This window comes from Brachybacterium sp. B718/18, assembly GCF_055454375.1.
Genome location: NZ_JBVDDO010000001.1, coordinates 1 through 108,891 on the forward strand (window position 1 = coordinate 1; position 108,891 = coordinate 108,891).

At 71.6% G+C, this 108,891-nt stretch carries 118 protein-coding genes, 1 other RNA gene and 2 pseudogenes (1 of these 121 only partly in view); 51 read left to right on the forward strand and 70 right to left on the reverse strand.

What is annotated here, in order from left to right; all coding sequences use genetic code 11:
- The first annotated feature begins 91 nt into the window (after positions 1-91).
- From ACZCAH_RS00005 to ACZCAH_RS00025, 5 genes are all read left to right on the forward strand, one after another.
- Positions 92-928 carry a glycosyltransferase gene (locus tag ACZCAH_RS00005; protein ID WP_464339793.1) on the forward strand — a complete coding sequence of 279 codons (837 nt, stop codon included), beginning with the start codon at positions 92-94 and terminating at the stop codon, positions 926-928.
- Positions 929-1,047: 119 nt separating this feature from the next.
- A complete protein-coding gene (gene glf / locus ACZCAH_RS00010; RefSeq protein ID WP_464339136.1) occupies positions 1,048-2,205 on the forward strand; it encodes a UDP-galactopyranose mutase in 1,158 nt (385 codons plus the stop codon).
- A gap of 53 nt (positions 2,206-2,258) precedes the next feature.
- Positions 2,259-4,388 (forward strand): glycosyltransferase, encoded by a 2,130-nt coding sequence (locus ACZCAH_RS00015; RefSeq protein ID WP_464339137.1) that lies wholly within the window; start codon positions 2,259-2,261, stop codon positions 4,386-4,388.
- Positions 4,385-5,311: an ABC transporter permease gene (locus ACZCAH_RS00020; protein ID WP_464339138.1), complete on the forward strand. Its 927-nt coding sequence runs from the start codon at positions 4,385-4,387 to the stop codon at positions 5,309-5,311. The genes ACZCAH_RS00015 and ACZCAH_RS00020 overlap by 4 nt, the downstream gene beginning before the upstream one ends.
- A 13-nt stretch (positions 5,312-5,324) precedes the next feature.
- Complete coding sequence (locus ACZCAH_RS00025; protein ID WP_464339139.1) at positions 5,325-6,095, forward strand: ABC transporter ATP-binding protein; 771 nt, start codon at positions 5,325-5,327, stop codon at positions 6,093-6,095.
- Positions 6,096-6,127: 32 nt separating this feature from the next.
- Here the strand turns inward: ACZCAH_RS00025 and ACZCAH_RS00030 are convergent, their stop codons facing one another.
- Complete coding sequence (locus ACZCAH_RS00030; protein WP_464339140.1) at positions 6,128-6,808, reverse strand: TIGR03089 family protein; 681 nt, start codon at positions 6,806-6,808, stop codon at positions 6,128-6,130.
- The gene (cofE, locus tag ACZCAH_RS00035; RefSeq protein ID WP_464339141.1) at positions 6,805-7,881 is read right to left on the reverse strand and encodes a coenzyme F420-0:L-glutamate ligase; all 1,077 of its coding nucleotides are present in this window, start codon (positions 7,879-7,881) and stop codon (positions 6,805-6,807) included. Before cofE ends, ACZCAH_RS00030 begins: the two co-directional genes overlap by 4 nt.
- 129 nt (positions 7,882-8,010) lie before the next feature.
- Here cofE and ACZCAH_RS00040 point away from each other — a divergent pair, with 129 nt between their 5' ends.
- The 3 genes from ACZCAH_RS00040 to ACZCAH_RS00050 are packed head-to-tail and all read left to right on the forward strand — an operon-like array spanning position 8,011 to position 13,342.
- Positions 8,011-8,310, forward strand: a complete 300-nt coding sequence (locus ACZCAH_RS00040) for a WhiB family transcriptional regulator (protein ID WP_464339142.1) — start codon at positions 8,011-8,013, stop codon at positions 8,308-8,310.
- A gap of 12 nt (positions 8,311-8,322) precedes the next feature.
- A complete protein-coding gene (locus ACZCAH_RS00045) occupies positions 8,323-11,739 on the forward strand; it encodes a glycosyltransferase family 2 protein (protein WP_464339143.1) in 3,417 nt (1,138 codons plus the stop codon).
- The gene (locus ACZCAH_RS00050; RefSeq protein WP_464339144.1) at positions 11,732-13,342 is read left to right on the forward strand and encodes a DUF5719 family protein; all 1,611 of its coding nucleotides are present in this window, start codon (positions 11,732-11,734) and stop codon (positions 13,340-13,342) included. The genes ACZCAH_RS00045 and ACZCAH_RS00050 overlap by 8 nt, the downstream gene beginning before the upstream one ends.
- A 30-nt stretch (positions 13,343-13,372) precedes the next feature.
- Here ACZCAH_RS00050 and ACZCAH_RS00055 read toward each other — a convergent pair whose 3' ends face one another.
- Positions 13,373-13,828 carry a metallopeptidase family protein gene (locus tag ACZCAH_RS00055; RefSeq protein WP_329745161.1) on the reverse strand — a complete coding sequence of 152 codons (456 nt, stop codon included), beginning with the start codon at positions 13,826-13,828 and terminating at the stop codon, positions 13,373-13,375.
- Between the two features lie 90 nt (positions 13,829-13,918).
- Here ACZCAH_RS00055 and ACZCAH_RS00060 point away from each other — a divergent pair, with 90 nt between their 5' ends.
- Both ACZCAH_RS00060 and ACZCAH_RS00065 read left to right on the forward strand, forming a co-directional pair.
- The gene (locus ACZCAH_RS00060; RefSeq protein WP_464339145.1) at positions 13,919-14,299 is read left to right on the forward strand and encodes a DUF3499 domain-containing protein; all 381 of its coding nucleotides are present in this window, start codon (positions 13,919-13,921) and stop codon (positions 14,297-14,299) included.
- Entirely contained in the window at positions 14,292-16,004 is a 1,713-nt protein-coding gene (locus tag ACZCAH_RS00065; RefSeq protein WP_464339146.1) for a phosphomannomutase/phosphoglucomutase, read from the forward strand. Before ACZCAH_RS00060 ends, ACZCAH_RS00065 begins: the two co-directional genes overlap by 8 nt.
- 78 nt (positions 16,005-16,082) lie before the next feature.
- Here the strand turns inward: ACZCAH_RS00065 and ACZCAH_RS00070 are convergent, their stop codons facing one another.
- On the reverse strand, positions 16,083-16,931 hold the full coding sequence (locus tag ACZCAH_RS00070) for an RDD family protein (protein ID WP_464339147.1): 849 nt from the start codon (positions 16,929-16,931) through the stop codon (positions 16,083-16,085).
- A gap of 118 nt (positions 16,932-17,049) precedes the next feature.
- On the opposite strand from ACZCAH_RS00070, the gene ACZCAH_RS00075 reads away from it, so the two are divergent.
- Complete coding sequence (locus ACZCAH_RS00075; RefSeq protein WP_464339148.1) at positions 17,050-18,045, forward strand: stage II sporulation protein M; 996 nt, start codon at positions 17,050-17,052, stop codon at positions 18,043-18,045.
- Positions 18,046-18,092: 47 nt separating this feature from the next.
- On the opposite strand, the gene ACZCAH_RS00080 is transcribed toward ACZCAH_RS00075, so the two are convergent.
- The 6 genes from ACZCAH_RS00080 to ACZCAH_RS00105 all read right to left on the reverse strand — a co-directional run bounded on the left by ACZCAH_RS00080 (position 18,093) and on the right by ACZCAH_RS00105 (position 24,084).
- A complete protein-coding gene (locus tag ACZCAH_RS00080) occupies positions 18,093-18,587 on the reverse strand; it encodes a DinB family protein (RefSeq protein WP_464339149.1) in 495 nt (164 codons plus the stop codon).
- Positions 18,588-18,787: 200 nt separating this feature from the next.
- Positions 18,788-20,086 (reverse strand): DUF58 domain-containing protein, encoded by a 1,299-nt coding sequence (locus tag ACZCAH_RS00085; protein WP_464339150.1) that lies wholly within the window; start codon positions 20,084-20,086, stop codon positions 18,788-18,790.
- A 35-nt stretch (positions 20,087-20,121) separates the two neighbouring features.
- Positions 20,122-21,117 carry an AAA family ATPase gene (locus tag ACZCAH_RS00090; RefSeq protein ID WP_329747864.1) on the reverse strand — a complete coding sequence of 332 codons (996 nt, stop codon included), beginning with the start codon at positions 21,115-21,117 and terminating at the stop codon, positions 20,122-20,124.
- Entirely contained in the window at positions 21,114-22,316 is a 1,203-nt protein-coding gene (locus ACZCAH_RS00095) for a DUF4350 domain-containing protein (RefSeq protein WP_464339151.1), read from the reverse strand. The genes ACZCAH_RS00090 and ACZCAH_RS00095 overlap by 4 nt, the downstream gene beginning before the upstream one ends.
- The gene (locus ACZCAH_RS00100; RefSeq protein WP_464339152.1) at positions 22,313-22,978 is read right to left on the reverse strand and encodes a DUF4129 domain-containing protein; all 666 of its coding nucleotides are present in this window, start codon (positions 22,976-22,978) and stop codon (positions 22,313-22,315) included. Before ACZCAH_RS00100 ends, ACZCAH_RS00095 begins: the two co-directional genes overlap by 4 nt.
- Positions 22,975-24,084 (reverse strand): glycerophosphoryl diester phosphodiesterase membrane domain-containing protein, encoded by a 1,110-nt coding sequence (locus tag ACZCAH_RS00105; RefSeq protein WP_464339153.1) that lies wholly within the window; start codon positions 24,082-24,084, stop codon positions 22,975-22,977. Before ACZCAH_RS00105 ends, ACZCAH_RS00100 begins: the two co-directional genes overlap by 4 nt.
- 163 nt (positions 24,085-24,247) lie before the next feature.
- Here ACZCAH_RS00105 and mtrA point away from each other — a divergent pair, with 163 nt between their 5' ends.
- From mtrA to secA, 7 genes are all read left to right on the forward strand, one after another.
- Positions 24,248-24,940, forward strand: a complete 693-nt coding sequence (gene mtrA, locus ACZCAH_RS00110) for an MtrAB system response regulator MtrA (RefSeq protein WP_329747868.1) — start codon at positions 24,248-24,250, stop codon at positions 24,938-24,940.
- A 14-nt stretch (positions 24,941-24,954) separates the two neighbouring features.
- On the forward strand, positions 24,955-26,748 hold the full coding sequence (mtrB, locus tag ACZCAH_RS00115) for an MtrAB system histidine kinase MtrB (protein WP_464339154.1): 1,794 nt from the start codon (positions 24,955-24,957) through the stop codon (positions 26,746-26,748).
- Positions 26,745-28,448 (forward strand): LpqB family beta-propeller domain-containing protein, encoded by a 1,704-nt coding sequence (locus ACZCAH_RS00120; RefSeq protein ID WP_464339155.1) that lies wholly within the window; start codon positions 26,745-26,747, stop codon positions 28,446-28,448. Before mtrB ends, ACZCAH_RS00120 begins: the two co-directional genes overlap by 4 nt.
- 92 nt (positions 28,449-28,540) lie before the next feature.
- On the forward strand, positions 28,541-29,398 hold the full coding sequence (locus tag ACZCAH_RS00125; protein WP_464339156.1) for a phosphoribosyltransferase family protein: 858 nt from the start codon (positions 28,541-28,543) through the stop codon (positions 29,396-29,398).
- 146 nt (positions 29,399-29,544) lie between these two features.
- Entirely contained in the window at positions 29,545-30,222 is a 678-nt protein-coding gene (gene hpf, locus ACZCAH_RS00130; RefSeq protein ID WP_464339157.1) for a ribosome hibernation-promoting factor, HPF/YfiA family, read from the forward strand.
- 74 nt (positions 30,223-30,296) lie between these two features.
- On the forward strand, positions 30,297-31,649 hold the full coding sequence (locus ACZCAH_RS00135) for a winged helix-turn-helix domain-containing protein (protein WP_464339158.1): 1,353 nt from the start codon (positions 30,297-30,299) through the stop codon (positions 31,647-31,649).
- A 99-nt stretch (positions 31,650-31,748) separates the two neighbouring features.
- On the forward strand, positions 31,749-34,829 hold the full coding sequence (gene secA, locus ACZCAH_RS00140) for a preprotein translocase subunit SecA (RefSeq protein WP_464339159.1): 3,081 nt from the start codon (positions 31,749-31,751) through the stop codon (positions 34,827-34,829).
- Between the two features lie 131 nt (positions 34,830-34,960).
- Here secA and ACZCAH_RS00145 read toward each other — a convergent pair whose 3' ends face one another.
- Complete coding sequence (locus ACZCAH_RS00145) at positions 34,961-35,362, reverse strand: Rv3235 family protein (RefSeq protein WP_464339160.1); 402 nt, start codon at positions 35,360-35,362, stop codon at positions 34,961-34,963.
- Entirely contained in the window at positions 35,359-36,243 is an 885-nt protein-coding gene (locus tag ACZCAH_RS00150; RefSeq protein ID WP_464339161.1) for a LysM peptidoglycan-binding domain-containing protein, read from the reverse strand. Before ACZCAH_RS00150 ends, ACZCAH_RS00145 begins: the two co-directional genes overlap by 4 nt.
- A 187-nt stretch (positions 36,244-36,430) precedes the next feature.
- On the opposite strand from ACZCAH_RS00150, the gene ACZCAH_RS00155 reads away from it, so the two are divergent.
- Complete coding sequence (locus ACZCAH_RS00155; protein ID WP_464339162.1) at positions 36,431-36,988, forward strand: hypothetical protein; 558 nt, start codon at positions 36,431-36,433, stop codon at positions 36,986-36,988.
- A gap of 21 nt (positions 36,989-37,009) precedes the next feature.
- On the opposite strand, the gene ACZCAH_RS00160 is transcribed toward ACZCAH_RS00155, so the two are convergent.
- Positions 37,010-37,249, reverse strand: coding sequence for a helix-turn-helix transcriptional regulator (locus tag ACZCAH_RS00160; RefSeq protein WP_464339163.1), 240 nt, complete (start codon positions 37,247-37,249; stop codon positions 37,010-37,012).
- A gap of 263 nt (positions 37,250-37,512) precedes the next feature.
- Between ACZCAH_RS00160 and ACZCAH_RS00165 the strand changes: the two genes are divergently transcribed.
- From ACZCAH_RS00165 to ACZCAH_RS00175, 3 genes are read left to right on the forward strand one after another with little or no spacing between them, the layout of a single operon-like run.
- Positions 37,513-38,154 carry an SAF domain-containing protein gene (locus tag ACZCAH_RS00165; protein ID WP_464339164.1) on the forward strand — a complete coding sequence of 214 codons (642 nt, stop codon included), beginning with the start codon at positions 37,513-37,515 and terminating at the stop codon, positions 38,152-38,154.
- Positions 38,151-39,365 carry an AAA family ATPase gene (locus ACZCAH_RS00170; protein ID WP_464339165.1) on the forward strand — a complete coding sequence of 405 codons (1,215 nt, stop codon included), beginning with the start codon at positions 38,151-38,153 and terminating at the stop codon, positions 39,363-39,365. The genes ACZCAH_RS00165 and ACZCAH_RS00170 overlap by 4 nt, the downstream gene beginning before the upstream one ends.
- Before the next feature lie 38 nt (positions 39,366-39,403).
- Positions 39,404-39,847, forward strand: a complete 444-nt coding sequence (locus tag ACZCAH_RS00175) for a DUF6912 family protein (protein ID WP_464339166.1) — start codon at positions 39,404-39,406, stop codon at positions 39,845-39,847.
- Between the two features lie 40 nt (positions 39,848-39,887).
- On the opposite strand, the gene ACZCAH_RS00180 is transcribed toward ACZCAH_RS00175, so the two are convergent.
- A complete protein-coding gene (locus ACZCAH_RS00180; protein ID WP_464339167.1) occupies positions 39,888-40,397 on the reverse strand; it encodes a DUF2505 domain-containing protein in 510 nt (169 codons plus the stop codon).
- A gap of 95 nt (positions 40,398-40,492) precedes the next feature.
- Between ACZCAH_RS00180 and ACZCAH_RS00185 the strand changes: the two genes are divergently transcribed.
- Positions 40,493-41,983 carry a sensor histidine kinase gene (locus ACZCAH_RS00185; RefSeq protein WP_464339168.1) on the forward strand — a complete coding sequence of 497 codons (1,491 nt, stop codon included), beginning with the start codon at positions 40,493-40,495 and terminating at the stop codon, positions 41,981-41,983.
- Between the two features lie 94 nt (positions 41,984-42,077).
- Here ACZCAH_RS00185 and ACZCAH_RS00190 read toward each other — a convergent pair whose 3' ends face one another.
- Positions 42,078-42,326, reverse strand: coding sequence for a WhiB family transcriptional regulator (locus ACZCAH_RS00190; RefSeq protein ID WP_329745188.1), 249 nt, complete (start codon positions 42,324-42,326; stop codon positions 42,078-42,080).
- A gap of 319 nt (positions 42,327-42,645) precedes the next feature.
- On the opposite strand from ACZCAH_RS00190, the gene ACZCAH_RS00195 reads away from it, so the two are divergent.
- The gene (locus tag ACZCAH_RS00195) at positions 42,646-43,080 is read left to right on the forward strand and encodes a hypothetical protein (protein ID WP_464339169.1); all 435 of its coding nucleotides are present in this window, start codon (positions 42,646-42,648) and stop codon (positions 43,078-43,080) included.
- 58 nt (positions 43,081-43,138) lie between these two features.
- Here ACZCAH_RS00195 and ACZCAH_RS00200 read toward each other — a convergent pair whose 3' ends face one another.
- From ACZCAH_RS00200 to ACZCAH_RS00225, 6 genes are all read right to left on the reverse strand, one after another.
- On the reverse strand, positions 43,139-45,658 hold the full coding sequence (locus ACZCAH_RS00200) for an ABC transporter permease (protein WP_464339170.1): 2,520 nt from the start codon (positions 45,656-45,658) through the stop codon (positions 43,139-43,141).
- Entirely contained in the window at positions 45,658-46,443 is a 786-nt protein-coding gene (locus ACZCAH_RS00205; RefSeq protein ID WP_464339171.1) for an ABC transporter ATP-binding protein, read from the reverse strand. Before ACZCAH_RS00205 ends, ACZCAH_RS00200 begins: the two co-directional genes overlap by 1 nt.
- A 202-nt stretch (positions 46,444-46,645) precedes the next feature.
- Positions 46,646-47,335, reverse strand: coding sequence for a response regulator (locus tag ACZCAH_RS00210; RefSeq protein ID WP_464339172.1), 690 nt, complete (start codon positions 47,333-47,335; stop codon positions 46,646-46,648).
- Positions 47,332-48,690: a sensor histidine kinase gene (locus ACZCAH_RS00215; RefSeq protein WP_464339173.1), complete on the reverse strand. Its 1,359-nt coding sequence runs from the start codon at positions 48,688-48,690 to the stop codon at positions 47,332-47,334. Before ACZCAH_RS00215 ends, ACZCAH_RS00210 begins: the two co-directional genes overlap by 4 nt.
- A 79-nt stretch (positions 48,691-48,769) precedes the next feature.
- Complete coding sequence (locus ACZCAH_RS00220; RefSeq protein WP_464339174.1) at positions 48,770-49,516, reverse strand: SOS response-associated peptidase; 747 nt, start codon at positions 49,514-49,516, stop codon at positions 48,770-48,772.
- 1 nt (position 49,517) lies between these two features.
- Positions 49,518-50,705 carry a YihY/virulence factor BrkB family protein gene (locus ACZCAH_RS00225; protein ID WP_464339175.1) on the reverse strand — a complete coding sequence of 396 codons (1,188 nt, stop codon included), beginning with the start codon at positions 50,703-50,705 and terminating at the stop codon, positions 49,518-49,520.
- Between the two features lie 192 nt (positions 50,706-50,897).
- On the opposite strand from ACZCAH_RS00225, the pseudogene ACZCAH_RS00230 reads away from it, so the two are divergent.
- The 4 genes and pseudogenes from ACZCAH_RS00230 to ACZCAH_RS00245 all read left to right on the forward strand — a co-directional run.
- Positions 50,898-51,692, forward strand: a pseudogene (locus ACZCAH_RS00230) (CpaF family protein); the annotation flags it as partial.
- A gap of 53 nt (positions 51,693-51,745) precedes the next feature.
- Positions 51,746-52,096: a hypothetical protein gene (locus ACZCAH_RS00235; protein ID WP_464339176.1), complete on the forward strand. Its 351-nt coding sequence runs from the start codon at positions 51,746-51,748 to the stop codon at positions 52,094-52,096.
- Positions 52,097-52,139: 43 nt separating this feature from the next.
- Positions 52,140-52,331 (forward strand): hypothetical protein, encoded by a 192-nt coding sequence (locus ACZCAH_RS00240; protein ID WP_464339177.1) that lies wholly within the window; start codon positions 52,140-52,142, stop codon positions 52,329-52,331.
- Positions 52,332-52,454: 123 nt separating this feature from the next.
- Positions 52,455-52,640 carry a hypothetical protein gene (locus tag ACZCAH_RS00245; protein WP_464339178.1) on the forward strand — a complete coding sequence of 62 codons (186 nt, stop codon included), beginning with the start codon at positions 52,455-52,457 and terminating at the stop codon, positions 52,638-52,640.
- Positions 52,641-52,915: 275 nt separating this feature from the next.
- Here the strand turns inward: ACZCAH_RS00245 and ACZCAH_RS00250 are convergent, their stop codons facing one another.
- The 28 genes from ACZCAH_RS00250 to ACZCAH_RS00385 all read right to left on the reverse strand — a co-directional run bounded on the left by ACZCAH_RS00250 (position 52,916) and on the right by ACZCAH_RS00385 (position 78,730).
- Positions 52,916-53,554, reverse strand: a complete 639-nt coding sequence (locus tag ACZCAH_RS00250) for an NYN domain-containing protein (protein WP_464339179.1) — start codon at positions 53,552-53,554, stop codon at positions 52,916-52,918.
- A 307-nt stretch (positions 53,555-53,861) separates the two neighbouring features.
- A complete protein-coding gene (locus ACZCAH_RS00255) occupies positions 53,862-54,248 on the reverse strand; it encodes a hypothetical protein (protein ID WP_464339180.1) in 387 nt (128 codons plus the stop codon).
- Complete coding sequence (locus ACZCAH_RS00260; protein WP_464339181.1) at positions 54,245-54,655, reverse strand: hypothetical protein; 411 nt, start codon at positions 54,653-54,655, stop codon at positions 54,245-54,247. Before ACZCAH_RS00260 ends, ACZCAH_RS00255 begins: the two co-directional genes overlap by 4 nt.
- On the reverse strand, positions 54,652-55,059 hold the full coding sequence (locus tag ACZCAH_RS00265) for a hypothetical protein (RefSeq protein ID WP_464339182.1): 408 nt from the start codon (positions 55,057-55,059) through the stop codon (positions 54,652-54,654). Before ACZCAH_RS00265 ends, ACZCAH_RS00260 begins: the two co-directional genes overlap by 4 nt.
- 5 nt (positions 55,060-55,064) lie before the next feature.
- Positions 55,065-56,300 (reverse strand): peptidoglycan-binding domain-containing protein, encoded by a 1,236-nt coding sequence (locus ACZCAH_RS00270; protein ID WP_464339183.1) that lies wholly within the window; start codon positions 56,298-56,300, stop codon positions 55,065-55,067.
- Positions 56,297-56,482 carry a hypothetical protein gene (locus tag ACZCAH_RS00275; protein WP_464339184.1) on the reverse strand — a complete coding sequence of 62 codons (186 nt, stop codon included), beginning with the start codon at positions 56,480-56,482 and terminating at the stop codon, positions 56,297-56,299. Before ACZCAH_RS00275 ends, ACZCAH_RS00270 begins: the two co-directional genes overlap by 4 nt.
- An 80-nt stretch (positions 56,483-56,562) precedes the next feature.
- Positions 56,563-56,883 (reverse strand): hypothetical protein, encoded by a 321-nt coding sequence (locus tag ACZCAH_RS00280; RefSeq protein WP_464339185.1) that lies wholly within the window; start codon positions 56,881-56,883, stop codon positions 56,563-56,565.
- Between the two features lie 85 nt (positions 56,884-56,968).
- Complete coding sequence (locus ACZCAH_RS00285) at positions 56,969-61,597, reverse strand: hypothetical protein (RefSeq protein ID WP_464339186.1); 4,629 nt, start codon at positions 61,595-61,597, stop codon at positions 56,969-56,971.
- Between the two features lie 156 nt (positions 61,598-61,753).
- Positions 61,754-62,917 carry a hypothetical protein gene (locus tag ACZCAH_RS00290; RefSeq protein ID WP_464339187.1) on the reverse strand — a complete coding sequence of 388 codons (1,164 nt, stop codon included), beginning with the start codon at positions 62,915-62,917 and terminating at the stop codon, positions 61,754-61,756.
- On the reverse strand, positions 62,914-63,735 hold the full coding sequence (locus ACZCAH_RS00295; protein WP_464339188.1) for a hypothetical protein: 822 nt from the start codon (positions 63,733-63,735) through the stop codon (positions 62,914-62,916). Before ACZCAH_RS00295 ends, ACZCAH_RS00290 begins: the two co-directional genes overlap by 4 nt.
- A gap of 14 nt (positions 63,736-63,749) precedes the next feature.
- Positions 63,750-64,613: a phage tail family protein gene (locus ACZCAH_RS00300; protein ID WP_464339189.1), complete on the reverse strand. Its 864-nt coding sequence runs from the start codon at positions 64,611-64,613 to the stop codon at positions 63,750-63,752.
- Positions 64,613-68,842, reverse strand: coding sequence for a peptidoglycan DD-metalloendopeptidase family protein (locus ACZCAH_RS00305; RefSeq protein WP_464339190.1), 4,230 nt, complete (start codon positions 68,840-68,842; stop codon positions 64,613-64,615). The genes ACZCAH_RS00300 and ACZCAH_RS00305 overlap by 1 nt, the downstream gene beginning before the upstream one ends.
- 38 nt (positions 68,843-68,880) lie before the next feature.
- Positions 68,881-69,312, reverse strand: a complete 432-nt coding sequence (locus tag ACZCAH_RS00310) for a hypothetical protein (protein ID WP_464339191.1) — start codon at positions 69,310-69,312, stop codon at positions 68,881-68,883.
- The gene (locus ACZCAH_RS00315; RefSeq protein WP_464339192.1) at positions 69,267-69,584 is read right to left on the reverse strand and encodes a hypothetical protein; all 318 of its coding nucleotides are present in this window, start codon (positions 69,582-69,584) and stop codon (positions 69,267-69,269) included. The genes ACZCAH_RS00310 and ACZCAH_RS00315 overlap by 46 nt, the downstream gene beginning before the upstream one ends.
- A gap of 101 nt (positions 69,585-69,685) precedes the next feature.
- Positions 69,686-69,892, reverse strand: a complete 207-nt coding sequence (locus ACZCAH_RS00320; RefSeq protein WP_464339193.1) for a hypothetical protein — start codon at positions 69,890-69,892, stop codon at positions 69,686-69,688.
- A gap of 70 nt (positions 69,893-69,962) precedes the next feature.
- The gene (locus ACZCAH_RS00325) at positions 69,963-70,550 is read right to left on the reverse strand and encodes a phage tail tube protein (RefSeq protein ID WP_464339194.1); all 588 of its coding nucleotides are present in this window, start codon (positions 70,548-70,550) and stop codon (positions 69,963-69,965) included.
- Between the two features lie 2 nt (positions 70,551-70,552).
- Positions 70,553-70,990, reverse strand: a complete 438-nt coding sequence (locus ACZCAH_RS00330; RefSeq protein ID WP_464339195.1) for a hypothetical protein — start codon at positions 70,988-70,990, stop codon at positions 70,553-70,555.
- Between the two features lie 5 nt (positions 70,991-70,995).
- Positions 70,996-71,289: a hypothetical protein gene (locus ACZCAH_RS00335; RefSeq protein WP_464339196.1), complete on the reverse strand. Its 294-nt coding sequence runs from the start codon at positions 71,287-71,289 to the stop codon at positions 70,996-70,998.
- Positions 71,289-71,624 (reverse strand): hypothetical protein, encoded by a 336-nt coding sequence (locus tag ACZCAH_RS00340; RefSeq protein ID WP_464339197.1) that lies wholly within the window; start codon positions 71,622-71,624, stop codon positions 71,289-71,291. The genes ACZCAH_RS00335 and ACZCAH_RS00340 overlap by 1 nt, the downstream gene beginning before the upstream one ends.
- Entirely contained in the window at positions 71,624-72,025 is a 402-nt protein-coding gene (locus tag ACZCAH_RS00345) for a hypothetical protein (protein ID WP_464339198.1), read from the reverse strand. The genes ACZCAH_RS00340 and ACZCAH_RS00345 overlap by 1 nt, the downstream gene beginning before the upstream one ends.
- 18 nt (positions 72,026-72,043) lie before the next feature.
- Positions 72,044-72,454 carry a hypothetical protein gene (locus ACZCAH_RS00350; protein ID WP_464339199.1) on the reverse strand — a complete coding sequence of 137 codons (411 nt, stop codon included), beginning with the start codon at positions 72,452-72,454 and terminating at the stop codon, positions 72,044-72,046.
- Between the two features lie 2 nt (positions 72,455-72,456).
- Complete coding sequence (locus ACZCAH_RS00355) at positions 72,457-73,386, reverse strand: phage major capsid protein (protein ID WP_464339200.1); 930 nt, start codon at positions 73,384-73,386, stop codon at positions 72,457-72,459.
- Positions 73,387-73,399: 13 nt separating this feature from the next.
- On the reverse strand, positions 73,400-73,759 hold the full coding sequence (locus ACZCAH_RS00360; RefSeq protein WP_464339201.1) for a capsid cement protein: 360 nt from the start codon (positions 73,757-73,759) through the stop codon (positions 73,400-73,402).
- A gap of 2 nt (positions 73,760-73,761) precedes the next feature.
- A complete protein-coding gene (locus ACZCAH_RS00365; RefSeq protein ID WP_464339202.1) occupies positions 73,762-75,006 on the reverse strand; it encodes a head maturation protease, ClpP-related in 1,245 nt (414 codons plus the stop codon).
- On the reverse strand, positions 74,987-76,312 hold the full coding sequence (locus ACZCAH_RS00370; RefSeq protein WP_464339203.1) for a phage portal protein family protein: 1,326 nt from the start codon (positions 76,310-76,312) through the stop codon (positions 74,987-74,989). Before ACZCAH_RS00370 ends, ACZCAH_RS00365 begins: the two co-directional genes overlap by 20 nt.
- A gap of 14 nt (positions 76,313-76,326) precedes the next feature.
- Complete coding sequence (locus ACZCAH_RS00375; protein ID WP_464339204.1) at positions 76,327-77,919, reverse strand: hypothetical protein; 1,593 nt, start codon at positions 77,917-77,919, stop codon at positions 76,327-76,329.
- On the reverse strand, positions 77,840-78,268 hold the full coding sequence (locus ACZCAH_RS00380) for a hypothetical protein (protein WP_464339205.1): 429 nt from the start codon (positions 78,266-78,268) through the stop codon (positions 77,840-77,842). Before ACZCAH_RS00380 ends, ACZCAH_RS00375 begins: the two co-directional genes overlap by 80 nt.
- Before the next feature lie 156 nt (positions 78,269-78,424).
- A complete protein-coding gene (locus ACZCAH_RS00385; protein ID WP_464339206.1) occupies positions 78,425-78,730 on the reverse strand; it encodes an HNH endonuclease in 306 nt (101 codons plus the stop codon).
- A gap of 45 nt (positions 78,731-78,775) precedes the next feature.
- Between ACZCAH_RS00385 and ACZCAH_RS00390 the strand changes: the two genes are divergently transcribed.
- A complete protein-coding gene (locus ACZCAH_RS00390; RefSeq protein ID WP_464339207.1) occupies positions 78,776-79,084 on the forward strand; it encodes a hypothetical protein in 309 nt (102 codons plus the stop codon).
- 228 nt (positions 79,085-79,312) lie between these two features.
- On the opposite strand, the gene ACZCAH_RS00395 is transcribed toward ACZCAH_RS00390, so the two are convergent.
- The 19 genes from ACZCAH_RS00395 to ACZCAH_RS00485 form a co-directional block, all read right to left on the reverse strand.
- On the reverse strand, positions 79,313-79,588 hold the full coding sequence (locus ACZCAH_RS00395) for a hypothetical protein (protein ID WP_464339208.1): 276 nt from the start codon (positions 79,586-79,588) through the stop codon (positions 79,313-79,315).
- The gene (locus ACZCAH_RS00400; protein ID WP_464339209.1) at positions 79,585-80,259 is read right to left on the reverse strand and encodes a hypothetical protein; all 675 of its coding nucleotides are present in this window, start codon (positions 80,257-80,259) and stop codon (positions 79,585-79,587) included. Before ACZCAH_RS00400 ends, ACZCAH_RS00395 begins: the two co-directional genes overlap by 4 nt.
- Positions 80,256-80,465, reverse strand: a complete 210-nt coding sequence (locus tag ACZCAH_RS00405) for a hypothetical protein (protein WP_464339210.1) — start codon at positions 80,463-80,465, stop codon at positions 80,256-80,258. Before ACZCAH_RS00405 ends, ACZCAH_RS00400 begins: the two co-directional genes overlap by 4 nt.
- Complete coding sequence (locus ACZCAH_RS00410) at positions 80,462-80,956, reverse strand: hypothetical protein (RefSeq protein WP_464339211.1); 495 nt, start codon at positions 80,954-80,956, stop codon at positions 80,462-80,464. Before ACZCAH_RS00410 ends, ACZCAH_RS00405 begins: the two co-directional genes overlap by 4 nt.
- Complete coding sequence (locus ACZCAH_RS00415) at positions 80,953-82,587, reverse strand: DEAD/DEAH box helicase (protein ID WP_464339212.1); 1,635 nt, start codon at positions 82,585-82,587, stop codon at positions 80,953-80,955. Before ACZCAH_RS00415 ends, ACZCAH_RS00410 begins: the two co-directional genes overlap by 4 nt.
- 32 nt (positions 82,588-82,619) lie before the next feature.
- On the reverse strand, positions 82,620-82,916 hold the full coding sequence (locus ACZCAH_RS00420; protein ID WP_464339213.1) for a hypothetical protein: 297 nt from the start codon (positions 82,914-82,916) through the stop codon (positions 82,620-82,622).
- Positions 82,913-85,408, reverse strand: coding sequence for a phage/plasmid primase, P4 family (locus ACZCAH_RS00425; RefSeq protein WP_464339214.1), 2,496 nt, complete (start codon positions 85,406-85,408; stop codon positions 82,913-82,915). The genes ACZCAH_RS00420 and ACZCAH_RS00425 overlap by 4 nt, the downstream gene beginning before the upstream one ends.
- Entirely contained in the window at positions 85,405-85,611 is a 207-nt protein-coding gene (locus ACZCAH_RS00430) for a hypothetical protein (RefSeq protein ID WP_464339215.1), read from the reverse strand. Before ACZCAH_RS00430 ends, ACZCAH_RS00425 begins: the two co-directional genes overlap by 4 nt.
- Positions 85,608-86,210 (reverse strand): hypothetical protein, encoded by a 603-nt coding sequence (locus ACZCAH_RS00435; RefSeq protein ID WP_464339216.1) that lies wholly within the window; start codon positions 86,208-86,210, stop codon positions 85,608-85,610. Before ACZCAH_RS00435 ends, ACZCAH_RS00430 begins: the two co-directional genes overlap by 4 nt.
- 23 nt (positions 86,211-86,233) lie before the next feature.
- Complete coding sequence (locus ACZCAH_RS00440; protein WP_464339217.1) at positions 86,234-86,695, reverse strand: hypothetical protein; 462 nt, start codon at positions 86,693-86,695, stop codon at positions 86,234-86,236.
- Positions 86,692-86,898 carry a hypothetical protein gene (locus tag ACZCAH_RS00445; protein ID WP_464339218.1) on the reverse strand — a complete coding sequence of 69 codons (207 nt, stop codon included), beginning with the start codon at positions 86,896-86,898 and terminating at the stop codon, positions 86,692-86,694. The genes ACZCAH_RS00440 and ACZCAH_RS00445 overlap by 4 nt, the downstream gene beginning before the upstream one ends.
- Positions 86,895-87,017, reverse strand: coding sequence for a hypothetical protein (locus tag ACZCAH_RS00450; protein WP_464339219.1), 123 nt, complete (start codon positions 87,015-87,017; stop codon positions 86,895-86,897). The genes ACZCAH_RS00445 and ACZCAH_RS00450 overlap by 4 nt, the downstream gene beginning before the upstream one ends.
- 103 nt (positions 87,018-87,120) lie before the next feature.
- Positions 87,121-87,810, reverse strand: a complete 690-nt coding sequence (locus ACZCAH_RS00455) for a hypothetical protein (RefSeq protein WP_464339220.1) — start codon at positions 87,808-87,810, stop codon at positions 87,121-87,123.
- A gap of 17 nt (positions 87,811-87,827) precedes the next feature.
- The gene (locus tag ACZCAH_RS00460) at positions 87,828-88,625 is read right to left on the reverse strand and encodes a hypothetical protein (RefSeq protein WP_464339221.1); all 798 of its coding nucleotides are present in this window, start codon (positions 88,623-88,625) and stop codon (positions 87,828-87,830) included.
- A complete protein-coding gene (locus tag ACZCAH_RS00465) occupies positions 88,622-88,954 on the reverse strand; it encodes a hypothetical protein (protein WP_464339222.1) in 333 nt (110 codons plus the stop codon). The genes ACZCAH_RS00460 and ACZCAH_RS00465 overlap by 4 nt, the downstream gene beginning before the upstream one ends.
- Positions 88,935-89,102 carry a hypothetical protein gene (locus ACZCAH_RS00470; RefSeq protein ID WP_464339223.1) on the reverse strand — a complete coding sequence of 56 codons (168 nt, stop codon included), beginning with the start codon at positions 89,100-89,102 and terminating at the stop codon, positions 88,935-88,937. The genes ACZCAH_RS00465 and ACZCAH_RS00470 overlap by 20 nt, the downstream gene beginning before the upstream one ends.
- Positions 89,099-89,362: a hypothetical protein gene (locus ACZCAH_RS00475; protein WP_464339224.1), complete on the reverse strand. Its 264-nt coding sequence runs from the start codon at positions 89,360-89,362 to the stop codon at positions 89,099-89,101. The genes ACZCAH_RS00470 and ACZCAH_RS00475 overlap by 4 nt, the downstream gene beginning before the upstream one ends.
- Before the next feature lie 184 nt (positions 89,363-89,546).
- On the reverse strand, positions 89,547-89,801 hold the full coding sequence (locus tag ACZCAH_RS00480) for a hypothetical protein (protein WP_464339225.1): 255 nt from the start codon (positions 89,799-89,801) through the stop codon (positions 89,547-89,549).
- A complete protein-coding gene (locus tag ACZCAH_RS00485) occupies positions 89,798-90,082 on the reverse strand; it encodes a hypothetical protein (protein WP_464339226.1) in 285 nt (94 codons plus the stop codon). The genes ACZCAH_RS00480 and ACZCAH_RS00485 overlap by 4 nt, the downstream gene beginning before the upstream one ends.
- A 198-nt stretch (positions 90,083-90,280) precedes the next feature.
- Between ACZCAH_RS00485 and ACZCAH_RS00490 the strand changes: the two genes are divergently transcribed.
- From ACZCAH_RS00490 to smpB, 19 genes and pseudogenes are all read left to right on the forward strand, one after another.
- On the forward strand, positions 90,281-91,003 hold the full coding sequence (locus tag ACZCAH_RS00490; protein ID WP_464339227.1) for a helix-turn-helix domain-containing protein: 723 nt from the start codon (positions 90,281-90,283) through the stop codon (positions 91,001-91,003).
- On the forward strand, positions 91,000-92,169 hold the full coding sequence (locus ACZCAH_RS00495; RefSeq protein WP_464339228.1) for a hypothetical protein: 1,170 nt from the start codon (positions 91,000-91,002) through the stop codon (positions 92,167-92,169). Before ACZCAH_RS00490 ends, ACZCAH_RS00495 begins: the two co-directional genes overlap by 4 nt.
- Positions 92,170-92,222: 53 nt before the next feature.
- Entirely contained in the window at positions 92,223-93,326 is a 1,104-nt protein-coding gene (locus ACZCAH_RS00500) for a hypothetical protein (RefSeq protein ID WP_464339229.1), read from the forward strand.
- Positions 93,274-93,780 carry a hypothetical protein gene (locus ACZCAH_RS00505; protein ID WP_464339230.1) on the forward strand — a complete coding sequence of 169 codons (507 nt, stop codon included), beginning with the start codon at positions 93,274-93,276 and terminating at the stop codon, positions 93,778-93,780. Before ACZCAH_RS00500 ends, ACZCAH_RS00505 begins: the two co-directional genes overlap by 53 nt.
- 38 nt (positions 93,781-93,818) lie before the next feature.
- Positions 93,819-94,202: an ImmA/IrrE family metallo-endopeptidase gene (locus ACZCAH_RS00510; protein ID WP_464339231.1), complete on the forward strand. Its 384-nt coding sequence runs from the start codon at positions 93,819-93,821 to the stop codon at positions 94,200-94,202.
- Between the two features lie 130 nt (positions 94,203-94,332).
- Entirely contained in the window at positions 94,333-95,751 is a 1,419-nt protein-coding gene (locus ACZCAH_RS00515; RefSeq protein WP_464339232.1) for a recombinase family protein, read from the forward strand.
- A gap of 3 nt (positions 95,752-95,754) precedes the next feature.
- Positions 95,755-96,216: pseudogene (locus ACZCAH_RS00520) on the forward strand (ATPase, T2SS/T4P/T4SS family); the annotation flags it as partial.
- Positions 96,213-97,085, forward strand: coding sequence for a type II secretion system F family protein (locus ACZCAH_RS00525; protein WP_464339233.1), 873 nt, complete (start codon positions 96,213-96,215; stop codon positions 97,083-97,085). The pseudogene ACZCAH_RS00520 and the gene ACZCAH_RS00525, both read left to right, overlap by 4 nt.
- Complete coding sequence (locus ACZCAH_RS00530) at positions 97,082-98,026, forward strand: type II secretion system F family protein (RefSeq protein WP_464339234.1); 945 nt, start codon at positions 97,082-97,084, stop codon at positions 98,024-98,026. The genes ACZCAH_RS00525 and ACZCAH_RS00530 overlap by 4 nt, the downstream gene beginning before the upstream one ends.
- Before the next feature lie 124 nt (positions 98,027-98,150).
- The gene (locus tag ACZCAH_RS00535; RefSeq protein ID WP_464339235.1) at positions 98,151-98,432 is read left to right on the forward strand and encodes a hypothetical protein; all 282 of its coding nucleotides are present in this window, start codon (positions 98,151-98,153) and stop codon (positions 98,430-98,432) included.
- 82 nt (positions 98,433-98,514) lie between these two features.
- The gene (locus ACZCAH_RS00540; RefSeq protein WP_464339236.1) at positions 98,515-98,916 is read left to right on the forward strand and encodes a TadE/TadG family type IV pilus assembly protein; all 402 of its coding nucleotides are present in this window, start codon (positions 98,515-98,517) and stop codon (positions 98,914-98,916) included.
- Entirely contained in the window at positions 98,913-99,356 is a 444-nt protein-coding gene (locus ACZCAH_RS00545; protein ID WP_464339237.1) for a hypothetical protein, read from the forward strand. The genes ACZCAH_RS00540 and ACZCAH_RS00545 overlap by 4 nt, the downstream gene beginning before the upstream one ends.
- Positions 99,353-99,871, forward strand: coding sequence for a pilus assembly protein TadG-related protein (locus ACZCAH_RS00550; protein ID WP_464339238.1), 519 nt, complete (start codon positions 99,353-99,355; stop codon positions 99,869-99,871). The genes ACZCAH_RS00545 and ACZCAH_RS00550 overlap by 4 nt, the downstream gene beginning before the upstream one ends.
- On the forward strand, positions 99,868-101,010 hold the full coding sequence (locus ACZCAH_RS00555; protein WP_464339239.1) for a glycerate kinase: 1,143 nt from the start codon (positions 99,868-99,870) through the stop codon (positions 101,008-101,010). The genes ACZCAH_RS00550 and ACZCAH_RS00555 overlap by 4 nt, the downstream gene beginning before the upstream one ends.
- A gap of 26 nt (positions 101,011-101,036) precedes the next feature.
- On the forward strand, positions 101,037-102,152 hold the full coding sequence (gene prfB, locus ACZCAH_RS00560) for a peptide chain release factor 2 (RefSeq protein WP_329745203.1): 1,116 nt from the start codon (positions 101,037-101,039) through the stop codon (positions 102,150-102,152).
- Between the two features lie 273 nt (positions 102,153-102,425).
- The gene (gene ftsE / locus ACZCAH_RS00565; protein ID WP_464339240.1) at positions 102,426-103,457 is read left to right on the forward strand and encodes a cell division ATP-binding protein FtsE; all 1,032 of its coding nucleotides are present in this window, start codon (positions 102,426-102,428) and stop codon (positions 103,455-103,457) included.
- The gene (gene ftsX, locus ACZCAH_RS00570) at positions 103,454-104,371 is read left to right on the forward strand and encodes a permease-like cell division protein FtsX (protein WP_329745205.1); all 918 of its coding nucleotides are present in this window, start codon (positions 103,454-103,456) and stop codon (positions 104,369-104,371) included. The genes ftsE and ftsX overlap by 4 nt, the downstream gene beginning before the upstream one ends.
- A gap of 2 nt (positions 104,372-104,373) precedes the next feature.
- Positions 104,374-105,693, forward strand: coding sequence for a peptidoglycan DD-metalloendopeptidase family protein (locus ACZCAH_RS00575; RefSeq protein WP_464339241.1), 1,320 nt, complete (start codon positions 104,374-104,376; stop codon positions 105,691-105,693).
- Between the two features lie 176 nt (positions 105,694-105,869).
- Positions 105,870-106,376, forward strand: a complete 507-nt coding sequence (gene smpB / locus ACZCAH_RS00580) for an SsrA-binding protein SmpB (RefSeq protein ID WP_464339242.1) — start codon at positions 105,870-105,872, stop codon at positions 106,374-106,376.
- A 90-nt stretch (positions 106,377-106,466) separates the two neighbouring features.
- Here the strand turns inward: smpB and ACZCAH_RS00585 are convergent, their stop codons facing one another.
- Positions 106,467-107,066 (reverse strand): hypothetical protein, encoded by a 600-nt coding sequence (locus ACZCAH_RS00585; RefSeq protein ID WP_464339243.1) that lies wholly within the window; start codon positions 107,064-107,066, stop codon positions 106,467-106,469.
- Between the two features lie 205 nt (positions 107,067-107,271).
- Between ACZCAH_RS00585 and ssrA the strand changes: the two genes are divergently transcribed.
- From ssrA to ACZCAH_RS00600, 3 genes are all read left to right on the forward strand, one after another.
- Positions 107,272-107,642: a transfer-messenger RNA gene (ssrA, locus tag ACZCAH_RS00590) on the forward strand.
- 291 nt (positions 107,643-107,933) lie between these two features.
- Positions 107,934-108,125 carry a hypothetical protein gene (locus ACZCAH_RS00595; protein ID WP_464339244.1) on the forward strand — a complete coding sequence of 64 codons (192 nt, stop codon included), beginning with the start codon at positions 107,934-107,936 and terminating at the stop codon, positions 108,123-108,125.
- Positions 108,126-108,252: 127 nt separating this feature from the next.
- Complete coding sequence (locus ACZCAH_RS00600; RefSeq protein WP_464339245.1) at positions 108,253-108,438, forward strand: hypothetical protein; 186 nt, start codon at positions 108,253-108,255, stop codon at positions 108,436-108,438.
- Between the two features lie 256 nt (positions 108,439-108,694).
- Here ACZCAH_RS00600 and ACZCAH_RS00605 read toward each other — a convergent pair whose 3' ends face one another.
- Positions 108,695-108,891, reverse strand: the 3' portion of a protein-coding gene (locus tag ACZCAH_RS00605) for a hypothetical protein (RefSeq protein ID WP_464339246.1). It continues 64 nt past the right edge of the window; only the last 197 of its 261 coding nucleotides appear in the window; the start codon falls outside the window, past its right edge — the gene reads right to left on this strand; its stop codon occupies positions 108,695-108,697.

The following is a 108,891-nucleotide window of genomic DNA, read 5'->3' on the forward strand; positions in this document are numbered from 1 at the left end:
TCTCGCGATCCTCCTCGGCGCCCTGGTCTCGAGCGCCTTCTTCGTCGCCGCCGGGTCGGCCCGGGGCGGCCCGCCCGACTTCGCCCTCCTGATGCCCCTGTGGGGCCGTGACCTGCCCGAACGGGTCGAGCTCGCGCTCGCCTCGGCGACCCGGGAGCAGGAGCTCGCGCCGACCCTGCTGATCCTCACGATCGACGGCCCCCTCCCGCCCGCGCTCGAGGCTCTCGTCGCCCGGGTCGAGGCCGGCGAGTTCGGTCCCGCCCGGGTGCTGCGGCACCCGGCGCACCGCGGTGTCGCTGCGGCCCTGCAGGACGGTCTGCTGGCCTCTCCGTACGAGCTCGTCGCGCGGGCCGATGCCGACGACCTCTGCCGTCCGGACCGCTTCGCCCGACAGATCCCGGTCGCCGCGGGCCTCGCCCCCGCGGCGCCGGGGCAGGTCCCTGCGCCGCTGGACCTCGTGGGCGGGGCGATGCGGGAGTTCAGCGATCGGATCCCCGCGGGCACGGGGCCGCTGCGCAGCCGCCCCCTCGCGCACGACGAGATCGTCGACTATCTGCGCACCCACTCGCCTTTCCACCACCCGACGGTGGTGCTGCGCCGCTCCACGGCCCTCGCCGTCGGCGGCTATCGGCACCTCCCGTTGCTGGAGGACTACTACCTGTGGGAGCGCATGGTGCTCGGCGGTGCGCGCACCGCGAACCTGGCCGAGGTGCTCGTCGACTACCGGGTCGACGAGCAGCTCTTCGTCCGCCGCGGAGGCTGGACCCTCTTCTCTTCCGACCTGGTGCTGCAGCGCCGGATGCTGCTGGACCGTGTCATCGGCCCCGGTCAGCTGCTGCGCAACCTCGGGATGCGCCTGGTGTACCGCTTCGCCCCCGGCTGGGCGCGGCGCCTGGCCTACCGCCGCTTCGTCGAGTCCCGCGGGTGAGTGCATGAGCACGACCACACCCGTCGGCGCGCCGGGCGGACGCGCCATCGCGCCCCATGCCCTCCGCTACTGTGAGCGGGTCCCCGGCGGACCCTCCGCACGCTTCGAAAGGACCCCCCGTGTCGACTCCTGATCTCCTCATCGTCGGCTCCGGCCTCTTCGGCCTGACCATCGCCGAACGGGCCGTCGCCCAGCACGGCGCGAAGGTGACCATCATCGACCGCCGGTCGCATCTGGGCGGGAACGCCTACTCCGAGGCGGACGAGCACACCGGGATCGAGGTCCACAAGTACGGCGCCCACCTCTTCCACACCTCCAACAAGAAGGTGTGGGAGTACGTCAACGGCTTCACCTCGTTCACCGGCTACCAGCACAAGGTGTATACGACGCACCGCGGCGTGGTGTACCCGATGCCGATCAACCTCGGCACCATCAACCAGTTCTTCGGCGCCGCCTACACGCCCGACGAGGCCCGTGCGCTGATCGCCGAGCAGGCGGGGGAGCTGGCCGGCACCGACCCCGAGAACCTCGACGAGAAGGGCATCTCGCTGATCGGCCGCCCGCTCTACGAGGCGTTCATCAAGAACTACACCGGCAAGCAGTGGCAGACCGATCCCCAGGACCTGCCCGCGGGGATCATCTCGCGCCTGCCCGTGCGCTACACCTACGACAACCGCTACTTCAACGACACCTACGAGGGTCTGCCCGCCCAGGGCTACACCGCGTGGCTCGAGCGGATGGCGGATCACCCGAACATCGAGGTACGCCTCGAGACGGACTACTTCGACACCGACCAGCCGCTGAACAAGGACGCCGTCCGCGGGCAGCTGCCGGTGATCTACACCGGCCCCATCGATCGCTACTTCGACTACTCCGAGGGCTCCCTCGGCTGGCGCACCATCGACCTGGAGACGGAGCACCTCGAGGTCGGCGACTTCCAGGGCACGTCGGTGATGAACTACGCCGACGCCGAGGTCCCCTACACCCGCATCATCGAGCCCCGCCACTTCCACCCCGAGCGCGACTACCCGACCGACCGCACCGTGATCCAGCGCGAGTACTCGCGCTTCGCCGAGTCCGGGGACGAGCCGTACTACCCAATCAACTCCGGGGGCGACCGCGAGACCCTGCTCGCCTACCGCGGGCTCGCCGACGCCGAGCCGCGCACCCTGTTCGGCGGGCGCCTCGGCACTTACCAGTACCTGGACATGCACATGGCCATCGGCGCCGCCCTGTCCATGGCCGACAACAAGCTGCCCGAGCTGCTGCGGGCCTGATCCGCCCGACCCGCCGCGATCGGCGGGCCAGCCGAGAGTCGACGAGGAGCACCATGAACGTCACCCCCACCTCCGCCCCCACCTCCGCCGGGGCGACCCCGCAGCGCCTCCTGCAGCGCCTGCTCCTGCCCGGTGAGGCCAGCCCCGATGTGGTCCCGCTCTACATCGAGGCGGGCGACGCCCGCTCGGGCGCGACCGGCGGCTCCTTCGGGCTCGGCAACGCCTCGGAGGGGCGGGCCAAGGACCAGGCGCAGTCGAGCCACGCCGCCCTCGCCCAGGTCGACATCAGCGAGATCAGCGAGCGGCATGCCGCCCGCATCCCCGCGCATCAGATGCGCTCCTTCGGCACCTACTTCAACGCCTTCCCCGCGAGCTACTGGCGCCGCTGGACCCCGGTGCGCGCGATCCGCCTCACGATCCGCACGGCCGGCAGCGGCCACCTCGTGGTCATGCGCTCCACGGCCCGCGGCACCCTGCAGCGCCAGGAGTCGCGGACCGTCTCCGGGGCCGGCGAGCAGGTCTTCGAGCTGCCGCTGACCGCCTTCGGCGACGGCGGCTGGTACTGGTTCGACGCCTATGCGGGCGACGACGACCTCGCGATCCTCGGCGCCGACTGGACAGCCGACGCCTCCGCGGCCCGCACCGAGGGCACCTTCTCCATCGCGATGACCACGATGAACAAGGTCGAGTACGTGCTCGACAACATCCGCACCCTCGCCGCCGAGCCCGTGCTGCGCGGGCTGCTGGACGTGATGTACATCGTCGACCAGGGCTCGGACCGCCTGAGCGACCACCCCGAGGAGCTCGCGCCGCTGCAGGCGGAGCTCGGCGAGCAGCTGCGCATCATCGAGCAGGGCAACATCGGCGGCTCCGGCGGGTTCTCCCGCGGCATGTACGAGGCCGCGACGGCAGGGACCTCCACCTACGTCATCAACTGCGACGACGACATCGTGATGGAGACCGAGTCGCTGCTGCGCATGGTGACCTTCGCGGACTTCGCCACCCGGCCCACCATCGTCGGCGCCCACATGTTCGATCTAAACAACCGTTCGGTGCTGCACACCTTCGGCGAGGTGGTCGACCCCTGGCGGATCCAGCCCGCGCTCGCGAACGCCGAGGCCGAGTTGGGCCACGACTTCGCCCAGGACCCGCTGCGCTCGACCCCGTGGCTGCACCGCCGCGCCGACGTCGACTACAACGGCTGGTGGGGCTGTCTGATCCCCACCGAGACGGTGCGCGCGATCGGCCTCAGCCTCCCCGTGTTCATCAAGTGGGACGACGCCGAGTACGGCCTGCGCGCGAAGAAGGCCGGCTACCCGACCGTCTCCCTGCCCGGTGCGGGCGTGTGGCACATGAGCTGGGTGGACAAGGACGACCTCGTCGGCTGGCAGGCCTACTTCCACGAGCGCAACCGCATCATCACCGCGCTCCTGCACTCCCCGTACGCGCGCGGCGGCCGCGTGGTCAAGGAGTCGCAGTTCATGGATGTCAAGCACCTGATCTCCATGCAGTACTACACCGAGGCCGGCCGCCTCATGGCGCAGAAGGACGTGCTCGAGGGCCCCGAGGCGCTCCACCCGTCGATCGGGACCAAGCTCCCCGAGATCCGCGGCATGGCGAAGGCCTTCGCCGACGCGGTCACGAAGAAGGACCAGGACCACTACCCGGCGGTCCACGTCGACAAGCCCCCGCGCAAGGGGCGTCCCTTCACCCAGCCGCACCGCCTGATGCTCCCGCTGTGGACCGCGAAGACCCTGGTCAAGCAGGTCGCGCTGCCCCCTAAGCCCCGCGCCGAGGAGAACCCGCAGGCGACGATCGCGCACCTGGACGCGAAGTGGTGGCGGCTCTCCGCCTATGACAGCGCGCTGGTCTCCAATGCGGAGGGCACCCAGATCGCCTGGTACAAGCGGGACCCCCAGCAGGTGCGGGAGATGCTCGCCTCCGCGATCCGCGCCCACCTCGACCTGCACCGTCGCTGGCCCGAGCTGCAGGCGCAGTACCGGGAGGCGGCGGGTCGGATCACCTCTTTCGAGGCCTGGGAGCGGACCTTCGCCGCCAACCCGGCGCCGGTGCGCGAGGCCGACAAGGCCTCCGGGGCGCCGTCGGCCGACGCCGCTGCGAACGGCACCGGATCGCCGGCCGCCGCGGACGGCGCGACGACGGGCGGGAGCCCGGCCGCGTGAGCGAGCCCGGATCCCGGCGTGCCGCCCTCGCCCCGAGCCGCGCCGAGCAGCAGGAGGGCTGGCGCGCCCCGGGGCAGGACGCCGGATGGCTGAACCCGATCCGCGAGCGCTTCCTGCTCGCGCTGCTGGTGCGCAAGGAGCTGCGCGTGCGCTACCGCGGCAGCGCACTGGGGATGCTGTGGAGCTACGTCAAGCCCGCGGTGCAGTTCATCGTCTTCTACATCGCGCTCGGCGTCTTCCTGCAGCTCTCGAAGGGCACCCCCGCCTACGCGGTGTACCTCTTCAGCGGCATCGTGGTGGTGAACCTCTTCGGCGAGGTGTTCGGCAACGCGACCCGGTCGATCTCGGGCAACGCCCCGCTGGTCTCGAAGATCTACCTGCCCAGCCAGCTGTTCCCCTGGTCGAGCATGATCGTGGCCCTGGTCCACTTCGTGCCGCAGCTGCTGGTGCTGGTCGTGGGCGCGCTGCTCTTCGGCTGGCTGCCCTCCCTGACCTCGCTCGTCGCCTTCCTCCTGGGGATGGTGATCCTGCTCGTCTTCACCATGGGCCTCGGCATGCTGACCGCCGCCCTCAACGCGGCCTTCCGCGACGTCGAGAACTTCGTGGACCTCATCGTGATGGTCGCGACCTGGCTCTCGCCGGTGCTCTACCGGATCACCATGGTGGAGGAGGCGATCGGCGGCACGATCCTGTGGTGGCTGTACCAGCTGAACCCGCTGACGATCGTGGTGCAGCTCTTCCACACCGCGTTCTGGCGGTATGCGGGGCCGGTCGTCGAGGCGGTGCCCGGCGATCCGACGCTCGCGAGCCCGGGGGAGCCCTTCGGCCTGTGGTGGGCCGGCCTGCTGATCGCGGTCGTGACCTTCGTGATCGGAACCGTCGTCTTCGAGCGGTCGAAGCGGCGCTTCGCCCAGGAACTGTGAGAGGAGTCCCGCGATGAGCCCGAACCTGCAGGACGTCCCCGCCTCCGCCGCCGTGCCCACGGAGCGCGAGATGGTCCGCGTCGAGCACGTGACCAAGCAGTTCGCGCGGCGCCACGACCACTCCCTGAAGGAGCTGGTGTTCTCGGCGCTGCAGCGGAAGAAGCTCGCCGACACCTTCCGGGCCCTGGACGACGTCGACCTCACCGTGCACGCCGGGGAGACCGTGGGCCTGATCGGCTTCAACGGCTCCGGCAAGTCGACCCTGCTCAAGACCATCTCGGGGGTGCTCTTCCCCGACGAGGGCCGCGTGCTGCTGCGCGGCCGGGTCGCGGGGCTGATCGAGGTCGGCGCGGGCTTCCACCCGGATCTCTCGGGCCGTGAGAACGTCTACCTCAACGGCGCGATCCTGGGGATGAGCCGCGAGCAGATCGACGCCAAGTTCGACGAGATCGTCGCCTTCAGCGAGATCGAGGACTTCATCGACACGGACGTGAAGTACTACAGCTCGGGCATGTTCCTGCGGCTGGCCTTCTCCGTCGCCGTGCACACCGAACCGGACATCTTCCTCGTCGACGAGATCCTCTCCGTCGGCGACGAGCCCTTCCAGCGCAAGTGCCTGGCCCGCATCCGCGAGCTGCAGGAGGCGGGGCGCACCATGGTCGTCGTCTCCCATGAGCTGGAGATGCTCGAGCGGCTCTGCACCCGCATCGTGGTGCTGCGCTCGGGGAAGATCGTCTTCGACGGCGACCCCGTCGAGGCGGTGCGCACCCTCCGCGAGGGCTGATCCCGTGACGTGACCGGTGGGATATGTGAGGGTCAGCCGCGGCCGGTGACGCTCTCGTCGGCGGCCTGACGGTCCGACACGGAGGCGGCGGGGGCGACGATCCCGCCCCCGGCCGACCAGGCAAGGAGCAGGGCCGGCACGGCCTCGAGCCCGTCCCCCTCGACCAGAAGCCGCGGCGTCTCTGCACAGTCCGCAGTGTTCGCCGTGCTCGCCGCGGGCGCCGGGCCGCTCCAGGCGGGCAGCGTCACGGCGAGCCGATCGGAGCTCCCGCGCACCTCGAGCACCCAGTCCCGCACCAGGGCCGGCAGCTCCCCGTCGAAGCGGGGCGCGAGGGAGACGGGCCGGAGGGCGAGCACCTCGTCGGCCCGGGCGGCGAGGTCGCTGTCGGGACGGTCGGTGACCACCACCCGCGGGTCCTCGGCCTCCGCGGGACCCCGGGGCGTGACGACCACCTCGGCTCCCAGGGACCAGGCGGCCAGCGCGAGCACCAGGCGCTTCCAGTGCGGGGGGAGGTCCAGGACCACGAGCTCGCCCTCCTCGAGCCCGACCTCGTCGTGCAGGTGCCCGATCGCCTTGATCACCCAGTTCGCGAGCACGTGTCCGGACAGCTCGATGCGGGCGACCTCGCCGTACCAGGCGAGGGCAGGGCGCGGGCCGCTGCGCTCGAGGGCCTCGAGCAGGGCGAGTCCGGAGGCGGCGGCGGAAGGGGTCATGGTCGGGGATCCTCGGGGGCTGGGCGGTCGATCAGGACGGCGAGCGGGGGCAGCGGGACGGAGAGGGACTCGGCGCCGAGCGCGGTGCGGATCCGCTCGGCGAGTCCGCCTGCCGCGATCCAGGATGACGGATCGTCGCCCGCCGGGACGACGTGCAGCGCTCCGGGCTCCCTCCTCACGGACGGCTGCGCGGCGTCGGCCGCCCCCTCGTTCCCGCGGCGGGGGATCCGGGCCACGTGGATCGCCCTCTCGATCCGCTCCTCGTCCGGCTCGGGCGACATCCGCGCGATCGGCTCCTGCTCCTCGGTCAGCCCGAGGGCGACCCACACCGACTCGAGGCTGGGCCGACGGAACCAGTCGTCCGCGCCGGTGCGGGACAGCTCCCGGGCGGGGACGTCGGTCGCGTCGGCCCCGGCGACGCCGCGCACCAGGGCGGCGGGCACTCCGCTCGCCTTGCCCTTGACGAGGTCCGCGGCGGCCGCGAGCTCATCGGCGAGGTTCCGCACGGTGACGGTGAGGGGGCGACCGTCGGCGTCGGTCCCGCCGCGGAGATCCTGCAGGGCGCTGATCCCGGCGGCGCCGAGCGCGATGTCGGTGACGCCCACGCGCCACACCCGGGAGGAGGTGTCCGTGAGCACCACGCCGAGGCGGAGCCCGAGCCGCGCGCGCAGGCCCTCGTGGAGTGCGCGCGCCTCCGCATCGGGATCCTCCGGCAGCAGCAGCGGGCCGTCGGGGGCGTTGGAGCCGTCGACGCCGGCGGCGGCCATCACCGGACCGGAGGGGATCTGCACGACGGAGGTGACCACGCGGGTGTGGCGACGGCGGGCGACGGTGCGGACGGCGGCCGCGCGGACCGCCTCGTCGCGCCGGGCGGGATCGATCCGCAGCCCGTGCGCCTTCGAGACGATCTTGGTCGAGACGCACAGCACGTCCCCCTCGCGGGGCGCGAGGGGCTCGAGGCCGGCGGCGAGGAGGGCGGCGAGGTCCGCGCCCTCGCGGACCTCGCCGATCCCGGTGACCGGGATCACCTCGACGGGCTGGGGCGGCTGGGGCGGACGGAGGGAATCGGACATGGGCCCTCCCGGGCTGTGATCCGGACCCGATGCGCTGCACGACGCGCCGGAGCCGCTTGACGGGGCATAACTACACGGGTGTACTTTAAGCGCGCAACAGGCGACCATGCAGTGGAAGGGGTGGCGGCGATGGACGAGGACCTCCTCGAACAGGGCGCGCGGGCCGAACTGTCCCTGCTCGATCTCGGGGGACAGGGCGGCGACGAGGCCGAGCTGTCGTGGCAGGAGCGCGCGCTGTGCGCGCAGACGGATCCGGAGGCGTTCTTCCCCGAGAAGGGCGGCTCCACGCGCGAGGCGAAGAAGGTGTGCGTCTCGTGCGAGGTGCGGGCCGAGTGCCTCGAGTACGCGCTCGAGAACGACGAACGCTTCGGGATCTGGGGCGGACTCTCGGAGCGCGAGCGGCGCAAGCTCAAGCGCCGGGCGGTCTGACACCCTGACCTGGTGAGCGATCGACATGTCACCGCCGTCGTCCTGCTGAGCCGGGCGACGACCGAGCCCTCTCTCCGGGCGACGCTCACCGGAGCGCAGGAACAGAGCAGGCCGGTGGACCGCCTGGTCACGGTCGCCCCCCAGGATCTTGCGGAGGACTGCGTCGCGCTGCTGCGCGACGAACGCTCCGCGGGTGGGCTCGACCATGTCCTGACCGTGCCCGCCGGGGCCGCGCGGACGGCCGCGCTGCGCGCCGTGCTGCGTCTGCTCGCCGAGCTCGACGAGGTCGACGTGGCGCGCGAGGACTCCGACGCCACATACCCCGCAGATCACGCGGAGCACGCGGCGAGCTCCGCACCCGAGGCGAGTTCCGGAGAGGCTCCGGCCTCGCGCGGGCGCCGGGCGAGCGACATCGACCCGGACGCCGTCGAGCGCGAGCGCACCCAGGAGCTCGCGGCCCTCGCCCAGGTGCCGGTGCGCCTGCGGGAGGACGGACCGCGGACGGGACGCCGTGCCGGCCGCAGCGCCGAGGACGAGAGCTGGCTCTGGTGCGTCGTGGACGGCTCCACGCCGGGTCTCGACGCGCTCGAGGCCCAGCTGGAGCTGGTGGCGGAGTCGCCGACCACCGCCGTCGTCGGCACCAAGCGCGTCGCGCCCGCCGCCCCGTCGACGGGGGTCGACCCCGCCGCGGAGAACGCCGTGATCCGCACCGCTGAGGAGGCGGATGCGCTGGTCGACGTCGGGCTGACGCTCACCCATGGCGGCCGGATCATCACCGGGGTCGACGCCGGCGAGGTCGACCAGGGGCAGGCGGACTGGCGGCAGGACGTGCTCGCGGTCCCCCTCGCCGGAATGCTCGTGCGGGAGTCGACCCTGCGCGCCGTCGGCGTGCTCGACCCCGACCTGCCCGGTCCCTGGGCCGAGATCGACCTGTGCCGACGGGTGTGGCGCGGCGGCGATCGCGTCGCCGTGCAGTCCCGAGCACGCACTCTCCACCCGCTGCCCACGCGCCCGCGACTCGAACGGCTCCAGGAGCAGCGGACCGGTCAGCTGCTGCTCCTGCTGAAGCACCGCTCGCTGTTCGCGGCGCTGCTCATGATCCTGCTCTCGCCGCTGTCCGCGCTGCTGCGCGCGGCGGGGGCGATCGCCGCCTCGGAGCCGCGGCGGGCGGGGGCCGAGCTGCGGGCCTGGGCGGGCATGCTGCGTCGGGCGCCCCGGGTGCTCCAGCGCGGCCGACGGGATCGCCGTCTCGCGCGTGTCCCCGCCCGGCGCCTCGCCCCGCTGTACCTGCCCCGCGGCGAGGCCGCCCGCCGGCGGTTCGAGGACCTGGCGACCCGGTTGCTGGCCGATGACGACCGTCGGCGGACCATCCGCCGCACCACCTGGGGCATCGCGGGCACGCACCACGGCCAGGACGACGCCGACTTCGGCCGGCACGCGGTGTGGACCGCCGTGGTCGCCCTGCTCGCCACGGTGCTGGGCCTGGTCGCCCTGCGCGGCCTCTTCGGGCGCGGCGAGCTGAGCGGTCCGGCCCTGCGCTCCCTGCCCGACGACCTCGCGCTGCGCTGGCAGGTCGGCTGGTCGGACTGGATCCCCGGGGGTCTGGGGGAGCGCGGCCCCGCCGACCCGCTGCTCCGCGTGCTCGGGAGCATTCCCGTGCCCGGATCGTTCCTGGTCGAGGCGCTGATCCTCACCGCCCTCCCGCTGAGCGCCCTGCTGTCCTGGTGGGCGGCGGGGGCCATCACCCGGGCGGTCGGGGCCCGGCTCGCCCTCGTGGTGGCCTGGACGCTCGCGCCCTCGCTGCTGAGCGCCCTCACGACGGGGGCCTGGCCCCTGCTGCTGGTGCACCTGCTGCTGCCGCTGCTGGCGCTCCTGATCGGGCGCGCGATCGGTCTGCCCCACAAGGCCTCGCAGGCCAGCCCCGCCGCGGCGGCGGCCGGTGGGCTCGTGCTGCTCGTGATCGGTGCCGTGACTCCGGCGCTCGTGCTGCTCACCGCCCTCGCGCTGCTGCTGATCCTCCCGGCCGTTCCCGGTCGCCGCCGTCGACTCGCCCTGGTGCTCGTGCCCTCCCTCGCGCTGCACCTGCCCTACCTGCCCCAGTACCTCGGCCATCCGGGGCTGCTGCTCTCCGTCGGCGGCATGCCGCTCGGCGGGGACCTGCCGGAGAGGGCCGAGCTGCTCGCCCTCTGGCCCGTCTCCCCGGGAGTCCAGGCGGTCCTGGCCCCGCTGGTCGGGGAGATGGCGGCGTTCTGGCTCCCGCTCGCGCTGCCGCTGGCCCCGATCGTCCTCGGCGCCCTCGCGGCACCCTTCCTCGCCGGCCAGGCAGGGCGTGCGGGGCGCTTCGGGCTGCTCCTGGTGGCGACCGCCCTCGGCGCGGCGCTGCTCGCGCTGGAGCTCCCGGCGGGCCTCGGCGGCGAGCTGCTCGTGCCCTTCCCGCCCCATGCCCTGCTGAGCGCCGCGCTCCTGGCGCTGTGCGTCGGCGCCGCCGCCAGCTTCGACGCTCTCGCCCGGCGGGAGGAGGGGGAGTCCCGTGCGCGTCGTCCCGCCACCGTCGTGCTCGCCTCCCTCGTCGCCGCCTGCTGCGTGATCGCGGTCGCGGGATGGACCCTGCTGCTCCCCGGGCAGCTCCGCGTGGACCGGACCGAGACCGGCGACGTGCCTGCGGCGGCGGCCGATCAGGGGCGCACCGAGGCGAGGTCCCGCGTGCTGAGCCTGTCGCAGGAGGACGACGGCTCGGTCGCGGCCCAGCTCGTGGTGCACGGCGGCGACTCCGCCGTGCAGCACGCCGCGATCCTCGACCAGCGCGACGTGGCCGCGGCCCGAGCCGGGGAGGTGGACGCGGATCCGGCGAGCACGGTCCTGCGCGACACCGTCGCGCTCATGCTCTCCTCCGGGGCGGATCCGGCGGAGGCCGACGCCCTCCGGGAGGCCACCGCCTCGCTGGCCGTCGCCTACGTCGTGGTCGAGGGAGATCCCGTGGAGCAGCAGGACCTCATGGCCACCCTCGACGCCTCCTCGACCCTCGAGAAGGTCACCGAGGGGACCCGCGGCGGCATGTGGCGGGTGGTCGACTCCGCCCCCCGCGCGGTCGTCACGGGGTCCGAGGGGAGCATCGCCCTCGCGAGCGAGGCGATCGACGTGAGCGGACGGGTCGAGCCCGCCGCGGAGGAGCGCACCGTCATCCTCTCCGAGCGGGCGGACTCCGGCTGGCGCGCGAGCGTCGACGGCACCGCGCTCGAGCCGACCACGGTCGACGGCTGGGCCCAGGGCTTCGTGCTCCCGGCCGGTATTGGAGGCGAGATCTCGATCGAGCGCGCCCAGCCGCTGCTCCTCGCCGAGCGCCTGCTCCTCGGAGCTGCCGTGCTGCTGACCGTCCTGATCGCCGTGCCCTGGCGCCCTCGCGCCCGTGCCGAGGAGATGTATGGCTGAGCCGACGCCCCGACCCGACCGTCCCGGGCGCCGCGGCCCCGCGCGCCCGCTCCTGGCCCTCGCCGCCCTGCTCCCGCTCGCGGCGGCCGTCGCGGCGGTCTCCACCGTCGACCCGACGGAGCAGGCCCCGGTGACCCGCGCCGTCTCCACCGCGCAGCAGGGCGGCGAGACCCTCGCCTGCGCCGGCCCGCTCTCGCTCCCCGAGGCGCTCCTGGAGGGCGGAGGGGACGCCGAGCTGTCCGTCACCCCGCCCTCGACGACCGTCGGGCTGCGCACCGTCTCCCTCGAGCCCGACTCCTCGGTGCTCTTCGGGACCGTGAGCGCCTCGTCCACGCTCCAGGACGACCAGGGGCGGGTGCGCACCCCGTCGATCACCGCCTCCGACGCCGAGGGCACCGTGCTCTCCGATGCCTACGCCGCAGAGGACCTGGGCGTCTCCGTCCAGACCCTGACGGACCTCGAGACCGCCCCGAGCGTGCGCACCGAGACCTCCGAGGCGGGGCTCCCGGTCGCCGATGCGGTCCAGTCCACCTCCACGACCAGCGGCGACTACCGCTCCCTGGTGACCTCCCGGTGCGGGGCGGCGCAGACCGACGCGACCTTCCTCGGGGTCTCCACCGAGACCGGCGACAGCTCGGTGCTGGTGCTGCGCAATCCCACCACCCGCCCCGCGACCGCCTCGGTCCAGGTGTGGACGGCCGACGGCCCTGCCGCGATGCAGGGCCGCAGCCAGGTCGTCGTGGCACCCGGCGCCGAGGAGACGGTGCTGCTGGAGTCCGTGGCGGCCGGGGAGGCGGCACTCGGCGTCGACGTCTCGGTGCTCGGCGCGCCCCTGCAGATGCACGTCCAGACCACCGAGCGGGACGGGCTCACCCCCGGCGGAGCCGAGATCCAGCAGCCCCTCCCCGCGGCCGACGAGCAGCAGATCATGACCGGCGTCGAGACCGCCGGGATCGCCCCCGTGCTGACCCTCGCCAATCCGAGCGGGGCGGACACCCGCGCGCGGGTGCGGGTGCTCGGGGCCGACGGACCCCTCGATGCGGCCGAGGTGCCCGAGGTCGAGCTGCCGGCCGGCGCCGTCGTCCAGGTGCCGCTCGAGGACCTCCCCGCCGGGACCTGGAGCGTCGAGGTGACCGCCGAGGACCCCGTGCACGCCGTGACCCGCAGCTCCCAGGCGGGCGCGGACCTCGCCGGCGACACCGTGAGCAGCCCCGTCGACTTCACGTTCGCCGTCGCCGCCCCCGCGATCGGCACCAGCGCCCTGCTCGGCCTCCCCCCCCAGGGCGCCGCGGGGGTGCTGTCCCTGACCGCGACGGAGGACACCGCCGTCACCCTCGTCCCGCTCTACGCCGACGGCACCGCGGGAGAGCCGGTCGAGGTCGAGGCCGCCGCCGGAACTGCCGTGGGCGTCACCGACGAGCCGCTGCGCCGCGGGGCCGAGAAGCCCGCGGCCGTGACCGTCGTCCCCGACGTCCCCGGGGTGCTGCACGCGAGCTGGACCCAGCGCGAGAACGACGGCACGGGCGGGGTGCTGCTGTCCTCGCTGCCCGTGCTGCCCGCCCGGCTCGGCGCGAACGAGGTCACGGTCCGCCTCGCGGACTGACCGGGGCGCGGCGAGCGCAGCGCGCGGTGCTCAGTCCTCCCAGGCGCCGGGGTCGACGTCCTCGGGGGCGATCCCGAGGAGGGATCCGACCTGCTCGCTGAGCACCTGGCGCACGAGGGCCTCGAGGTCCTCCTCCGAGGCGCAGCGGGTCTGGATCGGGCGTCGATAGAGGATCGCGCGCGGCGGGTGCTCCCGGGTGGCGGGGAGGGCGCGGCCGAGGAGCACCGCGGCATCCTCCCACGGTGCCGGATCCGTGGGCGGGACCTCCTCGACGAGCACCCGCAGGTGTGCGAGGCGGCGGGGGAAGCGCTCCGCGAGCGTGGCCCCGGACTCCGCGACGAGGTCGTCGAAGACCTCCCGACGGGTCCGGTATCCGGGCAGGTGCGGGGGGATGAGATCGAAGCGACGGCCCCGCCCGTGACGGTCGCGGCGGCGCGCCGCACGACGGGGACCGGGGGCGCCGGGACGGAGCGGCTCGACATCCATGGAGCGCACTCTAGTGCCCCGGGAGGGGACGGTTCCGGGCCGGGCGCGTCGGCCCGCGGGGCGCACCGGGCACTGCGTACACTGCTGGACGTGCCAGCTCGCGAATGCTCCCGGACCGCCTGCTCGAACCCGGCGGTCAGCTCCCTGACCTTCGTCTACGAGGATTCCACCGCTGTCCTGGGGCCGCTCTCCCGCACCAGTGAGCCGCACGCCTACGACCTCTGCCGCAACCATGCCGCGCGGATGACCGCCCCTCGCGGGTGGGAGCTGCTGCGCGTCGCGGGCGGGGAGGGCGTCAGCGACGACCTCGTCGCCCTCGCCGATGCGGTCCGCCGCACCGAGGCGCCGCTGCCCGCCGGGACGCGGGCCCCGTCGGCCCGGCCCGCCGCCGCACCGGCGAGCCACCGCGCCCCCGCCCCGGGCCGAGAGGCAGCCCGCCACCTCCATGTGGTGCGGGGCGGCGATGACTGAGGTGCAGCGTCCCGTCGCGGACCTCTCCGCGATCGTGAAGGCCTACGACGTGCGCGGCGTCGCCGGCGAGCAGCTCACCGTCGAGGTCGCCCGGGCGCTCGGCGCGGCCTTCGCGGACTTCCTCTCGGGCGACTCGATGATCGTCGCCCATGACATGCGGGTCAGTTCTCCGGACCTGGCGCGCGCGGTGATCGAGGGCGCCGTGCGTCGCGGGGCGATCGTGGCCGATGCCGGACTCTCCTCGACCGATCAGCTGTACTGCGCCTCGGGGCTGCACCGCGCGGCGGGCCTGATGATCACCGCCTCCCACAACCCGCCGGCCGACAACGGCATGAAGCTGTGCCTGCCCGGCGCCCGCCCGATCAGCCGGGCGACGGGACTCGACACGATCCGGCGAGCGGCCGAGGCGTACCTCGAGGCCGGCGAGATCCCCGAGCACGGCGAGGGCCGGGCGGAGGACCTCTCGACCCTCGAGGACTATGCCCGCACCCTGCGCGGTCTGGTGCCGCTGACAGGACGCCGACCCCTGCGGGTGGTGATCGACGCGGCCTCCGCCATGGCCGGTCACACGGCCCCCGCGGTTCTCGGGGAGCTGCCCTCCCTCGAGATCCTGCCGCTGCACTTCACCCTCGACGGCACCTTCCCGCACCATCCCGCGGACCCGCTGGACCCCGCGAACCTCGAGGACCTGCGCCAGGCCGTGCGCCGCGAGGGTGCGGACCTGGGCCTCGCCTTCGACGGGGACGCGGACCGCTGCGTGGTCGTCGACGAGACCGGCACCCCCGTTCCGCCCTCGGCGATCACCGCACTGATCGCACAGCGGGAGATCGCCCGCGCCCGCGCCGCGGGGGAGGAGCGGCCGGTCGTCCTCGCGAACCTGGTCTCCTCCCGGCACGTCGCCGAAACGGTGCGCGCCGCCGGCGGGGAGGTGCTCCGCTCCCCGGTCGGGCACTCCCTGATCAAGGCGCTGATGGCCGAGCACGGTGCCGTCTTCGGCGGCGAGCACTCGGCCCACTACTACTTCCGCGACTTCTTCTCCGCCGACTCCGGCATGCTCGCCGCCCTGCACGTGCTGGCGGCCCTCGAGGAGTTCGACGGCCCGGCCTCCGCGCTGGTCGCCGCGCACAGCCCCTATGCGGCCAGCGGTGAGATCAACGTCCGCCACGAGGACCCGGCCGCTGCCCGGTCCCGCGTCGAGCAGGAGCTCGGGGCGGATCCCGCGGTCGAGGCGGATCACCTCGACGGGCTCACGCTCACGCGATGGGACGACGGGGCACCGGCGGAGGAGCGCTGGTGGCTCTCGCTGCGCTCCTCCAACACCGAGCCGCTGCTGCGGCTGAACGTCGAGGCCGCCACCCCCCAGACCCTCGAGCGGGTGCGGGACACCGTCCTCGCGCTGCTCGACCAGCATTCGGGGGACGCCCCCGACCAGGAGGCACCCATGGCGGACACGCCGCTCCCCGAGACCGCTCCCGCCGACGGGGCCGGGCACGACGCCGCTCACGCCGCCGCGCTCCCCGACGGGCCGAGCGGCGCGGACGTGCCCGGCTGGGTCCGCGCGCGCCTACGCTGCCCCGACTGCGGGGGCGAGCTGCGGGACGTCGAGACGGCGCTGCAGTGCTCGGGCTGCCACCGGGTCCATGCGGTCGAGGGCGGGATCCCCGTGCTCATCGCGGGGCGTGCCGAGGCGCCGAGCACCCGCTGAGGAGCGCTCTGCGCTGACGCGGACCGGGGGCCCGAGGCCCCGCTGAGGAGGGCTCTGCGCCGACTCGGGCATCGCCCGTCAGCTGCTGAAGGGCACCGCCCGCACCTCCGCCGAGAGTTCCCGCTGGCGCTCCTGTGCGCGACGCAGGCGGATCTCGTCCCGGCGCGACCGCTCGGCCAGCACCGCGGCGAGGAACTCCTCGGGATCGGTGCCCGGTGGCGGCGCGGGGGCCACGTGCGGCAGGGTCCGGGAGAGCAGGTCCCGGGCGAGCTGCCGACGGGACTGCGGATGGATCGCTTCGGCGCGCGGCAGGAACGAGCGGATGTCCTGCAGCAGCGGGAGGGGCAGGCGTCCGACATCCGCCCCGTGCGCCCAGTCCCGCAACGAGTCGGGCACCTCGGGGCGGCGTGGCTCGAGGGCTCGCATGCGCTCCTGGATCACCATCGTCCCGGCGAGCAGATCCCCGATCCGGCGCCCGCGACGATCGATGACCGCGCAGGTCAGAGCCAGCGCACCGGCCGTCGACCAGATCTCCAGCATCGCCATCAGCGCGCGCAGCAGGCTCTGGCGGACGTGCACGGGACCGCCGTCGAGGCGCACCACGCGGGTGCCCACGGCGAGCCGGCCCACGGAGCGTCCGTGCAGCAGCAGCTCGCTGAGCACGGGGAGGCCCACGTACGCGCCGACGGAGACCAGCACCACGGCCGCGGCGATCAGACCCTCGTCGAGGTCCTGCCGCACGGCGAGGACGGCGACCGCGACGAAGCCGGCGACGAGCAGCGCGAGGGTGATCGCCCCGTCGATCGCCCCTGACAGCATGCGCACTGCGAAGGACGCCGGCCGCAGATCGAGCAGCACGGCGTCGCCGGTGATGAGCGCGTCGCGGTCCGTGCCGCTCACGGCGGCCGCCGCCCCGGTGGTTGCCATGCGCACCATCGTCGCAGAGGCCGCCGCGGCCCAGGAGCATCGAGGGTCGGCTTCCGGCACCTTCGAGGGCGACTTTCGTCGGCCGCCCGTGCGGGGAGGCCCGCCCTACCCTGGGGCGGTGGACACCGACGCCTTCATCGCCGTGCACCGCCCGCAGTGGGATCGCCTGCGGGAGCTCACCCGTGCCCGCTCCCTCTCGGCCGCGGAGATCGAGGAGCTGATCGCGCTGTACCAGGAGACCTCCACGCATCTGTCGACGGTCCGCTCCACCGCCCCCGATCCCGCGCTCATCTCGCGGCTCTCGCTGCTCGTGCACCGGGCGCGGCTGCGGATCACCGGGGCACGGGTGCCGCTGTGGCGGCATGCCCGGGAGTTCTTCTGGAACGACCTACCGTCGGCGCTCTTCCAGTCGCGATGGACCGTCGCGCTCGCGTCCGCGGTCTTCCTCGTCTCCGCGGTGATTGCGGGGGTCTTCTTCGGCACGGATGAGCAGGCGCGGGCCGCGGTCCTCCCAGAGGAGGCGCAGCGCGCCCTCGTCGAGCACGACTTCGTCGCCTACTACTTCCAGGGTGAGGCCTCGGGCTTCGCCGCGCAGGTGTGGACCAACAACGCCTGGATCGCGATGCAGGCGGTGGTGTTCGGCGTCACCGGCGTCTGGCCGATCGTGATGCTGCTGCAGAACGGCCTGAACGTCGGGCTCTCGGCGGGCGTGATGGGCGCCCACGGCGGTCTCGGCACGTTCTTCGTGTTCATCCTGCCGCACGGACTGCTCGAGCTGACGGCGGTGATGGTCGGCGCCGGGGCCGGGCTGCGGACCTTCTGGGCCTGGGTGCGTCCGGGGCCGATGCCCCGCTCCTGGGCTCTGTCGCAGTCCGCCCGGGCCCTGATCACGATCGGCATCGGCCTCGTGCCGGTGCTGCTGGTCTCCGGGGTCGTCGAGGCCTTCGTGACGCCTTCGAACCTGCCGCCCGCCGTGAGGATCGGAATCGGCGCGGTGCTCTGGATCGCCTTCCTGGTGTTCATGCTCGGACGGGGACGCCAGGCCCACCGGTCCGGGATCACCGGTGACCTCTCCGACGAGCTGGTGGGCGACCGGGTGCTGACCGCGGGCTGAGCCAGGAGCGGCCGGGATCCGTCCGGTCACCGGTCCCGGGAGCAGCGTCAGCGGCGGGCGGCGAGGATCTGCTCGCGCAGGATGTCCGCGTGGCCGGCGTGCTGGGCGAGCTCGCGCAGCACGTGCAGCAGGATCCAGGGCACGGGGAGCGGACCGCGGCGGTTGCCGGACCAGATCTCCTCGCCCGAGAGATCCGCGATCACGGCCTGTGAGGCCTGGCATGCGGCGCGGTGAGCGGCGCGGATCGAGGCGATCGTGTCCGCCGGCTCGAGGACGAAGGAGTCTCCCGCGTTCTCGGGGAGGCCGAGGGCGCGTCGCGGCGTGCCGGTGCGCGCCTCCTCGAACCAGACCCGCTCGACGAAGGTCGCGTGCTTGACCAGCCCCAGCAGCGTCGTCCGCGAGGGGACGAGACGGCGGCGGGCCTCCTCCTCAGTGAGACCGTCGAGGCTCGCGGCGAGCAGGTCCCGGTGCTCGTCGAGGAACTCGGCGAGCAGGGCGATGGGGTTCGCCGTGCCGGGAGAGGTGCTGTCGGGCGTACTCATGGGCCCAGTCTGCCCGCTGCTCGCTCCGCGGTCACCCGCGTGCCGTCGGCCCCCGCCGCATCGCCGCCGGCCCGCCGCCACCAGCCCCTGCCGCAGCCAGCGCCTGCCGCATGCGCTATGGCCTGTTTCTCAACCACTCTGAGACCGAAAGTGGTGGAGAAACAGGCCATCGTCGGAGTAACGAGCCCACCGGCCCGGCGCTAGAGCCGCCCGGCGGCCTTCAGCGCGAGATAGGTGTCGGCGAGGGCCTGCGGCGCGCGGTCGGGTGGAGCGTCGGCGACATGGGCGCCGACCCGCTCGAGGGCCTGGGCGAGGCCGTCGCGCTGGAGTCGGGCCTGCTCGGCGGCCGCCGCCCGGTACACCGCCTCCGCGTCGCCGCGACCGGCGGCGAGGGACTCGAGAGCGGGATCAGAGATCGAGGCGATCACCAGGGGATGGTCCCGCGCGATGCGGGCCGCGACGGGCAGCAGCCCGGAGTGGACCGCCGACTCCTCGACCGGGGTCACGAGCACCACGAGCGATCCGCGTCGAGCTCTCTCGGCGATCGCGACCGCGGCGAGCTCCCAGTCCGTCTCCACCATCGCCGGATCCACCGCAGCGGTCGCGATGACCATGTCGCTGAGCACCCGGCTGCGGGTCGAGCCGAGGACCGACACATGGGGGATCCGGTCCAGGCACAGCAGGTCCACCCGGTCCCCGGCCTGTCCGGCGAGCGCGGTCAGCAGCAGCGCCGCGTCGAAGGCGGCGTCCAGGCGCGGCGCGTCCCCGAGCCGCGCCGCGGAGGTGCGGGAGGTGTCCACGACGATCAGGACGTGCCGATCGCGCTCCGGGCGCCACGTGCGCACCACCACGCTGCGCCGCCGCGCGGTCGCCCGCCAATCGATCGAGCGCACGTCGTCGCCGTCGACGAAGTCCCGCAGGGAGTCGAACTCGGTGCCCTGGCCTCGCTGATGGATCGCGGCGAGACCCTCGATCTCCCGCAGGCGGCGCACCCGCGAGGGGAGATGCCGACGCGCGCCGAAGGGATGCAGCGCGAGCAGCCGCCCGGGGGCGTCGACCGCGGCGGCGCGCCGGGCCAGGCCGAGCGGTCCGCGGGAGGCGATCACGAGCGCCCGCGAGGAGTGCTCCCCGCGGCGCGTCGGAGTGAACCTCTGCCGGATCCCGCGCCGCTCCCGGGCGGGGACGACGAGCGCGCTGCGCGGGGACTCGAGGCCCGCCGTCGGGTTCCAGGCGTCCCGCACCTCGAGCCGGGCCGCACGACCGCTCGGGTTCGTCAGCAGCAGCTGACCGGCGGCGCTCCCCCCGAGGCGCACCTGCGCCGGCGCCTCCCGACCAACGAGGAGCGAGCGCGGCGAGGGAGCGGCGAGCGCGTCGCCCAGCACCACCAGCGCCCACAGCACGAACAGCCCTACGACGGTCGTCCAGTGGGGCCACAGCACGATTACGGGCAGGCCGAGCAGCGCCGCGAGGGCGGCGCGCGGGGTCAGCGAGATCCTCATGGGCTCAGCGGTCCTCCAGACTCGGCGGGTCGCGCTCAGCGCGGCACCGGTACCGCGGCGAGGGTCGCAGCGAGCACGGACTCGACCTGCGTTCCCTCGAGCTCGGACTCGGTGGTCAGCCGCACGCGATGGGAGAGGGTCGCCGGGGCCATGGTCTTCACGTCGTCGGGGGTCACGAAGTCCCGGCCGGTGAGGTACGCCCAGGCCCGGGCGGTGCGTAGCAGGGCGATCGCGCCGCGCGGCGAGACGCCGAGCGCGAGGCTGGGGGAGCGACGGGTGGCCCGGCACACGTCGACGATGTACTGCACCACGGCGTCCTCGGCGACGACCCGCGCCACATCGGCCTGGGCGCGGTGCAGGGCGGGGACGTCCACGACCGGACCGAGGCCCATCGCCGCGAGATCGGAGGTGTCGAAGCCGTCGGCGTGTCGACGCAGCACGTCGATCTCGACGTCCCGCTCGGGCAGCGGCATGACGGCCTTGAGCAGGAAGCGGTCCAGCTGCGCCTCGGGCAGGGTGTAGGTGCCGTCGAACTCGATCGGGTTCTGGGTCGCGACCACCAGGAACGGATCGGGCAGGGGCCGGGAGGCGCCGTCGATCGTCACCTGGCGCTCCTCCATCGCCTCGAGCAGCGCCGATTGGGTCTTCGGCGGGGTGCGGTTGATCTCGTCGGCCAGCAGCAGGTTGGTGAAGACGGGACCCTCGCGGAACACCAGGTCGCTCGTGGTGTTGTCGTACACCAGGGAGCCGGTGATGTCGCCGGGCATCATGTCCGGCGTGAACTGGACGCGGCGCATGCGCACGTCGAGCGCGGCCGCGAGGGATCGCACGAGCAGGGTCTTGGCGACGCCCGGCACGCCCTCGAGCAGCACGTGGCCGCGGCAGAGCAGCGCCACGACGAGGCTCGTCACCGCGGCGTCCTGCCCGACGACTCCCTTGTGGATCTCGGTCGAGAGGCTCTGCAGGGCGGTGCGGGCGTCCTCCTCGACGGGCGGGCCGGACGGGGCGGGGGAGGAGCTGGGCTCGGTCATCGGTCGATCTCCTTCTCGAGACGGTCGAGATCCCGGGCGAGACGCACGAGCGCGTCGTCGCCGGTCACAGGGGTGGGGCCGAGCAGCGTGCGCAGCTGTTCGGGGGACAGGTCGGTGTGCGGGCCGACGGCGGCCAGCAGATGGTCGAGGGTCGAGGTGCGGCGCAGCCCCAGCCGGTCGGCGAGGCGGGTCGCGGTCGCGGCGCGCAGGGAGCGGGCGGCGGCGTCGGGGGCGCCGGCCCGCTGCAGCAGCCGGGCTCGGCCCAGCACGAGCTCCTGGGCGCGCACGGTGACCGGCATCGGCTCGACCACGACCGGTCCGAGCCGGTGGGACAGCGCGAGCAGGGCGAGCACGGCGGCGAGCAGGACCCACAGCAGGAGGGGCCCGGCCCAGGACGGGATGTGTGCGAGCAGGGTGCCCTCGGTCGCGGCCATGGGGTCGTTGGGGGAGGGGACGTACCAGCTCAGCGTGCCCTCGGCGCCGAGGGTGTTGAGGACCAGCGCCGAGTTGTCGGCCCGCCCCACGCCCGCGTTGGTGAGCAGATCGGCGCTGCCGAGCACGACGAGGCCGTCGTCCTCGGCGACGAGCGCCCAGTTGTCGACGGGGAAGCAGGTCCGGGCGCCCGCGCCCTCGTCGGTGCGGTAGAGGTACGCGGGCCCGCGCAGCGAGTCGTTCTCCTGCGGGATCTCGAGCATCCGTGCGCCGCCGGCGAGATCGCCGCAGCCCGCTCCGGGCTCGAGGAGCGCCTCGTCCCCGTGCATGCCCACGGGGTAGATGGCGGTGTCGAGCCAGGACAGGGCCTTCCCGTCGGGGGCGACCAGCACCAGCCGGCCCCCGCCGTCAGCGCGGGCCTCGTCGAGCAGCGAGAGCTGCTCTCCGGACAGCGCGTTCGGCTCCGTGACCAGCACGGTCCCGCCCCCGCGGAGGGCGTCGGCCGCGGCGGACGTGTGCCGATCCACGGTCACCTCGACACCGAGATCCCCGAGCACCTGCACCACGGCCTTCGACCCGCCGGCGGTGGGGGCGTCGGGCTCGAGCGGGCCGTCCCGGTAGAGACCGCGGGCGACGCTCGCGAGCACTGCCGCGAGCACCGCGAGCACCACCAGCACGGTCATCCACGGCCGACGTCGGGCCCTGCCTGGGGGCGAGGTGGGGGCAGGCGCGGTCCCGGCGCGCAGCGGAACGGATCCGACGCTCATGACCGGCTCCTGCGTCCGGCCCCGGTGGCTTCGGCGGCCCGGCTCAGGTCGGGGGAGGCTTCGGCGATGTACTCGGCCAGGCGCAGCAGGTCCTCGGCCTGTTTCGAGGAGGCGGTGCGCTGGGAGTAGGCGGCGGTGTCGAAGGCGGCCGCCGCGCGATCGAGGCGTCCCTGCAGGTCGGGGAAGGAGGCCGTGGCACCGCGGGCCGCCTCGTGCGCGGTCATCCCCGCGGCGACGTCGAGCAGGGTGCGCTCCTCGAGATCCCGCACCAGCGCGCGCAGTGCGAGGACGGTGCCGTCGTCGGTACGGCCGGCGTCGACCGCTCGGCGTGAGGCCGCGCGCAGCTCCTCAGCGCCGAGGACCGGCTCGGCATCGAGCTCGACGTCCACGGCGAGGGCGTGGCCGCGGCGCAGCAGACCCGTGCGCCGCAACACCAGGACCGTGGCCACGACCAGCGCGATCACGATCAGGACGGCGAGTCCGGCCTGGAGCGGCGAGGAGCCGTCGACCCCGTCGAGCATCCCCGCGAGCCAGTCCTCGAGGGTCTGCAGCAGCCAGGCGACGAAGCCCGGCGAGTCGTCGTACTCGCCCTTGGAGAGCTCCTCGAGGGTGCGCCGGCGCGCCTCCTCGGGATCCACGGGCACGCCGCCGGCGATGATCACCGGTCGCCCCCGGCGTCCCACGCCTCACGGGAGCTGCGGGTGAGCTCGACGTCCCAGGCCTCCTGCCGCATCCGGGCGTCGGCGTAGAGGGCGGCGATCGCCGCCGACTGGAACGGGGCGACCAGCACCGTGGCCACATAGCTGCCGAGCATCGTGAGGACGGTCAGGACCGCGATGCCGAGCACGAGCGCGGTGCCGTTGCTCGCGAGCAGGATCGCGATGTAGGCGACGAAGCCGATGGTCCCCACAACGCCGGCGATGATCTGCACCGCGAGGGACACGATGAGCAGGAGGAGGAGTGAGATCCCCAGGATTCGCCACAGGTTCCGGCCCCGGGTCAGGGCGAAGGCCCGCGCGACCGATCCGCCGATCCCCGTCCCCTCCACGACGAGAGCGGGGACGGCCAGGACGGTGCGCGCCCAGATCCAGATCAGCCCGAGGAGGCCGAGGAGGAGACCCAGGAGCACGGCGCCCACGGTGAGCAGGTTCGCCTCGCCCACCAGGATCGCCGGGAGGATGCCGAGTCCGAGCGGGACGGCGAAGACGATCAGCCCGATCAGCCCGACGAGCAGCGAGACCACGATGGCGGGCAGGGCGTTGCGGCGCAGGGAGGCGGTGAGGGCGGCGCGGTCCGGGCCCTGGCCCCGCGCTTCGCCGATCGCGAGCTCGGTGAGCGCGACCGTCACCAGCGAGGCCGCGACCACGCTCACCACGAAGGTGAGGACGTAGCTCGCGAGGGTGAGGACCAGGTCCCCCGCGGAGCCCGCACCGATCGAAGTCGTGGCGGTGGGATCCTCGAAGGCTGCCTGCATCTCGCCGATGAAGGGGATCATTCCCGCGCCCGTAGCGAGGGTGATCACCGCGTGGGAGACTCCGTGGACGATCGCGGCGAGGCTCAGCGCGGTGCGCGCGCGCAGGCGGTAGATCCGCACCGCGGCACCGAGGATCTCGCCGAGTCCGAGGGGGCGGAGCGGGAAGAGCGGCAGGGACACGGCGAGCTCCCGCTGTGGTCCCCGCGCCGGCGTCCCGGGCGCGGGAGCAGGCACCTCCGCAGGCGGTGAGCCCCCCGCGTCGGCGGCTCCCGGTGCGGTCCATCCGGTGGTCATGGGTCCTCCTCGAACGATCCGTCGATGTCTGCTGCCCCGCACAACCTACGGAACCGAGGGCCCTCCTCCGACCCGACCATCGTCGATCGGTCGGCGTCTTCGGGCGGCGTTCGACGCCCCCGGCCCACGCCGCTCCCCGGACCTGGGCCCGGCCGGTGGCACAATGTCCGACATGACGACGCCTTCACGGATCCTCGTGGTCGACGACGATCAGGCGATCGCCGAGATGGTCGGGATCGTCCTGCGCGGCAAGGGCTACGAGGTCGCCACCGCGCCCGACGGCGCCTCGGCGCTCGAGACCTTCCCGCGCCTGCGCCCGGACCTCGTGCTGCTGGACCTCATGCTTCCGGGCATGGACGGCATCGAGGTCTGTCGGCGGCTGCGCCGCGACTCCGGCGTGCCCATCATCATGCTCACCGCGCGCACCGACACCGCCGACGTGGTCGAGGGGCTCGAGGCCGGGGCCGACGACTACCTCACCAAGCCCTTCGAGCCGGAGGAGCTGGTCGCGCGGATCAAGGCCCGCGTGCGCCGCGCGGAGCCGCCCAGCACCGAGCAGCTGACGATCGGCGATCTCGCCATCGACGTCGACGGCCACGAGGTGCGCCGGGACGGCGAGCTGATCCCGTTGACCCCGCTCGAGTTCGACCTGCTCACTCAGCTGGCCCGCAAACCCTGGCAGGTCTTCACCCGTGACGTGCTGCTGCGCGACGTGTGGGGCTACCGCCACAGCGCCGACACCCGCCTCGTCAACGTGCACGTCCAGCGCCTGCGCTCGAAGATCGAGCACGATCCCGAGAACCCGCGGATCGTGGTGACCGTCCGCGGGGTCGGCTACCGCGCGGGCACCGCCTGAGCGGCGGTGAGCAGATGACCGGGGCGGGGAGCCCCGTGCCGTCGGCCGCGGCTCGCCTCGGGCGCGCCCTCGACCCGCGTCACTGGCAGCTCGCGCTGAGGGTCGTGGTGGTCACGACGCTGCTCTCGATCCTCGCGATGCTCGCCGTGGGCGCCTACCTGTCCTCCGTGATCGCCGACGGGCTGTACGAGCAGCGCCGCGACCGGGTGCTCGAGGAGACGCTCGAGGTGCGCACGGACCTCACCGACACCCTCACCGGCCTCGCCGGAGCCACGAGCACCCAGCAGCAGGACGCTTCCAACGCCTTCGTGCAGTCCGCCGGCGGGCCGGGCGGCGGGGATCGGCGCGAGGTCGCCCTCGTGCCCGTGGAGACCTCCGGGGTGGTGTTCCCGGTCGCCTCCTCCGACAGCAGCCTCTTCCAGGAGGTCGACGACGAGTTCGCGGCCGCCGTCGCCCAGCAGCCGGACCAGGTGCTGTGGCGCTCGATCGGCCGGGAGGGCGAGCAGGGCCGCACCGTCCCCGCGCTCCTCGTCGGCACGCGCGTGGTCGTGCCGGGCGTCGGCTCCTACGACCTCTACCTCGTCTTCTCGATGCAGGAGGAGCAGGAGACCCTCGCCTTCGTGCAGTCGGTGATCCTCGGCGGGGGCGGCGTGCTGCTGGCCCTTGTGGTGGGCATCGCGATCGTCGTCGCCCGCCTGGTGACGACCCCGCTGCGCCGCGCCGCAGTCGCCGCCGAGCGGATCGCGGGCGGCGACCTCCGGTCCCGCGTGGAGGTCTCCGGCGGGGACGAGCTGGCCCGGGTGGGCGTCTCGTTCAACGGCATGGCCGCGACCCTCGAGCAGAAGGTCGAGGACCTCACCGAGCTGTCGCGGGTCCAGCACCGGTTCGTCGCCGACGTCTCGCACGAGCTGCGCACCCCCCTGACCACGATCCGCATGGCCACCTCCGTGCTGCATGCCGATCGGGAGCATCTGCCCGAGGACCTCCGCCGGCCCGTCGAGCTGCTCTCGGCCCAGGTCGAGCGCTTCGAGGTGCTGCTCGCCGATCTCCTGGAGATCAGCCGCTTCGACGCGGGCGCCGCCCAGCTCGAGGCCTCCCGGGAGGACCTCGACGATCTCGTGCTGCGCGCCGTCGAGGACGTGCGCCACCTCGCGGGAGCCCGCGGTTGCCTGCTCGACGTGCGTCTCGCGGGGCACGGGATGCACGCCGTGGTAGAGGCACGGAGGATTGACCGGATCCTGCGCAACCTGCTGACCAACGCGATCGAGCACGGCGCGGGGAGCCCGGTGCTGGTGCAGACCGCCGGGAGCGAGGACGCCGTGGCCGTGGTGGTCCAGGACTACGGGCACGGGATCTCGCCCGAGGCGGCCCGAAGAGTCTTCGATCGGTTCTGGCGCGCGGATCCCTCCCGCGCCCGCACCCTGGGCGGCACCGGACTCGGCCTCTCGATCTCGGTCGAGGACGCCCGGCTGCACTCCGGGTGGCTCCAGGCCTGGGGCCAGGAGGGGGCCGGAGCGGTGTTCCGCCTGACCCTGCCCCGCCGCCCCGGCATCACCCTCGCCCGGTCCCCGCTGCCCCTGCAGCGTTCCTTCGACCGGGCCGACGCCGGGACCTACTCGACGACGCCGACGGGGGAGATCCGCATCGATCCCGCCCAGCTGCCCGCCCTGAGCGAGCTGTCCCCGACCGATCCGCCCGGTGCCGGCCCGAACTCCGTCTCCCGCCCGGCTGCGGGGACCTCGGGAGAGAAGAGCGGGAAGAGCGATACGAGAGAGGCAAGCCAGTCGGGAGAGGGAGGCCCCGGATGATCCCGGACCGTCGCGACCTCCTGCGCGCCGCGGGGGTGCTCGGAGTGCTCGGCCTCGGCGCGGCCTGCGCCCGCATCCCCACGTCCTCGCCGATCGACTCGCGGCCGCTCGAGGTCCAGGAGCGCCCCGGCGCGCCGTACGTCCAGGCCCTGCCGCCGCCGGAGGACGCCACCCCCGAGGAGGTGGTGTCCGGCTTCGTGCAGGCCGGCGTCGGCTCCGAGGACGACTTCGCGGTCGCCCGCGAGTACCTCACGCCGGATCTGGCCTCAGAGTGGGATCCGAGCGCCGCCGTGACCGTCTACTCCGGCAGCCAGGAGATCGAGGTCGAAACCCTCTCCGAGACCCGGCTCGTGCTGCATCTGCAGACCCTCTCGGTCGTCGACCAGCGCGGGGTGCGCAGCCTCCTGGCGAGCCCCCTCGCACGCGCGATCGAAATCGGGGTGGAGCTGGTCGAGGAGCAGTGGCGCATCAGTGACGTCCCCGACGGGATCTACCTCTCGGAGGCGGCCTTCGACACGTTGTACAGCCCCACCCGCCTCTACTTCGTCGACCCGCGGTCCGCCCACCTGGTGCCAGATCACCGCTGGTTCGCCGCGCAGCGGGGGCCGGCGGCGATCCTCGAGGGACTGCGGCAGGGACCGGTCGAGATGCTCCGCCCCGCGGTCCGCAGCGAGATCCCCGACTCCGCGGAGATCGCGCTCGCCGAGATCACCACCTCGCCCGACGGAACCCTCCAGGTGGTGGTGCCGGCCCCGATCACCGCCCTGCCCTCCGCGCGCCGAGCCCTCGCGCTCGCCCAGATGGAGGCGTCGCTGCGCTCCATGCCGGCGCTCGCCGAGGTGCAGCTGCTGCTCGACGGTCGCGCCGTGAACGACGACGAGGAGGCACGGATCGAGCGGGCTCTGCCCGGCCATCGACCCATCGCCGCCGGTCCCCGCGGGGTCGTCGCCCTGAGCGAGGTCGAGGCGGGAGCGGATCCGGTTCAGCTGGTCCCCGGGCTCGCCGGCCGCACCGTCAGCTCGCCGGTCATCGCGCCCGACGGGATCCTCGTCGCGGCGCTGGACACGGCCGGATCGACCGTCCTGGTGGCGTCGACCGACGGCTCGGTGCCCGTGCGCGACGCCGCGGCCGGCGGCAGCTTCGTGCCCCCGCGGCTCGACGACGCGGGCTACGCCTGGACGTCGACGCGCACGAACGCCGGGGCGCTGCTCGCCCTCTCCGTGCGGGACGCCCGGGGGGATGCCCGCATCGACGCCCCCTGGCTCGCCGGGCGCGAGGTGCGCGCGCTCGACCTCGCCGCCGACGCCACCCGACTGCTGGTGCTGTCCGCCGACGCCGGGGGCGCCCGCGTCGATCTGTGCGCGGTGGTGCGCGATGAGGACGGGGCGCCCTCCTCCCTCACGGAGCCGGTGCAGCTGCGCACCTTCCTCGGGGATGTCACCCAGGCCAGCTGGTACGACGAGATCGCGATGATCCTCCTCGGCACGGACCCGAGCACCGGGGAGCAGCGGGCCCTGGTGGTGGACTTCGCGTCGGGGAGGGACCCGCTGCCCTCACCACGACCCGGCACCGACCGCCTGGCCGGCACCGTGATCGCCGAGGCGATCTGGGCGGGCACCGACACCGGACAGCTGCTGCGCAGCGACGGCCAGACCTGGAGCGAGATCCCCCTCGAGGCGAGGGACCCGTCCTTCTACTGACCCGGGGCGGATCGTTCCTCCCCAGGGTGCCGTCATCCACCGCCGCGACCGATTCCCGGACGCCGCGGCGCAGGATGCGGTGGGATCGGGCCATGCGCACCGCCGATCCCACCGCACCCGGCCCCTCGGACCGGGAGGAGCGCGGGTTCCTCGCCGCGGCGGGGGAGTGGGCGCGGCAGGTGCTCGCCCAGACCTGCGGTCTCGTCGCGCCGCGCGACTGTCCCTGCGGGACCGAGGGAGCGTGGCTCTGCGCCGCGTGCCGCGCCCTGCTGAGCGTCCCGCCGGTGCGGGTCGATGCGACCTGCGACGCGCTCCAGCAGCTCCACGCCGCGCGGGTACGGGACGAGGGACCCCAGGCCCCCGCGGGGGTGGACCACGTGCCGCTGCTGCCCGTCTGGGCCCTCGGCGAGTACGGCGGGGACCTCCAGCGGATCGTCCTCGCCTGGAAGAACGGCGGCCGCCTGCACCTCGGCCCCGACCTCGCGCAGGGACTCGCCCCGGCGGTCACCGCGATCACCCGGGCCGCGGGGCTCCTCGACGACGGGCCGCAGCCGGACCTGGTCCCCGTCCCGTCCCGGCTCGCCGCCCGGCTGCGCCGCGGCGAGGACCACACCGCCGAACTGGTCCGCGAGCTCGCGGCGCGGGGCCTGGGCCGGCCCCTGCTGCTGCGCGCGAGCCCGACGAACACCCAGGAAGGATTGGGATCTCGGGGTCGGCGCCGCCGCGGGATGCTCCTCGATGAGCGGGCCGGCCGTCGCGCTGCCCGGCGGGGCGCCCCCGTCGTGATCGTCGACGACGTGGTCACCACCGGGGCGACGCTGCGCGCCCTGCACGGTGCGCTCACCGCGGCGGGGCTGGAGGTGCTCGGGGCCGCGGTGGTGGCCGCCGCGCGGATCCCAGCCCCCGTCGGCCTCCCCGGCGGAGGGAATCCGGGCTCACGGGACCATTGATCAGCGAACACCCCGGAAGACGTGGCATGCTTATGCGACTCGTCACACACAGACGATCCCCCTCTCGCCAGGAGGTGCGCACCCCAGCCGAAGAGCCACTGCGGCCGGGCTCCGAGCGGCCGCCCCTGATTGGAGGAGAGAACCTCATGGAGATCAATGTCGTCGGACGCCACATGGACGTCCCGGATCGTTTCCGCCGCCACCTCGCCGAGAAGCTCGACAAGGTCACCCAGCTCGCCCCCGGGGCGCTGCGGGTCGACGTCGAGATCTCGCAGGAGAAGAACCCCAGGCAGACCGAGCTCAGCGATCGCGTCGAGCTCACCGTGCACGACAACGGCGCCGTCGTCCGCTCGGAGGCCCGGGCGGACGATCTCTACGGTGCCCTGGACATCGCCTACGGGAAGCTGCTCGAGCGTCTCCGCCGCGCCCGCGACCGTCGCAAGGACCGCCACCGCGGCCGCGACAAGGCCCATCAGGGCGCCGGCGCGTCCGTCCGCACCATGCCCGCGGACCAGGAGCTGCCCGAGACCCTGCAGCCGGCGAGCGCCGGCGCCCCCGCCCCGGAGGATGCCCCGGAGGCGGAGAACCCGCCCGCCGAGGGCGTGGACCTCGCCGAGGCCGGCAGTCCCGTGCTGATCCGCACCAAGAAGCACCCCGCCACGCCCATGAGCGTCGAGGACGCCCTCTACCGCATGGAGCTCGTGGGTCACGACTTCTTCTTCTTCATCGACGCGGAGTCCGGCCGGCACAAGGTGGTCTACCGCCGCCGCGGCTTCAACTACGGCGTGATCGAGCTCGACGGGGACCTCCAGCCCGCCGGCTGAGCCTCGTCGACGTCCGGCCGGGAGGAGCGACTCCGCCCTCCCGGCCGGCTCGCGTCCGGACCTCGGAAGGACCCATGACCCGCACCCTCACCTGGACCGCCGCCCGCCGCATCGCCCTGCGCTCCCAGGGGATCGGTCCGGCCCGCCGGCACGAGGAGCCCTCGGCCGCCGTGAGCCGTCGCGCCCTGCGGCGCACCCTCGACCACACCCACCTGCTGCAGATCGACTCCGTGAACGTCTTCGCCCGCGCGCACCACCTCCCGGTCTACACCCGGTCGGGTGCCTGGGATCCGGCGGTGCTGGACCGCGCCTCCCGACCCGGCCGCGGACGGCTCGTCCACGAGGCCCTCGCCCACGAGGCGGTCTACACCACCGAGGAAGTCCACTCCCTGCTGGACTTCCGCCGCCGGGCCGTGGCGCAGCGCGACTGGGGGACTGTGCGCGAGGCGGCCGAGGCCTCCCCGCGCCTGCTGCCCCGCATCGTCGCCGCCCTCGAGGAACTCGGTCCCTCCAGCGCCGCGGCCATCTCTCGCCGTCTCGGCGACACCGAGCGCGGCGAGGGCTGGGGCTGGAGGCGCACCTCGAGCCAGTGGGTGGTCGAGTACCTCTTCCGCGCGGGTTGCCTGGACTGCGTGGGGCGCAGCGCGCAGTTCGAACGGCTGTACGTCGCCGTCGACGACGCGGCCGAGCGCCTCGCCGAGCTCGCGGCCGGCGGCACCTCGCAGTCCGGGATGGTCTCTTCCGACGTGGCAGCGGACGCCTCGACGGATCCGGGCGACCTCGGTGCCCGGCACGAGTCCGAGGTCCGAGAGCTCGTCGCGCGGGCGGCTCGCGCGCTCGGGATCGCCGAGATCAGCTCGCTCGCCGACTACTTCCGCCTGCGCACCGCTCAGGTGCGCCCCGCCGTCGAGGAGCTCCTCGCCGGCGGCGTGCTGACGGAGACCGTGGTCCGGCACCCGGCGGGGGACCGCACCCTGCTGCTGCACCGTGACGCCCCGGGGGCGTCGCCGCTGAGCGTCTCCGCGCTCGTGAGCCCCTTCGACCCGATCGTCTTCCACCGCCCCCGTCTGGCGCATCTGTTCGACGTCGACTACCGTATCGGGATCTACACGCCCGCCGCGAAGCGCACGACCGGCTACTACGCGCTGCCCTTCCTGCACCATGACCTCTTCCCGGCCCGCGTCGACCTGCGCGCCGCCCGGGACCGGGGCGTGCTCGAGGTGCGCGGTACCTTCCGCGAGCCGCTGCCCCATGTGCCCGCCGCGCGTCGGCCCGACGAGGAGGGGATGCTCGACGCCCTCGCCGCGGAGCTGCGCCACGCCGCACGCTGGCAGGGGCTCGACACGCTCGAGGTCGCCGTCGGTCCGGGGACCGGCTCGCTCTCGGCACCGCTGCGGGAGCGCCTCGCCGACGCCCGGGCGTCGTGACGATCGCCCCACCGCGTCACCCGCTCCGAGGGGGACGCTTACGATGGGTGAGCACCATCGCGCCCGGACGGGCGCCGATCAACGGATACGGGAGCACGAGTGGCACACCTCTTCGACAGGATCCTGCGCGCCGGTGAGGGCCGCGAGGTCCGCCGGCTCGAGTCCATCGCGCGGAAGGTCGAGCAGGCCGGCGAGGTCTTCTCCGAGCTGACGGACGAGGAGCTGCGCGCGGAGAGCGACCACTTCAAGGAGCGGCTCGAGGACGGAGAGACCCTCGACGACATCATGGTCGAGGCGTTCGCCGCCGTGCGTGAGGCGGCCGACCGCACTCTCGGCCAGCGCCCCTACGACGTGCAGGTCATGGGTGGTGCCGCGCTGCACCGCGGCCGCATCGCCGAGATGAAGACCGGTGAGGGCAAGACCCTCGTCGCGACCCTCCCTGCCTATCTCAACGCGCTCGCGGGCAAGGGCGTGCACGTGGTGACCGTCAACGACTACCTCGCCGGGTACCAGAGCGACCTGATGGGCCGAGTCTTCCGCGCCCTCGGCCTGACCACCGGCGTGATCACCTCGGGGATGACCCCCGCGCAGCGCCGCGAGCAGTACGCCGCGGACATCACCTACGGCACGAACAACGAGTTCGGCTTCGACTACCTGCGCGACAACATGACACTGACCCCGGCGGACCGGGTCCAGCGCGGCCACTTCTTCGCGATCGTCGACGAGGTCGACTCGATCCTCATCGACGAGGCCCGCACCCCGCTGATCATCTCCGGCCCCGCGGGCGGGGACGCGAACAAGTGGTACGCCGAGTTCGCGAAGGTCGTGAAGCTGCTGCGCCGCGACCGCGACTACGAGGTCGACGAGAAGAAGCGCACCGTCGGCGTCCTCGAGAGCGGCATCGACAAGGTCGAGGACCACCTCGGCATCGAGAACCTCTACGAGTCCCTCAACACGCCGCTGATCGGCTTCCTGAATAACGCCATCAAGGCGAAGGAGCTGTTCAAGCGCGACAAGGACTACGTGATCCTCAACGGCGAGGTGCTCATCGTCGACGAGCACACCGGCCGCATCCTCGCCGGTCGCCGCTACAACGAGGGCATGCACCAGGCCATCGAGGCGAAGGAGGGGGTGAAGATCAAGGCCGAGAACCAGACCCTCGCCACGATCACCCTCCAGAACTACTTCAAGCTCTACGACAAGCTCTCGGGCATGACCGGCACCGCGGAGACGGAGGCCGCCGAGTTCATGAACACCTACAAGCTCGGCGTGGTCCCGATCCCGACGCATCGCCCGATGCAGCGCGAGGACCAGCCCGATCGCATCTACCGCACGGAGAAGGCCAAGTTCGACGCGGTGGTCGAGGACATCGTCACCCGGCACGACCGCGGGCAGCCGGTGCTCGTGGGCACCACCAGCGTCGAGAAGTCCGAGTACCTCTCGAAGCTGCTGACCGCGCAGGGCGTGACGCATGAGGTGCTCAACGCCAAGAACCATGCGGGCGAGGCCGCGATCGTCGCGATGGCGGGTGCGAAGGGCGCCGTCACGGTCGCCACCAACATGGCCGGCCGCGGCACCGACATCATGCTCGGCGGCAACATCGAGTTCATGGCTCATGCGGATCTCGCGGCGCGCGGGCTGGACGCCGAGGAGGACCCGGAGGGGTACGAGGCGGCGTGGGACGAGGCCCTCGAGGCGGCGAAGGAGCAGGTCTCCGAGCAGCACGACGAGGTCGTCGAGCTCGGCGGGCTGTACGTGCTGGGTACCGAGCGGCACGAGTCGCGCCGCATCGACAACCAGCTGCGCGGCCGCTCCGGGCGCCAGGGCGATCCGGGCGAGTCCCGCTTCTACCTGTCCCTGCAGGACGACCTGATGCGCCTGTTCAACGCGGGCGCCGCCGAGTCGCTGCTGGCCCGCGGCGGCGTCGACGAGTCGATTCCGCTCACCGGCCGGATGGTGTCCGGGGCGATCCAGCGCGCGCAGAACTCGATCGAGTCCCGCAACGCGGAGATCCGTAAGAACGTCCTGAAGTACGACGACGTCCTCACCAAGCAGCGCAAGAAGCTCTACGAGGAGCGATCGCGCATCCTCGAGGGCGAGGAGCTCGATGAGCACATCGAGCGCTTCATCGAGGAGGTCATCGGCGGCATCGTCGACGCCCACACGAAGGGCGTGAACCCCGAGGACGTCGATCTCGAGGAGCTGTGGGGCGCCCTGCGTCCGGCGTTCCCCGTCTCGATCACCGCGGACGAGCTGATCGAGGAGGTCGGCGGCAAGGAGAACCTCGGCGCCGACGTCCTGCGCGAGGAGATCCTGGCGGATGCCCGCGTCGCCTACGAGCGGCGCCGCGAGGAGCTCGGCGACGAGGGCCTCGCGCAGCTGCAGCGGCGCGTGCTGCTCTCGGTGATGGACCGTCGCTGGCGCGAGCACCTCTACGAGATGGACTACCTCAAGGAGGGCATCGGCCTGCGCGCCATGGCCCAGCGCGATCCGCTCATCGAGTACGAGCGCGAAGGCCATCTGATGTTCAACGACATGATCGCGGGCATCAAGGAAGACGTGGTCGGCTACGTCTACAACCTCGAGGTGAAGGTCGAGAAGACCGAGCAGGTGGTGCCGAAGGCGGTCAGCGACCTGCTGCGGGCGACCCGGGGCGGGGTCAAGGCGGCGGGAGCCGCCGCGGCCGGCGCGCGAGCAGGTGCCGCGGCGGCGGCCACGACGACCGACGCGTCGGCGTCGTCGGCCTCCGCGACCGGCGAGTCCGGGACGGCCGACTCCGACACCGATGCTGACTCCGAGGGCGCGGCCACGTCGACGGACGAGGAGACCGCGGGCACGGACGAGGCCGCCGCGGGGAAGGGCGCCGCCGACGAGGAGGGCGCCAGCGAGGAGGCGGCCGACGCGAGCTCCTCCGGTTCCGTGCGGATCGTCGCGAAGGGGCTCGATGACGGCCCGTCCGCCGGTCAGCTGCGCTACAGCTCCGCAGAGGGCAGCGGGGTGCAGGACTCCGGCACGCTCACCCGTGCTCAGCGTCGCCAGCGGGAGCGGCAGCAGCGCCAGGACACCACCGCGGAGAACACCACCCGCACCACCCCCTCGGACAAACCGGAGGGCGCACCCAGCCAGGCCGGGGCGAACCGGACGCAGCGACGCCGCGCGAGCAAGCGACGCCGCGGCTGACCCAAGCCCGACGCGCCGACCCGCGAGAGAGGAGGGCCAGTCCACCATCTGGTGGACCGGCCCTCCTGCCGTGACGAGACGGCGCGGAGATCCTCACCGAGCGGGAGCCGCTCGGCCTCCGCGCCGCGAGGTCACCCGATCTCGAGCACCGTGACCCGCCATCCGGAGTGCCGCAGCTCCCAGCGCATGGCGAGGAAGCGGCTGCGCTCCGGCTCGCGCACCACGCAGCTCGCCTCGACGGTCCGTTCGTTGACGATGCAGGTGCGCACCCCGGTCACCTGCACCCTCTGCACCGGGGCGTATCCGGTGGTCGCGCGAAGTCGCCGGGTCAGGGCGGCACGGCGGGCGAGCATCGAGGTGACCTCGGGGGTAACGATGCGGGACAGCGCGTTCTCGGGCCGCATGTCGCGCACGATCTCGATGGCGTGGCGCGCGACCGCCTCGACCATGCGCTGGACCTGTCCGGGATCGTCCGTGCGCTGGGGCCCGGACTGCTCCCCGGTGTGTGACGGTCGGTGGTCGATGCTGGTCATCGCTGCTCCTGGGGGGCGAGGGAGGTGGGCACGATCAGTTCCTGCCCGGGTCGGATGAGCTCGGGATCGTCGCCGATCCTGTCGCGATTGAGGTCGTACAGCAGGGGCCAGGCGGTGGCTACGTCCTGCGTGCTGTCGGCGCCCGGGCCGAGGAGATCGTCGGTGAGGCTCCACAGCGTGTCCCCGGGTGCCACGGTGATCGTGCGCGCGGGGGGCGCCGAGGATCCGGGCGAGCTCGGTGGCGGAGGGGAGATCGGGGTCGGCTCAGGGACGGCGGGGTCCTGCGCGGACTCGGGCGATGCCGTCTCCCAGCCCAGGGGCGGGAGGTCCTCGGCCTCCGGGACGTCGTCCGGGGCCGAGGAGGGCTGCGACCGCGCGGCCGGATCGCCGGACGGGGACTCCGTCGGCCCCTCGGACGGAGCCGCGGGCCGCAGCTCCGCGGCGACCGGGATCGGGCGCGGGGCCTCCTCGGGATCGGTCGACGGGGAGGCGGCGAGCACCGGTCCGAGCGCGAGACCGGTCGCGGCGGTCGCGAGCGCGGCCCCGAGCGTGATCCGGCGGGCGATGCGCGGGGCGATAACTCGCAGGGCGACGAGCAGGGTGCGGCCGGTGCGGCTGGCGGGGCCGGCGATCAGGATCAGGCCGGCGAGCGACCAGATCACCGCGAGGTACAGGCAGAGGAGCGCACCGAGCGCTGCGGTCCCGGCCAGGAGCATTCCCTGGAGGGCTGTGGCGGGGTCGCCTGAGCGCGCGCTCGGCAGGAGGACCGACACCGCGGCCGTCATACCCGCGGTCGCGAGGGCGGCGAGGACGGCCCCGCACAGCAGACCCCCGGGACGTGTCCTGACGCTCTCGGCGTCGTCGTTATGGTGCTGCTCCATCGGATCCCCCTGACCCGTCGTGACACCCGGCCTGCGGATCGTGTCATTTGATGCAGTTTGGTGTCGATCGATCTCTTTCCTGGGAACATAGTGTGGATTGGGACACCACGCAATGGTCCTTTAGTGCCATGTGGACGACGGCGGCTCCGCGCCCCGGCCGCAGGAACGGGGCTCTACAGTGGCGGTCATGGCTGACGACCCGCACCTCGACCGGCTCCTCGAGGACCTCTCGGGGCGCCTCGCGCATCAGGAGCGGGAGGAGATGCTGGCGGTCTCCGAGGATCTGGCCCGCGCAGAGCGGGCGCAGCTGACCCTCGCTGACCGTCTGCGGGCATCGCTCGATCGTCCCGTGGTCCTCCAGCTGAGCGAGAGCCTGCGCCTCTCCGGTCGGGTCGAGGAGGTCTCGCCCTCCTGGATGACCCTTCGGGAGGATGGTGCTGGACGGGCCTCGCTGGTGCCCCTGACCGCGATCGTGCTCCTCGAGGGGCTGAGCGCCCGGGCGCGTCCGCTCGAGGAGTCGGCGCTCGCGCCGCGCGGACTGGGGGCGATGCTGCGGGGCATGGCGAGAGATCGCGCCACGGTCCGGGTGGAGACCAGGTCGGGTGGGATCACGGGGCGGATCGCCGATGTCGGGGCCGAGCTGATCGACGTCGTGTCGCTCCCGACGGGGGAGCGGTCCTCGGTCCCCGGCTCCTCACGCCTCAGCGTGGTGCTCTCGTCGATCCTGGCGGTGCGTCCCCGCTGAACGGGCAGCGGTCCGGAGGGATCAGACCCCTCCGCGGATCGAGCGGTGCTCGGCGGCCCGCTCCTCCTCGAGGATCTGGGCGGTGGCGGCGTAGCTGCGCTCGATGTAGGACTCGATCTCCGTGACCTCGACCCGCCACTGGCCGCGGCCGCCGACCTTGATCGCTCGCAGCTCGCCGGAACGGACCAGGGCATAGGCCTGCGAGGCGGAGATCGACAGCATCTCGGCCACGTCGGACAACGGGATGAAGCGGGGCGCCACCACTGCTCCTTCCGACTCCTGCCGGCTCTCGGGATGCTCCGGCGACTGCTACTTCGACTGCGTCACGGATAGTCTCACAGCTTTCCGAGCATTCCGTGGGGGCGCTGTGGACAACCGGTCCGGCCCCGTGCGGCGCCGAGGTCATGGCGCTCCGGCCCTCTGGTTGTCCACAATCCTCTCCCCGTCGGCCTCCCGTCCCCTCGTCCTCCCGTACTCTCCCGAGGGACCCGACCACCAGGGCCGGGCGAGGGCAGGAGGATGCCGTGGGGGCGACCGCACCGGTGATGAGGCTGCGCAGGCCGCGATGGAGGGATCCGCGTCTGATCGTGGGCATCGTGCTGGTGGTGGCCAGCGTGCTCATGGGAGCCCTGCTGGTCTCGAGGCTCTCCGAGACCACCCCGGTGCTGATCGCCAAGGGGCCGATCGCCCCGGGCGATCCGCTGGACGCCGACACCCTCACGACGGTCGAGCTGCGTCTCGGGGACCAGAAGGAGCTCTACGTCGGCAGCCTCGATGCCGTCCCGGAGGGAGCGGTCGCAAGCCGGGCGGTGCAGGCCGGGGAGATGCTGCCGGTGTCCGCGGTCGGCCAGCCGGAGGATGTCGCGCTCCGTCCCGTGGTGATCCCCGTCGACGCCTCGGTGGCGGAGTCGGTGGTGCCCGGTGCGACCGTCGAGCTGTGGCACACGAGCCCGGCGCCTCAGGACGGCGGCAGCGGTGAGGCGCGCCTGCTCGTGGAGGAGGCGATCGTCCGCCGTGTCGACGAGGGCAGCTCGCTGGGGATGCGATCCATGTCGGTCGAGGTGCTCGTGCCGCAGGAGAGCGTCGCCGAGGTGCTCCAGGTGCTCGCGGAGGAAGAGCGTCTCGACGTCATCGGTGTCCCGGGGGCCTACGGGGTGACGCCGTGATCGACGTGGTGCTCTGCGCCTCGGGCAGCGACGAGGTCCGCATCGTGCACGACCTCGCCGTCGACAGGGGCCGCACCGCGCGCGTCGTGCGGCGCTGCGCCGATCTCGCCGAGACGCTCGCCGTGGTCTCCGCCGGGATCGGCGACGTCGTCCTCCTCGACGTGTCGGTGAGAGGGCTGGGGCGCGAGCCGCTCGCGACCCTGCTGCGGGACGCCGCCGTGGTGGGCCTGCGGGACGAGCGCGCGGGGGAGCAGACCTCGCTGGGGCTGCGGCACGTCGTGCCCGCCTCCGCGCCGATCGAGGAGATCCTCGCGGCCCTCGTCGCCGCGACGGACTCCGGGGACGAGGCGACCGACTGGGTGCAGGAGGCGAGCGACTCCGCGATGGGCACCGGCTCCGACGGGCGCCTGGTCGTGGTGTGGGGACCGGGGGGCGCCCCGGGACGGACGACGGTCGCGGTCAACCTCGCCGCCGAAGCGGCGGCCGGCGGCCACGAGACGACCCTCGTGGACGCCGACACCTACGGGCCCTCCCTCAGCCAGGTCCTTGGCGTGCTGGACGAGTCGCCGGGCCTGGTCGCCGCCTGCCGCGCGCACGATCGGGACACCCTCGACGAGCAGACGCTGGGCTCCCTCCTGCCCCTGGTCCAGCCGGGCCTGCGCCTGCTCAGCGGCATCGGTGTGCCCGCACGCTGGGCCGAGGTGCGCAGCAGCTCGCTCGACGGGGTGTGGCAGGCGCTCGCGCGGCGTGGCGGACTGGTCATCGCCGACGTCGGCGCGGTCCTCGAGGAGGACGAGGAGCTGAGCTACGACACCGCAGCACCGCAGCGCAATGCCGCGACGCTCAGCGCCGTCGCCGCCGCGGATGCCGTGATCGTCGTGACCTCTGCGGATCCGGTGAGCATCACCCGGCTGCTGCGGGACCATGCCCGCCTCGAAGAGCTCGGGGCGGCGGAGCTGCACCTGGTGGTCAACCGGGTCGGACCCCCGATATCCAGCGACCAGGTGCGCGAGCTGCTGCGCGGCCGTCTCGAGCCGGCCTCCCTCCACCTCCTGCCCGATGATCCGGTCGCCTGCCGCAACGCGATCTGGGACGGTGCGCTGCTCGCCGAGTCCGCGCCGCGCTCGCCGCTGCGGCGGGCGCTGCGCGAGCTGGCGCTCTCCCCGGCGCTGCTGGGCTCCGCGCTCGCGCCGGTCGAGCCCGCTCGGTGAGACCGGATCGGAGCCGGGCGGGTGAGAGGATGGACGGCATGAGGATCTACCTGCCGCTGACCCCAGCGGACCGTCCCGTTCTCGAGCGCAGCGGTAGCGACGTCGAGCTCGTCGCGGGCCGCGCGGCCTGGGCCGTCACCGGAGAGGCCCGGGCCTCCTTCCCCCAGGAGGACGAGGAGGACCTCGAGTACGAGGCGCTCCAGGAGGCGACCCACGTCGCTCTCAGCGAGGTCGCGGCCGCGTCGAGAGCTCTCGTGATCGCGCTGGACGTCCCCGAGCGCGACCTGGCGCCCGCCGAGGACGGCGGCGCCTACGGGGTCGCTGCCTCGCGCGCGACCAGCGGCAGGATCGCGAGCTTCCACGTCACCGAGCTGAGCGCCGCCGCGGCGGAGGCGGATGACACCGACCCCGCCCTGCTGTGGTTCGACGCCGCCGAGGGCCCGCGTGCGCTCGAGTACCTCGCCGGCGGCACCCCGGACTGATCGCGATCGTCCCGGGTGCCGCCCCCGAGTAACTCGCTGATCAGCTCGCGGCGGACTGCTCCCGATAGGTCGTCGCGGAGCGCTCCTCGGCGCGCAGCACCTTCGAGACGTAGGGCTGGGCGGCCTTCTCCAGCCGAGCCCCGATCAGCGGCACCTTCGCCGTGAGATCGCCGTCGATCTCGACCGTGCAGGATCCCTCACCGGCCGGCGCGAGCCGCGCAGTGCCCTGCATCCCCGCGGGAAGCCCCACGACGTCGAACTGCATCGTGCCGGAGCGGGACCCATCGCCCGCAGGGGCGGACCAGCGCTGGGTCTCGCGCACCGTCAACGAGGAGCCGACGAAACGCTTGGCGATGTCCGGCACCCGATCCGTCGGCAGGTGCAGATCGGTCGTGACGGTGAACTCGCCGGCGGGATCGCCGGACACCACGGCGCTCGCCGCGTCGGCCCCGAGGGTGCGGCGCCGGATCTCCGCATACTCGGTGTCGGCGTACATCGCTGCCGCCTCACGGGCGGACAGCGGAAGGTTCATCGTCTCGCGGAGCTTCATCAGGATCCTCTCGTCGGGTCGTCGGACCCAGACTAGGTCAGCACCGGGACGTCTCCTGAGTCCGGACCGCATCGGGTGGCGCCTATCCTTGGGGCATGCCGAGCCTGTCCAAGTTCCTCGCCGATGATCGTGAGCTCTCCGAGAAGGAGGCGGACTGGCTCCAGCACCTCGTCGGGGACTGGAACCTCCTGTCCGACCTGCTGCGCGCCGATCTCGTCCTCTGGATCCGCTCCGCGGACGGCCCCCGGGCCGTCGCCCACTGCCGCCCCGCGACCGGGGCGACCGTGTACTACGAGGATCCTGTCGGGACGGTGCTCGACGAAGACTCCGACTCCGAGGTCCGGGCGCTCTTCGCCGGGGCGGAGCCTAGCGGGGAAGCTATCGGGATCGAGCGGGAGGGCCGCGAGGCCCGCGGCCTGCTGGTCCGGGTGCGCAAGGCCGGACGGACCCTCGGCGTGCTCGCCGCGGAGAGCCCCGCGAGCGACGGCGAGCCCTCGCAGAGCGAGCGGCGCCAGCAGCAGCTCGGTCGCCGCATCCTGCAGATGCTCGAGGCCGGAGCGTTCCCGATCGAGGGGGCACCGATCCCGCCCCGCCGCGGCGCTCCGCGCGTCGGCGACGGCGTGGTCGAGGTCGACGCCGCCGGGATCGTGCAGTGGACCAGTCCGAACGCCCAGTCGGCCTTCCACCGCTTCGGGATCGAGGGGTCCATCGTCGGCTCGACCCTCGCCGAGCACTCGACCGAGGTGCTGCAGTCCCGCTCACCGGTGGACGAGTCCCTGCCGCTCGTGCTCATGGGGCGCGCCGCGTGGCGCTCGGACATGCAGGCCCGCGGGGGGACGCTCTCCCTGCGAGCGGTCCCGCTGACCGAGGACGGGCGGCGCACCGGCGCCATCATCCTGGTGCGCGACGTGACCGAGCTGCGGCGCCGGGAGCGGGAGCTGATCACCAAGGACGCCACGATCCGCGAGGTCCACCACCGGGTGAAGAACAACCTGCAGACGGTCGCGGCCCTGCTGCGGATGCAGTCGCGTCGGATGAAGACGGACGAGGCACGGGAGGCGCTCACCGAGGCCATGCGCCGCGTCTCCACGATCGCCCTGGTGCACGAGTCGCTGCTGCAGGGGTCGGAGGAGGCCGTCCACTTCGACGAGGTCATCGATCGCTGTCTGCGCCTCGCGGTGGATGCGGCGAGCGCCTCCGTGCACCGGGCGGGGACGCCGCAGCTCGCCGAGTCCCAGGTGGAGGTGCGCACGGAGAAGATCGGGCGGGTGGGGACGATCCGCGCCGAGGAGGCGACCCCGCTCGCGCTGGTCGTCACGGAACTGGCCACGAACGCCGTGGAGCATGGACTGTCGGAGAGCGGCGGCACTCTCACCATCCGCAGCGAGCGCACCGGCTCGCACCTGGTCATCGCCATCGAGGACGACGGGAACGGGATGGGGGCGGCGAAGCCGACGGGCCTCGGCACGAACATCGCCCTGACCCTCGTGCAGGGTCAGCTCGGCGGCACGCTCACCTGGGGGAGCCGGGACGGCGGGGGGACCAGTGCGGTCGTCGACGTCTACCTCGACCCGATCCAGGTCTGAGGGACGGGCCCGCCAGGTGCCGGGCCGGGGCCGCGTCGGCGGGCCCGCGGCCTCGGCCTCGGGGATGTGGGCGTCCGAGGGACGCCCGGAAACGTCAGCTGGCGCGACGGGCGCGCGCGTTGCGGCGCTTGAGGGAGCGACGCTCATCCTCCGAGAGGCCGCCCCAGACGCCCGAGTCCTGACCGGTCTCGAGGGCGAACTTCAGGCATGCGGTCATGACGTCGCACTTCTGGCACACCGCCTTCGCCTCCTGGATCTGGGTGATCGCGGGGCCGGTGTTCCCGATCGGGAAGAACAGCTCGGGATCATGCTTGAGGCACTCGGCACGGTGGCGCCAGTCCATCGTCACTCTCTCTTTCCAGGACGTCGCGGCGCGACGGGTTCGGTCGCGCTGCGACGAGGGTTCGCTCCCTGACGGGGCGGTCTCGGATCTGCGACTCGTCTCCGGCGCAGGCACCGGTTCGAGCCGTCCTCCATTCTCTGGCCAGGTCCGGGCGGGCTACAAGGGTCTTCCCGCGCGACCTGGGTGGCACTTCCCACACGGTTGTCCGACACGGCGCGGAACCCGTGAGACGGGGCACGGAGGCTTGCGCGGGGGCCCCGGGGATGCTGTGCGCGCGGGCCCCGGGAAGGCATCCCGAGGCGGCGGCTACAGTGCGTCCATGCCCTCCAGCGCCTCCTCCTCCGGCTCCCGCCCCGCCGACCGTTCGGACGAGGTGGACCCGGATCCCCGCCTGCGCCCGGCGGCCACGGTGCTTCTCCTCGTCGAGGCGGTGATGCTGCTCGCCGCCGGGTCGTACTTCCTCGTGCTGGCCACTTCCGGCGTCGGCGACCCGCGGTTCGGGCTGGGTCTCGGCGCCTTCCTCGTCCTCTTCGCCGTGCTGGTCGCGCTCGCGGCACGGTCCCTGCGGGCGCGGGGCCGCTTCGGGCTCGGCTACGGGGTGACCTGGCAGCTCTTCCAGGCCCTCGTGGCCGCGAGCATGCTGCGCTCGGGGATGGTGTGGCAGGGGGCTCTCGCGCTGCTCCTGGCCATCGCCACCTTCGTGCTGCTGCTGAACCTGGTGCGCTCCACCCCGCTCCCGCGGCAGGACGGCTGAGGCGGCGCACTCCCCGCCCAGCACGTCCCGCCGGTCTCCTCCGTCGTGAGGCCGCGCCTCAGTCGCCGGCGGCGAGCGCCGCGGCCGGGGCCGTGCGCGCGGCGGCCCTGCCCGGGAGCACCGAGGCGAGGGCCCCGGCGGCGAGGGCCAGGACCAGCACGATCACGAGGCGGTCCCACGGGATGGTGATCGAGACGGGATAGGTCGATCCGAGGATAGCGATGATCCCGAGCACGCCGTACAGGCTGCCGATCACCAGGCCCAGCAGGGCGCCGACCGCCGCGAGCAGCACGCCTTCCCAGCCGAGCATCGCCCGCATCTGGCGCCGCGTGGTGCCGAGCGCTCGGAGCAGCGCGTTCTCCCCGGTCCTCTCGACCACGCCGAGGCTGAGGGTGTTGGTCACCCCGACGAGCGCGACGAGGACGGCGACCGCGAGCAGGGCCACCGTGATGCCGAGCAACACGTCGAGGATCTGGCCGTAGGCCTCGCGCTCGGCCCCGCCGACCACGCTGCTCGCGCCCGTGAAGCCCTCCCCGGCGGAGACCTCCTCGACCGCGGCGACCAGCTCGTGGATGTCGACGCCCTCTCTCCCGGCGCTGCCGGGATCGGCGAAGTCCGCGAGCACCACCGGTTGCGCCCCGTCCCCGACCAGGAGCTCGAGGGTGCCGGGGGTGACGAGCGACATCTGCAGGTTCGCATCGACCTGGACCCGCAGTTCGCGGGATGCCCCGTCGGCGTCCTGGAGCGTGAGGACCTGTCCGTCGTGCAGTCCGAACCGCTCGGCGCGGTCCTGGCCGAGCAGGACCGTCCCGTCGGTCAGCTCTCCGGCCATCGCGGGCCGGTGGGACAGCTCGCGGACCGTCTCGGGGGTCGCACCGACGAGGGTCATCGGCTCGTTTGCGCCGACCTGCACATCGCCCCGCGCGGTGGCGTCGGCCGCGTCGATACCGGGGATCGCGGCGATCTGCGCGGCGGCGTCCTCCGGCATCTCGTCGGCGCTGAGCACCAGGTCGATCGGTCGCCGCGAGTCGAGCTCCGCGGTCAGGGTCGCCTCGGCGGTCCGCGCGCCGACGGTCATCATCGTCATCAGCGTGGTGCCGATGAGCAGGGCAGCGATCGTGGCCGCACTCCGACGCGGGTTCCGGGCGACGTTCGCCCCGGCGATCCGCGCCGGGAGACCGCCGAGCCGGCCGGCGGTCCGCGCGGCGAGGTCGGCGAGCGGCCGGGTGAGGGTCACGAGTCCCAGCATCACGCCGGTGAAGCTCACGACGCCGCCGACGATCGCGGCGAGCAGCCCCGGCCCGGCGATCCCGCGGACGGCCAGGACGGTGCCCCCGGCGAGGGCGGCGACGCCGAGGACCACGCCGGCGAGGCCGGCCGCCTCCCGGATCCCCAGGCGTCGTGCCGTGGCGGGCGGGGCGGGGCGCAGCGCCTGCAGGGGCGCGACCCTGGTCGCCTGCCGCATCGGGGCGAGGCTCGCGAGGACCGTGATCCCGATGCCCGCGACCACGGGCAGCAGCACCGACCAGAGGGTCACCGGCACCACGACCAGCCCCGGGAGCAGGCCGAGGGCGGCGGCGCCCGCGAGCGCGGCCTGGACCAGCAGGTGGCCGGCCAGCATTCCCAGCACGGCACCGAGAAGGCCGACGAACAGCGATTCGCGCAGGACGACGGCGCGGACCTGGTGGCGGGTCGCGCCGAGGGTGCGCAGCAGGGCGAGGGAGCGCGTGCGCTGGGCGAGGGTGACGGCGAAGGTGTTCGCGATGACGACGGCGCTGGTGACGAGGGCGATGATCACGAACACGGCGAGCAGGAGCCCGAGCACGGCGAAACCCTGCAGGAGATCGTCGGCGGCCTCCTCCTCGGCGGCCTCGACGCTGCGCACGGTGAGGCCGGGCGCGGCCGAGTCCGCGGCGCGGGCGGCGATCTCGGCGGCGTCGGAGCCGTCGGGGACGGAGGCGAGCCAGGTCGGGGTGAGGGTGCCCGCCGTCGGTCCGAGGACGGCCACGGCGTTGACGTCCTGGACCATCAGGCGGGGCGTCCCGCCGAAGAGCGCGCCGGGTGGATCGGCGGCGATCCCGACCACCTCTAGGGTGGTGGTGGGAGCGACCCCGTCTCCCGTGTCCGGGGTGACGGGGGTCGCGAGCTCGATCCGGTCGCCGACGCCGACCTCGAGGGTCTCGGCGGCGGTGCGGCCGAGCACGATCTGGCCGGCGGAGCTCGCCGTCGTCCCCTCCTCGAGGGTCGTGCCGGGCGGGAGCATCACCGCCTCGAGATATGCGCCGATGCTCGTCGAGCTCGCCTCGAGGTAGGTCATGGGGACCGGCCACACGGACTCGGCGCCCTCGACCTCGGGGGCGGGCAGCGGCTCCGTGGCGGCCCAGTCCTCCTCGGCGAGCTCCCGCGTGATCTCGAGGTCGGCGCCGGCGTACATCTGCGAGGCCTGGGAGCGCAGGGTGTCCTGCATCAGGGCCCCGGCGAGGAGCATCACGGCGACGAAGGCGCAGGACAGGGCGATGGTGACGACGGCCGCGAGGTGGCGTCGCAGCGGGGTCAGCCGCACGTGCGCGCGGGCCATCAGCGCTCGCCCCGCTCGGGGCGGGAGGCCTCGGAGGTGCGGGCTCCCCGCAGATCCTCGTCGGACGCGATCCGGCCGTCGGCGAGGGTGAGGATCCGGTCGGCGCGCTCGGCCGCGTCCCGCTCGTGGGTGACCATCACGACGGTCTGCCCGAACTCGTCCACCGACAGGCGCAGGAAGTCGAGCACCTCCTCGGTGGTGCGGGAGTCGAGATTGCCGGTGGGCTCGTCGGCGAAGACCACGGCGGGGGAGGTGACCAGGGCGCGGGAGATCGCGACGCGCTGGATCTGGCCGCCGGAGAGCTGAGAGGGGAGATGGTCCAGGCGGTCCGCGATGCCGAAGGCGGTGGTGAGCGTGTCCAGCCAGGACCGGTCCACGCGGGCGCCGGCGAGCTCGAGGGGCAGCAGGATGTTCTGCTCGGCGGTCAGCATCGGCAGCAGGTTGAAGGACTGGAATACGAAGCCGATCCGCTCGCGGCGGAGGCGGGTCAGAGCGTCGTCCCGCAGCGCGGTGATCTCGGTGCCGTCGAGCTCGATCGAGCCGGAGGTGACGTCGTCGAGCCCCGCGAGGAGGTGCAGCAGCGTCGACTTGCCGGACCCGGACGGGCCCATGATCGCGGTGAACGCGCCGCGGGCGATGTCGACGTCGACGCCGTCCAGCGCGCGCACGGTCGCATCTCCCGAACCATAGGTGCGGGTGAGGCCGCGTGCGCGGAGCGCGACGGCATCGGCTCCGGGACCGGACGGGATGGAGGGCGGGGGAGCGGCCTGGGCGGCGGCGGTCATGGGGAGTCCTTCGGGCAGGGGCCTGGGGTCGTCTGCCATGTTCCGCGGCCGGCGGCCCCGTCGGCGTCGGCCCCTGGTCGCGCTCTCCGACCCCTCGACGTGCCCAGGGATGACGGGCCGTCATACCGGGGGATGATGCGATCCGCGCCATTCCGACCGGGCCAGCCGGGCCGGCCGGACCATCCAGACCAGCAGGAACGCCTCAGCCGTCGCCGGGGGTGACCAGACCGGTCTCGAAGGCGATGATCACGGCCTGCACCCGGTCACGGGCGCCGAGCTTGGCGAGGACCCGCCCGACGTGGGTCTTGACGGTCGCCTCGGCGACGAACAGCTCGGCACCGATCTCCTGGTTGGAGCGTCCGCGCCCCATGAGTGTCAGCACCTCGCGCTCGCGGTCGGTGAGCTGGTCCAGGGCGGAGTCGTCCTGCACGGCGGGCTCGGGGATGGAGACGACGCGCTCGAGGAGGCGGCGGGTGGCCGACGGGGCGATCACCGCATCGCCCCGGTGTACGGTGCGGATCGCGCTGAGGAGCTCCTCGGGCTGGGCGTCCTTGAGCAGGAACCCGCTGGCACCGGCGCGGATCGCCGCCACCACGTACTCGTCGAGGTCGAAGGTGGTCAGGACGATGATCCTCGGCGCGCGCCCCTCCGGGAGGCGCTCGAGCAGGGTCGTGGTCGCCTCGATGCCGTCCATCCGCGGCATGCGCACGTCCATCAGCACCACGTCGACGGTGCGGGCGGAGAGCTCGCGGACGGCCTCGGCGCCGTCGGCGGCCTGCACCACGACCTCCATGTCGTCCTGCGAGTCGATGACCATCGCGAACCCGGTGCGCACGAGCGGCTGGTCGTCGACGAGGGCGATGCGGAGGGGACGGCAGTCGGGCTCGGTCATCGGGTCTCTCCTGGTGGTGAAGCTGATGAGGGGCGGGTGGGAGCAGCAGGGTTTGGGCGGGTGGGAGCGGTCGAGCGGGGCGGGATGGGTCCGTCGGGGCCCGCCAGCGGCACCGTCGCCCGGACGCGGAAGCCGCGGGAGGGGAGCGGTCCCGCCTGCAGCGACCCGCCGAGCACCGCCATCCGCTCGCGCATCCCGGTCAGCCCGTGGCCGAGGCCGTCGGAGGCGGGATCGGTGCCCCGGCCGTCGTCGACCACCTCGAGCGTGAGGCTCTGGGCGGTGCGCTCGAGTCGAACGGCGGCCGAGGCTCCGGTCCCGGCGTGTTTGAGCACGTTCGTCAACGATTCCTGGACGAGCCGGAAGACCGAGACGCCGACGGCCTGCGGCAGGCCCTCGAGCGACCCCTCGATCCCGAGATCGACCTCGAGGCCCGCCCCCCGCACCCGCTCCAGCAGATCCGGCAGCTGGGCCGGCCCCGGCTGGGGCCCGAAGCTGGTCTCGTCCTCCTGGCGCAGCACGCCCAGCAGGGAGCGCATGTCGGCGAGAGCGGAGCGCCCGGTCTCGCCGATGGTCGCGAGCACCTCGACGGCCTTCTCCGGCTTCTGGGCCGCGACGAAGCGGCCCCCGTCGGCTTGCGCGATGATCACGGACAGGGAGTGGGCGACCACGTCGTGCATCTCGCGGGCGATGCGCGCGCGCTCGTCGGCGACGGCGAGCGCCGTGCGCTGCTCCCGATCGCGCACCGCCTGCTCGGCCCGCTCCCGGGTGAGGGCGAGCTGGCGCACGCGGGCGCGCTGCAGGTTCGCGAGCGCCCAGATCGCGACGATGGTGATGGTGCCGACGACGATCAGCCCCATGAAGGTCAACGCCGCCTCGCCGATGCCGCCGTACGGATCGAGCAGGGAGACCACCGCCCAGGCACTCGCCTGGACGAACACCCCTAGCATCCCGGCGACGACGCCCACCACGTGCACCGTGCCGGTGCCGTAGGCGACGGCGCAGAACAGGGCGTAGAAGGTCATCGCGTCACCGAGGACCACCGGCATGCCGACGAGGACGTGCAGGAGCGCCAGGGAGCCGATCACGAGCACGCCCGCGAGGGGGCGGATGCGGCAGACCGCGCCGGCGAGCACCATCGGCACGGAGAACACCACCCACCAGCCGAGCATCCCGGTCCCCAGCCCGAACACCAGCATCACGAGCGTGACCGCGCCGAAACCGACGAGGTCCACCGTGCCGGGATTCTCGATGACCCAGCGGAAGGGATCGCGCCAGCCCGCGCGAGCGCGCGGGGATACCGGACCCGGCGACGACGGGGGCGTCGGGGCCGCGGTGGGGGCAGGCATGCCGGTCATCCTCCCGAGGGTACGGGCGGGTAGGGAGCGGGGCGTCAGACCGCGGTCGGACGTTCGGTCGCCGCGGAGGCGAGCCCGGTCACAGCAGCCGGCTCGGCCCCTCGAGCAACTCGGGGCCGTCGTTGCCGACCTTACCCACCGCCGGATCGACCTCCCGCACGGAGAGGGTCGCGTCATCGAGCAGGTGGGAGTCGTCGAGGATCCACTCCTGCGCCGCGCCGCGGTCGTCCATCCCGGGGTCGAGCCAGGCGTCGATCTCCTCGCGGCGCAGCATCACCGGGGTGCGGTCGTGGATCTCCGCGAGCTCTCCCGTGGCCTCCCGGGTGATGATCGTGGCCGAGAGCAGGAAGGCGCCATCCTCGCTCGCCGCCGGTCCCTCGTGCCCGCCGGGTCCCTTCCACCAGGAGACCAGGGCTGCCATGTACAGCGGGGAGCCGTCCTCGGGCGCCATGAAGTACGGCTGCTTGCGGGAGCCCTTCGCGTCCCGCACCCATTCGTAATAGCCGTCCATGGGCACGATCGCGCGGTACCGGGTGAGGCTCCCGCGGAAGCTGGGCTTCTCGGCGAGCGTCTCGCGGCGGGCGTTGAAGGTGCGGGAGGAGAAGGAGGCGTCCTTCGCGAACGGCGGCAGCAGCCCCCAGCGGGCCACGCGCAGCGCGCGCCGCACCTCGCCCGTCTCCTTCTCGACCGACTCGGTGACCACGTAGATCGGGGCGGTGGGAGGGATGTTCCAGCGGGCGCGCAGGTGCGGATCGGTCAGGTCGACGGCGTCGAGGTCGTCGACCAGCGGCTCGATCTCCTGGAAGAAGGCGAAGCGCCCGCACATGTCAGGAGTCCTTCGCGGAGGAGGCGGTGTCGGTGCGCCCGTCCTCGTCCCTGTTCCTGTCCCCGTCCGCGTCGACGACGGGCACGCCGTGGCGCGGGGTGAGGCGGGCGTCCTCGCCGGTGTAGGCGTCGGCGTCGTGGTGGAGGTTCCGCAGGCGGATGTCGCGACCCTCGTCGACGATCGCCTCCCGCTTCTCCTCGGCCTTCTCGGCGCCCTTCGACTCCCGCATGGGCAGGGCGAGGGAGTCCTCGGCGGGCTTGCCGGCCTCGAGCTCGCGGGCGCGCTCGTACTCGGCGTCGACCTCCGCCCCGAGGATGATCACGATGTTGATGACCCACAGTGCGAAGAGCACGGCCATGATGCCGCCGATCGCGCCGTAGCTCGAGTAGCCGGCGACCGTGGCCATGTAGATCGAGAGGGCGACCGCCGCGACGGCGATGCCGAGGATCGCGAAGACCCCACCGGGGGAGATGAAGCGGAAGGGCTTGTCGACGTTCGGGGCGCCCCAGTACAGCAGCGAGATCAGGGCGAAGGCGATCACCAGGATCACCGGCCACTTCGCGAAGGCCCAGATCGGCAGGAAGGAGTCCAGCAGGAAGGTCAGCACGCCCTGCGCGCCGATGCTCGAGGCGATCGGTCCTAGCAGCCCGTCCACGAGCGAGGCGTTCAGCAGCACCGAGACCATCACCAGCAGGATCCCGAGGATGATCGCGACGGTCAGGGCGAGCATCGTGCCGTTCATCCGGATGGGACCGCGCCCCTCGGGCACCTCGTAGATCTGGTTCGCCACGCGGCCGTACGCCTTGATGTACGCCGACGCCGACCACAGGGCCGTGCCGATACCGATGATCAGGGCGACCGTGCCGCCGGTCGCGGAACCCATCAGCGAGGTGACGGTCGAGCGCACCGCGTCGTCGGCGCCGAGGCCGCTGCCGCCGGCCGCCTGGTTGATGAGGTCCACCAGGAGATCCGCGATCTGGTCCTTGATGTCCGCGAGCAGCAGTGTCGCCAGCGAGAACAGCGCCAGCAGGGTCGGCGCGATCGACAGGACCATGAAGTAAGTGAGCTTCGCCGCCTGGTCGGTGCCGCCGTCGCGGACGAACTCCGCGATCACCCGCTTCACCATGTACTTCAGCGTGGGCGCGGACAGCTTCGGGGCGTCCTCGCCGTTCGTCGTGGTCGCTGCCATGGAGAGCTCCTCGGGGGAAGTCGTCGGGCTGACTTCCGTCATCCTGCCATGGGAGCGGGCTGGGCGAGTTATCCACAAATCCGGAGAGCGGGGAGCGCACGGCGCCCGGACGTGCCTAGGGTGGCCGAGGCGGTGCGCCGGCACCGCACGTCGGGAGCATGGAGTCCCGGCGCGGGGGTGCGAGGGGACCGGATGGACGTCACTGCCGTCATCGAGAACGAGTCGCGGGAGCTGATCCGCAGGCGCGGGCTGGATGCCCGCGCGGATCAGCTCGAGCCGCTCATCCGTGAGGTGGTCGCCGACTACGACCGACGCTCCGCCTCCGGCGAGGTGCCCGTGCTGCGCGAACCCGACACGTTGGTCGCCGAGGTCGCCGCGCGCATCGGCGGCTTCGGCCCCCTCCAGGAACTCCTCGACGATCCGACCGTCGAGGAGATCTGGCTGAACTCGCCGAGCGAGGTCTTCCTCGCGCGGAACGGTCGCAGCGAGCTGACCACGATCGTGTTGAGCGACGACGAGGTGCGCGGCATCGTCGAGCGGATGCTGGTCAGCTCCGGTCGCCGCCTGGACATGTCCACGCCCTTCGTCGACGCGCTGCTGCCCGATGGATCGCGCCTCCATGTCGTGATCCCGAGCGTGACCCGTACCCACTGGGCCGTGAACATCCGCAAGTTCATCGCCCGCGCCCGGGACCTCGACGGCCTGGTCGCCCTCGGATCCCTCACGCAGCAGTCCGCCGACTTCCTGCACGCCGCCGTCGCCTCGGGCCTGAACATCATCACCTCCGGGGCGACCGGGGCGGGAAAGACGACCTTCCTCCGCTGCCTCGCGGGCTCCGTCGGCCCGCGGGAGCGAGTGGTCACCATCGAGGAGGTGTTCGAGCTCGACCTCCGCCTGCGCGACGTGGTCGCGATGCAGACCCGGCAGGCGAACCTCGAGGGGGCCGGCGAGATCTCGATGCGCCGCCTGGTGAACACGAGTCCGCGATAACGCTACGGCGCGCGGTCGGCTGTCGCACCGGCGCGGCATCCTCGGTGCCCATGGACCCGTCCGGCCTAGAGCTCTACTTCGCGCACCAGCGTGCCATGCAGGCGGTCCACGCCGTCGTGATCCGGTACCGGCTCGCGCTGATCGGGCCGCGCGTCGACGTCGCGCACTCCGACCTCGACCCCTCACTCCCGCCGCACTCGGTTCTCATCCGTGCCGGCGGCGCCGAGCTGCTCATCGACTCCGCGGAGTGGATCGGGCGCCGCGCCGAGCTCGGCGCGCACGTCCTCGCGTGGGTGCTCGAGCACGTAGACCTCCGCGGCGCGCGGCCCCGCACGGGAGCGCGTTGCTACGACCAGGTATGGATGGGGGCGTGGAGGGACGCGAACCCACGGCGGCGCTGAGTACGATCACCCCACCGCTGGACACCGCTGACTAGGAGTGAAGATGGACCGAGACAGCCTGATCAAGTACATCAACGCCACCATCGCGAGCGGTGACGCCCAGACCTCCCCACTGGACTACGACGTCGAGGCAATCGCCGACGAGCTCGCGCAGCTGGCTGGGCCCGGCAAGGGCGAGAAGGTCGAGGCGCCCGTGTTCTGGGCAACGATCGAGAAGCACAAGAAGAACGCGTGACCCCGCCCGCGCACCGCGCCGCTACGACCAGGTGTGGACGGGGGAGTGAAGGGATGCGAACCCTGGGCGTCGATGAGCATCGGCGGTATCGTCGTCCCCACCCCAGCAGCGAGGAGGTGTCCCATGGATCGAGACACTCTGATCCAGGTCATCACATCGACGATCGGCGACACCGAGCGGGGGGACGACCCCGCCGACTTCGACGTGCCCGCGATCGCTGACGAGCTGCTCCGCGACCGGCCCGACGGTGACTTCGAGACCCTTGACCCGAACGAGTTCTGGCCTGTGGTCGAACGCCACCGCCGCTGAGCAGAGGAACGCGCGCTGCTGCTCGGCCGAACCCAGGCCGCCGTCGACGACTGGCTCCGCGCCTACCACCGGCGCCCCGACGACCCGCACGGCGTGAAGCCCCGGCCATGAAGAAGCGCCCCCACCCGGCCCGGAGGCTGGGCGGGGGCGTGGTGGATCTCTTCGAGGGCTTCAATCGCGAAGCGATCCGATAGCCAGGCTAACAGTCTCAGGCTGGGAGTAAGGCGCGTCGGGCTGGTCGAGGTGCCGAATGACTACGGGGGTAGCGCGGGTCGCTAGCACCACGAAGGCGGTCGCTGATACGTCTTCCCGCCGGCGTCGAAAGAGTCGGGCAGCTGTGCTTGGTTGATCTTCGATCGAGCGATGTGGAAGGAGGCGGGCATGAGGTCCTTCAGCTCCCGCGAGAACCGCTCGGGGGGAAAAGCCGCGGCCACGAAGAGGCGAGGGTTCGCCTTGCGCGCGACGCGCACAGCGGGTGCAAGGTCGCTGTCACCCGACACGATGATGATCGTGTCGGAAGTCTCGGCGTATGCGTCCGCGACGATGCGGGTAGCGATGTTGACGTCGGTCTCCTTCTCCTCATAGGAGGTCCACGTCGAGCCGCAGCCCCGGCATTCCATCGGCTTCCGCTCGTACCGCCCCTGCACCACCTGGATCGTGGGGTGCAGCTTCGTCAACCCCTCGATGTAGTGCGCCTGCCGAGACTGAGCCCCCGGGTCGTCGATCACGGGAGCGGTGAAGTACTTCACCGCGGTGAGCCTCTGCAAGGGACGGAACGACCGAGCGAGCGCGTGCAGGTCGAGCCAGAGGAGACGTCGGCCGGCCCAATCGTGGAGGCCGTGGTAGAGATTGAAGCCGTCCACGTAGACCGTCAGGCGCTGCTTCGGCGGGGCGGGCTTCGGGACTTCGATCACGGCTCGGTCCTGTCCTTGCGGGCATGGTGGATCTGTGTATAGTACTGGCATACCCCGCCCGGTTGTCCCACTCCAGCCGAGGCTCAACGGCTCCCCCTTCATTGGGGGAGCCGTTTTTGTGTCTAAGCGCGCGGAATCGCCCCCACCCGCTTGACCAGAGGCCAGGCAGGTGGGGGCGTTCTTCATCGTCGTCGTGCGTCACGGTCGGCGGCGTCGTCCTCGAGCTCGCACTCTCGGCGTGCCGCGTCGGAGGTCCACAGGGACCTGCAGGACCGGCACTGCCAGTCCCAGGCCGGCGACCCAGTCGTCAGCCATCGGTGCCGTCCTCGAGGGTGGAGCCGCGGTCCGCGCGGCGCCCGTGCTCGGGCAGCGCACCGGTACCGGTGCCGTCGGGGATGGCGTAGCCGAGGACGCCGTACAGGGCCCGGGCGAGGACGAGCACCGCGGCGATCGACAGGAGGATCGAGGAGACGACCTGCACGATGCTGTCGGGGATGCCGGTGATGAGGCCGAGGACGACCGCGGCGAGGAGGCCGAGGATCCCGGCGACGCCGGCCGCGACCAGCTGGGTGCGCTGCTTGGTCCAGGCCTGCTGCTTGGCGGCCTGGGTGATCGCGACGGCGAGCAGAGACGCGATCACGAGTACCGCGCCGATCGGAGTGAGGTCGGACAGGGAAGCGATGGCGTCGGTCATGGGGTGGACTCCTCAGGAGCAGTAGGTGGGGACCGGGGGTAGATGACGTGCTCGGCGAGCGCGTCGGGGACCGGGGGCGGGGACGCGCCGGGCATCTGCTGGGCGATCCACGTGTAGAGGGTGCGGAGGTGCTGCACGGCGAGCCAGCGCAGGTCCCGCTCGACGGTGATCTGCTGCTCGATCCGGTCGATCCGGGCCCGGTCCTGCTCCCGGTCGGTCTTGAGCCGATCGACCTCGGAGCGGAGCGACTCGACGAGAGACCGGAAGCCATCGATCGCCGTGGTCGCCTCCTGAGCGTCCTGCTCGCGCACCCCCTTGCGATGGTCCTGCCAGGCTCGGACGCCAGCCACGAGACCGCCACCACCGGACAGCGCGACGATCAGGGCGATGACGATCTCTGTGGTCACTCGGTCCTCACCTCCGCGGCCCACCTCGCTGTGCGGGACACGCGGATGAGGTGGGCTCCGCGGAGGATGGTCACGATCGCTCCGGCGGACATGAGGAGAGCGCGCGGCCCCGATCCGGGGGAGGTACCGAGGGTCTGCTGCCAGGACAGGAGCGCGTAGATCGCGAGACCGCCGAGGATCAACGCGACCGAGGGCAGCTCCAGCTTGTAGGAGCGGACTGCCCAGGCGATCGCGGCACCTGCCCCGCCCGCGGCGAGGAGCGCACCCCAGAGCGTGGTGAGGATCAGGCCGATGCCCTGGTAGGACTGTGGCGGGTCGATGAGGACCCATGCCCCGGCCGTGGCGATCCCGAGGGAGACGGTGACGCCGCCGAGGCGCTCCGGGGCAGGGGAGGGGTACGGCATCAAGCTCACCCCTCGAGGTTGACGGTGACGTCCGCGCTGATCGACGCGATCGCCCGGGCGACGCCCTGCTCGGCTGCGGCGGTCACCGCGTCGAGGTCGATGGGGGTGCCGGTGCTCGCGGCTGCCTGGACGGCGGCGAGGATCGCCTTGTCGCGGGCCTCGGCGGCGAGCGCGAGGGTCTTCGTGTCCGCGACCTCCTGCCGGAGGGTGACGTCCTTTCCGCCGCGGCGGATCGGGCCGGTCTGCTCGCGTGCGGCGAGGGCGGCGGTCTTCGCGTCGGCGACCTCCTGTCGGATGGTGATCTTCTTGCCGCCGCGGTGGATCGGTGCGAGCCATGCGTGGATGTCGTCGAGCTTGGACACTGCTGCCTCCAGGTGGGTGCGGGTGGCGGGGCCGGGTCTGCCGTCCGCCGGGGTGATGCCGAGGTCCTGCTGGGCCTGCCGGGTCGCGGCCGCGGTGTGGGCGCCGTACTTGCCGTCGACCGGGCCGGGGTCGTAGCCGAGGGCGGTGAGCCACCGCTGGGTGTCGTCAACGGCCGCGAACTCCCCACCGAGCGCGAGCGCGGGCGTGGGGGGCGGACTGCTGATGCCGCCGGTGATCTCGGCAAACGTCGCCGGGCCGGGGAAGCCATCGACGACGAGGCCGTGCTTGCGCTGGAAGGCCTTCACCGCGCGGACCGTCGCGGGGGTCATGTAGCGGGTGCGGGCGACGCCGAGCTTGCCCTGCACCTCGAGCACGTCCTCGGCGTCGAGGCCGAAGAACGGGACCGTGTACCCGTAGATGCGGTAGCTGCCGGTGCCGAGCATGTAGGTGCGGTCGTTGAGGTACACGCCGCCGCCATCCGCCGTGCTACCGCCCCGGTTGGACGTGTTCCCTCCGATCGCGAGGAGCCGGCTGGTGGAGGCCTTCACGACGCACGCGTCGGTGTGGACGCTGGTGCCGTTCTTCGCGACCGCCACGAACGCGCCGAGGACGGGGCTGCGCTTCCCGCGGTAGCGGCCGACCGACTTCGCCCAGTTGATGTGTGCGCGGGTCGATGCGGTCGGGAAGATCCCGCCGCCGGACCCGGTCGCCTGCAGGCCCGCGACGCCGAAGTCGACGCACCACGCCTCCGGCGGGCGGCCGACCGCGGCCGAGTAGTCGTTGCGATTCGAGCCCGGCGGGACCTCCCACGGGCCCTCGTCCAGCTGGTCCCGGCACCAGGCGATGAAGTCCGCGCGAGCAGCAGCGAAGGGCTTCACGGCGACACCCCCTCGTCCGGGTCGGTGGAGTAGTCCTCAGGGGCGTCGAGGTCGATGTCGGCGAGGGCCTCGGCGAGCGCCGCGCCGGTCAGGGGTGCGGGCGCGTCCTCGGGGTCGAAGCCCTGCGCCCAGATCCCTGCCTCCGCGGGGGTGAGCTCGGCATCGGGTGGGTCGGTGGTCATGGGGTGCCTCCTTCAGGGGCATGGGGGAGGCCCCGTCACCGAGCTGGTGACGGGGCCTCCGGCGTGTGGTCGGGCGGGGGTCAGGCGGCGTCGGGCTCGGGGAACTCGGCGGCGGCAATTTCGTCCCACGCCTCGGAGACGACGTAGAGGATGTCGGTGTCCTGCACGTCGGGGTAGCCGCAGTCGACGCAGGCCGCGGCGGCGATCGCGGGGTTCGTCGCGGCGCGGACGAGGAAGCTCGTCACCACGAACTCGGGGGACTGCAGCGCCGCGCGGGCAAGTCGCCCGGACGCCCCTTGGTCGCCAACCTTTTCGGCGGCGGTCTGACGGACAGCGGCGGTCGTCCAGGCACGGACGGTCTGGTTGTCGATGATCTTCGAAGAACTGATCAGGTTGGGCACGGGAACTCCTTCTGGGGGTTGGTGAGGAGGGGGCCGCTTCAGCGGTCCCCTCCTCGTGGTGCTGGTGAGTCGAGCCAGGCCCAGGTCAGCGCCTGTATGTTGCGCGGAACTTCGTCGGCGAAACCTTGAACTGGCCGTAATAGACGAGGCTCGACGACGTCGCGTACGTGCTGATTCCCTTGTACGTCCCGCTCACGACGTACGGGTACCACGACGCCGGGAGCGTCACCCATCGGCCCGCACCGCGCGGCCAGCCCGACGACTCGACGCTGGTAGTCCCGAACCACGGCCCCGAGAACGAGCCATTGTTCGGCACGATCCGGGCGGTGCCGCCCGAGCCGTTGTACCAATGCGAGTTCTCGAGGTAGACCTCGAGCTTCTCGATCGTCGCGCCGGACAGGTCAGAGCGCATCGCCGACGAGAACAGCCAGCCGCCGGTGCGGTTGCCGTACGGCGACAGCGTCCCCTGGTAGACGAGGTTCTTCTCCGCGACCCGGTCACCACCGGCCCCGCCGTGAGCCCACGTCTTCGTCGTCCGCTGCACCTCAGTCCCGGCACCCGGGGACTCCGACGCACCTTCTCGGGGGGTGCCGTTGTGCATCCACGACCGGCCGGTCGCGACGAGCGACGGCCCTTCGTCCAGGATCGTGAGCCGCAGCGGGTACGCGCTGTCAGCGACGATCCGAATGTCCCGGTTCACCGCACCCCGGTTGCTCACCATGAACCACAGCCGCTTCGGCGCGGTCCACGACGACGTGTCCATCCACCCGCTCATCGGCGGGACGGTCTCCGCGGTCGTGCCCGCGCCGAGGAAGTGCCGCGCCTGCGCGATCGACGGCGACGACGGCGACACCCCGGACGCCGTGGCCGGGTCGTCCCACCGGATGAATTCCACGTACTGCGTAGCGCTAGACGTCCGCGTCTGGACGTAGTGCTGGTCGACGGTCACCGAGTACCGTCGCCCCGGCTCGAGCACCGCGTCCGCCTGCAGACGGTTCTGCTCGACCCCGGTGCCGTCCCACTGCGACGTCACCCCCGCGTCGGCGAACGCGACCACGCCCCGGGGCCCGGCGGCGAGCGCGTCCGTGATGGAATCGCCGCCGACCGTGAGGGAGTCGAACGCCGCCGAGCGCGCGGACACCGACGACGACGACAGGACCGTGTCGCCGATCGTGAGTAGCTGCTCACCGGACGGCCCGATCCGGACGAGCTCGACGTCTTCACCGTCCGCGCCGACGCCGATCATCACGAGCCCGTTCGAGTCGATCACGACCCGCTGCCCCACATCGTTCGTGCGCAGCACGCCCGCGGTGACCATCGTCGACGCGAGCTTCGTGATGACCGCGTCCGGGATCGTCGCACCCTCCGTCACGGTCAGCCGCTCGACTCCCAGGTTCAGGATCTTCGCGATGTTCGCCATGAGCCCGGTCTCGTCCGGGTTGTTGGGGTCGCCGAGGATCAGCAGGTTGCGCGCCGTGATCTGCCCGTCCTCGATGTGGACGAGCCCGTCGGCCGGGTACAGCCGGGTCCCGGCGAGCCACACCTGCGCGCCCCGTTCCGTCCCGCTCGAGTGATTGAAGTACAGCGACGCGACGGTCGCGGTCTCCGCCCCGGCGCGGGCGACGAATTCCATCCGGTACCGCGTCCACGCGACCGGCACCAGGTACGCCTGCATCATGTACCCGCCCGACGAACCGGAGCCACCGTCCGTGACCGTCGACGCCGTCGCGACGAGCGTCCCCGCCTGGTCTCGCACTTCGTAGTAGAACCGGGACCCCGGCTTGTCCGCGCGAATCCAGGTCTCGAACACGTAGCGGCGACCGCCCTCGAGCTCGAACCGCGGCCCGGTATACGCCCACGACACGGTGCCACCGGACGAGGTCAGCGCCGTCCGCTGCCCAGCAACACCGGTGATCGTCGTACTTTCGATCGGTGCCTTCCACCACCGGTTGCCGTCCTGCCCGGACGCGTTCGCGATCAGGTTGCCCGTCGCGACCGTCATCGTCTGGAATGTCGCGGCCCGCGCAGCGATCCCGTCGACCCACAGCTTGTCGAGCACCGTGTCGCCGATCACCCGCAGCTCGTCGTGAACCACGAGCTTCGACACGTCCAGGTTCGCGATGACCTCCGACCGGATCGTCCGCGGCACCCACGCCGTCCCGGTCCATCCCCACTGCTCGAAAATGATCCCGTCGCCGTCGACCCGCCACCACGTGTCCCCCGCGACGACACCCGGCGTCGCCGCGGTCGGGGACACGAGCGCGATCGTCAGCGCGTTCTTCGAGTTCGCCGACGCGTTCACCGCGACGATGCCTTCGTAGGCGGCGACGAGCGTAGGCACCGTCCACGCGATCGACCCGTTCGAGTAGACGACCCGCTCTGCCCGGTACAGCTTCACCGACGCGGACCATGCCGGTTCGGTGCTCGTCCACCCGGCCGGGGACATGCCCGACGGCTGCGCGGGGGCGGCCGCCGAGCGGTCGACAGCCCGGAAGAACGGAGTCACCGACGACACCGACACGCCGGTGGGGCCGGTCGCGCCCGTGTCGCCCTTCGCACCCGTGTCGCCCTTCGCGCCGGTCGCGCCCGTGTTGCCGATCTTGCCGACGGAGTACCCCGTCTCCGTGGTCGAGTCCGAATAGGTCCACACCGTCCGGGTCCACACGAACTGCCCCGCCGCCGCCGCGGGCGGCTGCGCCGCCCAGCCGGTCGTCGGCGCGGACGTGCCCGAGGACGACGCCGCGTAGGTGATCGACGTCGACTTGATCCCGACGCCCGGAGCGCCCGGCAGGCCATCGTCTCCGTCAGCACCGTCCTGCGGCACGTACGCCACAGAGAACCCGGTCTCCGTGCTGTCGTCCGTGTAGGTCCACACGGTGCGGGTCCACAAGTAGCGGCCCTTGACGAGCGTCGGCACGGTGGACGCCCAGCCCAAGGTAGGGGCGGTCGTCCCGGACGTCGACAGCGCGTAGGTGATCGCGGTCGACCGCAGCCCCATGCCGTCCTTGCCGGGCGCACCGTCGTCGCCGGGTGCCCCGGGAGCACCAGGGGCACCCGGAGCCCCGGGAGCGCCGGGAGAGCCCGCGTTGCCGGTCAGAAGCGCGGGTGCCGTGGTGGACGTGTCCCCGTCGGCGTACGTCACCACGGTCCGCATCCACACGAACGACCCGGGCGTGCGGGCCGGCGTGCTCGTCGACCACCCGGACGTCGGCGCAGTCGTCTCCGAGCTGCCGACGGCGTACTCCATGACGTACTCGCGGACGGTGTCGCCGACCTCGCGCACGGCATCGCCGGCGAGCTGCTTCGCCGCCGCCGCCTCAGAGGCCGCAGCGTCGGCGGTAGCCTTCGCCGCAGCAGCCGCCACCCGGGCATCCCGCGCCCTCAGCAGGTCCGCCACCGGGACCGCGCGGACCGACACGTTGGACACCCAGACCGGAAGGTCCATCGTGTCGTTCGCGTAGTTCAGGAACCGCAGCAGCAGCCGGTCGGTCTTGGGGTTGGTGAACCGAGCGGCGAACGTCGCCCCGTCCAGCCCCTTCGCCACGTCGGCGGGGGTGCCGACCGGAAGGACGTACCCGATCAGCTCCCGCGGACCGGCGAACGGACCCGGAGCAGACCAGAAGTAGAAGTTGGTGCTGGCCGCCACAACCGAGCCGTCCGAGGTCCGGATGCCCTCGACCGGCACCGTGGTGGTCGAGCCGCCGGCGTCCAGCGCGGTGAGCCCGAAGTAGAAGTCCTGGAGGCTGTTGGGGTTGGCTTCCGGCTTGTCGAACGTCAGCCGGAACTCGTATGCCATGGCCGGGTCGATCTTGAAGTAGGGCGACCGGATCGTGTTGTGCCCGGTGGCCTTGTGCTTGAGCGCGGACACGACCCCCTTCCCCATGTCCCGGTCCTCGACCAGGAACTCCGTGAACGAGGTGTTCGCCGTCCAGCCATCGGTGTTCTTCGTGATCGACGGATCCGAGACCAGGTTCAGCCCGTAGGTGATCTGGGTCTGCGCCGCGTCCGCCGCCGCCTGCGCCGCGACGGCCTCGTTCCACGCGTCCCGCGCGTCGAGGGTCGCCTCGTTCGCCGTCTTCTGCGCGGCTTCAGCCGCGGCTTGCGCGGCGGCCGCGACACCGGCGGCGGCCACGGCTTTCGCGTCGGCGGCTTCCGCGGCAGCGAGCGCGGCAGCGGCGGCCTGAGCGGCGTCCCGCAGGGACTCGTTCTCCGACTCGATCCAGTCGTTCGCGGCCGGGTCCCACACGTACACGCGGCCGTTGTCCGAGTCGATCCACAGGTTCGACGTCGACTGGTCCTCCGCCGCGGTCGGCTTCTCGGGGGCGTAGATGATCCGGCCTTTCGCCGCCGCGATCCCCGCTGCCGCGAGCGCGTTCGCGTTCGCAGTCTCCGCCGCCGCGGCCGCGTCAGCCGCCGCCGACGCCGCCGACGCCGCCTCACCCTGTGCGTCCGCGAGGTCGCTCCGCACCTCCTGCAGCTCAGCCGACGACGGCATCCCGTCGAGACGGGTGTCGAGCTCCGTCAGCGTCGCCTGCGCTTCCGCGAGCGCCGCCACCCGCGCCGCAGTTTCCTCCTCGATCTGCTCCTTCGTCGCGCCGATCGCGTCGCGAGCTTCGACGATCAGCGCTTGCGCCTCGTCGATCGCGGCCGCGTGTTCCCCGATCTGCGCCGGAATCTCCCGGACGGAGTGCTCGTCCCCCGTCACCGGGTCCACCCACACGGAGTTGCCGTTCGGTCCGAGGGTCTTCACCCCGTGCGCCCCCGTCTTCGAGGACCGTGCTTCCGCCCGGATGTCCGCGAGGATTCCGGCGAGCGCCCGCTTCGGCGGGGCGTTCAGGTCACGGCGCTGCACCATCGTGTCTCTCTCTTCTCAGTTGTCGTAGGAAAGGGCGTCGTCCTGGAATTCCAGGTCCACCATCGAGCTGGTCCAGGTGCCTTTCGCGGCGATGATCCGCTTCGTGCTCGTCCCCGCCGGGACCGTCAGCCAGTCCTCGCCGAGGGTGAGGCGGGCCGCGTCCCCGACCCGCCACCGGCTGATCTCGCACCTCAGATCCGAGCCGTCGATCTTCACGCTGACCTGGGTGACCGGGACACGAGCCGCGGCGAGCTCCGCCTCCGCGTGGTCGACGAGCAGTGCCCCGTTCTCGGTGTCGCTGGTGGAGCCGACGGTCTCCAGCAGCGGCATCATCCCGTCGAGCCGCGCGAGGTCCTGCACGACCCGGACCAGGGTGCCGGCGCCCTCCCCGGCACCGGTCCAGTAGACGCGGTGCGCGAGGCGGGACGCGTCCGTCGAGATGTTCACGGATGCGACCGGGGACCGGGTCGAGGTGGTGTCGAGGTCCATCGTCCAGTCCTGCGCGATCGTGGGCTGGGCGCGGGTGCCGTGCACCATCACCCACTCCAGGTCCCCGGACTCGGCCCAGGCGGGACGGAACGCGATGTCCGGCCCATTGATCACTTGGGTGAGCTCGGTGAGCCGCTTCCATGCCTGGTTGTTCGCGAGATTCCAGCCCTCGAAAGTCCTCTGGTTCAGGCCCTGGCCGGTCTCTCGCGGGGACCCGAACCGGATCGGCAGGGCGCCGCCCGCCTTCTCGCACGCCGCCTGCACGACCTCCTGCGCGATGGTGCCGAGCGACATGCCCGTGAACGCGAGCGTCGACTCGCGCAACGCCTTCTGAGCGCTGGCCGGATCTTGGTCCGGCTCGACCGCGAGCAGCTGCCTGCGCTCGAGCACCGCGCCGATCCCGCGGCAGGTGAGGGTCGCCGTCGTGCGGGTCTCCTGCGGGGGTCCGGTGATCGGGCCCGCGATCCATGCGTCGAGAGTCCCGTCGGCGGTCTGCCAGGAGACTGCGACGCTGGTACGCCACTGCTCCCACCAGTCCGCGCCGAGACCCCGCAACTCCGCCTTCGCGACCGTCACCGTGAACTCCTCGACCCCGTTGAGGGGGATCGACCAGGTGCCGTCCGCGGCGAGATCGAGCTGCTTCCCGCGGCGCCCGTCCATCGTGCGCACCAGATGCGCGACCCAGGTCACCGGTTCGGTCCCATGTCCCACACGGACAGCTCCGTCACCGACGACCCGGTCGAGAACTGCCACGTCCCGCCCCCGGTGCCGCGGGTTCGGATGATCAGCGTATTCACCCCTTCACGGGTCCCCACCGACCAGTTCGCCGACCGGGTATCCCACTCGCGGCCGTGCACGACATCCAGCCGCCGCTTCCACACGCCGTTGGCGTTCTGCAGCTCGAGCTCGATGTACATCTGGCCCGGCGTCGCGGTCGCGGAGCGGAGCGTCGTGGTCAGGTCGATGCGGAGCAGCCGATCCGACGGCAGATGGAACCTCGACGAATGCCGGACCGTCTCCGCCATGCCGGCGGCACCACCGCCCGGATCCTCCCACCGGGCCAGACGACCCAAGCTCGCGCCGGTCGGGATCGCGAAGTCCCGGTCCAGGGACTGCTGCGCCGACGTCGTCGCCGTGATCCCCGCCGGGACCGTGAACCGGGCGATCGCCACACCCGACGGGATCGTGGTGCCCTGAACGACCTTCACCGCACCCATCCCGTCCACGTAGACGGTGTCGAATCGGGACCCCGTCGCGGGCGCCGGGACAGTGTTCACGGTGACCTCGTCGACGGGGACCAGCATGCCCAGGCGCGCCGACGACGACGTCCACATGAACGCCGCACCGGCACGCACCAGGTACGCCATGCCCGAGGTGCCCTCGACAGTCAGGCCACCGTTCGGCAGGATCCCGCTCGTCATGAATTGCGCGCCCACGATCCGCTGCAGGCCCTGCTCGGTCGTGCCCGTCCCATCAGGCTGCGGCGACTTCGGCCATGGATAACCCATCAGGAACTCCTCTCTCAGATGAAGGTGTCGCGGTGCCGGACAGTCGCCCACCCGGTCCCGCCCTGCAGAAACCCGAACGACGGCACCGCCACCCCGCCCGGCGGGATGAGGCCCCAGCCCCGCTCCCCGAGCAGATGCGACTGATCCACGCCCGCCACCTGCAGCGATCCCGCCATGTCCACCGTCACCGGCACATCAGCGAAGGTCGGCCACGGGTACGTGACCCTCCGGTCGTCGAGGCCGACCCAGAAGCCACCCGGCGACGACGCGGTCACCTCGAACACGGGGGCCGAGGCGGCGTTGCCGTGGTTCCACACCGGCTCCACCACCGACACCTCCGTGCCGAACGTGATCACCGGCCCCTGCCCGAGGCCACGCGAGAACGGCGGAAACTCGAACCCCACCCCACTGCCGACCGGACGCAGGGTCGACGAACGCCACGCCGACGCGAGGTATGGCGATTCGGAGCGCAGCGGGATCTGGAAGCGGAGGCCACGGGTCCCGAGCTTCACGACCTGGGGAGCTCCATCGAGCCGCACCCTCGTCGAGAGGACCGCGGCCCCGTCGTCACACGTCAGGTCGCCCCAGTCGCCATCGCCAAGGACTCCGGACAGGACCCGCTCATGCTGATCCCGCAGATCCGATGTGGCACAGGCGACCGCCCCATGGAGCGTGAGCACTCGGCCCTCGCGGCGCCCAGGCTCTACGAAGTCGCCATGGCCGAGGCGCTCGGTCACATCGCCGCGGACCCCCGACCCGCCGTACCAGCCCGCGACGTCCTCGACGTACCACATCGAGTCGCCTCGGACCGGTCGGTCGAACAGGGCCAGCACCTCACCGGTGGACTGGGTGAGGATCGCCGTGCGAGCGTGAACCATCAGGGGCCTCCCATCGAGGTGCGCAGCTCATGTAGACCCATCGCGTCAGCGAACCTCTGACCCCAGATGCCGGGGTCCTTCGACTCCGGCGGAGTCACCTGCACGACGGTCTGGCGCGCAGGCTGATGCCCCGCCGAGGCCTGCCCCGCCATGTAGGCGCGGGACTCGGCCGGATTCAGCACGACCTCCGGCTGCCCGGAGAGGTTCAGCGCGAAGCTGCCCGAGTCCAGAACGCCGCCGGTGTCGAAGATCCCGCCGTCGACGATGCCGCCGAGCGCGTACCCGCCGGCCCGGTCCCATCCCTTGGTGAGGGACCCGTACCTGGCCAGCGTGTAGTTGATCGACGCGAGCATGTTCGACAGGGGGTCGTAGATGTTCGAGGAGTAGCCCGGTTCCGCATAGGCGCGGAACGTCGACGGGATCACCTGCATGAGCCCGCGCGACGCGTTGCCGGCCGCGGCGTTGGAGTCCCAGCCGTTGTAGGCGTTGGGGTCCCCGGACGACTCCTGGTTCATCCGGCGCAGCATCGAGGCGAGGTTCGTCGAGGACATCTGCCCCTTCATCGACAGAGCCGTCGACGCGAGACTGCGCCACCGCTCCGCACCTCCCGCACCAGCATCCGATCCGCTGCCCAGGTCGAAGAAGCCGGTGACCTTGTCCGCCACCCAGTCCTTCGCGCCCGAGATCAGCTTCTGCGGAAGCTCGAACAGCAGGTCGCCGAACATCGAGTCACCGACACCGGAGCGGACCTTCTCCTTCAGCGAGTCCCACAGCCCCTCGAGCGGATTCCACCAGCTGCTCCCACTGCCGTCTCCGGCGGCGCCGCCCGCGCCCAGGTAAGGCAGGGGGTCGACGTACTTGCCGTCGCGCTTCAGCGAGAAGTGCAGGTGCGGCCCGGACGACCGGCCAGTCGAGCCGACGCGGGCGATCGGCGCACCAGCCCCGACGGAGTCGCCCCGCCCAGCGATGTAGCTGGACAGGTGGTGGTAGCCCGCGACAAGACCGTCGCCGAGCCGGAGCTCGAGCTTTTTGCCCGCATTCGGGTTCCAGGTGTGCGACACCGTGCCCGGCCCCACTGCGAGGAGTGTCGCTCCCTGCGGCATCGGCCAGTCGATGCCCTTGTGCGCACCGCCGCGCGCACCGAAGCCGTCGCCCCGCGGGTAGCTGCCCGCGAACGGGGACAGCAGCTTCACGAGACCGCCGCCGGCATACCCGCCGCCGAGCCAGTCCGCGAAGCTCATGCCCCGCTTCGCCGCCTCGTTCGCGCCGAGGAACGCGGCCCGCGACGCCGAGTCGCGGAGTCCCTCGGAGACGAGCACACCCTCGCCCGAGCGCATCGGGGTGAGGACGTCGTCCCCGTGGCGCATCGGCGTGTAGCCGGGGAGGATGCCACCTCGAGCCCACCCCGCGGGGAGGGCGACGTCCTTGATGGGGTCCAACCCGAAGGTCTCCGCGACGGAGTTGTAGTTCCCGATGATCGCGTCGTTGATGATCTTGTTGACCACGAACTCGACCGGCACCTTCGCGGTGTCGCGGATCCCCTCCCACGCCGTCTGCACGGCGTCCTTCATCGTCTCGAAGGCGCTCTTGATACCTCCGGTGACGGTGTCGAACAGGGGCCCGACGGTGTCGCGGAACCAGTTCGCGACCGGCGCGATCACGGTGTCCCGGACGAACGCCCACGCGGTCTTCAGCGAGTCCCGCATGACGTTGAATCCGGACTTGATCGACTCGATCACTGACGAGATGATCGGCCACGCCGTGTCCCGGAACCACGAGACGACCACGCTGATCGAGTACTTGATCCCCTCCCATGCGGGCTTGAGGATCGTCTGCCACAGCCAGGTGGCCGCGGACGCGATCGCATCCCAGGTCAGCTTCAGCACCGGCCAGCCGGTGTTCACGACCCAGTCGATGACCGCCGCGATCGCAGCCCGGATCCCCTCCCAAGCGGGCTTGAGGACCGTCTGCCAGAGCCACGTCGCGACGGGCGCGATGACGTTGTTGAAGTACCAGGTCAGCAAGTCGATATAGACGAGCACCGCGGTGACAGCGATCGCGATCGCCGTCTTGATGCCGTCCCACGCGGGCTTGAGGATCGTCTGCCACAGCCAGATCGCGGCACCGGCGATCGCGTCCCACACGCCCTTGATGAACGGCCAGGCGGTGTTCACGAGCCAGTCGACGGTCGCGCCGATCGCAGCCTTGATCCCCTCCCACGCGGGCTTCAGGACCGTCTGCCACAGCCAGACCGCGGCATCGGAGATGGCCTGCCACGCCGTCTGCAGCGCCGGCCACGCCGTCTGCACGAACCAGTCGACCACCACAGCGGCCACGGACTTGATCCCGCCCCAGACCTTCGCCCAGATCTCCTGACCGGTCTCGGTCTTCGTGAAGAACCAGGTGAGCGCGGCGACGAGCAGGGTGATCCCGGCGATGATCCAGCCGATGACCGGGATCGACTTGATACCCGTCGAGATGGACAGGAACAGGGCCTTCGCCGCGCCGGACGCGAAGTACGCGGCGCCGGCAGCGGCGGTGAGTCCGGTTGCGAGGATCCCGAACACGAGCGGGTTCGCACGGAAGAACTCGCCGACCCCGATGATGGTGTCGGCGAACACGTCGAGCGCCGGCATCATGCCGCTGCCGAGGCTCGTGCCGATGTCCGAGAACGAGCGCTTGATTCGGTCGAACGGGGACTGCGCCTCGGCGAGCGCGTCGGACATCCGCTCCGTCGATCCCGCGATGTCGCCCATGCCGGCGGCGGCGGTGTCGAGGTCGAGGGCGTAGAGCGCCCCGCCGAGGTCCTCCGCCTGCGTGCCGAACAGGCCAACGGCGATCGCCGAGCGTTCAGCCGGGTCCTCCACCTCGCGGAGCTTCTCCAGCACCTCCTGGGTTGCGTCGCGTGCGCTCTGCCCGCCGGCCGCGATGCGAGTGGCCATCTCGCCGGAGTCCAGGCCGAGGCCCTTGAACGCGGCGGTGGTGGTCTTCGACCCGTCGATCGCGCGGATGCCGAATTCCTTGAAGGCATCGGCGACCTTGTCCGCGTCCCGCGCGCCGGCGTTCAGACCCTGCGACATGAGGCCGACGGCGTCTGCACCGTCGATACCGAGGCCGCGGAACAGGGTCCCGTACTCGGTCATGGTGTCGGTGAGGTCGTCGGCCTTATCGGCGCCGGACTGGAAGCCGCGGGTGAGGACGTCGAAGCCTTCCTCGGCGTCCTTCACCATGCCGGTGCGGATCATCTGGGAGACGGCCTTGATGTTGTCCTGCGGTTCGTTGCCGAACGCCTCCGACATCGCGATCGACATCTCGGTCGCCCACTGGGTGTCGACGTCGGGGCCGAGGTACTGGCGGACGGCGGCGGTCGCGTCGGTCGCCGCGCCGAGGTCCTCGCCGAACCCGGCGCGGTACGCGCCGGCGGCGTCCTTCCCGAGCTCCTGAGCGTCCGCCTCGGACAAGCCGAGCGAAGCCTTCAGCTTGGCCTTGCTCGAGACCGACTCGATGCCCTCCTGGAACAGCTCCCCGAACGACGCGCCGATACCGAGGGCCGCACCACCAGCGAGCAGCGCACCCTTGAGGCCGTCGAGCATTCCGGCGCCCGCATCGTCGCCCGCGTCGTCGAAGTCGCCGGCGACGTCGTCCGCGGCCTTCTTCGACTCGCGGCCGATGCCGTCGAACGCGCCCTTGAAGTCGCCGCTCATCGCGGTGCGGACCCGGTCGCCGAGGGTCATGAACGGCCGCTCGGCGTCGTCGGCCGCCTTCTTCGCGTCGTCGAGAGCGGACTTCGTCTCGGCGAGCTTCTTGTTCGCCCGATCCGTGGCGGACTCCTGCTCGAGCTGCGCCGCCTGCACCTTCTGCGCGGCGAGCGCGAGCCGGTCCTGCGCCTGGAGGACCTGGGAGGAGCCGCGGTCGTACTTCGCGAGGGCCTCGGTGACCTTCGCCTGCGCGATCTCCTCCTTGCGGCGGGCGTCCTCGACCTTGAGGGCCTGCCGTTCGACGGTGGAGGTGACCTGCTTCGAGGCCTGCTCGTAGGCGTCCTGCGCCTTCTTCACGTCCTGCTCGGTCGCCTTCGCGACCTGGCCGGTGAGGGACTTCCCCATCCGCTTCCCGGAGTCGGCGGCGACCTTCTCCACCTTCCGGAAGGACTGCCCGAGGGATGGGGCGAGGTCGTCACCGGAAGCAGCGATGCTTATGTAGGCGGTGGCGAGCTCGACTGCGGATGCCATGGTGCCCCACCCCTTCCTGTGTCAGAGGAGGGGTGGGGTCACCACCCGAGCATGCGGTCGATTTCGTCGAGCGTCGCGACGCCGGTCTCGATGGTCCCGGACTGCTGGGACCCGGCCGAGGGCCGCGGGATCGGCGCGGGCAGCTGGTGGGGCTTCACCCCGGACAGGCTGCCGACCTGTGCCCGGAGGGTGCGGAGCTCGTCGACGATGCCGGCGAGGAGGTCCCGCTCCGGGTTGCCCCAGGGCCAGTCCTTCGGGCTCACGGCGCGCCGGATCGGCGCGTCGTAGGGGGCGTACTCGATCACGGCGAGCACGTCACCCCAGTCGGTGCCACTGCTGACCGGGTCCTCGAGGTCACGCCACCGCAGCCCGGCGGCGATGAGCGTCGCCTCGACTGCGGTGGTGTGCTCCTCGTGGACAGCGATCAGCGAGAGGATTTCCCCACGTCGGTCTTCGACGCCTTCTGCCACGCCTTCACGAAGGCCTGGACGTCGTCACCGGACAGCTCGTCGATGGCGTCGCGCTGCTCGTCGACGTCGTCGCCGGCGAGGTTCTCGATCAGCCAGTTCTCCAGAGCGCCCGGCTCGGTGCTCAGCTTGCGCTGGACGCCGAGGGGGACCTGGCGGGCGGACGGCAGGTTGAAATGCGCTTCGTCGTCGAACAGGTCGGGGACGGGGAAGCGGACGCGGTCGTAGACGACCTTCTTCTTGCGGGTGAACTTGGACTTCTTCGGCTCGGTCATGTCGGCTCCTGGAGAGTGCGGGACGGGTCGGCTCAGAACAGCAGGGAAGGGACCTGACCCCGGTGAGCCGATCAACCGGGGCCAGGTCGTCGAGGGGAGGCTCAGGCCTCCAGAGGGTCGCCCTCGTCGGGCAGCACCGGCTGCTCGATCGCGTCGAGACGCCCGGCCAGCGAGGCCAGCGTCCTGGCGAGCTCGTCGACCACATCGCGCACCTCGGCGAGCGCTGCGGTGAGCGCGTCGTGGTCCTGCAGGTGGGTGTGTGAGCCCTCGGTGGCGGGGGCGGGGAGTGCGGTGGTCCAGTGGCCCATGGGGTCCTTCCTGTCCGGGGGTGGGGGCAGCCTCTACGCGGCGCTCAGTAGAGCGCCGCGTAGAGGTCGGTCATCCCCCCGAGACGACTCCGTCGTCGAAGTAGTCGTAGACGGGGACGTCGTTCTCGTCGGCGTGGCAGCGCAGCTCCACCGCGTACTTGATGCTGGTGGAGTCGACGTACTGGACGTCGCCGGAGAACACGAGCTGGCCCTCCGGGATCACCTTGCGCTGGGTGCCGCCCTTCGCGCGGAGCATGTCGATCGCCCACACACCGGGGTCGGGCAGGCCCGACTTCCAGCGGACCTCGATCAGGTTGCCGTGCGACGCGGTCGCGGGGGTGACGATGACGTTGTCCTCGCCGACGATGCTCTTCAGGGTCTCCGCGTTGGAGGACTCCATCAGGGTGAACGTCAGGACGACGCCGTACTCGGTCTCGTGGGTGGCGACGGTGGCGCCACCCCACGCGGTCTCGTCCTCCGCCGACCGGTTCACCGTCTGGGTGACCGCGTCGGTGGTGACGTAGCCCTGCTTCACGAACGCGGCCGCCAGGGCGGTGGACGCATCGGTGGGGAGGGTGGTGCCCAGCGGGGCCTTGCAGATGCCGCCGCGCGCGGTGAGCGGCTTGACGGCGGAGACAGCAGCGGTTCCCTCTGCCATGGTCATGCTCCTTCTGTTGAGAGGATCGGGAGTTCCTCACCGACGAAGGAGACTTCGGCGGCGAGCCTGTGCACCGGGGTCCCCGTATCGGGGTCCGGCATGTCTGTGGGGTCCTGGATGATCACGGGGTTCCACACGTCGGCGTACTGGTCCCAGACGCGGAGCAGCGCGGCGAGCCAGCGGGCATCGCGGGAGGACCGGTCGGAGTCCGCGGCCCAGCACTCGAACTGCAGCCGGACCCGGGTGTAAACGCGGTCGTGGGCGCCGGACCCGCCGGACTCGCGGACGATCAGGAACGGCATCCGCGTCTCGAAGCTCGCGGGGAGCCGCGGGTAGACGTTGCTGTAGAGGCCGGCGGCGCGCACCCAGCCGCGGACCATCACAACAGGGTCGGGGAACACGACGCCCGTGATCCCGGCTGCCAGGTCGGGGTAGGGCATCGCGATCACCTGCCCTTGTCGAGGTTCTTCAGCAGGGTGCCGTGGCGGAGGTTGTCCCGTTTCCCGCGAGCGGTGCGAGTGATCACGGACGCCGCGGCGCGCGGCTCCTCGAGCACCAGCTCCGTGGCGAGGTACGGGTCCTCCTCGTCGGGCCGCTCCGTGGCGACCCCGGCGTTGGCGGCGTCCGCGATCGCGTCCGCGCGCCGCTTCATGTCCGCGAACACAGCGGGGGAGGTGAGGATCTGCTCGATCGCTTTCGGGGAGAACTCGAGGCGGACGCCGACGTTGATGTCCACCATCAGGTCACCGCCTTCAGCGCGATGTCCGTGCCGAGCACCGTGCCGGTGAACGGGTTCCGCCGGACCGTCGAGGCATGCCCGACTACCTGGTAGGTGATGCCGTTGACCGTGAACTCGTCGAACTCCGAGTAGGCGAATGCGCGCTGGAAGATCAGCGTGCCGGCTGACTGGAGGCGGTGCCCCTCGGCGAGGTCCTCGCTGGTGGAGCCGGGCGCCCACACCCCATCGGAGACGTCGACCCAGGGCCCCCAGGTCTCCCGCTCCTCGCCGCGCTCGTTCTCGATCCAGCCGAGGTGCGGGTGATGCCGGACCGTGTCGATGCTGGACCAGGCCATCACAGCCTCCAGGCGCGGCGAGGACGGGCGAACAGGTGGTCGTAGCAGTCCGGGTCCGGGAACGACCCGCGCGCCCCGCCAGAGGACGCGGAGTCGCACAGCGCGGCGAGCGCGGCACGGTCGTCCTTGTCGAGGACGCCGCGGCCGCCGGTGATGTAGGTGACGGAGAACGGGCCCGCGGACTGCGCACGCGCGAAGTCGACAGTGTTGCGGACCCGGTCGATCGCGCGGAGCACGATCAGCTTCGCCTCGGCGCGTCGACCGGAGTCTGCGCCGTCGGCGGTGAGGCAGGGGGCGAGCCGGTCGACCGCGGAGTTCGCGGCTTCGAAGAAGATCGACAGCCACGGCTCCGTCAGCCCCGCGACCAGTTGGTGGTCGCTCGCGGTGAGCAGGTCAGCCATGCTCGCCCCCTCTCCTCATCACTCGGTGGGCTTGCCGGCGGCCTCGATCGCGGCGATCACGTCGTCGCGCGAGGCGTCGTCCGCGACCTCCACCTCGACGGCAGCGGCGTAGGTCCGCCACGCCTCGGCGCTGGAGCCCTGGCCGGCCTTCGGGGGCGGCGACACCTTGACCGGGTCGCCGTTACCGCCCCCGGCGGGATCGGCTAGCGCCTGCGGGGTGCCGCCCGGGGGGATCGGGGGGATCGGCGGCAGGTCCTCGGGGCTGTCCGCCTCGGGGATCTCGAGCAGCTCGACCTCCTCGAGCAGCCCGATCTGGGCGAGGTGCTCGGCGTTGGTCGCGGCCTCGGGCACGATGTTGCCCTTGTAGAGGTACCGCTCGGTCCCGCCGATCTTCACGACCGCGGCTGCGGCCTTCACTCGGTAGGTCATGGTCAGATCCCCGTTCCGGTGATGCGGATGCCGGCGCGGGGCTCGAGCACGACGGGCACGAACACGCGGCGGCCGCGGACCTTGTAGGCGTCGGTGTCCTCGTCGCGGATCGACTTCACCTCGACGCCCTCGACGTTCGAGTAGCCGGGCGACTGGATGTTCTCGGTGGCGATGCCGCCGAGCTGCTCACGGTCCAGCAGCAGCGGGTCGCTGAAGGGGACGTGCTTCGAGGTGACCCAGGTGAACCCCATGTAGTCGGGGATCACTCCGGTCAGGGCGAAGTTCGCGGACTCGCGCGGCACGAGGTCGGACTTGATCATCGCGCCGGCGACCTTCGCGAACTGCGTCGGCTTCAGCACGACGGTGCTGTAATCGAAGCTGTAGTCGTCGTTGATCTCCTCGTACTCCGCCTTCACGGACAGGGCGGTGTCGACGATCGCGTCGGCCGCGCCGGCGCCGGTCCACTGACCGGCCGCGGCCTCGGACTGCGTGATCTTCGAGGCGATCACGGACAGGCCGACGCCGTCGCCGTGGCGGATCATGCCGTTGACGATCTTACGCAGCGCCTTGTCGACGGGGGAGATGTTCAGGCGGGAGATCGCCTCGTCGGTGACCTTGGAGTCCTGGCCCCACTTCTTGGTCATGGCCGCGGCGAGCTCGCCCGCGGTCATGGTGGTCATGGGGTACTCGCCGCCGGGCGCGATCGCCTCCGGCGAGTCGGCGGGGAAGATCTCCTCACCGGTCTCGTACAGGATCGCTCCACCGGTCGCGACGTACCGGCCGGTGAGCAGGAAGTCCGAGATGAACTTCTGCCGGGCCAGCTCCGCGGCGCGCTTCGCGAGCAGCGCCGGGGACTTCATCAGGTGGTGGATCTGGGTGGTGGTGAGGTCGCTCCCGACCGTCACCGGCGCTGCCGGGTACTGGTATGCCATCTCGGGTGCCTCCTCAGGCCTTGAACTTGATCTGGGTCGGGGCGCCATCGGCGGCGGCCGCGAGCGCGATGCCGACCGGGTTGGTGGCATCGCCGAGGGTGGCGACCTTGCCGTCGGCGGCGGCCGCGACCTTGTCGCCGGCGGCGATGGCGCCGGCCGCGACAGGGCGCTGCACGCCACCGTCGTAGACGGTCACGTCCTCACCGACCTTCGCGTCGAACGCGGCGATGCCGACGACGCGGGCGGAGTCCGCGCCGGCGGGTCCGACAGCGCGGTCGCCGGTGAGCTCGACCACCTGCGAGGCGGTCACGTCAGCGGAGACGCTGTAGGTGACGGCCGCGCCGGGCTTGAACAGGGGCGAGTAATCCGCCATGGTCAGTTCTCCTTCGTGGGGGCGCCGAAGGCGCGGTTGTAAAGGGCCTCGTCGGCGTCCACGGAGCCCGCGTCGCCGATCTGGTCCACGGGGATCAGGCCGGAGGTGAGGCGCTCGAGGTCGGCGGTGGCGCCCTCCTCGTCCACCTCGAGGGCGTTGAGCCAGGACTCGCGGCGCGCGGGCCCGAACTTCCCGGCCTTGATCGCGTCGTCCACGAGCTGCTCGCGGCGTGCGGTGTCCTGCTCGGCGCGCGCGGAGCGGCCCGCCTCGGCGTCGGCACGGAGGGAGGCCAGCACCTCGGAGTCCACGATCTCGGACCCCTCCGGCAGGTCTCGAGGCGTGGGCGCCGCGGCGGCCGGGGTCGGCTCGGCGCGCTCGGCGAGCGCCTCGTCGACCGCGGCGAGCAACTGGTCGTCGGTGAGCTCCGCGTCGTCGGCGATGCCGATCCGGTTGCGGAGCCCCTTGATGAGCTTCGACATGTCGTCGTCTCCTTCATGGGTGGGGGTGACCGACTGCTCCGCCGGCCGGGGGCCCGCCGCCGCGGCTGCGGCACGGGGGATGTAGGGGGACGGGGCGTCGGCCCGTCCCGCGTGGGCGAACACGCCGAGGTTGAAGCGGGCCTCGGCGGCCGGCTCTTCGGGCTCGTCCTCGGAGAGGATTGCGTCGGCCAGGCCCGCGGCGACGGCCTCCTCGTCGCTGTACCAGGACTCGACGCGCATGGCCTCGAGCCAGTCAGCGACGTCACCGCCGGCCTTGCCCTGGTAGATCCGGGCGAGGTTCGTGTTCAGGCGCTCGAGGTCGTCGGCCGCCTTGCGCATGTCGCCCGAGTCGCCCATGGCTAGCATCCACGCGTTGTGGATCATGACCTCGGCGTTCGGTGCGATCAGCACCCGGTCGGCGCCCATGGCGATGAACGATGCGGCCGACGCGGCGAGCCCGTCGATCACGACCGTCACCGATGCCGTGTGCTGGCGCAGCTGGTTCAGGATCGCGAGACCCTCGTGCACCTCCCCGCCGGGGGAGTTCACGTGCAGCTCGATCTCCTCGACGCTCGACGGCAGCGCATCGAGCGCCTGCCCGAACTCCTTCGCGGAGAGCCCGAACCAGTCGCCCCAGGAGTCGATGGGGTCGTAGATCCGCAGCACGGCCTTCGACTCATCGCCGGTCGAGGACGGGGCCTCGGCACGGACGGCGGTCTTCTGCTTGTTCGTGGCGAAGTTGAAGCGGTCACGGAGCGTCCGTCCCATCGTCGCCTCCTTCCGGGATGGTGGGGGTGCCCTGCACGCCGGTGGTGCCGATGTCGCGGGCGGTGGAGGGATCGGCTTCGGGCAGGCCGTAGCGGTCGCGCATGAACCGCTCGAGCTTCTCGTCGGGCCGGATCACCTTCGTCTGCACGAGGGACTGCAGCGCCTCCGCAGTCGCGGGGGTCTGCGCGCCGATCTCGTCGAACGTGATGCGCGGTGCCTGGACGGTCTCGCCGAAGTTCAGATCCACGAGGTCGCCGACGATGTGCTGCGTCGCGACGTCGGCGATCAGCTCGGCGACCGTCTGCAGCGAGAGGGTGAAGAAGTCCGCGAACGTCGTCCCCAGCGCCCAGGACCCCGTCTGCGTGCCGAGGTTCAGGAAGTGCGCCAGCGCCGAGCGGGCCATCTGCTCGTCGTAGTAGCGGATCGGCTTGTCCGCGTCCGGCAGAGACCCGGTCACGCCGAGTAGCTCGAGCTTCGCGCCGAACGGGATCGCCGCGCCCGCCGTCTCCCCGGACCGGAACTTCTTCGCGATCTCGAGGCCGCGTTCGATCTCGGCCTTCTCGCGCTGTTCGTGCTGCGTGGCGTCGAGGCCGAGGGTGGAGAGGTCCGGTGCGGTGTAGATCGGGACGCCCATGCCGTTGCGCTCGACCGTGGTCGACTGGACTCGGAGCAGGCGGTCCTTGAGGAGCCAGAACTTGTAGGACGGGCGGAGCATCGAGACGCCGGCCCAGTTCGCGCCCTCGCGTTCCGGCACGTAGGCGACGAGCCGGTCGACCTTCATCGTCGAGGTCCGGGTGTCGACGCCGAGCTGCTCGACGGCCTTGAGCCCGCCGTCGCGGTCGACCTTGATGTTGCTGATCGACGCCTGCGGTCGCCAGCCGAGCTTTCGCAGCCACAGCCGGCCGTCGCTCTCGTTGAAGGTGTAGACCTGCTCGAAGAACGCGAACCCGAAGTCGAGCGAGGTCAGCGCGAGCCGGAGGTGCTCGTTCCATGAGAACCGCTGGCGCCGGCGCGCCACGGGCGCGGGCTGTCCCGCAATCGGGAGATCGAGGTTTGCAGCGATGAACTCGACCACCGCGTCGTCCGCGCCGTTGGGGTCCAGCTGCCACGCGGTGCGCTGGATCGGCAGCTTCACCGCCTTCAGCACCGACTGGATCTGCGTCTCTTCACGCCGCATCCGGGCATAGATCGGGATCGACTCAGGGAACCGCAGCGCGGGATTGTCGTCGTCCTCGAGCTCGAACGTGTCCCACCCGGCGATCGCCGAGCGCTTCACGTACCCGACTTCACGGGTCGGTGCAGCCATGCGGCCACCTCCTTTCAGAAGCGCGCCGAGAGCACGTCGATGTCGTCGCGGCCGACCACGGACTCGGAGGCCAGGACGCGGGGCGCCGCGGCGGACGTCCGCTGCTGCTGGGACTCGGTCTTCTTCAGACCCCAGATCGCCAAAGACATCGCCTGCACCGCGGAGGACGGCACCATCGGGTCGCCCTGATCCCAGGTCTTCAGGTTCTGTGGCTTGTTCATCACCCGCGGCACCGCCGCAGCGAGCGCATCGTCCAGCTCCGGCTGCGGCGGATGCGCGACCACACCGCCGTTGACGTACTCGATCGTCATGTCGAACGCCGCCGCGACCTCGCTCATGTGCATCCCGATGTACCGGACCCCAGCGCGCGTCAGGTCCGAGGTGACCGTCGCGGCGTTCTTCTCATCCAGCACCACCAGGCGCGCGGACAGCTCGGTCCGGAGCTCCTTCAAACGCCCCGCGAGCCACAGCGTGCCCGCGTTCGTCGCGAGATGCTGGACCAGGATCCTCCCGTCGTCGAGGCGCTGCGCCCCGCAGATCGACGAATACCCGCCACCGCGCCCGATCGACACGGCGAGCGCCACGCGACGGGTCAGCCAGGTGCTGACCTCGAACTCGTACCAGCGATCCATGTCGACGTCGCTGTTGGACTGCTCGGCGGCCTCGTCACGGTTCGGCCAGATCGACAGGCGCTCACGCCCGAACGCGTCCCTGCCCGGGGTCGTATCCCGGTCGTGCTGATCCTGGATCGTGTCCCACTGGATCCGATGCGGAGCAGCAGGGTTCGCCTGCGCCCACACCCCCGGGTCAGCCTTGTCGATCCCCGGCGCGATCTCGGGATCATCAGACCCTTCCGGCGTCCACTCCATCCAGCCAGTCGACGACGCGGTACCGGACCGTCCACGATCCCGAACGCCTTCGAACACCTCCGAGTCGTTCACGCCCTCCTCGGGCACCGTCCCCGTGAACAGCTCCTGCCGGTTCGGCACGGCCGACTGGGTGTAGGTGAGGGCGTTGTGAGCCGCCTGCGACTCCTCCTGCGCCTCGTCCTGCACGATCACGTCACCGGAGAAGCCACGGCCCGAGTTCTTCGAGCGCGCCACGAACCGGATCCGGTCGCCGAGCTTCTGCCCCTTCCGAGGCTTCAGCACGATGCCCTCGCGCCCGTTCGCCGTGTAGATGCCCCGCTCCGCGACCATCCGCATGAGCTGCGGCTGGGACTCGATCACGGACTTCAGCCGCTCGAACCCATCGATCGCGGTCTTCATCTCGTGCGCCGTGTGCAGGATCGTCTTGCGCCGGCCATCGGAGCGAGGGAACAGGAACAGGTGTGCGAGGTCGTACGCGACGAGGATCTCGCCCTTGCCGTTCTGGCGCGACACCAGCAGACCGAACTCCGTCGACGCCCACTGCCCCGCCTCATCGACCGCGAATAGCCCGTCGATCACGTACGCCTGCCAGTCGTCGAGCCGCACCCCGCACGCCGCGGCGAACGCCGTGACCTTCGGGCCGTACGTGCCGACCGCTTCAGGCGTGCTTTCGATCCTCGGCCGCTGGGAACCGGACAAGCCCCGTCGGACCGGAGAGGAACTCACCCAGAGCACCACCCTCCGTCTCGCTCTCGTCACCGAGATCGCCGAGTGCCGCGAGCGTCTCCCGACGCTCCTTCGCCAGCGCCGGCATCTTCCCCGGATCGTTCTCCGCCGCCCACTCGATCGCGCCCCGCAGAAGCTCCACCTGCCAGCGCAGCTCCTCCGCGACACCGCCGGGCCCCGCCTTTACGCGGGCCGGAGCCTGCGGAACCGGCACTGGAATCTCCGGCACCCGCTCCGCCGCGCGGCGCCGCGACTGGTTCACCCGCTTCGCCTCCAGACAGGCGCCGCACGGCTCCTCACCGCGCCGCAGATGCCGTTTGTACGCCGCGACAGTCCCGCACGGCTGCAGCTCACGAGGCACCCCAGCACCTCCTTCGCATGGGACCCCGCGGGTCATGTGTCCCTCGTGGGACACGCACCGACACCTCGGAGAGAGAAGAGCCAGGTCCGACCGGGAGCGAGGCAGCGGCCCCCGTCACGATGATCACGACGGGGGAGGGGTCGGCATCACTGCAGGTCACAGGCTCGCAGGTGGTGGGGTCGCGGGGACCAGCACCGGCGTGGGCACGTCACCCTTGCGGGCGTTGCACCCCCGGCACCGTGCCTCGAGCTGCTGGCCGATCAGCCGGCCTCCGTTGTTGAGCGCGAGCGGATGGTCAGCGGTGAAGCCTCGAGCGGACTGCGGCCGCCCCCAGTCGAAGGGCCTGCCGCAGCCGGGGCACGGCCAGCCGTTCGCCTTGTAGCGAGCTGCGAGTGCGGCCTGTGCTCGTCGGTAGGCGCGGTGCCCGCGTCCGTTCCGGATCGCCTCGGTGGAGGAGCTCATGAGCTCACCTCCCGGGCTGTCGGCGGTCCGGCTTACGATGCGGCCATGGAAGCTAAGGGCAGGACCGGGAAGGTCGAGTTCGATGGGCGTGCACTGCACGTCCACCACATGACGGGCGGTACGAAGATGATCCCGCTGAAGCAGGTCGGTGCGGTGTCGCTGCGCGAGCCGACGCTGTTCGGCGGCATGGGTGTGTGGTCCGTGTCGGTCGCGGGCGAGGTGCAGTCCTCGAAGTTCCGGACGTCGTTCGGGAACGCGAAGGACGAGAACTCTGTCGTCGTCGCGAACAAGAAGCAGTACGCGGCGTTCAAGGAGCTGACGGATGCGGTGAACGCGGCGATCCTCGACCTCTGAAGTCGGGGATGGTGGTGCGGCGCCGGCCCGGCAGGTTGTCTCTCCTGCAGGGCCGGCGCCGTTGCGCTGCGCGAGGTTCCCCGTGGAGGATCGATGTGGTCTTCCTTCGCGCGCGTCCCGCGAGCACCGTCCGCCATGGGGTGCGTCGAGCGGGGGCATAGGGGAAGCCCCCGGTCACCAGTGTGGTGGTCGGGGGCTTCGGGGTATGGCGAGTACGGGGTTAGTGTCTCACGACTCTCGACTGGATTCAACGACGCGCTGATCGATGTCGTCGCTGATGTGGATCAGGGTCTCGGCGGGTGTGGCGGGGGTGCCTCGGAGCTCTGCGATCTGGTCCTCGAGGATCGCGATGGCCCGCATCATGTCGTCGGCGAGCTCGGTGATCTCGATGGCGGTGGCGTCGGGGCCACTGGTCTGGATCAGGCGGTGGCTGAGCTGATACGCAACGGGGTTCCGCTGGGGGTCGAAGTGGCCGGACTCGAGGTAGGTGGGGTCGAGGCTCATGCGGTTCTCCTGGCGTCGATGATGTCGCCGGCACGGTACCGGCCGGGGGCGGTCTCGCTGATCTTTCCACGGTGCCGCCATGTCGTGAGGGTGGATGGGTTGATCCCGAGATGGGTGAGGTCGCGGCGGGTGAGCTCATGCTCGGGATGCTGCTCGAGCGCCTCCCACAGCTGCTCCTCGGTGATCGCCTCCTCGAGAGGGGTGGAGTCGTGGCGGTCGTCGACCTCGGGAGGGCATAGGGCGCGCAACCGGCCGTGCACGGCCTCGAGGTCATCCCGCCATGCCGGGGCCCACTGGGATTCGAGGATCCACGGGGTCTGGTCCCTCAGGTACCGGAGGGCTTCGGCGAAGCGGAGCCGGGCGGGCGGGACCTGGTCGTGGTCGTCGTAGATGGTGTGAGCCCACTCGACGATCGTCTGCGCGGGGTGAGGTGTGTCGTCGCCGTAGGTGGCGTCGGATGCCCAGGGGCCGGTGAGGACGAGGACGTCCCCGCCGGGGAGCGGCGGCTCCGTGCTGCTGGCGGGGCCAGCGAGATCCATGGCGTACCCGGAGATGGTGAGCATCGTGTCGGGGATCTCGGCGAGCAACTCGGCGATCTCGTCGAGCCGGTTCCGCCACCGGTTGATGGTGTTCAGTTGCTCGAAGTCGTCGAGGCTGTGGTCGATGCTCATCGTGCGGCCTTCTTCCGTGCGGCGGGGACGAGCCAGATCGTGCGGCCGCGCTCGCGGCGGAGCTGGAGTCCGGGGCCGTAGCGGCGGGTGAGGAGCTCGGTCATCTCCCGCACCACGGAGGGAGTCGTCGTGTTGATCGACGCGATGGGTCGCCCGTCGGTAGGGAGCAGCGGGGCGGCGTACGGGCTGCGGCTGGTGGTGGTCATCGGGTCAGCTCCTGGGTGGTCGAGTCGGTGGGGATCGGGTCGCCGAAGCCGCTCGAGCGGAGCTGGGCGAGGAGGGAGTCGAGGGTCATGCGGACGGTCACGTCGGGGCCGGCCTGTAGCTCGGCGGTGAGCTCGGCCGGGTAGGCGCGCCACTGCGCGAGCCACGACGCGCGCACGTACGCCCACCAAAGGTGTGCCCGGTTGGCGCCGACGCCGTTCCGCTTCGTGATGAGCGCGCCGGCGAGCGCTCGGGCGTTGGCGAGCTCCCGCTCGGTCTCGACCATCCATGCTTCGATCTGGGCGTCGGATGCGGTCTCGGCGGCCTTCCCGCCCTTGACCTCGAGGTGGACGTAGGGGGCGAGGCGCACGTCGCCGAGGTCTTCGGCGCCGTGGAGGGCGAGCCGTTCAGCGAGGGGGAACCCGAGGGGGATCGCGGCGCGGACGACGGCGCTCTCTGCGCTGGTGCCGATCTGCTTCGGCCGGTTGGTCATGCTGCTGCTCCATTCGTGAGGCGGGTGATGTGGCGGTCGAGGACGAGACCGACGAGGACGTCACGGACAGTCGCCTGCTCCGGCGCGTCAGTGACGGCATGGTCGGAGCCGGGGGTGAGGTGGTCGAGGGTCTGGATGGAGGTGGCGAGGGTGGCGTGGATCTTCGCGTCGAGGGTCCGTTCTGCGATGAGGGTGGTGATCTGGACGGGGGCGGTCTGGCCGATGCGGTGGACGCGGTCCTCGGCCTGCACGACCCCGGCCGGGGTCCAGTCCGTCTCGACGAAGAGCACGTCACTGGAGCGGGTGAGGGTGAGGCCGACGCCGGCGGCGACGATCTGCGCGATGAGCACGTCGATGTCGCCGGCCTGGAAGCGCTGCACGATGTCATCCCGCTCGGCGTGGCTGGTGGCGCCGTGGATGGTGGCGACGCGCATGTGCGGGGCGAGCGCGGCGGAGAGCCCTTCGAGGACGTCGCGGTGGATGCCCCAGACGATGAGGGGCCGGTCGGGCGCGCCGTCGTGGTGGTCGCGGATCCAGTCGATCGCGGGGTCGATCTTCGCGAGGCCGGTGGCGCGGCGCAGCTGGGAGACGTAGCGGCGGTTCTCCGACGCCCACGCCTGCAGCTGCTCCATGTCCATCACGGGGTTGTGGTCGAGGTACTTGGTGACGGCCTTGTCGAGGTCGGCGTGCGCGGCGACGTACTCGTCGTGGGAGGGGGTGATGGTGTGGGTGGTGCGCATCTTGGCGGGGAGGTCGGTGAGGACGTCGGCCTTGGTGCGGCGGGTCCACACGAACGCCTCGAGGAGCGCGTGCAGCTCCGGCAGGCGCTTCTTGATGGGGCGCGGGTTCCCCCACCTGTCCGGGCTGGTGTACCGCTGCTCGAAGGTGCGGCGGGTGCCGCCGGGGAACCAGTGGAGGTGCCCGAGCATGTCGAGGAGCGGCAGCACGTCGAGGGGGGTGGAGATGATCGGGGTGCCGGTGAGCGCGACCGTGCGCGCCGCGGCGGCGGCTAGCTGCTGGGCGGCGCGGGTCCGCTTCGCGGCCGGGTTCTTCATCCGGTGCGCCTCGTCGACGATCAGGAGATCGGGTGTCCAGTCGGCGAGGACTCCGGGGAGGGTGCGGCGGGAGACGAGCATCGCGTCGGAGACGACGACGTAGCCGGCCGCCGGGAGCGACGGGATCTTCTTCGTCGACGGGGTGACGATGAGGAGCTCGGCGCCGTCGGTGTGGTCGAGGTGGCCGGTGCGGGTGATCTCGCGGCCCCAGTTCGCGAGGAGCACCGGCGGGGCGACGACGACGATGCGTTGCGCGCCGAGGAGGACGGCGGCGGCGAGGGCCTGGAGGGTCTTCCCGAGCCCGGGTTCGTCGGCGATGAGGGTGTGACCGTCGCGGGCGGCGCGGATCGCTCCGGTCGCCTGGTAGGGGAACGGGGTCGGGGTGAACCAGGCGGGGAGGGCTAGCAGGGTAGTTGTGGACGAGGAGGACGAGACATATGGTTCGTCGCTTTGCGCGTGCGCGTGCGCACGCGTAGGCGGAATAGGGGATTCCTCGTCCAGATCGCCACCAACTACACTGTTCCGCTGGTGGGGGTGTGTTTTTTGCTGGACGAGGGACCGGTTTTCCTCGTCCATTCCTCGTCCACGCTCGTCCAGAACTACCCTGTTCACGGGGCCTCCCCCGTCCGAGGGGCGATGTCGACGTAGATGATCCGGCCGCCCCGCTGCACCTTCGAGATCCCGGCCTTCTTCACCTGGAGACCGAACTGGGTGCGCGTCACGACCTCCTCGCGGTGCGCCGCAGCCCAGAGCTCGTACGCGGCGCGCAGCACGCTGGCTGGCATCTCAGCGCCTGGCTTCCGGATGGTCTGGGTGGCGAGGAAGTGCTGGAGGAGCGCTTCGGCGTTGTGGGTCCAGCGGCCTTCGAGGAGGGCTTCGCCGTAGCGGGGGACGGGCCGGTTCATCGGTCGCTCCAGTGCTCGGTGGTGGGCTCGGCGTCGGGGTCGGCGTAGAGCATCACGCCCTCGTACTGGCGGGCCCCGTGGATCTTCGTGAGCTTCACGTCGAAGCGGGTGCGGAGCTCGCGGGAGAGGACCTGCGCGGACATGGGCTGCTCGCCGTTGCGGTGGCACCAGTCCTCGTAGTCGGCGCGAACGGTGGCGGCCTTCTCGTGGCCGTTGGTGCCGGTGCGGAGTCGCTCGTCGACGTACTGTCCGAAGGCGTCTTCCTCGCTGGCGTATTCGCGGGTGGCGGCGAGCACGGATTCGGGGTCGCGGATGCCGGCGTCGGTGGCGTCGCGGGCGCCGTCGATGATCCAGGCCAGGATCGCGGGGCCTTCTTCGTCGATGAGCTTCTGGGTGAGGTGCTCGTCGCGTTGGTGGCGGGGGACGACGTTGGCGAAAGGGATCATGCGGAGCCTGCGCCAGAAGGATTCGCCGCCGGTCTGGACGCGGGGCTGCTTGTTGCCCATGAGCCAGAGGTGGTGGGTGGGGGTGAACGTGAAGTGGTCCTGCCGCATGAATCGGGCTGTGAGCGTGTCGCCGCCGGTGAGCTGCTTGACCTTCGCTTCGTCGAAGCGGTCGCGTTCGTTGACCTCGGAGGCGACGACGAAGCGGAGGCCGGAGAGGCGGGCGATCTCGGTCTCGTGTTGCTGCATGCCCTGCATGAGGAACCCGGCGGGGGTGGAGCCGGCGTAGCCGCCGAGGAGGTGCATGACGACGTCGAGCATCGTGGACTTGCCGTTCGCGCCGGCGCCGTGGAGGAAGGGGAGGACGTGGTGGGTGACGGCGCCGGTGATGGAGTAGCCGAGGAGGCGCTGCACGTAGCCGATGAGGTGCTCGTCTTGGCCTTCGAAGGTGCTCTCGAGGAAGTAGGTCCAGAGGCCGGGGGAGGTGTCCCAGTCGGGGGTGATCTGGGTGGTGCGGGTGTGGAGTCGGGTCGGGTCGGAGGGTCCGAGCTGGCCGGTGGTGAGGTTGACGATGCCGCCGGGGGTGTTGAGCTCGTAGGGGTGGGCGTCGAGGTCGTCCCAGGCGACGGTGATGCGGGGGTCGGTCTGGGCTTGGGTGAGGGCGTTGGTGGTGCCGGTGGCGGAGAGGAACCGCTTCTTGAACGCGGTCTCGTCGCGGGAGTCTTCGGGGAGTGCGCGGGCGACGTGCTTGGTGAGCTCTCTGATCTGGCCGCCGGTGCCGGGCTGGAGTTCCCAGGTGTGGCCGGTCCAGTGGAGCCATCGGCCGCGGTCGGGGACGTAGCGGATCTCGTGGCCGTGTTCGGCGACGAGGGAGAGTGCGGCCCAGTCGTCGGTGTGGTCGAGGGTGCGGGTCTCGAAGATGTCGATGTCGTCGACGGGAAGCTGGGCGGGGGTGGTGTGGAGGGCGAGGTTCCCGTAGGCGGCGGGCGCCGTCGGCGTGGCCGGAGTGGGGGTGATGTCGAAGACGGTGGCTTTCGGAGGGAGGGGGTCGCCGTAGCCCTTGGAGGCGAGGTGGCGGACGGCGGCGGAGTGGTCCCCGCCGAACTCGAGCACGGCGAGCGCGCCGAGCTTCGTGTACGGCACCTCGGGTTCGAAGTCGGTGGAGCTGGTGAAGACGTAGAGGCGGTCGCGGTCGTCGGCGTGGCCGGTGGTGGCGGAGACGCCTTCGGAGAGGGTCTTGCCGGGGCGGGTCCAGTGGGTGGTGTGCCCGTCGGTGTGGTGGATCTGCCAGCCGTGCGGGGTGAGGATCTCGGCCCAGGACGTCGCGGCCTCGTAGTCGTCGCCGGGGGTCTTGGAGCCGTCGTCGCGTGCTGCGGCGCGCGCGGTGAGCGACAGGGGCGCCGGTGCGGCGGGCTCCGGTGCGGGGTCGGGTTCGTTGAGGACAGCGGCGATGATGGCGTGGATCTGTCCGCGCTGCTCGGCGGTGAGGACGGGGATGTCGGCGGGGGCGCCTTGGAGGAGGGTCCAGGGGTTCCCTGACGGGTGGACGGTGCCTCCGGTGGGTGGGATGACGGTGTAACCGCCTTCGCCGCGGGTCTCGGCGAGCACCTGCCAGCGGCCGGTGTCGGGGTCACGGCGGCGGGCGATCTTGGTGTTGCCGGGCATGGGGCCGGCGTCGGGTGCGAGGCGGATGTGCCAGTGGATGCCGCCGGAGGGGGAGGCGTGGACCCAGCCGCGCGTCACGGCGTGCCAGAGCTCGAGGAGACCGCGCTGGGCGGCTTCGGTCTCGAGCTGGGGGAGGGCGTGGGCGGCGGCGTGCTCGAGTTCGATCATCTCGATGCGGCCGGACGGGGTGCCGGTGAGCATCCCGATCCCGGCGGCGGGCGCGGTCGTCCACCACTGCTCGACCTGGCCCCTGCTCGGAGGCTGGGTCTGGTAGGGCTTCCAGGCGACGGCGGGCCGCTTCGTGCCGTCGGTCGCGATGGGGATGATGGTGAGGCCCTGGTCGTGGTGGTGGAGGGCTGCGGCCTGGAGGGTGGTGCTGGTCATGGTGTGGGGTCCTCCAGGTGGTCGAAGATGCTGGGCTGCTGGGCGGGGATCGGTGGGTAGGCGGCGGGCTGGACGGTGAGGTCGTGGATGGTGACGATCGCGCCGGGGGTGGAGAGGATGGCGGCCCAGTCGTCGGCCTCGGCACGGGTGTTGGTGGTGATGGTGCGGCGGCCGCGGACCCGGATCTCGTAGCGTCGGCTCACGTGGTGGATCCCAAGAGGTCGAGGAGGTCGAGCTGCACCGGCTCCAGTGCCGGTGCCGGGGCTGGTGCGGGTTCGGTGTCGGGGTCGTCTTCGCCGTGCTCGGCGGTCGTGTAATCCTTGAACGGCTGCCACTGCCCCCAGCCGCCGTCGTAGATGCGGGGGCCGCGGTAGCCGAGGGGCCACGGCACGCGGCCTTCGGGGTAGAGGACGTGCGCGATGTCGCGGAAGCGGGGCCAGTTCTCGGAGAACCACTGCCCGGCGCAGTGCGGCTGCGGGTGAGGGCAGTCAGGGTTCTCGCACGGCTCCGAGCCCGCGAACGACTTCTTGCCGGGCTGGCGGCCGATCTGGTCGTCCCAGCACTGCAGGGCCCGCCAGCGTGCGGTCTGGTCGCCGTCGACGGGCATGTCCGGTTCCTCGCCCCGCTGCTCGTAGTAGGCGAGCTGGTCGGAGAGGGGGTGGAGGTGGGTGCAGGGGTGGATGCCGCGCCCGGACGGTCGGGCTTGGTGGATCGCGTCGGGGTGCGGGTGCTCCGGGGGGACGCCGGGGGTGTTGTCGGGGACGGGCCGGTAGTGGTGCACGGCGCCGTTTGCGTCTGTCATGGGTTCGCGGTCGACGAGGGCCATCAGGCGGCTGCCTCGAGGGTGCGTGCGAGGGTGAGGTTCCCGGCGCGGCGCGCGGCTTTGCTTGCGGAGCGGGCTTGTCGCCAGCCGCACTCGGTGAGGGCGTCCTCGATGGCGGTCCCGGTGTTGAGGAGCTCCTGGAGCCGTTCGAGGCGGGGCTTCGACGCGGCCTGAGCCCGGTGCTGCTCGGGGGAGGGTCGGTCGATCCAGGCGTGGAGGTCGGGGTGGATGTGGCGGGTGATGGCGCGGATCTGGGTGAGGTTGGTGTTGTCGGTGCCTTCGGCGGGGGCGGTGAGGACGTACCAGCGGCGGCCGTGGGGGTCGGTCCAGGTGTAGCCGGTCCACTCGCCGGTGATGGTGATGGTGTCGGGGACGATGGTGTGCAGCTGGTTGAGTGCCTGCCGGTGGAGGCGGGGCTCGGGCAGCGGGGTGTCGATGGGGAAGATGGCGGCGTAGTGGCTCATCGCGGGTCCTCTCTGCGGACGTCGACGATGTCGTGGTGGTCGCGGGGCATCCAGTGCACGACTCCCGGTCCCGCGGTGCGCAGGGTCGCGTGGCGGGTGCCGTTCTCGTGCAGCCACGGGGTGGGATCGGTGGTGGCGGGGGTATTGGTGATCTCGTCGATGGACTCGGTGATCGGGGCGCCGAAGCCGTCGTAGAGGGTCATCGGGTGGGCCTGTTCTGGGTGGCGGCGCGGTGGCCGGCGGCGAGGGTGTCGACGAGGTGCCACTCGCAGAGAGAGTGGAGGGTGGCGGGGCGCCAGCAGTGCAGGTGGGCGCAGAGCATCAGGTCGGTCCTTCCAGGAGTCGGTGGGCGGGGTGGGGTGGTGCCCCGGTGCGGGTCCGGGCCGTGAGCAGTCCTGTGCCTGCGTCACCGAGGCGGGGAGGGGTCAGGCCTGCTGGGTGCGGAGCCAGGCGACGACCTCACCGGTGAGACCGGGGACGGCGGCGGTGATCTGGTCGTCGGTCCAGCCGGCGGCGATCATCTCGGCCGGGTTCGACGGCGCAGCAGCCGCCGGGGCTGCGGGCGCCTGCGCAGCCGGAGCGGCCGGGGCCGGAGCAGCCGGTGCGGGGGCGGTGGGGGCTTGCTGCGCCCCGGCAGCCGCCGCAGGGGCGGGCTGTCCCTGTCCGGGCTGGGTGGCGGGGACGATCTCGTACTCGTACCCGTTCTCCTCGAACGTTGACCCGTTCTTCGACCGCACCGTCTGCTTGCCCTTGAAGGTGACGCGGACGATGGTGCCGGGGGTGATCGCTTCGGACACCTTGGTGTGTCCGGCGGTGCGGACCGCGTCCTCGAAGGCGCGGGACTGGTTCCCCCACGTCTTCACGTACACGGTCCGGTCGCCGGTGTCGTCCGCGTCGGTCTGCAGCTCGGTGGACACCTCGAACTTGATCTGCATCTTCGGCTCACCGTTGGTGAAGTAGTCCAGCTCGGTGGACTTGAACTTCGTGACCTGCTGCGCGAGCGGCGTGGAGATGACGATGCCCTCGCGGGTCTCGCCGGGCGTCATGTCCTTGGTGAAGGTGGGGGAGCCGCCGCCCTGGAAGAGGGCGTCGACGTCGTTGAGCGTTGCGGTCATGGTGTTCTCCTTGGTGTTCATGCGGTGGTGAGCCCGTCCAGGAGGGACGAGGTCTTGGGGGTCTTCCGCTGGTAGTCGGGGAAGCGGGCGCAGTCCCAGCAGTCAGCGGCTCTCGGGAGCTGGGTGATCCAGGCGTCCCGGGTCTCGGTGCTCACCTGCTCGAGGGCGGTGAGGGCGGCGTGGATGGAGTTCGCTCGGTCAAGGACCTGCTCGGCGAGTTGCTCGTCGTACGGCTCGTGCCACCAGAACCCGTCGCGCATGTTCGGGGAGTTGCGGGGCAGGAAGCAGATCGAGACCGTCGAGATGTCGTGCCCGGCGGCGCGCCATCCCTTCGCGTACAGGTGCGCCTGGGCGCGGTACGTGGCGGAGGGGCCGGTCTTGTACTTCCGCAGTGAGGAGGGCCCGATCAGCTTCCAATCCACGGTCATCCCGGCCCACAGGTCGACGAGGTCGGTGGAGCCGGTGATGGGGGTGCCGCCGATGTTGCCGACGGTGACGCGCTGCTCCATCAGGAACCGAGGACGCCCCGTCCGGTTCTCGCGCTCGAAGCGGGTGAAGAGCTCCTCGAGGAGGAGGTGCATGCCGGTGCCGATGGCGGGGAGCCAGGCCCGGTCCTGCGTCTTCTCCCAGCCGGCGAGCTTCGCGGCGAGGCAGTGGACGCAGTCGGCACCGAGCTCGGACGGGCCGATCCGCTTCTGGAGTGAGCGGGGCTGGTGCGCGAGTCCGTGCTCGATGAGGTCCCAGATCTCGGTCGCCGCGTCGCCGGGGGAGAGGGTCACCCCCTCCCCGGCCGGTGTGGTGGCAATGCTGGTCACTTCACGGTCACCGTGGGGGTGCCGTCGATCTTGAACAGGTCGACGGTCGCGGGCGGGAGGGTGTGCTCGAGCTTCTTCCGGTCGAGTGCTAGGGCGTAGAACTCGGGGTGCGCGGCGTGGGGGTACGCGGCTTCGGCGGCCTTCGCGTCGAACTTCTGGGGGACGGTGACCTGGATCGTGTAGTCGCCGGCGGCGTGCTTGCCGGGGCCGAGGTCGGTGAGGATCGCCTTGATCTCGCGCTGGCGTTCGGTGGCGGTGGCGATGGTGTCGGCGAGGGTCGCGTGCTCGGTGGCCAGCTGCTCGAGCTGCTCAGGCGTGAGTGCGGTCATGGTGGTGGTTCTCCTTGGTGATGGCGGTGCGGATCTGGTGGGCCTGCTCGGTGAGCAGGACGGTGATGAAGATGAGCGCGGCGACGATGACGGTGAGCAGGGCGACGCGGACGATGAGGGTCGCGGCGGTGAGCAGGAGCGCGGTCATGCGGCGTCTCGGTTCTCGGTGGGTGGGTGGAGGAGGTTCGGGTTGGCGCGGCGGAACTCGATCCGGGCGTGGAGGATCTCCTTGGAGGGGCCGGTGGGGGTCCAGGCGGCGTTGACGGCGTCGTCGATGCTGGTGCCGTCCCAGCCGAGCAGGGTGCGGTAGGCGAGGGCGAGGGGCTGGGCGGCGTGGAGGATTCGCTGGTCGACGCGGGCGTCGATGCCGTCCTGGACCTGGTCGTGGATCTGCTGGGTGGTGCTCATGCAGGGACCTCCATCGGGGTGCAGATGTCGCAGGGGTATGTGCCTGAGTCGGGGCAGGAGTGGAGCGGAGCGAGGAGGGGCGCGCTCGACGTTTCGAGGTCGCACAGTGCGGGCCGTCCGCGGGAGGGGAGGGGGAGCCCGCAGTAGTCACAGGTGGTGTCACGGGCGGCGTGGCGGCGGCGGGTCATCGGGGCTCCTGCTGAGTGGGGGAGAGGGTGTGGATGGTGTCGGTCCACACGACGGCGAGGGGTGCCTGCCGGTTGAGGGCGTGGCGGGTGCTGGGCCTGCAGGGGCCCCAGAGGCGGGACTTGGTGCGGCCGGTGGCGGCGTCCTTCCCGAAGGGCTCCGGGTCGCGGGAGAGGTCGTACCGGTAGGCGCGGGTGATGGGGGTGCCGTTGCGGGTGCCGCAGGGGATCGCGGTGACGGTGCGGGTTCTCATGCGGCGGCGCTCCGCTTGTAGCCGGGGCGCTCGCGCTTCACCTGGGTGGTGGTGATCTCGAACAGCGATCCTGGGGGAGCGTTGAGGGCGCGCTCGATGGAGCGAGCCCAGTTCGCGCGGATGTACTGCTGCTTGCCGGATCGGAGGTGGCCGATGGTCCCGTGGGAGGCACCGACCTTCTGCGCGAGGGACCGGATGGTCTCGCCTCTGAACTCCATGTAGGTGCGGAGTGCGTCGCGGCTGATGAGGCGGACGTCGGTGCGGGTCTCTTCGATGACCATCGAGACCTCCTCTCTTCAGTGTTTGGTGCGGGTAGCTGGTAGCACAGAAGGTAGGGCACGCTTGACAGTAGTGTCAAGCGCTGGTTGCACAAATCTGGACGTGGAGTGTGTTTCTGCTGGTTACACGGATGTAATCGCTAGACGCTGTGTCTAGACTCCTGCTTGTCTAGCGCTAGTCACAGAACGGACGATCTCGCCATGAGCAAGCAGCTGACGGACTGGGACCTGGCCCTGATCAGGGCGGGGTTCGTGGACCCTCGGAACGAGGAGAAGCCGAGCTACAACCAGCTCGCGCAGGCCGTGGGCGTGCCGCAGTCGACGGTGTCGGCAATCGTGAGCGGACGCTCGCGCAAGCCGAAGCCGGAGAACGTCCAGAAGATCGCGGACGCACTCAGGCTCGATGTCCGGGTCGTCGCCGGGTGGGTGGGGCAGGAGCGCACCGAGCGCACCCGATACACCCCGCCGGCGGAAGCGGACTTGCTCACCGATCGGCAGCGCCGTGCTGTCGACGAGATCATCCGCGCGATCGCCGCGGAGAGAGTGAGTTCGCGCGATGAACCAGCACCAGACCCCGCAGCAGCCGAACCGGCGCCGGTCGGTGACGACCTGGCGGATTCAGCTCAGCAGGATGGCGCAACAAGCAGTGACGCGAGCCGCGCCGCACGCGAACGTCGGGCCCGCTGGGTTAAGGTTCGCGACGCCGTGCATGGGATCGACAACGCCGCACCCGTCGTCGTAGAAGGCCTCGAGGACCTCCCTCAGCCTTCCGTCGGCGAGCAGCCGGATGATGTCGCCGCCGAGGATCTCGAGGCCCGGCCGTGGGAGCAGGACGAGTACCGCCTCGCCGCGAAGCGAGGACGGAATCGCGGCCGCGAGGCCCGACAGCAGCAGGACCACGACGCCGAGGACGATGGGGCGTGAGCGACGACGGGTGTGGCTGCTCCGTCTGGGGCCTGCTGCTCCTCGCCCTCGGCGGGATCATGCTCTTCATCGGCCTGCTCACCGGAGACACAGGCGCTGGGCTGGTCGCCTTCGGCCTCATCGTGAGCGCAGTCGGCACCTTCCTCCTGATCCGACAAGCCGCCGCCCAGCCTGGGCCTCCTGCTCACGACCAATCCGAGCCGAGCTCGGCATCCCACGACACGTCCCTCACGCAGACGCCCAGTAAGCACTCCTCGCCACGTCCCAGCGGGGACGACTACGAACCCTGGCAGCCCGCCACGCGCATGCGACCCGTCGTCGGCGAGTTCTACCGGCAGCAGGCCCACGCACGCCTCGCGCAGCAGCTCGGCCTTCCCGCCGACGGAACCCGCGCCGCCATCGACCTCGCCGTCGACCTCGCCCTCGATCCCGCCAACCCCTACGCCCGGCACGGTGCCGCCATCTCGGTCTGGGCCGAGGGGCAGCACGTCGCATTCATTGCGGACGACGACGTTCCCGACTACGTCCGCCCCCTCGAGCAGCTCCACGCCGACGGCAAGCACCTCACCATCCGCGCCCGGCTCCACACCCACTACGACACGAAGAAGCGCTTGTGGCGGCCGAGCCTCACAATCCAACTGCCGGACCCCCAACAGATCCTGCCGCCGAGTGACCTGCCACCCGGGGCGGTCGAGATCATCCCCGCCGGCCGCGTCATCCAGGTCATCGGCGAGGAGAACCACCTCGACTTCCTCTCCACGATCGTCGACCCCGACGGACCGACCGACAAGGCCGCCACGCTTCGCACCGCCCAGATGGGCACGCGCTCGATCTACAACACGGTGCAGGTGCTCATCGACGGCGAGCCCGTCGGCACGTTCTCCCGCGCCATCGGGGAGCAGACACACGCCCTCGTCAAGCTCATCGAGGATGCCGGCCTCGTGCCCGTGGTCCGCGCGACCGTCGAGGGGAACTCGCTGCACGTCGAGGTAAAGGTCCGCATGCAGCGCTCGGCAGAGTTCTCCGACGCCCGGATCCAGCAACTCCGCCAGATCGCCCGAGAGCGGCGCGCGAACAGCAACCGCCGTGGGGAGCCGTTCGAGTGGGATGACGAAGGCCTCAGCTCACGGCACGATGTGAGCTCCGACCGCGAGAACCGTCAGTAGAAGGACCGTAACGCCGAAGCCGGCGGAGCGTGAAACGCAACGAAGGAGATGCTTTGCCCACGTACCAAATAGTCCCCTACGAAGTAAAAGTTCATGTCAGGGGGAAGGTGAGCGAGACGAGGCCTGTCGATGACCTCGATGGTCAGGGGCTCAAACTGAATGAGTGTGTGCTCGGCATCCTTCATTCCGTGCTCGGTCTCGAGTTGGCATTGGATGAGGACGACATCAGGCGTGCAGCCGTGCTCACAGTCTCGCGCAGCACGCAGGGTATGGGAGTCTCGTGCCTCCTTGAGATTGGTAGTTCGGGCATCCGAAGCACCCTCAGGGGGCGGCCTCGGCGGGGGAGGAGTAGGAGGGAGTTCGATCGGCAGAAGGACGATCGCGAGTGGATACAGCTGAAGGTTCGCTTCTTTTTCAGGCCCGGTCAGCATGCAGGACTCATGCTTGTCGAGAAGGCGTCGTCCGTGACTCCGGCGCCGGCCCTGACGTCGATCCTGCGTCAGAGCTTCCAAGCGGAGCACTCCGACCTCATGCTCAAGATCGCGCCCGCGATGACGCCCGCCGCCGTCCAGAAGATGATCCAGAGTCGTCCTGCCAAGAGCCTCGTCTTCCGGCGCCCAGTCGCTTTGGACACGAGCGGTGCATCGTCAGGCGCCGGCGCCTCCGAGCTCAACTTCGAGTTCCGCGCCTCGCCACGGCGAGGGAGTGTGCTTGACCTGCGGCGGTACTCCAAGAAGAACGGGTTGCTAGGACAGAACAAGCTCATGGGAGTCCTCGCTACCGCCATGGGCGACGGTGCGACAGCGAAGGGGCTCACGAAGGACGGGTGGGTGCCGGCGGTGGAGTTCAAGACCGACTCGGGTGCCACGCGCACAGTGGAGATCCTCAAGGGTGACGACGACTACGCTGTTACGCTATCGTTCCCTCTATCCGAGGCGGGAGCTGGTCTCGACGCGGACGAGCATGAGTTCGTCGCGAGCCTACTCGCGATGCGTGAGGACCTGAAGGGCTACGGCTTCGACGCAGCAACTTCAGACGACCTCCTATCGTCGGGGTCTGATTGGCAACCCGACGAAGACGCCAAGACCTGGAAGGTCGAGTGGGATGACAATCGTAGACACGAGCGCCACCCTAATTCGGGATCAATTTCTTCCTGAAGACCCCGAAACTGGTGGACGCACATTTAATCCCTGGAGCCTCGCAGCGGGCGTGCCAGGAATTGTTCTCGGGATTCTTGTCTTCTTTTTTGGGCCGACGGGTGCGCAGGACTCACATATAGGCTCCTTGCTTACTGCTTCCTCGATTCTGACGGGCATAACCTTTGCGGAGGCGGTGCTTTTTTGGGAGAAGGGCTATGAGGCGCGGCGCGACCCCCGCTTTGCCCTAGATGCGGGCGTGCTTACGCTACTCGATCGACAGAAAGCGCTCTTGGCCTGGGCTGGCTTAATCGGCGTGGTTGCGACAGGTGTGCTCATTGTTATTGCCCTGCTACCGGCCCTGCAAGATCGACATTTCCTGGCGGTAGCCGCCACGTTGGTCGGATACCAGGTAACTTTAGTGGCGCAGAGCGTGATTTACTTCGTAACGAGTTCTCACGTCCTCCGTGCATGACGCCTACTTTGTCGGGGGTCCGCTCTAGCCTCCTGGACATGCGTCCACCGGAGATCATAGATGCGGCCCTGCCCGAGGGGATCCTCGGTTACACCGACGGGGTCTCCCGGATCTGGCTCGACCGCGAGCTCACCGCAGTTGACCGCCGCGTCGTCCTCGACCACGAGCTGATCCACTACGCCCGCGGCCACCGCGGGCACTGCATCGCCGTCGTCGAGCACGGCATCGACCGCGAGGTCGCCACCGGCCTCATCCACCTCGACGACCTCGGCGAGGCGGCCGCCTGGTCCCCGCACGTCGTCGTCATCGCCGAGGAGCTTGACGTTCTGCCCGACACCGTGATCGACCGGCTCCACGCCCTCACCGCTGGCGAGCGCGCCGCGCTGCAGGCCCGGCTCGCCGACGCGCACTGGGTCGCGTGATGGGGGAGCGGGACGAGCCGGTACAGCTCGAGCTCGGTCTCGAGCTGCGGGAGCCGGTGCCGGCGCCGTGGTGGGCTGAGATCATCGAGCACGAGACCGAGGGGAGCCAGGACACGGGATGGTGGGGAGCATGAGCACGGGACGGGGCCGTCGGGAGCGGGCGGTGATCTACAAGCGCCAGTCCACCGCACGCGAGGAGAGCATCTCCCTCGAGCTGCAGGAGACGGCGTGCCGTGACTACGCGGCCCGGCACGGCTACGACGTGGTCGCCGTCGAGGCGGACCCGGGGATCTCCGGGAGGACGTTCGCGCGGCCCGGGGTACAGGCCGTCATGGGCATGGTCGAGCGGGGCGAGGTCGACGTCATCCTGCTGTGGAAGTGGAGCCGGTGGTCCAGGAACCGGCTGGACTGGTACCAGGGCGCGGACAAGGCGCAGCAGGCCGGTGGCCGGATCGAGTCGGCGACTGAGCCGATCGACACCTCCACCTCGATCGGCCGCCTGTCCCGCGGAATGATGATCGAGATCGCTGCATTCGAGTCCGAGCGCGCCGGCGACCAGTGGCGCGAAGCGCACGAGCGCAGAGTGCGCCAGGGCCGTCCGCATCACGGTAAGAACCGGTTCGGGTACACCTACGACCCCGCCCAGCAGCTCCACGTCCCCGACCCCGTCACGGCGCCGATCGTGCGGGACCTCTATCAGCGGTATGTAGACGGGGCGTCGATCTACGCGCTCGTCCAGTGGCTCAACGCCCACGAGATCCCGACCGTGGAGCACGGAGGGAAACGCGGCGCGCCCGCGTGGGCGGAGTCCACCCTCAAGGACATGCTCGACAACGTCTTCCCGACGGGCCGCTTCATCTACCGGGGCCAGGTCGTCGACGGCGCGCACGAGGCGATCGTGCCGCGCGATCTGTGGGAGGCATACCGGATGAAACGTGCGCAGCGGGCAGGCCGGCCGCGCGCGGAAGCATCGCCGTACCTGCTGTCGGGGATCGTGCGCTGCGCGGCGTGCGGGACCGTGCTGACGGGGTCGAAAGCCACGGGCGGGGTCCGGTACTACCGGTGCGCGACAGGGTATACACGCGGCACCCACACGGGCGGGTACATCCGCTGCTCCACGGTCGAGTCGGAGGTGAAGGCTGAGCTGCGTCGTCTCGCGGGCCGCGTGGACCGCGCCGCCCGCGAGGAGCTGAAGAGTGGGGGAGAGGAGCGCGCGGCGGGCCCGTCGATCCCGGCGCTCGAGGCGCGTCGGAAGCGGGCGACGACCGCGATGGCTCGTCTCGCTGTCCAGGCTGCCGAGGGCGTCCCACGGGACGCGATCGACGAGGCGATGGCCGAGCTCGTCGCGAAGCGGGATCGGATCGATGCGGAGATCGCGGAAGCGCGCGCCGCGGTGGCCGCGCCGGCGCCGAGTGGCGAGCAGGTGGTGGCGCTGCTCGAGGACTGGGACGTTCTCCCGGTCGCGCAGCGGCGCGAGATGCTCGCGCGCCTGTTCACGGTGACGGTGGACTTCGCAGGCGACCGCGAGATCAGGGTCCGCAGCCTGTAGCGTTTGCGCGGCTTCGCTAAGGAGGCCCTGCGGATGAGGCCCACTCGCGTGATCGTCGGAGAGGTGCGGGAGGCGGAGTCGCTCGACATGCTGATCGCCCTCAACTCAGGCCTGCCGGGCCTCGCCTCGATCCACGCGAACTCGGCGCGGGACGCCGTCGTGAAGTTGTGCACCCTTCCGCTGCTGGCGGGGGAGAACGTCTCCTCTCGCTTCGTGGTCCCGACGGTCGCGAGCGCCATCGACCTCGTCGTCCACCTCGACATCCTCCCCGACGGGCGGCGCCGGGTCCACGAGATCGCCGGGCTGTCCGGACGCGTCGAGGACGAGACGATCGAGGTAAGCGACCTCTTCTCGCTGCGCGGGGACCGCCTCGTGCGCGGCGACGGGCATCCTCCGCACACCGAGCGGTTCGCCCGAGCTGGCTACGACCTCACCGCGATCCTGCGCCGAGCGGAGGCGGCATGAGCGGCGGCGCCTTCCTCGGCCTGCTGGCGGGACTGGGCCTCCTCGCGATCTGGTGGTCCCTCTGGGAGGAGGAGGGACGGCCCGAGCGGGAGGGACCCTTGCAGCGTCGCCTCGAGCGGATCCGGGAGGACCTGCTCGTCGTCGGTCTCGCGACCGTCCCGCCGATCGCCGTGCCCGCGCTCAGTGCCGGTCTCGGCCTGGTGGCCGCCGCGATCCTCTGGGCGGTCTCGACCGCGGTCGTGCCCGCCCTCACCATCGTGTCCGTCGCCGCCGTGCTGCCGCCGGTGATCCTGCGCGGCGCCGCCCGCCGCCGGACCACCGCGCTGCGCGAGGTGTGGCCCGAGGCGGTGGACCACATCCATTCGGCGATCCGTGCCGGTCTGTCCCTCCCGGAGGCTCTCGTCCAGCTCAGCCGCAAGGGACCCGAGCAGCTCCGTCCGGCGTTCCACGAGTTCTCCCTCGACTACCAAGCCACCGGGGACTTCGCCGTCTGCCTCGACCGGCTCAAGCATCGCCTCGCGGATCCCGTGGGGGATCGCATCGTCGAGGCGCTGCGGATCACCCGGGACGTCGGCGGCACCGACCTCGGCGGGCTGCTGCGCACCCTCTCCGCCTTCCTGCGCGAGGACGCCCGCACCCGCGCCGAGCTCGAAGCCCGCCAGTCCTGGACCGTCAACGCCGCCCGGCTCGCCCTCGCCGCACCGTGGATCGTGCTCGCCCTGATGTCGACCCGCCCGGAGGCGGCACAGGCCTACGACTCGCCTGCCGGGGTGGGGATGATCATCGGCGGGGCGGGGATCTCGCTTCTCGCCTACCGGGTCATGATCCTCATCGCCCGCCTGCCGCAGGATGAGCGGGTGCTGCGATGACCGGTGCCACCCCGATGCTCGCCGGAGCCCTGCTCGGCCTCGTCCTCGGAACGGGTCTCACGCTCCTCGCCGGCCAGCTGCCCTGGCTGCGCCGGCGCGACCTGGCCGCCCGGATCGATCCCTACCTGCGCCGACCCGGCAGGAGCTCCCTCCTCGGAGCACCCCGGACGCCCGGCCGGGCGCGAGTCGTGGCGGAGAACCTCTTAGGCCCCGTCGCCGAGCGCACGATCGGCCTCCTCGAACGGCTCACCGGCGGCGCCGATCAGCTCGAGCGCCGGTTGCGGCTCGCCGGCCGCCGCACCTCCGTCGACTCCTTCCGCATCGAGCAGGTCGTCTGCGGTGTCCTCGGGATGGTGCTCGGCATCGCGATCGCCCTCGGGGCGATCACCCTGCGTGGCGCCGGCCCGCTGCTCGGCCTCGCGATCGTGATCCTCGGGGCGCTGACGGGTGTGCTGCTGCGCGACTACCTCCTGGGAGTGGAGATCACCCGGCGTGCGAGCCGGATGGCCCGAGAGTTCCCCACCATCGCGGACCTCCTGGCGCTCGCGGTCGCGGCCGGCGAGAGCCCGATCGCCGCGATGGAGCGCGTGGCCCGCACCTCGTCGGGCGCCCTGCCCGACGAGTTCGCCGCGACCGTCGCAGACATCCGCGCGGGCACCACGGTCGCCCAGGCCCTCGCCTCTCTCGGCACGCGTACACCCCTCCACGCGCTCGCCCGCTTCGGAGAGGGCGTGTCCATCGCGATCGAACGCGGAACACCCCTGGCCGAGGTGCTGCGCGCCCAGGCGCAGGACGCCCGCGAGGCGTCGAAGCGGGACCTCATGGAGATGGCGGGGCGGCGCGAGATCTACATGCTCGTCCCGGTCGTGTTCTTCGTGATGCCGCTCGTGATCGTGTTCGCCATCTTCCCCGGACTCGCGGTCCTGGAGATCTCCCTGTGACCCCGCACCGAATCCCCTTCCCCGACCGACCGCGACGGCCGCACACCCCACCAGCCCGACATGACCGCAGCACCCCAGCCCGACCGGGGGGACCCACCCCCGGTCCGACCTCCAGGAGGAGATCATGACCGTCCACCGCAACCGTCCGCTCCGTCGACCCGGCGCCGGCGGCGTCCTCGATGCCCGCGGCGTCACCGACCTCACCGCCGCGAGCCCCACCCGCCGACGCCACCTCGCCCAGCGACTCCTCGCGCGCCTGCGGGACGAGAGCGGCGACGTGCCCGGGTGGGTGCTGATCACGCTGATGACCGCCGGGATCGTCGTCGCCCTGTGGGCCGTGGCGTCCGATCAGATCGTGCGCATCTTCGAGAACGCGATGGCCCCGTTCCTCGGCGGCAGCCTCTGAGCGCGGACGGAATCACACGGTGTGCGCCTCCAGTTCCTCGTCCCGGGACGGTGCCGGTCCGTGCGTGTCGACGCGCCGGACCGTGACCCGTGCGCCGGCAAGGACTCTCGAGCGGCTGAGGTCCGATCGCGGTGCGGCGGTCGTCGAGTTCCCGATGGTCGCGGTCCTGATCGTGCTGATCAGCCTCGCGATCATCCAGGTCTCGCTGATCGTCCACACCCGGAACTCGCTCGTCGACGCCGCGGTGCAGGGCGCGCACTTCGGGGCGCTCGCGGGCTCCGATGCCGAGGATGGGGCTCAGCGTGCGGAGGAGCTCCTCGAGAGGCGCTACGGCGACGCCCTCGGCGCGGAGGCGACGGCCGTGCAGGACCCCGACGGGACGATCCACGTCCGCATCACCGCGACCCTCCCGCTGGTCGGTCTGCTCGGGCCGAGCGGGACGCTCACCGTCGAGGGGCGCGCTCTCGACGAGGAGCAGTGGTGAACGCGGTCCGCCGCACGGCGCGGCGGCTGCGCGAGGACCGCGGCAACGCCGTGGTGGAGTTCGTGGTGCTCTCCGCGGCGCTGCTCATCCCCAGCGTCTACCTCGTGCTGACGCTCGGCTCGGTGCAGGCCGCCGTCTTCGCCGCCGACACCATCTCGCGGGATGCCGCCAGGATCCACGCGGTCGAGCCCGACCCGCAGATCGCTGCCGAGCGCACCGCCCGGCATGCCGATCTGGTCCTCGAGGACTTCGGGCTGGAGCCCGGGGACGTCGTGGAGATCCGCTGCTCCGAGGATCCCTGCTCGAGCCCGGGCGGGACCGTCGTCGCCACGGTCCGCATCCCCGTGCCCGTCCCCGGGCTGGGACCGATCCTCGGCGACGACGGGCCGATCACCGTCGGCGCCTCGCACTCCGTCCCCGTCGACATGCACCGCGCATGAGACGCCGCCACACCGCGACCCCCACACGGTCCCCGCATCCGCGAGACCGTCCGATCCGCCGCGCCGCCCGGGCGCTCCGGCTCCGCCTCGCCGAGACGACCGGGTCGATGACCCTGCTCACGACGGGGGTGCTGGTCGTGGTCCTCATGGTCATCGGCGTCGGCACCGCCATCACCGGGGTGCAGCTCGAGCGGACCGCACTGCAGCACGCCGCCGACGCCGCCGCGCTCGCCGGCTCCCAGGCCGTGGACCCCTCCCGGATCTACGACTCCTCCGACGGCCCCGTCATCCACCCCGGCTCCGCCCGTCGCGCGGCGAAGGACCACCTGGCGTCCTACCCGCTCGACTCCTCCCGCACCCACGATCTGCAGCTCGCCGACGTCTCCGTCGACGAGGACGGCACCGTGCGCGTGGTCCTCACGGCGCGCACCGACCCGCCCCTGGCAGGATGGTTCACGCGCGGCACCGGCACCTCGGTCCCGCTGACCGTCGAAGGAGAGGCCAGATCGCGATGACCCCGCGCACCCTGCTGCTCGCCCCGGACAAGTTCAAGGGCTCCCTCACCGCCGCCGAGGTCGTCGCCGCCCTCACCCGCGGGATCTCCGCGACCGCCCCGGAGACCCCGATCCTCGCCTGCCCCATTGCCGACGGCGGGGACGGCACCGTCGACGCCGCGCTCGCCGCCGGCGCCGCGCCCCGCCCGGCCGTCATCACCGGCCCCACGGGGCACGAGCGCGAGACGACCTGGGCCCTCGACGGGAGCACCGCCGTGCTCGAGCTCGCCGACGCCGTCGGCCTGAAAGCCCTCCCCGGTAGCACCCTCGCCCCGCAGACCGCCTCGACCCACGGGCTCGGGGAACTGATCGCCCGGGCCGTCGACGCCGGCGCGCGCCAGATCGTCGTCGGCCTCGGCGGCAGCGCCTCGACGGACGCCGGGGCCGGACTGCTCCAGGCGCTCGGCGCCCGCCTGCTCACAGCCGACGGTGCCTCGATCCGCCCCGGCCTCGCCGGGCTGCGGGAGCTCGCCGAGGTCGACCTCGGCCCGGCGCTTGACCTGCTTGACGGGATCACCCTCGTCGCCGCGAACGACGTCCAGAACCCGCTGCTCGGCCCCGAGGGCACCGCCGCCGTGTACGGACCGCAGAAGGGCCTCGGCCCAAAGGAGGTGCGCGAGGCCGACGCCGTGCTCGCCGCCGCCGCGGAGCTCCTCGACCCGGGCGCGGTGCACCGTGACGCTCCCGGAGCGGGGGCCGCCGGGGGAGCGGGCTTCGCCCTCCTGGTGCTCGGCGCCACCCAGCGCTCCGGCGCCGATGTCGTCCTCGAGCTCGCCGACTTCGACACCCGCCTGCAGGGCGCCGCCGTGGTGCTCACCGGAGAGGGGAAGCTCGACGCCCAGACCCTCCACGGCAAGGGGCCCGCGGAGGTCGCCCGCCGCGCCGTCGCCGCCGGCGCCGAGGTCCTCGCCGTCGCCGGGGCGATCGACCTCGACCCCGCCCAGCTGCACGAGGCCGGGATCTCCCGCGCCTGGGACCTGCTCTCCCGCGCCGCGGACGTCCCCGACGCGATCGCCCGCGGCGAGGAGCTGCTCGAGCAGGTCGGCCGTGAGATCGGACGCTCCCTGTCCGCCGTCGCCCCGGAAACCCCCGGTCCCTGAGGGCCACTGCCGTAGACTCACCCCTTGTGACTTCCACCGACTTCTCCGCAGAGATCCCGCAGCTCCGATCGACCCTGTCCTCGATCGAGCAGGTGACGGACATCGACGCGCTCGACGCGAAGATCGCGGAGCTCGAGGAGCAGGCCTCCGCCCAGGATCTGTGGGACGACGTGGAGAACGCCCAGAAGGTCACCGCCGCGCTCTCGCACGCGCAGGCCGAGCGCCGCCGCATCAGCGAGCTCGCGAGCCGTATCGAGGACCTCGAGGTGATGGTCGAGCTCGCCGCCGAGGAGGACGACGCCGACACCCTCGCCGAGGCCGAGAAGGAGCTGGTCTCCATCCACCGCACCCTCGACGAGCTCGAGGTGCGCACCCTCCTCGCCGGGGAGTACGACGAGCGCAACGCCGTCGTCACCATCCGCGCAGGCGCCGGCGGCGTGGACGCCGCGGACTTCGCCGAGATGCTCCTGCGCATGTACCTGCGCTGGGCCGAGCGGCACGGCTACCCGGCCAAGGTCATGGACACCTCCTACGCGGAAGAGGCGGGCCTGAAGTCCGTCACCTTCGAGGTCTCCGCCCCCTTCGCCTACGGCACCCTCTCCGTCGAGGGCGGCACGCACCGCCTGGTGCGCATCAGCCCCTTCGACAACCAGGGCCGCCGGCAGACCTCCTTCGCCGCTGTCGAGGTGATTCCCCTGATCGAGTCCACCGACTCCATCGAGATCCCCGAGAACGAGCTGAAGATCGACGTCTTCCGCTCCTCGGGCCCCGGCGGCCAGTCGGTCAACACCACCGACTCGGCGGTGCGCATGACCCACATCCCCACCGGCACCGTCGTGTCGATGCAGGACGAGAAGTCCCAGATCCAGAACCGCGCCGCGGCGCTGCGGGTCATGCAGTCCCGCCTGCTGCTGCTCAAGCGCGCCGAGGAGGCCGCCGAGCGCAAGGAACTCGCGGGCGACGTCAAGGCCAGCTGGGGCGACCAGATGCGCTCCTATGTCCTCAACCCGTACCAGATGGTGAAGGACCTGCGCACCGAGTACCAGGAGGGCAACCCCGCCTCGGTGTTCGACGGCGAGATCGACGAGTTCATCGACGCCGGCATCCGCTGGCGCGCCGGGCAGTCCAAGTCCGAGGACTGAGCCGACCCGAGCTCGGGCGTTCTCGTCGGACCGCGACCCCACCGGCCCACGAAGGTGCCGTCGGACCGAGACCCCACCGGACCGCCATCGCGTCGGTCCAGCACGGCGCCGACCCGTCGGCGGAGGGAAGGGCGGGCCGCGGAGCGCACGACGTGACCGGCCCCACCAGGCCTTGACCAGGTCTTGACCCGGATCCCGCATGCCCTGATCGTGTCCCGCCGCGGCGCGCCCCTACGCTGGAGTCGCTCGACACCCCCGATGTGACAGGTTCCCGTGATCCGTTTCGACAACGTCACCAAGACGTACATGCGCGGTCAGCACCCCGCGGTGGAGAATCTCGACATCGAGTTCTCCCGCGGGGAGTTCGTCTTCCTCGTCGGCGCCTCCGGGTCCGGCAAGTCGACCCTCATGCGCATGGTGCTCAAGGAGGTGGCCCCCACCCGCGGCACCGTCTACGTCGCCGGCAAGGACCTCTCCCGGATCCCGTCCTGGCGGGTGCCCGCCCTGCGCCGCGAGATCGGGATGGTGTTCCAGGACTTCCGCCTGCTGCCCTCGAAGACCGCGTACCAGAACATCGAGTTCGCCCTCGCGGTGATCGGCACACCGCGCAAGGTCGTGCGGCGCCTGGTCCCCGAGATGCTCGAGATGGTCGGGCTCGAGGACAAGGGCAAGCGACTCCCGCACGAGCTCTCCGGCGGTGAGCAGCAGCGCGTCGCGATCGCCCGAGCTTACGTCAACCGCCCCTCGATCCTGCTGGCCGACGAGCCCACCGGCAACCTCGACCCCTCGACCGCCGAGGGCATCCTCGACCTGCTCGCGGAGATCAACGAGCGCGGCACCACCGTGGTCATGGCCACCCATGACCGGGCGGCGGTGGACCGCATGCGGCGCCGCGTCGTGGAGATGGTCGGCGGCGTCGTCGTGCGCGACGAGGACGAGGGCGGGTACGACTCCGCCGAGGCCGTCTCGGTGATCTCCGGGAACCTCCCTGACGACTCGTCCCTGCGGGTCGAGGCGGAATCGGAGGACGAGCTGGTCGTCACGGTCGCGAGCCCGGACAGCGCAGCGGATCGAGCCGCGGACGAGCCCTCGGAGGCGGCCCGCGAGGACGATGAGGACCTCGATCGTCCGTCCGACGCGATCGACCTCTCGGACGAGGACGGTCGGACCCCCGGCACCGCGGAGCCGGAGGGCACGGACGTGCTCGACGAGGACCTGATCGACGAGCGCGCGTCCCGCCGCGAGCGGGACGCGGATGCCTTCGACGCGGACGCCTTCGACGAGGACGAGGAGGTCACCCGATGAGGGCCCGTTACATCCTCGGCGAGATCGTCTCGGGCCTGTGGCGGAACGTCTCGATGGTGATCTCGGTGGTCATCGTCACGGCCGTCTCGCTGACCTTCGTGGGCACCGGACTGCTGATGCAGAAGCAGATCATGGACATGAAGGCGACGCTCGTCGAGCAGTCGCAGGTGACGATCTTCCTGTGCTCCCCGCATTCGACCGCCGCCTCCTGCGCGGGCGGCGCGGCGACCGACGCCCAGATCGACTCGGTGCGCGAGGCGCTCGAGGGCGACGTGCTCTCGGAGTACGTCGCCTCCTACGACGAACGCTCCCAGGAGGAGGCGCTCGCGATCTACCAGGAGCAGTTCGCGGGGGAGGGGTTCGTCTCGAACTTCACCGCCGAGGACATGCCCGTCTCCTTCCACATCACCCTGCAGGACGCTGACGACTCCGCGGCGGTGGTCGAGTTCTTCCAGGGCCGCGACGGCGTGGACGAGGTCACCGACCTCCTGAGCACCTACGCCCCCTTCATCGACGTCCTCAACCAGTCCACGCTCTTCGCCCTCGGGCTCGCGGTGCTGATGCTGATCGCGGCGGTGCTGCTCGTGGCCACGACCATCCGGATGTCGGTCGCGAACCGGCGCCGCGAGATCGCGATCATGCGCCTGGTGGGTGCCTCCAACGTCTTCATCCGGCTGCCCTTCCTGCTGGAGGGTGCCGTCGCCGCGATCATCGGCGGCCTGATCGCCTCGGGGATGCTCTGGGTGGGCCTCGAGTACATCGTCGCTCGCTGGCTCGCGCCCACCCTCGGGGAGCAGCTGATCACGGTCTCCACCGCGGACCTCCTCTGGGCGGCTCCGACCCTGGTCGTCCTCGGGGCGGTGCTGTCGATCGCCTCCTCCGTGGTCTCCCTCAACCGACATCTGAAGGTGTGAGCATGCTCCTGCGCCGTCTGCACCGCCCGCTGTCCCTCCTCGCCGCCGGCGCGCTCCTGGTCGTCCCCTCGCTGGGCCTGCCCGGCTCCGCCTGGGCCGCCCCCACCAAGGAGGACAAGATCGCCGAGCGTGAGAGCGTCGACCAGCAGCTCGAGGACCTCCGCCTCGAGCTCGAGGGCGTCAACGACGATCTCGCCTCCACCTATCTCGCCCTCGCCGAGACCGAGCTGCAGATCCCGATCGCCCAGCAGGACCTCGAGGACGCCCAGGCCGAGCTCGCGGCCGCCCAGGAGGACGACCGCCTCACCGGCGAGCGCCTCGCGGCCGCCGAGGAGGAGGAGGCCGAGCTCTCGGGAGAGGTCGAGGACGGCCGGGTCGAGGTCGACCGCAGCGACGAGGAGCTGTCGCAGATCGCGCTCGAGGCGTACAAGGGCGGGGGCCTGCCCAACCCCTCGACCATCTACTTCGGGGGCGAGGAGCCTCAGGACGCGGTGGACCGCTCCATGAACTACCGCCTGACCCTGGCTTCCCAGGGCACCCGCCTCGACGATCTCCGCAGCGACCAGGCGGTCACGGAGAACTCCGCGGACCGTCTCGAGGCCGTCCGCGAGGAGATCGCGGATCTGAAGATCGAGGCGGAGGCGGCGGTCGCCCGCACCGAGGCCGCCGAGCAGGCAGCGGCCGACGCGAAAAACGACCTCGACGCCCTGTACGCCACGCAGATCACCCAGCGCGACGACCTCGAGACGAAGAAGGCGCAGTACGAGGGGGACGTCTCCACCCTGGAGACCCGCAGCTCGACCCTCGACTCGGAGATCGAGGAGCTCGCCCGTCAGGAGCGCGAGCGGGCCGAGCGGGAGGCCGCCGCCGCGAAGAAGAGCTCGAGCAGCGGTGGCGGCGGCGGGTCCTCCTCCTCTTCCTCGAGCTCGAGCGGCTGGGTGCGCCCCGTGAATGCCCGTCTGAACTCGAACTTCGGCTGGCGCGTCCATCCGATCTACGGCACCCGCAAGCTGCACGCGGGCGTGGACTTCCCCGTTGCCTGCGGCGTGCCCGTCGGCGCCGCGCACTCCGGCCGCGTGATCGCCCGCACCTACAACAGCGGTGCGGGCAACAAGATCATCCTCAGCCACGGCATCCAGAACGGGAAGCTGATCACCACCAGCTACCACCACCTGCAGGGCTTCGCGCTGCCGGTCGGGGCGGTGGTCTCCGCCGGGGATACGGTCGGCTACGTCGGCACGACCGGTTCCTCGACCGGCTGCCACCTGCATTTCGAGGTCCACGAAGACGGCAACGCCGTCAACCCGACGAAGTACATCTGACGCCGGGTCGGGCCGAGGGCCGACGGACCGCGGGGGAGCGCCGCCTCGCGAGCGGGGCGCGCCATATTCCCTCGCCCCGCCGCTGACCGGCGCGTAGGCTGGGAGATCCGGTCCGAGCGGGGAGGCATCCCGAGGCGCCGGCACCGACCACCACGAGGATCCGCGAGGAGGGACCCATGTCCGCGAAGAAGGGCGCTGCGAAGAAATCCGCGGCGGACGACGGCCCCGAGAAGAAGCTGATCACCTCGAACAAGCGAGCCCGTCACGACTACTTCATCGACCACACGTGGGAGGCGGGCATCGTCCTGACCGGCACCGAGGTGAAGTCGCTGCGGGATCGGGGAGCCTCGCTGATCGACGGCTACTGCTACGTCGAGGGTGGCGAGGTGTGGATGGACAACGCTCACATCGCCCCCTACGTGAAGGGGACCTGGACCAACCACGCCGCGCGGCGCAAGCGCAAGCTCCTGCTGAACAAGCGGGAGATCGAGAAGCTCGCGAGCCAGTCCCGCGAGAAGGGCTACACGATCGTGCCGCTCGAGATGTACTTCCTCGGCTCGCACGCGAAGGTGCTCATCGGCCTCGCCCGCGGCAAGAAGGAATGGGACAAGCGCCAGACCCTCCGCGAGAAGCAGGACATGCGCGAGGCGCAACGCGCCATGCGCCAGCGCGAGATCGCCTGAACCCGGTCGTCGACCGCGGGGCTGCGGGCGACGCGAGCCCCTCTCGGAGGGGTCGCCCGCGGTGCCCGGAGGGTTCGTCCCGACGCCGGCTCAGACGCCGGATCGTTCCGACGGCTCCGCGGCCCCGAGGTCCCGCCGCTCCAGCCGGGCGACCAGTTGGCGGCTCGACGCGAGGAGCCCCTGATCGGCGACGCCCAGACGCTCCCGCATCAGCAGCGCCCGGCGCGCGTCCTCGAGCGCCGCGTCCCACAACCGGGCGGCGGCACGGGGCCGGTCCGCGGCCTGCTCCGCCCGGGCGTGCTCGAAGCGATTCTTCGCGCGATGCTGGAAGACGCTCGCGAGCGCCGACAGCGAGGACGGCGAGGTCGGGTCCTCGAACCCGGTCTCCTCGGCGGCGAGGTCCATCTGTTCCTCGGCCGCGAGGAAGGCGCCCTGCCACTGCAGTACCTGCGCATAGCGGGTGCGGCGCACCGCTCGCATCACCGGCGACAGCCCCGACTGATCGAGGGCCCGCCTCCCCGCGGCGGCGGCCTCGTCGAGCCGGCCCACGATGCGCAGACCGGTCACCGTGCGCGGATCCTCGGGGTTCTCGGCGCACCAGCTCGCGAGGGCTGCGGGATCCGCGACGGTCTCCCGCAGGGTCTCGGGGTCGATCTCGATCCGCATGCCGGCCATCTCGAAGCTGCTCATCGCGTCATCATCGGCGCGGAGGACTGCCTGGTCCAGCCCCCGGCGCTTCGCCGTGAGCTGAGGGATATTCGCTTCTGTCCGTCGGTGGGGCGCGGTAGACTCGATCCACGGCGTTCCCCCGGGGGCGCCCGTGGGTGATTGACAACCGAAGAGTGAGTGCAGGACGGCCATCAGGCCGTCACGATAGTCATGCCTTCCCACGCCAGGGGCCGATCGGTTTCGACGGTAGTTGTCCAGCGAGGGGAAGCGGGCCGAGAATCCAGAGTCATCTCGTAAACGTTCTCTGGAAACCAATAAGTGCCGAACCCAAGCGCACTGACTTCGCTCTCGCTGCCTGATCAGCGTTAGCAGTCTGGAACCCCGGGGGTGCTCCTGACCCGGATCGTTCCATCAGCTAAGGAGCCACTGCTGCCGACCCTGGTCACCGGGGAAGGATGAACACCTCAGAGTGACTGAGTCCGTCGACGACGTGTCCGTGCGAGCGTCGGGACTGAGAACACGTTTTCACGGACTGCGCCCGGAGAAGCCCTGGCTTCGCACTATCGGACGCGGGTTCGATTCCCGCCGGCTCCACGCTGCACTCACCGACGAGAGGCCCCCTCCCCTGTGCAGATGCACCGGGGAGGGGGCCTCTCGCGTTGTCGTGAGCACCATCTGAACGCACCGCCGCGAGCGGCGGTCGGATGTCGCACCGGCACGGCATCCGCGGCGCCCATGGACCCCAAGGCCGCGAGATCCACATCACGCGTCCCCGGCCGGGAGCGCGCCGCGACGACCACGTGTGGATGACGGCGTCGAGGGATGCAAACCCCTGGCGACGATGAGTACGATCGCCCTACCGCGAGACACCGCTGACAAGGAGTGAGCATGGACCGAGCCAGCCTGATTGCGTACATCAAAGCCACCATCGCGAGCGGTGATGCCCAGACGCCCGCGTCGGACTACGACGTCGAGGCGATCGCAGACGACCTCGAACAGCTGGCGGGGCCCGGCGAGGGGGAAAAGGTCGAGGCGCCCCTGTTCTGGGCGACGATCCAGAAGCACACCAAGAACGCATGACCTCGAGCCCGCCCTCCACTGCGCGTCGCGATGAGGGTCAAAAAGGGCCATGTAGAGCCGCGAACCCAAGACGCCGGTCACCCCAGGCTCTAGGATCGCTACCACCCCCGAGGCGAGGAGCTGTGTGATGGATCGTGACACTCTGATCCAGGTCATCACGTCGACGATCGGCGACGGCGAGCGGGGATATGACGCGAGCGACGTCGACGTACCCGGGATCGCCGATGAGCTGCTCCGCGACCGGCCCGACGGCGACTTCGAGTCCCTCGACCCGAACGAGTTCTGGCCCGTGGTCGAGCGCCACCGCCGATGAACCCTGACGCCGCGCCGGCATCGCGCCGCGGGAATCTCGTCCGCAACGCCTCGCTCGAGGTCGGGGTCCTGCCTGTCCTCACCGGCATCGGGACCCAAGCCCTCAGGCTCGCCCTGCCGCTCAACCTCGAGCGAACGGCACACTCTCTCCGGTAAGTCCCCTCCTGGCCGGGGTGCTCGGCGGGGTGCTCGTCGCCGCCGCGTCGGGCTGAGCCGTCGGGCTCAGCGGATGACGCGATGGCCCGCGGTCTCGACGATCACGGTCCCGTCGGCGGTACCGTGGGCTGCCGGCGGATCTTGCGGGGGAAGCGGGGCGTCACGAGTCCGACGAGGACCATCAGCACGCCGGCGACGCCGAGGGCTCCCGCGACTCCCCCCAGCAGGCGGCCGACGCCCTCCGGGTCGTCCGACATGGGCGCGATCAGGCCCAGCAGCACCACAGCGCCGATCGCCA

Excerpts from the sequence above, each read along its gene's own strand:
- ACZCAH_RS00005 (WP_464339793.1), top strand. The coding sequence starts at position 92 with ATGCCCCTGTGGGGCCGTGACCTGCCCGAACGGGTCGAGCTCGCGCTC.
- ACZCAH_RS00015 (WP_464339137.1), top strand. The coding sequence starts at position 2,259 with ATGAACGTCACCCCCACCTCCGCCCCCACCTCCGCCGGGGCGACCCCG.
- ACZCAH_RS00025 (WP_464339139.1), top strand. The coding sequence starts at position 5,325 with ATGAGCCCGAACCTGCAGGACGTCCCCGCCTCCGCCGCCGTGCCCACG.
- ACZCAH_RS00030 (WP_464339140.1), bottom strand. The coding sequence starts at position 6,808 with ATGACCCCTTCCGCCGCCGCCTCCGGACTCGCCCTGCTCGAGGCCCTC.
- cofE (WP_464339141.1), bottom strand. The coding sequence starts at position 7,881 with ATGTCCGATTCCCTCCGTCCGCCCCAGCCGCCCCAGCCCGTCGAGGTG.
- ACZCAH_RS00040 (WP_464339142.1), top strand. The coding sequence starts at position 8,011 with ATGGACGAGGACCTCCTCGAACAGGGCGCGCGGGCCGAACTGTCCCTG.
- ACZCAH_RS00050 (WP_464339144.1), top strand. The coding sequence starts at position 11,732 with ATGGCTGAGCCGACGCCCCGACCCGACCGTCCCGGGCGCCGCGGCCCC.
- ACZCAH_RS00055 (WP_329745161.1), bottom strand. The coding sequence starts at position 13,828 with ATGGATGTCGAGCCGCTCCGTCCCGGCGCCCCCGGTCCCCGTCGTGCG.
- ACZCAH_RS00065 (WP_464339146.1), top strand. The coding sequence starts at position 14,292 with ATGACTGAGGTGCAGCGTCCCGTCGCGGACCTCTCCGCGATCGTGAAG.
- ACZCAH_RS00070 (WP_464339147.1), bottom strand. The coding sequence starts at position 16,931 with ATGGCAACCACCGGGGCGGCGGCCGCCGTGAGCGGCACGGACCGCGAC.
- ACZCAH_RS00080 (WP_464339149.1), bottom strand. The coding sequence starts at position 18,587 with ATGAGTACGCCCGACAGCACCTCTCCCGGCACGGCGAACCCCATCGCC.
- ACZCAH_RS00085 (WP_464339150.1), bottom strand. The coding sequence starts at position 20,086 with ATGAGGATCTCGCTGACCCCGCGCGCCGCCCTCGCGGCGCTGCTCGGC.
- ACZCAH_RS00090 (WP_329747864.1), bottom strand. The coding sequence starts at position 21,117 with ATGACCGAGCCCAGCTCCTCCCCCGCCCCGTCCGGCCCGCCCGTCGAG.
- ACZCAH_RS00095 (WP_464339151.1), bottom strand. The coding sequence starts at position 22,316 with ATGAGCGTCGGATCCGTTCCGCTGCGCGCCGGGACCGCGCCTGCCCCC.
- ACZCAH_RS00105 (WP_464339153.1), bottom strand. The coding sequence starts at position 24,084 with ATGACCACCGGATGGACCGCACCGGGAGCCGCCGACGCGGGGGGCTCA.
- mtrA (WP_329747868.1), top strand. The coding sequence starts at position 24,248 with ATGTCCGACATGACGACGCCTTCACGGATCCTCGTGGTCGACGACGAT.
- mtrB (WP_464339154.1), top strand. The coding sequence starts at position 24,955 with ATGACCGGGGCGGGGAGCCCCGTGCCGTCGGCCGCGGCTCGCCTCGGG.
- ACZCAH_RS00120 (WP_464339155.1), top strand. The coding sequence starts at position 26,745 with ATGATCCCGGACCGTCGCGACCTCCTGCGCGCCGCGGGGGTGCTCGGA.
- ACZCAH_RS00125 (WP_464339156.1), top strand. The coding sequence starts at position 28,541 with ATGCGCACCGCCGATCCCACCGCACCCGGCCCCTCGGACCGGGAGGAG.
- hpf (WP_464339157.1), top strand. The coding sequence starts at position 29,545 with ATGGAGATCAATGTCGTCGGACGCCACATGGACGTCCCGGATCGTTTC.
- ACZCAH_RS00135 (WP_464339158.1), top strand. The coding sequence starts at position 30,297 with ATGACCCGCACCCTCACCTGGACCGCCGCCCGCCGCATCGCCCTGCGC.
- ACZCAH_RS00145 (WP_464339160.1), bottom strand. The coding sequence starts at position 35,362 with ATGACCAGCATCGACCACCGACCGTCACACACCGGGGAGCAGTCCGGG.
- ACZCAH_RS00150 (WP_464339161.1), bottom strand. The coding sequence starts at position 36,243 with ATGGAGCAGCACCATAACGACGACGCCGAGAGCGTCAGGACACGTCCC.
- ACZCAH_RS00155 (WP_464339162.1), top strand. The coding sequence starts at position 36,431 with ATGGCTGACGACCCGCACCTCGACCGGCTCCTCGAGGACCTCTCGGGG.
- ACZCAH_RS00175 (WP_464339166.1), top strand. The coding sequence starts at position 39,404 with ATGAGGATCTACCTGCCGCTGACCCCAGCGGACCGTCCCGTTCTCGAG.
- ACZCAH_RS00180 (WP_464339167.1), bottom strand. The coding sequence starts at position 40,397 with ATGAAGCTCCGCGAGACGATGAACCTTCCGCTGTCCGCCCGTGAGGCG.
- ACZCAH_RS00185 (WP_464339168.1), top strand. The coding sequence starts at position 40,493 with ATGCCGAGCCTGTCCAAGTTCCTCGCCGATGATCGTGAGCTCTCCGAG.
- ACZCAH_RS00190 (WP_329745188.1), bottom strand. The coding sequence starts at position 42,326 with ATGGACTGGCGCCACCGTGCCGAGTGCCTCAAGCATGATCCCGAGCTG.
- ACZCAH_RS00195 (WP_464339169.1), top strand. The coding sequence starts at position 42,646 with ATGCCCTCCAGCGCCTCCTCCTCCGGCTCCCGCCCCGCCGACCGTTCG.
- ACZCAH_RS00200 (WP_464339170.1), bottom strand. The coding sequence starts at position 45,658 with ATGGCCCGCGCGCACGTGCGGCTGACCCCGCTGCGACGCCACCTCGCG.
- ACZCAH_RS00205 (WP_464339171.1), bottom strand. The coding sequence starts at position 46,443 with ATGACCGCCGCCGCCCAGGCCGCTCCCCCGCCCTCCATCCCGTCCGGT.
- ACZCAH_RS00210 (WP_464339172.1), bottom strand. The coding sequence starts at position 47,335 with ATGACCGAGCCCGACTGCCGTCCCCTCCGCATCGCCCTCGTCGACGAC.
- ACZCAH_RS00215 (WP_464339173.1), bottom strand. The coding sequence starts at position 48,690 with ATGACCGGCATGCCTGCCCCCACCGCGGCCCCGACGCCCCCGTCGTCG.
- ACZCAH_RS00220 (WP_464339174.1), bottom strand. The coding sequence starts at position 49,516 with ATGTGCGGGCGCTTCGCCTTCTTCCAGGAGATCGAGCCGCTGGTCGAC.
- ACZCAH_RS00225 (WP_464339175.1), bottom strand. The coding sequence starts at position 50,705 with ATGGCAGCGACCACGACGAACGGCGAGGACGCCCCGAAGCTGTCCGCG.
- ACZCAH_RS00235 (WP_464339176.1), top strand. The coding sequence starts at position 51,746 with ATGGACCCGTCCGGCCTAGAGCTCTACTTCGCGCACCAGCGTGCCATG.
- ACZCAH_RS00240 (WP_464339177.1), top strand. The coding sequence starts at position 52,140 with ATGGACCGAGACAGCCTGATCAAGTACATCAACGCCACCATCGCGAGC.
- ACZCAH_RS00245 (WP_464339178.1), top strand. The coding sequence starts at position 52,455 with ATGGATCGAGACACTCTGATCCAGGTCATCACATCGACGATCGGCGAC.
- ACZCAH_RS00255 (WP_464339180.1), bottom strand. The coding sequence starts at position 54,248 with ATGACCGACGCCATCGCTTCCCTGTCCGACCTCACTCCGATCGGCGCG.
- ACZCAH_RS00265 (WP_464339182.1), bottom strand. The coding sequence starts at position 55,059 with ATGCCGTACCCCTCCCCTGCCCCGGAGCGCCTCGGCGGCGTCACCGTC.
- ACZCAH_RS00275 (WP_464339184.1), bottom strand. The coding sequence starts at position 56,482 with ATGACCACCGACCCACCCGATGCCGAGCTCACCCCCGCGGAGGCAGGG.
- ACZCAH_RS00295 (WP_464339188.1), bottom strand. The coding sequence starts at position 63,735 with ATGGGTTATCCATGGCCGAAGTCGCCGCAGCCTGATGGGACGGGCACG.
- ACZCAH_RS00300 (WP_464339189.1), bottom strand. The coding sequence starts at position 64,613 with ATGGTTCACGCTCGCACGGCGATCCTCACCCAGTCCACCGGTGAGGTG.
- ACZCAH_RS00305 (WP_464339190.1), bottom strand. The coding sequence starts at position 68,842 with ATGGCATCCGCAGTCGAGCTCGCCACCGCCTACATAAGCATCGCTGCT.
- ACZCAH_RS00315 (WP_464339192.1), bottom strand. The coding sequence starts at position 69,584 with ATGACCGAGCCGAAGAAGTCCAAGTTCACCCGCAAGAAGAAGGTCGTC.
- ACZCAH_RS00320 (WP_464339193.1), bottom strand. The coding sequence starts at position 69,892 with ATGGGCCACTGGACCACCGCACTCCCCGCCCCCGCCACCGAGGGCTCA.
- ACZCAH_RS00325 (WP_464339194.1), bottom strand. The coding sequence starts at position 70,550 with ATGGCAGAGGGAACCGCTGCTGTCTCCGCCGTCAAGCCGCTCACCGCG.
- ACZCAH_RS00330 (WP_464339195.1), bottom strand. The coding sequence starts at position 70,990 with ATGCCCTACCCCGACCTGGCAGCCGGGATCACGGGCGTCGTGTTCCCC.
- ACZCAH_RS00335 (WP_464339196.1), bottom strand. The coding sequence starts at position 71,289 with ATGGTGGACATCAACGTCGGCGTCCGCCTCGAGTTCTCCCCGAAAGCG.
- ACZCAH_RS00340 (WP_464339197.1), bottom strand. The coding sequence starts at position 71,624 with ATGGCCTGGTCCAGCATCGACACGGTCCGGCATCACCCGCACCTCGGC.
- ACZCAH_RS00345 (WP_464339198.1), bottom strand. The coding sequence starts at position 72,025 with ATGGCTGACCTGCTCACCGCGAGCGACCACCAACTGGTCGCGGGGCTG.
- ACZCAH_RS00350 (WP_464339199.1), bottom strand. The coding sequence starts at position 72,454 with ATGACCTACCGAGTGAAGGCCGCAGCCGCGGTCGTGAAGATCGGCGGG.
- ACZCAH_RS00355 (WP_464339200.1), bottom strand. The coding sequence starts at position 73,386 with ATGGCATACCAGTACCCGGCAGCGCCGGTGACGGTCGGGAGCGACCTC.
- ACZCAH_RS00360 (WP_464339201.1), bottom strand. The coding sequence starts at position 73,759 with ATGGCGGATTACTCGCCCCTGTTCAAGCCCGGCGCGGCCGTCACCTAC.
- ACZCAH_RS00365 (WP_464339202.1), bottom strand. The coding sequence starts at position 75,006 with ATGGGACGGACGCTCCGTGACCGCTTCAACTTCGCCACGAACAAGCAG.
- ACZCAH_RS00370 (WP_464339203.1), bottom strand. The coding sequence starts at position 76,312 with ATGGCTGCACCGACCCGTGAAGTCGGGTACGTGAAGCGCTCGGCGATC.
- ACZCAH_RS00385 (WP_464339206.1), bottom strand. The coding sequence starts at position 78,730 with ATGAGCTCCTCCACCGAGGCGATCCGGAACGGACGCGGGCACCGCGCC.
- ACZCAH_RS00390 (WP_464339207.1), top strand. The coding sequence starts at position 78,776 with ATGGAAGCTAAGGGCAGGACCGGGAAGGTCGAGTTCGATGGGCGTGCA.
- ACZCAH_RS00395 (WP_464339208.1), bottom strand. The coding sequence starts at position 79,588 with ATGAGCCTCGACCCCACCTACCTCGAGTCCGGCCACTTCGACCCCCAG.
- ACZCAH_RS00400 (WP_464339209.1), bottom strand. The coding sequence starts at position 80,259 with ATGAGCATCGACCACAGCCTCGACGACTTCGAGCAACTGAACACCATC.
- ACZCAH_RS00405 (WP_464339210.1), bottom strand. The coding sequence starts at position 80,465 with ATGACCACCACCAGCCGCAGCCCGTACGCCGCCCCGCTGCTCCCTACC.
- ACZCAH_RS00410 (WP_464339211.1), bottom strand. The coding sequence starts at position 80,956 with ATGACCAACCGGCCGAAGCAGATCGGCACCAGCGCAGAGAGCGCCGTC.
- ACZCAH_RS00415 (WP_464339212.1), bottom strand. The coding sequence starts at position 82,587 with ATGGACGAGGAAAACCGGTCCCTCGTCCAGCAAAAAACACACCCCCAC.
- ACZCAH_RS00420 (WP_464339213.1), bottom strand. The coding sequence starts at position 82,916 with ATGAACCGGCCCGTCCCCCGCTACGGCGAAGCCCTCCTCGAAGGCCGC.
- ACZCAH_RS00425 (WP_464339214.1), bottom strand. The coding sequence starts at position 85,408 with ATGACCAGCACCACCCTCCAGGCCGCAGCCCTCCACCACCACGACCAG.
- ACZCAH_RS00435 (WP_464339216.1), bottom strand. The coding sequence starts at position 86,210 with ATGACAGACGCAAACGGCGCCGTGCACCACTACCGGCCCGTCCCCGAC.
- ACZCAH_RS00440 (WP_464339217.1), bottom strand. The coding sequence starts at position 86,695 with ATGAGCCACTACGCCGCCATCTTCCCCATCGACACCCCGCTGCCCGAG.
- ACZCAH_RS00445 (WP_464339218.1), bottom strand. The coding sequence starts at position 86,898 with ATGACCCTCTACGACGGCTTCGGCGCCCCGATCACCGAGTCCATCGAC.
- ACZCAH_RS00450 (WP_464339219.1), bottom strand. The coding sequence starts at position 87,017 with ATGCTCTGCGCCCACCTGCACTGCTGGCGCCCCGCCACCCTCCACTCT.
- ACZCAH_RS00455 (WP_464339220.1), bottom strand. The coding sequence starts at position 87,810 with ATGACCGCAACGCTCAACGACGTCGACGCCCTCTTCCAGGGCGGCGGC.
- ACZCAH_RS00465 (WP_464339222.1), bottom strand. The coding sequence starts at position 88,954 with ATGACCGCACTCACGCCTGAGCAGCTCGAGCAGCTGGCCACCGAGCAC.
- ACZCAH_RS00470 (WP_464339223.1), bottom strand. The coding sequence starts at position 89,102 with ATGACCGCGCTCCTGCTCACCGCCGCGACCCTCATCGTCCGCGTCGCC.
- ACZCAH_RS00475 (WP_464339224.1), bottom strand. The coding sequence starts at position 89,362 with ATGAGCACCACCCAGCAGATCCACGACCAGGTCCAGGACGGCATCGAC.
- ACZCAH_RS00480 (WP_464339225.1), bottom strand. The coding sequence starts at position 89,801 with ATGAGAACCCGCACCGTCACCGCGATCCCCTGCGGCACCCGCAACGGC.
- ACZCAH_RS00485 (WP_464339226.1), bottom strand. The coding sequence starts at position 90,082 with ATGGTCATCGAAGAGACCCGCACCGACGTCCGCCTCATCAGCCGCGAC.
- ACZCAH_RS00490 (WP_464339227.1), top strand. The coding sequence starts at position 90,281 with ATGAGCAAGCAGCTGACGGACTGGGACCTGGCCCTGATCAGGGCGGGG.
- ACZCAH_RS00505 (WP_464339230.1), top strand. The coding sequence starts at position 93,274 with ATGACAATCGTAGACACGAGCGCCACCCTAATTCGGGATCAATTTCTT.
- ACZCAH_RS00510 (WP_464339231.1), top strand. The coding sequence starts at position 93,819 with ATGCGTCCACCGGAGATCATAGATGCGGCCCTGCCCGAGGGGATCCTC.
- ACZCAH_RS00515 (WP_464339232.1), top strand. The coding sequence starts at position 94,333 with ATGAGCACGGGACGGGGCCGTCGGGAGCGGGCGGTGATCTACAAGCGC.
- ACZCAH_RS00525 (WP_464339233.1), top strand. The coding sequence starts at position 96,213 with ATGAGCGGCGGCGCCTTCCTCGGCCTGCTGGCGGGACTGGGCCTCCTC.
- ACZCAH_RS00530 (WP_464339234.1), top strand. The coding sequence starts at position 97,082 with ATGACCGGTGCCACCCCGATGCTCGCCGGAGCCCTGCTCGGCCTCGTC.
- ACZCAH_RS00535 (WP_464339235.1), top strand. The coding sequence starts at position 98,151 with ATGACCGTCCACCGCAACCGTCCGCTCCGTCGACCCGGCGCCGGCGGC.
- ACZCAH_RS00550 (WP_464339238.1), top strand. The coding sequence starts at position 99,353 with ATGAGACGCCGCCACACCGCGACCCCCACACGGTCCCCGCATCCGCGA.
- ACZCAH_RS00555 (WP_464339239.1), top strand. The coding sequence starts at position 99,868 with ATGACCCCGCGCACCCTGCTGCTCGCCCCGGACAAGTTCAAGGGCTCC.
- ftsX (WP_329745205.1), top strand. The coding sequence starts at position 103,454 with ATGAGGGCCCGTTACATCCTCGGCGAGATCGTCTCGGGCCTGTGGCGG.
- ACZCAH_RS00575 (WP_464339241.1), top strand. The coding sequence starts at position 104,374 with ATGCTCCTGCGCCGTCTGCACCGCCCGCTGTCCCTCCTCGCCGCCGGC.
- smpB (WP_464339242.1), top strand. The coding sequence starts at position 105,870 with ATGTCCGCGAAGAAGGGCGCTGCGAAGAAATCCGCGGCGGACGACGGC.
- ACZCAH_RS00585 (WP_464339243.1), bottom strand. The coding sequence starts at position 107,066 with ATGAGCAGCTTCGAGATGGCCGGCATGCGGATCGAGATCGACCCCGAG.
- ACZCAH_RS00595 (WP_464339244.1), top strand. The coding sequence starts at position 107,934 with ATGGACCGAGCCAGCCTGATTGCGTACATCAAAGCCACCATCGCGAGC.
- ACZCAH_RS00600 (WP_464339245.1), top strand. The coding sequence starts at position 108,253 with ATGGATCGTGACACTCTGATCCAGGTCATCACGTCGACGATCGGCGAC.